General features: G+C 48.2%; 108 protein-coding genes, 1 tRNA gene and 2 other annotated features (1 of these 111 cut by a window edge). Of the genes, 98 read left to right on the forward strand and 11 right to left on the reverse strand.

Annotated features, from left to right (window positions below; translation table 11 throughout):
- Window positions 1-59 precede the first annotated feature (59 nt).
- Window positions 60-338 (forward strand): winged helix-turn-helix domain-containing protein, encoded by a 279-nt coding sequence (locus E0496_RS22975; RefSeq protein ID WP_141504115.1) that lies wholly within the window; start codon window positions 60-62, stop codon window positions 336-338.
- A 562-nt stretch (window positions 339-900) separates the two neighbouring features.
- Here the strand turns inward: E0496_RS22975 and E0496_RS22980 are convergent.
- Both E0496_RS22980 and E0496_RS22985 read right to left on the reverse strand, forming a co-directional pair.
- Window positions 901-1,581 carry a TIGR00266 family protein gene (locus tag E0496_RS22980; RefSeq protein ID WP_139991019.1) on the reverse strand — a complete coding sequence of 227 codons (681 nt, stop codon included), beginning with the start codon at window positions 1,579-1,581 and terminating at the stop codon, window positions 901-903.
- Window positions 1,582-1,716: 135 nt separating this feature from the next.
- Window positions 1,717-2,256, reverse strand: a complete 540-nt coding sequence (locus E0496_RS22985; protein WP_141504116.1) for a phosphatidylglycerophosphatase A family protein — start codon at window positions 2,254-2,256, stop codon at window positions 1,717-1,719.
- A 131-nt stretch (window positions 2,257-2,387) separates the two neighbouring features.
- Between E0496_RS22985 and E0496_RS22990 the strand changes: the two genes are divergently transcribed.
- The 3 genes from E0496_RS22990 to rdgB all read left to right on the forward strand — a co-directional run bounded on the left by E0496_RS22990 (window position 2,388) and on the right by rdgB (window position 5,025).
- Entirely contained in the window at window positions 2,388-3,440 is a 1,053-nt protein-coding gene (locus E0496_RS22990; RefSeq protein WP_141504117.1) for a GerMN domain-containing protein, read from the forward strand.
- Between the two features lie 179 nt (window positions 3,441-3,619).
- Entirely contained in the window at window positions 3,620-4,357 is a 738-nt protein-coding gene (gene rph / locus E0496_RS22995; RefSeq protein ID WP_141504118.1) for a ribonuclease PH, read from the forward strand.
- A 5-nt stretch (window positions 4,358-4,362) separates the two neighbouring features.
- Window positions 4,363-5,025, forward strand: a complete 663-nt coding sequence (gene rdgB, locus E0496_RS23000; protein WP_141504119.1) for an RdgB/HAM1 family non-canonical purine NTP pyrophosphatase — start codon at window positions 4,363-4,365, stop codon at window positions 5,023-5,025.
- 99 nt (window positions 5,026-5,124) lie between these two features.
- Here rdgB and asnB read toward each other — a convergent pair whose 3' ends face one another.
- The gene (gene asnB, locus E0496_RS23005) at window positions 5,125-6,969 is read right to left on the reverse strand and encodes an asparagine synthase (glutamine-hydrolyzing) (protein WP_141504120.1); all 1,845 of its coding nucleotides are present in this window, start codon (window positions 6,967-6,969) and stop codon (window positions 5,125-5,127) included.
- Window positions 6,970-7,109: 140 nt separating this feature from the next.
- On the opposite strand from asnB, the gene E0496_RS23010 reads away from it, so the two are divergent.
- Together E0496_RS23010 and E0496_RS23015 are read left to right on the forward strand one after the other, a co-directional pair.
- Entirely contained in the window at window positions 7,110-7,439 is a 330-nt protein-coding gene (locus E0496_RS23010) for a hypothetical protein (RefSeq protein ID WP_141504121.1), read from the forward strand.
- Window positions 7,440-7,604: 165 nt separating this feature from the next.
- Window positions 7,605-8,213, forward strand: coding sequence for a P-loop nucleotide/nucleoside kinase family protein (locus tag E0496_RS23015; protein WP_141504122.1), 609 nt, complete (start codon window positions 7,605-7,607; stop codon window positions 8,211-8,213).
- 43 nt (window positions 8,214-8,256) lie between these two features.
- Here E0496_RS23015 and E0496_RS23020 read toward each other — a convergent pair whose 3' ends face one another.
- Together E0496_RS23020 and E0496_RS23025 are read right to left on the reverse strand one after the other, a co-directional pair.
- The gene (locus tag E0496_RS23020) at window positions 8,257-9,030 is read right to left on the reverse strand and encodes a LysR family transcriptional regulator (RefSeq protein ID WP_141504123.1); all 774 of its coding nucleotides are present in this window, start codon (window positions 9,028-9,030) and stop codon (window positions 8,257-8,259) included.
- Between the two features lie 30 nt (window positions 9,031-9,060).
- A tRNA-Arg gene (locus E0496_RS23025) sits at window positions 9,061-9,137 on the reverse strand.
- Between the two features lie 251 nt (window positions 9,138-9,388).
- Between E0496_RS23025 and E0496_RS23030 the strand changes: the two genes are divergently transcribed.
- The 62 genes from E0496_RS23030 (at window position 9,389) to yajC (ending at window position 75,557) form a co-directional block, all read left to right on the forward strand.
- Window positions 9,389-10,282, forward strand: a complete 894-nt coding sequence (locus E0496_RS23030) for a hypothetical protein (protein WP_141504357.1) — start codon at window positions 9,389-9,391, stop codon at window positions 10,280-10,282.
- A gap of 88 nt (window positions 10,283-10,370) precedes the next feature.
- Window positions 10,371-11,660: a trigger factor gene (gene tig / locus E0496_RS23035; RefSeq protein ID WP_141504124.1), complete on the forward strand. Its 1,290-nt coding sequence runs from the start codon at window positions 10,371-10,373 to the stop codon at window positions 11,658-11,660.
- Between the two features lie 231 nt (window positions 11,661-11,891).
- Window positions 11,892-12,485, forward strand: coding sequence for an ATP-dependent Clp endopeptidase proteolytic subunit ClpP (gene clpP / locus E0496_RS23040; RefSeq protein ID WP_139991008.1), 594 nt, complete (start codon window positions 11,892-11,894; stop codon window positions 12,483-12,485).
- A gap of 16 nt (window positions 12,486-12,501) precedes the next feature.
- Entirely contained in the window at window positions 12,502-13,758 is a 1,257-nt protein-coding gene (gene clpX, locus E0496_RS23045; protein ID WP_141504125.1) for an ATP-dependent protease ATP-binding subunit ClpX, read from the forward strand.
- A gap of 194 nt (window positions 13,759-13,952) precedes the next feature.
- On the forward strand, window positions 13,953-15,062 hold the full coding sequence (ispG, locus tag E0496_RS23050) for a flavodoxin-dependent (E)-4-hydroxy-3-methylbut-2-enyl-diphosphate synthase (protein ID WP_141504126.1): 1,110 nt from the start codon (window positions 13,953-13,955) through the stop codon (window positions 15,060-15,062).
- A gap of 161 nt (window positions 15,063-15,223) precedes the next feature.
- On the forward strand, window positions 15,224-16,327 hold the full coding sequence (locus E0496_RS23055; protein ID WP_206669840.1) for a GerAB/ArcD/ProY family transporter: 1,104 nt from the start codon (window positions 15,224-15,226) through the stop codon (window positions 16,325-16,327).
- Complete coding sequence (locus E0496_RS23060; protein ID WP_141504128.1) at window positions 16,324-17,895, forward strand: spore germination protein; 1,572 nt, start codon at window positions 16,324-16,326, stop codon at window positions 17,893-17,895. Before E0496_RS23055 ends, E0496_RS23060 begins: the two co-directional genes overlap by 4 nt.
- Window positions 17,892-18,998, forward strand: a complete 1,107-nt coding sequence (locus tag E0496_RS23065; RefSeq protein WP_141504129.1) for a GerAB/ArcD/ProY family transporter — start codon at window positions 17,892-17,894, stop codon at window positions 18,996-18,998. Before E0496_RS23060 ends, E0496_RS23065 begins: the two co-directional genes overlap by 4 nt.
- Window positions 18,995-20,218, forward strand: coding sequence for a Ger(x)C family spore germination protein (locus E0496_RS23070; protein WP_161601527.1), 1,224 nt, complete (start codon window positions 18,995-18,997; stop codon window positions 20,216-20,218). Before E0496_RS23065 ends, E0496_RS23070 begins: the two co-directional genes overlap by 4 nt.
- An 18-nt stretch (window positions 20,219-20,236) precedes the next feature.
- A complete protein-coding gene (locus E0496_RS23075; RefSeq protein WP_141504131.1) occupies window positions 20,237-20,473 on the forward strand; it encodes a hypothetical protein in 237 nt (78 codons plus the stop codon).
- Window positions 20,474-20,819: 346 nt separating this feature from the next.
- Window positions 20,820-22,523, forward strand: a complete 1,704-nt coding sequence (lonB, locus tag E0496_RS23080) for an ATP-dependent protease LonB (protein ID WP_141504132.1) — start codon at window positions 20,820-20,822, stop codon at window positions 22,521-22,523.
- A 37-nt stretch (window positions 22,524-22,560) separates the two neighbouring features.
- Window positions 22,561-24,930, forward strand: coding sequence for an endopeptidase La (lon, locus tag E0496_RS23085; protein WP_141504133.1), 2,370 nt, complete (start codon window positions 22,561-22,563; stop codon window positions 24,928-24,930).
- On the forward strand, window positions 24,927-25,514 hold the full coding sequence (gene yihA, locus E0496_RS23090; RefSeq protein ID WP_141504134.1) for a ribosome biogenesis GTP-binding protein YihA/YsxC: 588 nt from the start codon (window positions 24,927-24,929) through the stop codon (window positions 25,512-25,514). Before lon ends, yihA begins: the two co-directional genes overlap by 4 nt.
- A 213-nt stretch (window positions 25,515-25,727) precedes the next feature.
- The gene (locus E0496_RS23095; RefSeq protein WP_141504135.1) at window positions 25,728-26,318 is read left to right on the forward strand and encodes a non-ribosomal peptide synthetase module; all 591 of its coding nucleotides are present in this window, start codon (window positions 25,728-25,730) and stop codon (window positions 26,316-26,318) included.
- A gap of 169 nt (window positions 26,319-26,487) precedes the next feature.
- The gene (locus E0496_RS23100) at window positions 26,488-27,162 is read left to right on the forward strand and encodes a DUF4309 domain-containing protein (RefSeq protein WP_206669841.1); all 675 of its coding nucleotides are present in this window, start codon (window positions 26,488-26,490) and stop codon (window positions 27,160-27,162) included.
- A 280-nt stretch (window positions 27,163-27,442) separates the two neighbouring features.
- Complete coding sequence (speD, locus tag E0496_RS23105; RefSeq protein WP_054027216.1) at window positions 27,443-27,841, forward strand: adenosylmethionine decarboxylase; 399 nt, start codon at window positions 27,443-27,445, stop codon at window positions 27,839-27,841.
- 199 nt (window positions 27,842-28,040) lie between these two features.
- On the forward strand, window positions 28,041-29,423 hold the full coding sequence (gene hemA, locus E0496_RS23110) for a glutamyl-tRNA reductase (protein WP_141504137.1): 1,383 nt from the start codon (window positions 28,041-28,043) through the stop codon (window positions 29,421-29,423).
- Between the two features lie 22 nt (window positions 29,424-29,445).
- The gene (gene ccsA, locus E0496_RS23115) at window positions 29,446-30,258 is read left to right on the forward strand and encodes a cytochrome c biogenesis protein CcsA (RefSeq protein WP_141504138.1); all 813 of its coding nucleotides are present in this window, start codon (window positions 29,446-29,448) and stop codon (window positions 30,256-30,258) included.
- Between the two features lie 34 nt (window positions 30,259-30,292).
- Window positions 30,293-30,937, forward strand: a complete 645-nt coding sequence (locus E0496_RS23120; protein ID WP_141504139.1) for a precorrin-2 dehydrogenase/sirohydrochlorin ferrochelatase family protein — start codon at window positions 30,293-30,295, stop codon at window positions 30,935-30,937.
- Window positions 30,937-31,908: a hydroxymethylbilane synthase gene (gene hemC / locus E0496_RS23125; RefSeq protein WP_141504140.1), complete on the forward strand. Its 972-nt coding sequence runs from the start codon at window positions 30,937-30,939 to the stop codon at window positions 31,906-31,908. The genes E0496_RS23120 and hemC overlap by 1 nt, the downstream gene beginning before the upstream one ends.
- Before the next feature lie 5 nt (window positions 31,909-31,913).
- Entirely contained in the window at window positions 31,914-33,467 is a 1,554-nt protein-coding gene (gene cobA, locus E0496_RS23130; protein ID WP_241674941.1) for a uroporphyrinogen-III C-methyltransferase, read from the forward strand.
- Window positions 33,468-33,483: 16 nt separating this feature from the next.
- On the forward strand, window positions 33,484-34,482 hold the full coding sequence (hemB, locus tag E0496_RS23135) for a porphobilinogen synthase (RefSeq protein ID WP_141504142.1): 999 nt from the start codon (window positions 33,484-33,486) through the stop codon (window positions 34,480-34,482).
- A gap of 4 nt (window positions 34,483-34,486) precedes the next feature.
- Window positions 34,487-35,785, forward strand: coding sequence for a glutamate-1-semialdehyde 2,1-aminomutase (gene hemL / locus E0496_RS23140; protein ID WP_141504143.1), 1,299 nt, complete (start codon window positions 34,487-34,489; stop codon window positions 35,783-35,785).
- A 44-nt stretch (window positions 35,786-35,829) separates the two neighbouring features.
- The gene (locus E0496_RS23145; RefSeq protein WP_141504144.1) at window positions 35,830-36,831 is read left to right on the forward strand and encodes an RluA family pseudouridine synthase; all 1,002 of its coding nucleotides are present in this window, start codon (window positions 35,830-35,832) and stop codon (window positions 36,829-36,831) included.
- Window positions 36,832-36,920: 89 nt separating this feature from the next.
- Window positions 36,921-38,219: a LysM peptidoglycan-binding domain-containing protein gene (locus E0496_RS23150; RefSeq protein ID WP_161601529.1), complete on the forward strand. Its 1,299-nt coding sequence runs from the start codon at window positions 36,921-36,923 to the stop codon at window positions 38,217-38,219.
- 117 nt (window positions 38,220-38,336) lie between these two features.
- Window positions 38,337-38,577: a binding site (T-box leader), on the forward strand.
- A 56-nt stretch (window positions 38,578-38,633) separates the two neighbouring features.
- Complete coding sequence (locus E0496_RS23155) at window positions 38,634-41,276, forward strand: valine--tRNA ligase (protein ID WP_141504146.1); 2,643 nt, start codon at window positions 38,634-38,636, stop codon at window positions 41,274-41,276.
- A gap of 31 nt (window positions 41,277-41,307) precedes the next feature.
- On the forward strand, window positions 41,308-42,693 hold the full coding sequence (locus tag E0496_RS23160) for a bifunctional folylpolyglutamate synthase/dihydrofolate synthase (protein ID WP_141504147.1): 1,386 nt from the start codon (window positions 41,308-41,310) through the stop codon (window positions 42,691-42,693).
- 7 nt (window positions 42,694-42,700) lie between these two features.
- Complete coding sequence (murC, locus tag E0496_RS23165; protein WP_141504148.1) at window positions 42,701-44,095, forward strand: UDP-N-acetylmuramate--L-alanine ligase; 1,395 nt, start codon at window positions 42,701-42,703, stop codon at window positions 44,093-44,095.
- A 401-nt stretch (window positions 44,096-44,496) separates the two neighbouring features.
- Window positions 44,497-45,126, forward strand: coding sequence for a hypothetical protein (locus tag E0496_RS23170; RefSeq protein WP_141504149.1), 630 nt, complete (start codon window positions 44,497-44,499; stop codon window positions 45,124-45,126).
- Window positions 45,127-45,703: 577 nt separating this feature from the next.
- Entirely contained in the window at window positions 45,704-47,209 is a 1,506-nt protein-coding gene (locus E0496_RS23175; protein WP_141504150.1) for an SPOR domain-containing protein, read from the forward strand.
- A gap of 61 nt (window positions 47,210-47,270) precedes the next feature.
- Complete coding sequence (locus tag E0496_RS23180; protein ID WP_141504151.1) at window positions 47,271-47,513, forward strand: DUF4321 domain-containing protein; 243 nt, start codon at window positions 47,271-47,273, stop codon at window positions 47,511-47,513.
- A gap of 54 nt (window positions 47,514-47,567) precedes the next feature.
- Window positions 47,568-48,197, forward strand: a complete 630-nt coding sequence (locus E0496_RS23185) for a Maf family protein (protein WP_141504358.1) — start codon at window positions 47,568-47,570, stop codon at window positions 48,195-48,197.
- Between the two features lie 91 nt (window positions 48,198-48,288).
- Window positions 48,289-48,978, forward strand: coding sequence for a RadC family protein (gene radC / locus E0496_RS23190; RefSeq protein ID WP_141504152.1), 690 nt, complete (start codon window positions 48,289-48,291; stop codon window positions 48,976-48,978).
- Window positions 48,979-49,017: 39 nt separating this feature from the next.
- On the forward strand, window positions 49,018-50,049 hold the full coding sequence (locus E0496_RS23195) for a rod shape-determining protein (RefSeq protein ID WP_141504153.1): 1,032 nt from the start codon (window positions 49,018-49,020) through the stop codon (window positions 50,047-50,049).
- Between the two features lie 72 nt (window positions 50,050-50,121).
- Complete coding sequence (mreC, locus tag E0496_RS23200) at window positions 50,122-50,970, forward strand: rod shape-determining protein MreC (protein WP_241674942.1); 849 nt, start codon at window positions 50,122-50,124, stop codon at window positions 50,968-50,970.
- Window positions 50,967-51,491, forward strand: coding sequence for a rod shape-determining protein MreD (gene mreD / locus E0496_RS23205; RefSeq protein WP_141504155.1), 525 nt, complete (start codon window positions 50,967-50,969; stop codon window positions 51,489-51,491). Before mreC ends, mreD begins: the two co-directional genes overlap by 4 nt.
- Before the next feature lie 66 nt (window positions 51,492-51,557).
- The gene (locus tag E0496_RS23210; RefSeq protein ID WP_241674961.1) at window positions 51,558-52,223 is read left to right on the forward strand and encodes a septum site-determining protein MinC; all 666 of its coding nucleotides are present in this window, start codon (window positions 51,558-51,560) and stop codon (window positions 52,221-52,223) included.
- A gap of 3 nt (window positions 52,224-52,226) precedes the next feature.
- Complete coding sequence (gene minD / locus E0496_RS23215; RefSeq protein ID WP_139990976.1) at window positions 52,227-53,018, forward strand: septum site-determining protein MinD; 792 nt, start codon at window positions 52,227-52,229, stop codon at window positions 53,016-53,018.
- Between the two features lie 7 nt (window positions 53,019-53,025).
- Complete coding sequence (locus E0496_RS23220; protein ID WP_139990975.1) at window positions 53,026-54,171, forward strand: FtsW/RodA/SpoVE family cell cycle protein; 1,146 nt, start codon at window positions 53,026-53,028, stop codon at window positions 54,169-54,171.
- Between the two features lie 176 nt (window positions 54,172-54,347).
- On the forward strand, window positions 54,348-55,259 hold the full coding sequence (locus E0496_RS23225) for a M23 family metallopeptidase (protein ID WP_141504157.1): 912 nt from the start codon (window positions 54,348-54,350) through the stop codon (window positions 55,257-55,259).
- Window positions 55,252-56,133, forward strand: a complete 882-nt coding sequence (locus E0496_RS23230; protein WP_141504158.1) for a M50 family metallopeptidase — start codon at window positions 55,252-55,254, stop codon at window positions 56,131-56,133. Before E0496_RS23225 ends, E0496_RS23230 begins: the two co-directional genes overlap by 8 nt.
- 37 nt (window positions 56,134-56,170) lie before the next feature.
- Complete coding sequence (locus E0496_RS23235) at window positions 56,171-57,412, forward strand: Rne/Rng family ribonuclease (RefSeq protein ID WP_241674943.1); 1,242 nt, start codon at window positions 56,171-56,173, stop codon at window positions 57,410-57,412.
- A gap of 134 nt (window positions 57,413-57,546) precedes the next feature.
- Window positions 57,547-57,855: a hypothetical protein gene (locus tag E0496_RS23240; protein WP_141504159.1), complete on the forward strand. Its 309-nt coding sequence runs from the start codon at window positions 57,547-57,549 to the stop codon at window positions 57,853-57,855.
- A 99-nt stretch (window positions 57,856-57,954) separates the two neighbouring features.
- Window positions 57,955-58,044: a sequence feature (ribosomal protein L21 leader region), on the forward strand.
- Window positions 58,045-58,059: 15 nt separating this feature from the next.
- Window positions 58,060-58,371, forward strand: a complete 312-nt coding sequence (rplU, locus tag E0496_RS23245; RefSeq protein ID WP_138752392.1) for a 50S ribosomal protein L21 — start codon at window positions 58,060-58,062, stop codon at window positions 58,369-58,371.
- 11 nt (window positions 58,372-58,382) lie between these two features.
- Window positions 58,383-58,727, forward strand: coding sequence for a ribosomal-processing cysteine protease Prp (locus E0496_RS23250; protein WP_139990971.1), 345 nt, complete (start codon window positions 58,383-58,385; stop codon window positions 58,725-58,727).
- Between the two features lie 14 nt (window positions 58,728-58,741).
- A complete protein-coding gene (rpmA, locus tag E0496_RS23255) occupies window positions 58,742-59,053 on the forward strand; it encodes a 50S ribosomal protein L27 (protein WP_053374800.1) in 312 nt (103 codons plus the stop codon).
- Between the two features lie 325 nt (window positions 59,054-59,378).
- Window positions 59,379-59,924, forward strand: coding sequence for a Spo0B domain-containing protein (locus E0496_RS23260; protein WP_241674944.1), 546 nt, complete (start codon window positions 59,379-59,381; stop codon window positions 59,922-59,924).
- A 13-nt stretch (window positions 59,925-59,937) separates the two neighbouring features.
- The gene (gene obgE, locus E0496_RS23265) at window positions 59,938-61,263 is read left to right on the forward strand and encodes a GTPase ObgE (protein ID WP_139990969.1); all 1,326 of its coding nucleotides are present in this window, start codon (window positions 59,938-59,940) and stop codon (window positions 61,261-61,263) included.
- Window positions 61,264-61,396: 133 nt separating this feature from the next.
- Window positions 61,397-61,834: an ACT domain-containing protein gene (locus tag E0496_RS23270; protein WP_139990968.1), complete on the forward strand. Its 438-nt coding sequence runs from the start codon at window positions 61,397-61,399 to the stop codon at window positions 61,832-61,834.
- A 24-nt stretch (window positions 61,835-61,858) separates the two neighbouring features.
- Window positions 61,859-63,145, forward strand: a complete 1,287-nt coding sequence (locus E0496_RS23275; RefSeq protein ID WP_139990967.1) for a homoserine dehydrogenase — start codon at window positions 61,859-61,861, stop codon at window positions 63,143-63,145.
- 4 nt (window positions 63,146-63,149) lie between these two features.
- Window positions 63,150-64,142 carry a homoserine kinase gene (gene thrB / locus E0496_RS23280; RefSeq protein ID WP_141504161.1) on the forward strand — a complete coding sequence of 331 codons (993 nt, stop codon included), beginning with the start codon at window positions 63,150-63,152 and terminating at the stop codon, window positions 64,140-64,142.
- A complete protein-coding gene (gene pheA, locus E0496_RS23285; protein ID WP_141504162.1) occupies window positions 64,139-65,008 on the forward strand; it encodes a prephenate dehydratase in 870 nt (289 codons plus the stop codon). The genes thrB and pheA overlap by 4 nt, the downstream gene beginning before the upstream one ends.
- A gap of 179 nt (window positions 65,009-65,187) precedes the next feature.
- Window positions 65,188-67,161: a LysM peptidoglycan-binding domain-containing protein gene (locus tag E0496_RS36630; RefSeq protein ID WP_241674945.1), complete on the forward strand. Its 1,974-nt coding sequence runs from the start codon at window positions 65,188-65,190 to the stop codon at window positions 67,159-67,161.
- Between the two features lie 260 nt (window positions 67,162-67,421).
- Complete coding sequence (locus E0496_RS23295; protein WP_141504163.1) at window positions 67,422-68,060, forward strand: BofC C-terminal domain-containing protein; 639 nt, start codon at window positions 67,422-67,424, stop codon at window positions 68,058-68,060.
- A 213-nt stretch (window positions 68,061-68,273) separates the two neighbouring features.
- Complete coding sequence (gene ruvC, locus E0496_RS23300) at window positions 68,274-68,777, forward strand: crossover junction endodeoxyribonuclease RuvC (protein ID WP_141504164.1); 504 nt, start codon at window positions 68,274-68,276, stop codon at window positions 68,775-68,777.
- Complete coding sequence (gene ruvA / locus E0496_RS23305; protein WP_141504165.1) at window positions 68,774-69,409, forward strand: Holliday junction branch migration protein RuvA; 636 nt, start codon at window positions 68,774-68,776, stop codon at window positions 69,407-69,409. Before ruvC ends, ruvA begins: the two co-directional genes overlap by 4 nt.
- 19 nt (window positions 69,410-69,428) lie before the next feature.
- Window positions 69,429-70,430: a Holliday junction branch migration DNA helicase RuvB gene (gene ruvB / locus E0496_RS23310; RefSeq protein ID WP_141504166.1), complete on the forward strand. Its 1,002-nt coding sequence runs from the start codon at window positions 69,429-69,431 to the stop codon at window positions 70,428-70,430.
- 5 nt (window positions 70,431-70,435) lie between these two features.
- A complete protein-coding gene (locus E0496_RS23315; RefSeq protein WP_141504167.1) occupies window positions 70,436-70,903 on the forward strand; it encodes a thiol-disulfide oxidoreductase DCC family protein in 468 nt (155 codons plus the stop codon).
- Window positions 70,893-73,013, forward strand: coding sequence for a SpoIID/LytB domain-containing protein (locus E0496_RS23320; protein WP_241674946.1), 2,121 nt, complete (start codon window positions 70,893-70,895; stop codon window positions 73,011-73,013). The genes E0496_RS23315 and E0496_RS23320 overlap by 11 nt, the downstream gene beginning before the upstream one ends.
- 9 nt (window positions 73,014-73,022) lie before the next feature.
- Window positions 73,023-74,069 carry a tRNA preQ1(34) S-adenosylmethionine ribosyltransferase-isomerase QueA gene (queA, locus tag E0496_RS23325; protein ID WP_141504168.1) on the forward strand — a complete coding sequence of 349 codons (1,047 nt, stop codon included), beginning with the start codon at window positions 73,023-73,025 and terminating at the stop codon, window positions 74,067-74,069.
- Between the two features lie 22 nt (window positions 74,070-74,091).
- Window positions 74,092-75,225: a tRNA guanosine(34) transglycosylase Tgt gene (gene tgt / locus E0496_RS23330; protein ID WP_175598109.1), complete on the forward strand. Its 1,134-nt coding sequence runs from the start codon at window positions 74,092-74,094 to the stop codon at window positions 75,223-75,225.
- A 14-nt stretch (window positions 75,226-75,239) separates the two neighbouring features.
- Window positions 75,240-75,557: a preprotein translocase subunit YajC gene (yajC, locus tag E0496_RS23335; RefSeq protein ID WP_141504170.1), complete on the forward strand. Its 318-nt coding sequence runs from the start codon at window positions 75,240-75,242 to the stop codon at window positions 75,555-75,557.
- Between the two features lie 168 nt (window positions 75,558-75,725).
- Here the strand turns inward: yajC and E0496_RS23340 are convergent, their stop codons facing one another.
- Entirely contained in the window at window positions 75,726-76,118 is a 393-nt protein-coding gene (locus E0496_RS23340) for a TIGR04086 family membrane protein (protein WP_141504171.1), read from the reverse strand.
- A 226-nt stretch (window positions 76,119-76,344) separates the two neighbouring features.
- On the opposite strand from E0496_RS23340, the gene E0496_RS23345 reads away from it, so the two are divergent.
- On the forward strand, window positions 76,345-77,100 hold the full coding sequence (locus tag E0496_RS23345; RefSeq protein ID WP_141504172.1) for a YetF domain-containing protein: 756 nt from the start codon (window positions 76,345-76,347) through the stop codon (window positions 77,098-77,100).
- A gap of 51 nt (window positions 77,101-77,151) precedes the next feature.
- On the opposite strand, the gene spoVB is transcribed toward E0496_RS23345, so the two are convergent.
- A complete protein-coding gene (gene spoVB, locus E0496_RS23350) occupies window positions 77,152-78,720 on the reverse strand; it encodes a stage V sporulation protein B (protein WP_141504173.1) in 1,569 nt (522 codons plus the stop codon).
- A 254-nt stretch (window positions 78,721-78,974) separates the two neighbouring features.
- Here spoVB and E0496_RS23355 point away from each other — a divergent pair, with 254 nt between their 5' ends.
- From E0496_RS23355 to E0496_RS23415, 14 genes are all read left to right on the forward strand, one after another.
- Window positions 78,975-79,214, forward strand: a complete 240-nt coding sequence (locus tag E0496_RS23355; protein WP_141504174.1) for a post-transcriptional regulator — start codon at window positions 78,975-78,977, stop codon at window positions 79,212-79,214.
- 91 nt (window positions 79,215-79,305) lie between these two features.
- Window positions 79,306-80,538, forward strand: a complete 1,233-nt coding sequence (gene secD / locus E0496_RS23360; protein ID WP_141504175.1) for a protein translocase subunit SecD — start codon at window positions 79,306-79,308, stop codon at window positions 80,536-80,538.
- Window positions 80,528-81,442, forward strand: a complete 915-nt coding sequence (secF, locus tag E0496_RS23365) for a protein translocase subunit SecF (protein WP_141504176.1) — start codon at window positions 80,528-80,530, stop codon at window positions 81,440-81,442. Before secD ends, secF begins: the two co-directional genes overlap by 11 nt.
- 70 nt (window positions 81,443-81,512) lie before the next feature.
- Window positions 81,513-82,430 carry a cation diffusion facilitator family transporter gene (locus tag E0496_RS23370; RefSeq protein WP_141504177.1) on the forward strand — a complete coding sequence of 306 codons (918 nt, stop codon included), beginning with the start codon at window positions 81,513-81,515 and terminating at the stop codon, window positions 82,428-82,430.
- Window positions 82,431-82,463: 33 nt separating this feature from the next.
- Window positions 82,464-84,491 carry a single-stranded-DNA-specific exonuclease RecJ gene (recJ, locus tag E0496_RS23375; RefSeq protein WP_141504178.1) on the forward strand — a complete coding sequence of 676 codons (2,028 nt, stop codon included), beginning with the start codon at window positions 82,464-82,466 and terminating at the stop codon, window positions 84,489-84,491.
- A gap of 33 nt (window positions 84,492-84,524) precedes the next feature.
- The gene (locus E0496_RS23380) at window positions 84,525-85,055 is read left to right on the forward strand and encodes an adenine phosphoribosyltransferase (RefSeq protein ID WP_139990948.1); all 531 of its coding nucleotides are present in this window, start codon (window positions 84,525-84,527) and stop codon (window positions 85,053-85,055) included.
- A gap of 198 nt (window positions 85,056-85,253) precedes the next feature.
- Window positions 85,254-87,434 (forward strand): RelA/SpoT family protein, encoded by a 2,181-nt coding sequence (locus E0496_RS23385; protein WP_141504179.1) that lies wholly within the window; start codon window positions 85,254-85,256, stop codon window positions 87,432-87,434.
- Window positions 87,435-87,487: 53 nt separating this feature from the next.
- Window positions 87,488-87,931, forward strand: a complete 444-nt coding sequence (gene dtd, locus E0496_RS23390; protein ID WP_141504180.1) for a D-aminoacyl-tRNA deacylase — start codon at window positions 87,488-87,490, stop codon at window positions 87,929-87,931.
- Window positions 87,932-88,022: 91 nt separating this feature from the next.
- Window positions 88,023-88,190, forward strand: coding sequence for a hypothetical protein (locus E0496_RS35915; RefSeq protein ID WP_175598110.1), 168 nt, complete (start codon window positions 88,023-88,025; stop codon window positions 88,188-88,190).
- A 675-nt stretch (window positions 88,191-88,865) separates the two neighbouring features.
- Complete coding sequence (hisS, locus tag E0496_RS23395; protein WP_141504181.1) at window positions 88,866-90,113, forward strand: histidine--tRNA ligase; 1,248 nt, start codon at window positions 88,866-88,868, stop codon at window positions 90,111-90,113.
- Between the two features lie 46 nt (window positions 90,114-90,159).
- Entirely contained in the window at window positions 90,160-91,974 is a 1,815-nt protein-coding gene (aspS, locus tag E0496_RS23400; RefSeq protein WP_141504182.1) for an aspartate--tRNA ligase, read from the forward strand.
- A 29-nt stretch (window positions 91,975-92,003) separates the two neighbouring features.
- Window positions 92,004-92,759, forward strand: a complete 756-nt coding sequence (locus E0496_RS23405) for a tRNA threonylcarbamoyladenosine dehydratase (RefSeq protein WP_141504183.1) — start codon at window positions 92,004-92,006, stop codon at window positions 92,757-92,759.
- A complete protein-coding gene (locus E0496_RS23410; protein ID WP_141504184.1) occupies window positions 92,756-93,433 on the forward strand; it encodes a YdeI/OmpD-associated family protein in 678 nt (225 codons plus the stop codon). Before E0496_RS23405 ends, E0496_RS23410 begins: the two co-directional genes overlap by 4 nt.
- Window positions 93,434-93,635: 202 nt before the next feature.
- Complete coding sequence (locus E0496_RS23415) at window positions 93,636-94,943, forward strand: replication-associated recombination protein A (protein ID WP_141504361.1); 1,308 nt, start codon at window positions 93,636-93,638, stop codon at window positions 94,941-94,943.
- 205 nt (window positions 94,944-95,148) lie between these two features.
- Here E0496_RS23415 and E0496_RS23420 read toward each other — a convergent pair whose 3' ends face one another.
- The 3 genes from E0496_RS23420 to E0496_RS23430 all read right to left on the reverse strand — a co-directional run bounded on the left by E0496_RS23420 (window position 95,149) and on the right by E0496_RS23430 (window position 98,174).
- Window positions 95,149-95,370 (reverse strand): hypothetical protein, encoded by a 222-nt coding sequence (locus E0496_RS23420; RefSeq protein WP_141504185.1) that lies wholly within the window; start codon window positions 95,368-95,370, stop codon window positions 95,149-95,151.
- A 1,152-nt stretch (window positions 95,371-96,522) separates the two neighbouring features.
- A complete protein-coding gene (locus E0496_RS23425) occupies window positions 96,523-97,608 on the reverse strand; it encodes a copper resistance D family protein (RefSeq protein WP_141504186.1) in 1,086 nt (361 codons plus the stop codon).
- The gene (locus E0496_RS23430; RefSeq protein ID WP_161601530.1) at window positions 97,608-98,174 is read right to left on the reverse strand and encodes a copper resistance CopC family protein; all 567 of its coding nucleotides are present in this window, start codon (window positions 98,172-98,174) and stop codon (window positions 97,608-97,610) included. The genes E0496_RS23425 and E0496_RS23430 overlap by 1 nt, the downstream gene beginning before the upstream one ends.
- Before the next feature lie 377 nt (window positions 98,175-98,551).
- On the opposite strand from E0496_RS23430, the gene E0496_RS23435 reads away from it, so the two are divergent.
- Complete coding sequence (locus E0496_RS23435) at window positions 98,552-99,886, forward strand: hemolysin family protein (RefSeq protein WP_141504188.1); 1,335 nt, start codon at window positions 98,552-98,554, stop codon at window positions 99,884-99,886.
- Between the two features lie 81 nt (window positions 99,887-99,967).
- On the opposite strand, the gene mnmA is transcribed toward E0496_RS23435, so the two are convergent.
- Entirely contained in the window at window positions 99,968-101,095 is a 1,128-nt protein-coding gene (mnmA, locus tag E0496_RS23440) for a tRNA 2-thiouridine(34) synthase MnmA (RefSeq protein ID WP_141504189.1), read from the reverse strand.
- 193 nt (window positions 101,096-101,288) lie between these two features.
- Between mnmA and cymR the strand changes: the two genes are divergently transcribed.
- The 14 genes from cymR to E0496_RS23510 form a co-directional block, all read left to right on the forward strand.
- A complete protein-coding gene (gene cymR / locus E0496_RS23445; RefSeq protein WP_141504190.1) occupies window positions 101,289-101,708 on the forward strand; it encodes a cysteine metabolism transcriptional regulator CymR in 420 nt (139 codons plus the stop codon).
- A 242-nt stretch (window positions 101,709-101,950) separates the two neighbouring features.
- Entirely contained in the window at window positions 101,951-103,105 is a 1,155-nt protein-coding gene (locus E0496_RS23450) for a cysteine desulfurase family protein (RefSeq protein ID WP_141504191.1), read from the forward strand.
- 17 nt (window positions 103,106-103,122) lie between these two features.
- Complete coding sequence (locus tag E0496_RS23455) at window positions 103,123-103,659, forward strand: PRC-barrel domain-containing protein (RefSeq protein WP_141504192.1); 537 nt, start codon at window positions 103,123-103,125, stop codon at window positions 103,657-103,659.
- A gap of 13 nt (window positions 103,660-103,672) precedes the next feature.
- On the forward strand, window positions 103,673-103,870 hold the full coding sequence (locus E0496_RS23460; protein WP_139990934.1) for a hypothetical protein: 198 nt from the start codon (window positions 103,673-103,675) through the stop codon (window positions 103,868-103,870).
- Between the two features lie 159 nt (window positions 103,871-104,029).
- Entirely contained in the window at window positions 104,030-105,100 is a 1,071-nt protein-coding gene (locus E0496_RS23465) for an AI-2E family transporter (RefSeq protein ID WP_141504193.1), read from the forward strand.
- A gap of 356 nt (window positions 105,101-105,456) precedes the next feature.
- The gene (gene alaS, locus E0496_RS23470; RefSeq protein WP_141504194.1) at window positions 105,457-108,090 is read left to right on the forward strand and encodes an alanine--tRNA ligase; all 2,634 of its coding nucleotides are present in this window, start codon (window positions 105,457-105,459) and stop codon (window positions 108,088-108,090) included.
- 50 nt (window positions 108,091-108,140) lie between these two features.
- Window positions 108,141-108,401 carry an IreB family regulatory phosphoprotein gene (locus tag E0496_RS23475; protein WP_053377682.1) on the forward strand — a complete coding sequence of 87 codons (261 nt, stop codon included), beginning with the start codon at window positions 108,141-108,143 and terminating at the stop codon, window positions 108,399-108,401.
- Window positions 108,402-108,427: 26 nt separating this feature from the next.
- Entirely contained in the window at window positions 108,428-108,844 is a 417-nt protein-coding gene (gene ruvX / locus E0496_RS23480) for a Holliday junction resolvase RuvX (protein ID WP_141504195.1), read from the forward strand.
- 8 nt (window positions 108,845-108,852) lie between these two features.
- On the forward strand, window positions 108,853-109,149 hold the full coding sequence (locus E0496_RS23485; RefSeq protein ID WP_139990930.1) for a DUF1292 domain-containing protein: 297 nt from the start codon (window positions 108,853-108,855) through the stop codon (window positions 109,147-109,149).
- Window positions 109,149-109,460: a DUF1292 domain-containing protein gene (locus E0496_RS23490; protein ID WP_139990929.1), complete on the forward strand. Its 312-nt coding sequence runs from the start codon at window positions 109,149-109,151 to the stop codon at window positions 109,458-109,460. Before E0496_RS23485 ends, E0496_RS23490 begins: the two co-directional genes overlap by 1 nt.
- 299 nt (window positions 109,461-109,759) lie before the next feature.
- Complete coding sequence (gene mltG / locus E0496_RS23495) at window positions 109,760-110,875, forward strand: endolytic transglycosylase MltG (protein ID WP_241674947.1); 1,116 nt, start codon at window positions 109,760-109,762, stop codon at window positions 110,873-110,875.
- A 50-nt stretch (window positions 110,876-110,925) separates the two neighbouring features.
- Entirely contained in the window at window positions 110,926-111,858 is a 933-nt protein-coding gene (locus tag E0496_RS23500; protein WP_141504196.1) for a peptidase U32 family protein, read from the forward strand.
- Between the two features lie 74 nt (window positions 111,859-111,932).
- A complete protein-coding gene (locus E0496_RS23505; protein WP_141504197.1) occupies window positions 111,933-113,195 on the forward strand; it encodes a peptidase U32 family protein in 1,263 nt (420 codons plus the stop codon).
- 201 nt (window positions 113,196-113,396) lie between these two features.
- A protein-coding gene (locus tag E0496_RS23510; RefSeq protein ID WP_175598111.1) for a methyl-accepting chemotaxis protein crosses the window boundary here: on the forward strand, window positions 113,397-115,343 show its 5' portion. It continues 261 nt past the right edge of the window; only the first 1,947 of its 2,208 coding nucleotides appear in the window; the start codon lies at window positions 113,397-113,399; the stop codon falls past the right edge of the window.

Raw genomic sequence — 115,343 nt, forward strand, 5'->3', positions numbered from 1 at the left:
ATTGCGGAGATGATTCGTAAAAGACCTGTAACGGTGAGCACTTCCATCCAATCTTACCGATGAAAGGGTTGGATGGCGTCGTGATGAGTATCTCTACAGGCGCTCCTGAACAGTTGACTCCCGAGCAGAAGATGATATCGAAACTTCCACATGAAGTTGGGGTTCCCGACAAGCGCAATTGGACGCTGGCTCTGGCTACGGCTTATGTCAAGCGTGATTTTGAACGAAGCTGCACCATCACGAGTATGGCCAAATGGCTTCACCGATTGGTTGACCGACTGTGCGGGAGTATGGAATCTTCCTTCCAAAAGCTCATTGAGTCTAAAATCATTAATTGAACTTATATAGATGGAGTTTGTACCGCTATTTTTGAGTTTTTTAAGGTTTTGGGTTGCTTAGATGAAATTTCTCCCGCTAATTCCGGGCAAGTTGCCGGAAATGGCTTGAAATGTTGAATTTAACGGGACAAATTCCCGTTATTTCTTTTGCCCAGCAATTAACGCTAATTTAGCCGGAGAAATTCCAGAAAAAATCTAACCGTAGTCATGGTTGGCTTTCTGAAAAGGATGAACCGCAGCTCATTTTGATATCATCGTAAGCTCTTTTGACATAAAAGAATATAAGAATTGGATGTGTAGAAACGGATCTGCAAAGTAGAGCTATTCGAGCAAAGACGATGTTGAGCAAGGTTTAAAGAGTGGCTATAGGAAGGGAGAGGCATTGAAGCGATAAATAATATATGGTGACCGCAAGTAGAACACGATTTCAGAAAAATTGTCCTGCTTGCGAGTCACTTTACGAATTTTTTTGGTAATGGTTGATAGCATTCAAAGTTACTGTCGGTAAGCTATTATTGCTAAAGATGCAAATGCTTGTAGGGACAATTGCTAACGTATCCTGTTAGTTGCCGCCCGGAATAAACTTTTTCAGCCATGAGCCGAAGCTTGCCGGATTGCGGGTTTGGATTAGAACGACGCCTTCCCCGCGGAAGCGGCAGACGAGTCCCTCACCGCTCGTAATACTGGAGAGCCAGCCCTTGGCTGCTTTCTCTATCGTATAATTCATATAGCCAGGCCAAGCGACCAAATGGCCGTTGTCGATGATAACTTCTTCCCCTGGACCCAGGTTCACGGCATGAATAGCGCCATAGGAAGACAGGAAGACGGTACCTTTGCCGCTAATTTCTACGATAAAAAAGCCTTCGCCGGAGAGAAGTCCTCTACTGAGATTTTGCATTTTCGTATTAACCTCAATACCGCTCGTGCCTGCAAGGAATCCATCTTTTTGTACATACAGCTTATAAGAACCATCCAGCTCAATTGCTTCAATATCGCCTAATGAAGGAGGAGCAAGCTGAACCTCGCCCCCGCCTCTTACCGCCGTCATTTCTTGAAAAAAGAACGTTTCCCCGCTCAGCATTCTGCCGAGTCCCCGCATGAAGCCGCCGTCGGTCGTTCCTTTAAGGTCGATGCTTGGCGACATGGATACCATGGCTCCCATTTCAGCCTTGACGCTCTCGCCAGGATTCAGCCTGACCTTAAGCATAGCGAAGGCGCCTTTATAGAATATGTCATAATTCATGAAATGAACCTCCTAAAGGGTTTGCGAAGCAAAGCCAGCTTCGAAAGCATAAGCTTAGGGTTTGCGAAGCAAAGCCTGCTTCGAAAGCTTAGACTTAAGAATTTGCGAAGCAAGCTACTTCGAAAGACGTCCTAGCTAATCCAGCGGAGGCTGTGTAACACCTTCGCGCTCTGCTTGTCTGCGATGAGCCATCCGACTTGCAGCCGATGCAGCGATAGCCCCCACGATATCGTCTAAGAATGTATGGATTTCGCCGTCGGATTTGTCGTTGAGTTTAACGAGAATGCCGGGCTTCAGCTTATCTACATAACCGAAATTCGTAAACCCGATGCTGCCATACACATTGACAATGGACAATGCCAAAATTTCATCGCATCCATAAAGACTCTCATCGTGCTTGATCATGTCCTGCAGCGGGGCCATTAGCTTGCCTTCCTCGGCGAGGATATCAAGCTGGATGCCGGTCAATACGGCGTTTTGTACCTCGCGCTTCGATAGGACGGCATCAATATGGACGATACAATCCTCAGGAGTTAAGCCAGGGAAATAGTCTTTTTGCAAAAAATGCACAAGCTCGGCGATAGCCAGCTTGGTTACTCCGCGTTTGAGGAGCCATTCGTCTGTCGCCTCAGCCACTTTGCGGCTGTTTAGGCTGTAAATTTCGGGATTGGACATGTTTTTGTTCCCCCTTAGGATTTTATGGACAAAACTGGTCTAAAAAAGGGAAGGGCTCGTATACATAGTACTACAAATAAGGAGTTGTACAAAGCCGCCAGGCAAAACTTGATTAGGGAGGAAAGGTCAATATGGTTCAAAAAAGATGGATTAGGGGTGCTGTTCTTTCTGGAGTGTTGGTTCTGCCCATTCTTACCGCTGGCTGCGGGTTGTTCTCGCAAGAGACAAGCAAGTCAATCGATCCGCCGCAGGTTGAGGTAAAGGAAGGCGTGGATGGCGCAGAAACCGGACAGGTTGTGCTTCCCGGCGGAGATACGCAAATGACGGTGTATTTGGAGGATCGCAATGGCTATTTGGCTCCAATTTCCCTGCAAACAACACTGGGCACAAATGAAGTAGCTGCGCAAAAGGCGCTTGAAATGATGGTAGAGAACGGAGCGTACGCGAGCCAGCTGCCTGAGGATTTCCGCGCGGTCATTCCGCAGGGGACTCAGATTAAATCGTATAAATATGATAAGGAACAAAAGCTCGCCACCGTTGAATTTTCCGAGCCCTTTGCCAGCTATAATCCACAGGATGAGAGAACAATTGTAGAGGCAATCACATGGACACTAACCGCTATGACCGGAATTGAAGGGGTTGAAATCTGGTATGAAGGGGCCAAGCTTCCTGAAATGCCTCAAGATGGCTTCCCGCTTGACGATAAATTGACTCGCGCAGTTGGAATTAACATCGAAGCTGCCGAAGGTGTGAATTACGCACAGTCGACACCGGTTACGCTCTACTTCTCAGCACAGACGCTCAGCGATGAGCAGTATTATGTTCCGGTGACTCGCCTTGTTGCCCGTTCGTCTTCTCCTACACAAGCGGCTCTTGAACAGCTTATCTCGGGTCCGCTTAACAAAAAAGAACTAACCAGCGTTATTCTCCCTGACGTGCAAGTGAAAAACATTGTGCAGGACGGAGATGTCGTCACGGTTGATTTGGAGGATGAGGGCTATCAAGGTGGCCAGAAGCTTCCGGCAGAAATGCTGCAGGCGCTTGTGCTGTCGGTGACGGAAAATTCGAATGCGACAACGGTACAAATTAAAGTGAACGGTGAGTCCGATGTCGTCGATACGGCGAACAATTCCTACAGCGAGCCGGTAGGCAGACCACATCATGTAAATGCCATCAAATCTTGATGTTAACACTTCAATAGTAAAGAATAAGCCGCCCCAAAGGAGATTCCTTTGGGCGGTTTTTTTCTTTTTATAGGCCTACAGATGCAATTCGACTTTTACTTTGTTAAAATAGGAAGGATTGTTGGATGGGATGGAGCATTTTTCTAATAATACAATGTTTGACTCGGGAGGAAATGAGCATGAGAAACGACGGTCGGCAACCGAACCAGCTTCGGCCGGTAACCATAACGACAGGTGTGAATAAATACGCAGAGGGATCAGTACTCATTGAAGTTGGAGAGACAAAGGTCATCTGTACAGCAAGTATTGAAGAGCGGGTTCCCCCTTTCATGAAGGGGCAAGGAAAAGGGTGGATTAATGCGGAGTACGCGATGCTGCCACGCGCAACACACACACGGAACATCCGTGAAGCAGCCAAGGGCAAGCTCACAGGTCGGACGATGGAGATTCAGCGTCTAATTGGGCGGGCCCTGCGCTCCATCGTCGATTTGCAGGCGCTAGGAGAGCGGACGATTACGCTCGATTGCGACGTTATTCAAGCCGATGGCGGGACTCGTACGACGTCGATTACAGGCGCGTTTATTGCACTGGCTATCGCCGTGAACAAACTGACAGAAAAAGTACAATTTGCAAGATACCCCATTACTGATTTTTTGGCGTCCGTAAGCGTAGGCGTTATTCAGGAGAAAGCTTTGCTTGACCTGAATTACGAGGAAGATTCCAAAGCCAAGGTCGATATGAACGTCGTTATGACGGGCGGAGGCAAATTTGTTGAGGTACAGGGAACGGGTGAGGACGCTCCTTTCTCGCGGGATGAGCTCAATCAGCTACTGGCGCTCGGAGAAGCGGGTATCTTGGAGCTTATTGGCAAGCAGAAGGAAGTGCTTGGACCGCTCGGCGCCCGTATTGGAGGTTAACACATATGGCCAAGCATTCGGTGCTATCACATGATGTGATCGTCGTAGCTACGAAAAATACCGGTAAAATAAAGGAATTCGCTTTCGCGCTTGAGAAGCTGGGTAAAAATACGGCTAGCTTGCTCGATTATCCGCAAATCCCGGACATTGTCGAGGACGGCAATACGTTTATGGCTAACGCACGCATTAAGGCAAAGACGACGGGTGATGTGCTGGGCGTCCCCGTGCTTGCGGATGATTCAGGACTGCGCGTCGTTGCATTAAACGGAGAGCCTGGCGTTTATTCTGCCCGCTATGCAGGCGAGAAGGCTTCGGACAGCGATAATAACACAAAGCTGATCCGTGAGCTTAAGCACTTGCAAGGGAACCAGAAGCTTGCTGATTTAGGTCAATTGCCCGATGGCTCGCAGAAGCTGAGCGATGCTCAGTTCGTATGTGCGTTAGCTCTGTATGACCCGGCAACTGGCTTGTTTGTTGAAGCGGAGGGTACGGTCGATGGCGTCATTACTGATTTGCCGCATGGCTCAGGCGGCTTCGGCTATGATCCATTGTTCTGGCTACCTGAGCTAAGCCGTGGTATGGCCGAGCTGTCCAAGGAAGAGAAGCAGCAGATCAGCCATCGCGGTGCAGCATTGAAGCTTCTGCTGTCACAGCTGGAACAAGCATAATTAAAATAAAAAAAACAGCCCCTCTCTGATAGCCGATTAACGGACTCAAGAAGAGGGGTTGCTTTTTTTGTATCCTATTTTAATGCCGGCCATGTAGAGCTAGCCAATAACCACTCTGTATTGCTTCAGCCAAAGGTTGACTTGATACAAGTAGGCAAACAACTGAGGGCCAGACATCAATTGTCCAAACCAAGGAATATTCGATTTGGCGGAATCCGACTCCGCAAGCTCTCTGACCTTTTTGACATTAATCAATGGAAGGAGAGGGGAACTTGGATCATTCAGCACGTCTAGCAGCAGTCCTTTGACGGCAGCCAAATAATTTGGATTATGCGTTTTGGGATACGGACTCTTTTTGCGTGTCAGGACGTCCTCAGGAAGCACGCCGCGCAGCGCCTTGCGCAAGATGCCTTTTTCCCGGTCGCCGGAGGTTTTAATTTCCCAAGGGATATTCCATACGTACTCTACAAGGCGATGATCGCAGAAGGGAACACGCACTTCAAGCCCTGCAGCCATGCTCATGCGGTCTTTGCGGTCCAGCAGCGTAGGCATGAAGCGTGTAATGTTTAAATACGACATTTGCCGCATCTTGCGCAGCTGCTCGCTTTCGCCATCCAAATGAGGGACCTCGGCTATCGCTTGCGCGTATCGGTCTCCGATGTAGTCCAGCGGCTTGATCCAAGAAGCGACGTCGGGAGCAAGCAGGTCTGCGCGCATCGCTGATGCCAGCGACCATGGGAAAGTATTCGCGTTCAGTGCCTCTTCCCGGTGAAACCAGGGATAACCGCCGAAGATTTCATCGGCCGCCTCGCCGGAAATGGCTACGGTGGCATCCTTCTTGATCTCATGGCAGAAGAGCAGCAAGGAAGCATCGACATCGGCCATGCCAGGCAAATCACGGGCCAGCGTAGCGGCCTTTAGCGCTCCCACTAGTTCTGGCGTATCGAATTGGATTGGATGATGTATCGTGTCTAGATGCGTGGTCATTCTTTCGATCCAGGGCGCATCGCTGTTCGGCTGAAAGGCGTGGGCTTTGAAATGCTTGTCATTATCAATATAGTCCACGGAATACGTGTGGACATTTCCTTGACCGTTATCATTGTAATATTGCACGGCAAGAGTCGTCAGAGCACTGGAATCCAAGCCGCCCGAGAGCAGCGTGCATACCGGAACATCTGAAACGAGCTGTCGCTCCACGGTATCCTTTAGCAGCTCGCGCACACGTTCTGCCGTTTCATCAATATTCTGCACATGGGGACTGCTTTGAAGCTGCCAGTACGTAACCGTCTTGACGCCTGAGCGATTGACCGTGATACAGCGTCCTGGCCTCAGCTCACATATCTGCTTATATACCCCATGCCCGGGCGTGCGGGCGGGACCCAAAATGAAAATTTCAGCAAGTCCCTCAGCTCCGACCTCAGGCCGTACCGCCGGATGAGCGAGAACGGCTTTCTGCTCCGATCCGAATATAAACAAACCGTCCTGCGTGCTATAAAATAACGGCTTTACGCCAAGCCGGTCGCGTGCGAGGAACAGCTCTTGCTCGGCAACATCCCATATGGCAAATGCGAAAATACCATTAAAACGCTCCACGCAGCCTTTGCCCCATTCCATATAGGCGACCAGAAGAACCTCGGTGTCACAGTTTGTCGTAAAAGTTCTGCCCCTGCTTTCCAATTCCTTGCGCAGCTCGAGCGCGTTATACAATTCACCGTTATAAACAATGACAAATTTGTCGTCACCGGTATGGCGGATCATCGGCTGAGCTCCGTTCTCCGGGTCAATGACGGATAAACGCCGATGTCCCAAGGCGCAATGCGCTGATATCCACGTGCCGGAAGCGTCGGGACCGCGCGGTGCAAGGGTGTCAGTCATCGTTTCTAAGCTCTCACTATGCTTAGTCAGATCACGGTTCCAATCGATCCAGCCGGTAATTCCACACATCGATCTCATTCCTCTCTTTTGCTGTCTCAAAGTAGCGATAATATCAGTTATATGCGAAAAAAGGGATAAAATGTCTGTCCAACAGGGGATGCTATAGGAAGCTGCAAAAGTGAAGCAGGTAGGGAAGGAGCATGAGGGTAATGGCAGATTTGGAAGCAGGCGGTGAACGCAAGCCCTATTATGTATCGGTTCAGGCCGGGCAAATATTAGAGGACCCTCAAGCAGCAGCTTATGAGCTTGTTGTAAACCTGAATGAGGAGGAGCATATCAAGCTGCGCGAGCTGTTTGACGAGCTTTCCAGTATGGATGAGGCAGAGATGTTTCATTTCTCGCATAGTCCTTTTGGCGCGGCAAGCGACAGCCAGATTAATGCAGGGTATGATGGACTCATCCAGCAAGTATACAAAAAGCTGTATGAGCATGGCACAGATGAAACCAAGCGTCATATTGAATCGATGCAGCTTCTCTGACCCGGTTCAGAACGAAGGAGGATGTCTCGTCAGTGAAAAGGCTGAGAGGCATCTTTTTTTACGAATCCAATAGTGCTGCGCTTTCATTTTCTTGCTGCATTCTAATCTATTAAATCAACTTTAAAAGTGATATACTTCTACAAAAAATGGTGGAGGGTTTTACTTTTGCAAAAGTTAGTTTTTTTCGTTGGAGTCGCAGGCACAGGCAAGACAACAGTAGCAAGGAAGCTGGCGGAGCGCATTTCTGCAGCATTTTTGGACCGGGATACGATTGGCGGCAGATTTGTTGAAGCTATTCTTGAACTTAACGGACTGGATAAAAGAGACCGTGATTCAGCCTATTACAAAACACATTTGCGTGATCTAGAATACGATACGGCCAAAGATGTATGCATTGAAAATTTGGCTGCTGGGCAGAACGTGTTTATGATTTCGCCCTTTACGGCAGAACTGAAAAATAAGCAATGGATTGAAGAGGTAGTCGAAGCGGCAGGCTTGACGCTGCAAACGGTGGATGTGAAGGTCGTCGTTGTGACCCTACAGGATATGGAGCTGCAGAAGAACCGCATTGTTGGGAGAAAGACCGAGCGTGATCAGTGGAAGCTGAACAACTGGGGCGATTTTGAGAAGCGAATCGAGTTTGTCCCGCAAATCAACTGGGAAATACCTAGCTCCTCTGTACTTATATTTGATAACAGCGGCGAGCTTACCGATGAGAAATCAGAGCAATTATTCCAATTTATTTCTGAAAAGCAGGCAACCTTGTCGGTTTAAACGAATGGGCATCGTTAAATAAACAAGGGGCGGTTTCTTGCGGTTATTTACTGCAAGAAACCGCCCCTTTTTCTTTCTGGAAAAAGACGTAATGCTCTGAGAAATGTGCTCTCAAGTGCGAAATGAAGGCTTGCGAAGCATCGTTATGTTCAATGGATTTAGGAGTAATGATCCCATGTGTCAAGGTGATGTCATAGCTGTAGGGCAAAGAGACAAGCGTCCCGGCAGCTAGCTCCTGAACGATATTCGAAGCGGGTACGAAAGCAATTCCCATACCACATGCAACCGTCTGCTTAATTAGTTCGACACTAGAGAAAGTTAGGTGATCCGTAAGGGATACATCGGCTTCCTCAAGTACGGAACGCCCATAAGTATGGTAAATGCACTGATCTCCGAAGCTGATCAAGGAGCAGTCATATAAGGAACTCCACCCGAGCCGTTCGAAGTGCTCCCATATGGATGGTGAGCAAATGAGCGTGAGCTTCTCTTCCAAAAGAGGCATAAACAGAAGATCCTCGCGATTCGGCGGTTTGGGCACAATGCCTAGGTCGATGCTTCGGTTTACTACCTGAGCAGTAATATCATTTTGCAGGCCGGGAGTTAAATGAAGCTTAATCTTGGTAAATTGGCCGAGCTGAAGGAATTGATAAGCAAAGGGAGCAAGCTGCAAGCCAGCTTCCGTGAGCTCCACTCCGCGAGGCAGCCGGTGAAACAGTTTTTTGCCACTGGCATTCTCCAAATGGCGGATATGAGACGTTATCGTTGATTGGACATACCCAAGCCGATCCGCAGCACGGCTAAACAACAAAAAAGCCACCGACTAAGGTGGCTTAAATGGAAGTATTAATGGCGTCCCGGAAGAGATTCGAACTCCCGACCGACGCCTTAGAAGGGCGTTGCTCTATCCAGCTGAGCTACCGGGACACAAGAAATAATATAACACATGGTAATATTTTATTGCAAGCTATTTTTTATATTTATATGCTTTTTATTGAATTATATGAATTATAGACGGTTCATATGCGACATTTGTTTTTTCTTTTGCTTGTACATGGTATAATCGATCGCAAGATTGAACGAATCAACAAACGGCGTGACCATAAGGCGGTGTTATCATTACGACTCCCAATGACACACAAGGCGACAACAAGGATAACGTTTACTTGTTCCCTAGCATGCTGGACCATTATCAGGTACAGTTAACCCGTATGCTAGAAGCGGAGCAATACGGGGAGGCCAAGGGATTGCTGCGCTTTTTGCTGCAATGCCAGGGCGAGGATGCGCGCCATTATGAAGAATGGGACAGCCTTCTGACATGGCTCGACATGGCTTTCCCTGAGGACGGACATAGTGGGGACGGCACCGGTTTTCTCGTGGCGGCGCCTGATAAGGAAGAGGACGAAGCTGCGATACGCGAGCAACTGCTGAACCCTCCCGATCAGGACGAAGCCTACGTAAATCAGGTGATCTACATTATGCAAAATCATCCGATGATCGATCAGCAAATACTTGCCCTTGAACGCGCTGCTTATATTCAATCTTCGGATCTGAATGAATCCATCAGGAACTGGCTGGCTACCCAGCAGGTTCACCCGGTCGTTCAGTTTAAGGCGCTTCAATGCCTCCGCAAGCGGGGCGCGGAAGGCTCGCTGGTGCTTGAGAGGCTGGGAGAGACCGTAGAGCTTGAGTTAGACGCCACGCCCCTTTCTATGGACGATTTTCCATCGCCGGTCAATCGGATATTGGAGCGGACGGAGCAGGTTGCTGAGGTTGATGATCCGACCTTGCCGCATTTTGCCAGAGAGCTTTGGAAGGAAAGTTTGCAATTTTTGTATGGTACGGCGGCTTATCATTGGATGCTGAGGGAAGACGAGGATACGGTTGATTATTTTGCGGCTGCGCTGCATTTGACGCTGCTTCTTACCGTTTACGGCTCGGCGAACGATGACGATATTCGTGATACATACGGCATTACCGAAGGTTTAAGATTCCGTTATGAACAAGCATGCAAGGCGCTCAGGCAGGTGGCTGTCCTACAGCAATCGGGCGATGATGAACCAGAGTCTTGATAATCTGGCCCAGCTTGTTTATAATAGAATGGTTTATGAAACGTGATAACTACTGATGCATGAGCATTTTCGGAGGGGAAGGCATAAAATGAAAGCAACTTGGGAAAAAATAGACAAGAACATCGTGTCGATCGACGTGGAGGTTGAAGCGGAGAAAGTCACTGTCGCTCTTGATCAAGCATTTAAGAAAGTCGTTCAAAAAGTAAACGTACCTGGATTCCGTAAAGGTAAAGTGCCGCGCGGCATTTTCGAATCCCGTTTTGGAATTGAAAGCCTGTATCAAGATGCAATTGACATCTTGCTTCCAGATGCTTATTCCGATGCAGTCAAAGAGCATGATCTTGAGCCGGTTGACCGTCCAGAGATCGATGTTGAGCAATTCGCAAAAGGCGAAACGTTCAAGTTCAAAGCAAAAGTTATCGTTAAGCCAGAAGTTACTCTTGGCGAATACAAAGGCTTGGAAGTTGAAGCGGTTGTATCCGAAGTTACAGAAGAAGAAATCGCAGCTGAGCTGGAGCGTTTGCAGCAGCGTCATGCTGAGCTTTCCGTTGTTGAGGAAGGCGCTGCAGAAAACGGCGACATCACAGTAATCGACTTCGACGGTTATGTAGACGGCGAAGCATTCGAAGGCGGAGCAGGGGAGCGTTATTCACTGGAGCTTGGTTCCAACTCGTTCATCCCAGGCTTCGAAGAGCAAGTAGTCGGCATGCAAATCGGCGACTTCAAAGATGTTGAAGTAACATTCCCAGAGGCTTACCATGCAGAACACCTTGCTGGCAAACCAGCTGTGTTCAAAGTGAAGCTGCACGAAATCAAACGTAAAAGCCTTCCAGCTTTGGACGATGAGTTCGCCAAAGATGTTAGCGAATTCGATACGCTTGAAGAGTACAAGCAAGATCTTGTTGGGAAATTGAAAGAGCGCAAGGACCAAGAAGGCGAGCAAACTCGTGAGACAGCAGTAGTTGACAAAGCTACAGCAGCTGCTGAAGTTGAAATTCCTGAGCCGATGATCGCTACTGAAATTGATTACATGCTCAAAGATTTCGAAAACCGTTTGAAAATGCAAGGAATGAACATGGAGCTTTACTTCCAGTTCTCCGGACAAAGCGAATCGGTTCTTCGCGATCAAATGCGCATAGATGCAGAGAAACGTGTTCGTAACAACCTTGTGCTTGATGCAATTGCTAAAGCAGAAGGCATCGTTGCTGGCGACGAAGATTTGAACGAAGAGCTTGAGAAGCTGTCCAAATCTTACAACCGTCCTACGGAAGAGCTGCGCGACATTTTCGAGAAAAACGGCAACTTGAACAGCCTGAAAGAAGATATTTCGCTTCGCAAAACAATCAAGTTCTTGCTTGAAAACAGCAAGACTGTATAATCGTTCACATAAGTATAATTAAATAAATGGTTTGACTCAGGATAAGGCACGTCATTGGTACGTGCCTTATTTTGACCCTACATATGAAATGTGTTTGCCTTGGAGGTTAAACTCCGTACATATCGAACGGCCGTCGTCGTATACTGTTAGTACTTGGAAAAATGACATCATAACAACGACGTGTTACAATAAGTAAGTAACCAAAGTCATAAACGAAAAGAGGTTGGTCGCATGAATCTAGTACCGATCGTAGTCGAACAAACGAATCGCGGGGAACGTTCTTACGATATTTACTCCCGTTTGCTGAAGGACCGCATTATTTTCCTTGGGAGCGCAATCGATGATGATGTAGCAAACTCCATCATTGCACAGCTGCTGTTTCTGGCGGCCGACGACCCAGAGAAAGACATACATCTGTACATTAACTCTCCTGGCGGCTCCGTGACCGCGGGAATGGGTATTTTTGATACGATGCAATATATTAAGCCTGAAGTGTCCACGATTTGCATGGGCATGGCAGCAAGCATGGGCTCGCTACTTCTTACCGCTGGCGCCAAAGGCAAGCGTTTTGCGCTCCCTAATGCGGAAGTTATGATCCATCAGCCGCTTGGCGGCGTTCGAGGTCAAGCCTCCGATATCAAGATCCATGCGGACTGGATTTTGAAAACCAAACAAAAGCTGAACCAAATTTACGTAGATCGCACCGGCCAGCCTTATGACAAAATCGACCGCGATACCGACCGTGACAATTTCATGAGCGCGGAAGAGGCTCTTGCCTACGGTTTGATTGACAAGGTGATTACAGCACCGGTATCGACGATTTAATCGAAGGGGTGATTACATGTTTAAATTCAACGACGAAAAAGGCCAGTTGAAATGTTCGTTCTGTGGCAAATCGCAGGATCAAGTACGTAAATTGGTTGCCGGTCCCGGCGTCTATATATGCGATGAATGTATCGAGTTGTGCACTGAAATTGTTGAGGAAGAACTCGGCAATGAGGAAGAGCTTGATCTGAAGGATATTCCGAAACCGAAAGATATCCGCGCTATTTTGGATTCTTATGTTATCGGTCAGGAATTTGCGAAAAAATCGTTGTCTGTAGCGGTATATAACCATTACAAACGGATTAACTCTGGAAGTAAAATTGAAGACGTCGAATTGCAAAAGAGCAATATTTTGCTGTTAGGTCCTACTGGATCAGGCAAAACCTTGCTTGCGCAAACGATGGCTAAAATTTTGAACGTTCCTTTTGCCATTGCAGATGCAACTTCGCTAACGGAAGCGGGTTATGTCGGCGAGGATGTTGAAAACATTTTGCTAAAGCTGATTCAAGCTGCAGATTACGACGTAGAAAAGGCTGAACGTGGAATCATCTATATCGATGAGATCGATAAAGTTGCCCGCAAATCAGAAAATCCCTCAATTACGCGTGATGTTTCTGGCGAAGGTGTTCAGCAAGCACTATTGAAAATCCTTGAAGGTACAGTAGCTTCTGTTCCACCGCAAGGCGGACGTAAGCATCCACATCAAGAATTCATTCAAATCGATACAACAAACATCTTGTTCATTTGCGGTGGTGCGTTCGATGGCCTTGAGTCATTGATTAAACGCCGGATCGGCAAGAAAGTCATTGGCTTTAGCTCTTCAGGCGAATTGCAGAAGGATTTGAAAGCAGGCGAATACCTCACGATGGTATTGCCGGAGGATCTGCTCAAATTCGGCTTGATTCCAGAGTTTGTAGGACGTTTGCCAATCATTTCTACACTGGAGCCGCTTGATGAGCCAGCACTTGTTCGGATCTTGTCCGAGCCGAAGAATGCACTTGTTAAGCAGTATCAGAAGCTCCTTGAGATGGACAACGTCAAGCTTGATTTCGAACCAGCTGCTCTCGATGCGATCGCGAAAGAAGCAATTAAGCGTAATACAGGAGCTCGGGGACTGCGTGCCATCATCGAAAGCATTATGCTTGAGGTCATGTACGAAGTGCCATCGCGCGATGATCTTAGCACCTGCTTGATTACTGAGCAGACGGTTCAGGAAAAAATCATGCCGGAACTTACAGCTAAGAAAAGCAAGAAAAAGGAAGAGAGTGCGTAAACCCGCGCTCAAATATAAGAGGCTATAGGATTGCTCTTATAGCACGGCTTATATTTCACCGCGAAACGGCAGCCGCCCCTTCATCATGGCGGCAGTCGTTTGCGCTTGACTACCGTCATTGTTTCCACCCAGCCGTGCGGTTTTTTGCCGCCAGTCAAAGGGTGGACTTTGACGTTAATGGGAGAGATAAGCATATGTACTTACGTCAAGATACGGTACCGGTCAAAGTCGGCAATCTTACGATTGGCGGCAGCAATGAAGTGCTTATTCAAAGCATGTGCACAACCAAGACTGCGGATGTCGAAGCGACCGTTGCCGAGATATTGGGTCTTGAGGAAGCCGGCTGCCAGCTTGTGCGGGTTACGGTCAACAACAAGGAAGCTGCAGAAGCGATTAAAGAGATTAAGAAACGCATTCATATTCCGCTCGTTGCGGATATCCATTTTGACTATCGACTTGCTCTGCTAGCCATTGAGAACGGTATTGACAAAGTTAGGATTAATCCGGGCAACATTGGTCGCCGGGAGCGGGTAGAAGCCGTAGTAAAGGCTTGTAAGGAAAAAGGCATTCCCATCCGGATTGGTGTAAACGCTGGTTCACTGGAAAACCATCTTCTAGAGAAATACGGTTATCCAACGCCGGAAGCGATGGTCGAAAGTGCGTTGTTCCATATTGGAATTCTCGAAGAGCTTGATTTCCACGATATTATCGTATCTCTTAAAGCATCGGATGTGCCTATGGCGATTGCAGCATACTCCATGGCGGCGAAGGTCATTAAGTACCCCCTCCATTTGGGTATCACGGAAGCGGGTACGCTGCACACGGGCACGATCAAGAGCTCAGCTGGTATCGGTGCATTGCTTGCCCTTGGCATCGGCAATACGCTTAGAATTAGTTTGAGTGCTGATACGGTTGAAGAGGTTAAAGTTGCCCGCGAATTGCTGAAGACGTTTGGTTTGATTACAAATGCAGCTACGCTGGTGTCTTGTCCGACTTGCGGCCGATTGGATATTGATCTATTCTCTATTGCTAACGAGGTAGAAGATTACATTGCCAAGATTAAAGTGCCTATTAAGGTGTCTGTGCTTGGCTGTGCGGTTAACGGCCCTGGTGAAGCTCGGGAAGCGGATATCGGTATTGCAGGCGCGAGAGGCGAAGGCATGCTGTTCCGTTATGGAGAGCTCATTCGCAAAGTGCCTGAGGCTGAGCTGCTGAACGAGCTGAAGAAGGAAATTGATGAAATTGTGCGTGTGTTTGAAGCGACTGGTGAAATTCCTGGGCGCAAGCATCATGCGCCGGCATAATGAGGGAAAGAGGCTGATTTGCGTCTAAGTAGACGCAAATCAGCCTCTTTTTTGTTTCTAAATGAAAGACATTCAGCGCCTCTTAATCTAATTGCATAGTTTTCGTAAAATAAGGGAAAATAATGTTTACAGCGCATGAAGTGGCTACGAGCAAAGGCGGGGTGAAGTTGGAGCGCATAAGTCTGAATCAGCTTGGATCTATGATCGTGTTGTTTTTGATTGGAAGCTCCTCTTTGTTTTTGCTTGCGAGCGATGCCGCCAAGGATGCATGGATTGCTGTTTTTGCAGGTATGCTGTGCGGTTTGGTTTTGCTGTGCGGAGTAAACCTTGCTTTGTTTAGACTAATGCCTGGCAAGGATTTAATTGAGATCATATTCGAGCTATTGGGAAAGCCAATAGGATACGTCATTTGTTTATCTTACGTCTTATTCTTTTGCTATGAATCGATTCGCAATGTACGAGAGTTTGGAGATTTAATGATCATGTATTTGCTGCCACAGACGCCGTTGGCAGCGTTAATGCTGATCATATGCCTGCTTGCAGTCTATACGGTCTTTCATGGCTTGGACGTTTTTTTTCGCATGGCAGAGGCTATTTTACCTATAGTGATTGGAATTTATATCATCCTCTTTACACTTATTGCAGGCTCTGGTCTGCTTCATCTTGAATATTTGACGCCGATTTTTGATGATGGCTTTCAAACCGTTTGGCGTGCGACTTTCCCGGAGCTCATCTCCTTTCCATTTGGCGAGTTGATTCTTTTTTTGATGTTTTGGAAGTACGCTGCAAAGCATGGCAAGATGACGAGCCTGGCGGTCAAATGTTATTTGTTCTCCGGATGCTTTATCACCATTACCAATATATTTATTTATGCAGGCTTGGGGAATCTGGCTGGGACGGTAGCCATTCCCCTCATGCAGTTAACCAACCTAATTGAATTTTCACAGTTTTTGGAGCGTATTGATCCATTTGTAGCGCTGCTCTTGTTTACAGGCGTTTTTTTTAAATTGACTGCCTATTATTTTGGTGCGGTGCTTGCCTTGTCAAAGTTCATTAAGCTTCCAAGCAAGTACATCATTATGATTGTTGGCGCCGTCATTTACTTCGGGTCCTTTATGTTCAGAAATTATTTGGAGCAGGTATGGTTTGGCTTCCAATATAATGTGAAATATCATTTTCCACTCTTTCAAATCGTAGTGCCGGTGCTTTTGCTCATGCTGGCAATTATCAGAAGAAGACGGAATGAAAAGGTGTTTGCAGAATGAAAAAAGAGCTTAAATTAAGCATTGACGCCAACTCCAAGGAGCCCACGCCGCTATCTAGGGAGCTGGAACAAAATATTAAGTTGGTCACTGATGAGCTGGGAACAGAGCCAGATATCATCATCAGACAGCTGCATTTGTACAAAAATAGCAAGGCGGCACTGCTCTATATTGCCGGCATGACAGACGCTAATGTTGTCAATATGCTTGTCATGAGCATCGTTTCAGAACCGCCGCTTGGGAGTGAGGGACAAGAGGAAGAATCCGCTTTTCAAACCTTAATGTACCGGTCGTTAGCCATTGGCGGCGTTCAGAAGCTAGAGAGTATTGATGAAGTGCTGCTCGCCATGCTCGAAGGAAACACAGTTATCATGATAGATGGGTCGGTTGAAGCGATTGCCGCGTATACTTGCGGCGTGGACAGGCGAGGGGTGGAGGAGCCGAGCACGCAGACCGTTGTCCGCGGCCCCAAAGAAGGCTTTACGGAGAGCCTCCATACCAACACATCGCTTATTCGAAATAAGATTAAATCGGCTAATCTACGGATGGAGTACCGCATCATTGGGCATCAGACACGTACGACGATCGCTGTCGTCTTTATGAAAAATATAGCCGAAGAAAAAGTTGTACAGGAAGTGCGGAGAAGGTTAGATGCGATTGATACGGACAGTATTTTGGAGAGCGGATATATTGAAGAGTTTATTCAGGATAAAACCTTTACTCCGTTTCCGCTTCTTCAGAATTCCGAGCGGCCAGATGCGGTTGCGGCAGGACTGCTGGAGGGACAAGTGGCAATCATTGTCGACGGGACCCCGTTTGTGCTGCTCGCACCAGTCACGTTTGTTAAGTTTTTTCAGTCCAGCGAGGATTATTATCAACGATATGATATCGCAACCTTTCTGCGGATAATTCGTTTTGGATCTTTTTTTGCATCGATGCTGCTTCCGTCTCTTTACATTGCGATAACGACCTTTCACCAGGAAATGCTTCCAACCCAACTGTTAATCAGCATTGCTGCTCAGCGGGAAGGGGTGCCGTTCCCTGCGCTTATCGAAGCGATGATTATGGAGATTACTTTTGAAATTTTAAGGGAGGCAGGCGTGAGGATGCCTCGGATCATCGGTCCCGCGATTTCGATCGTCGGGGCTCTCGTGCTCGGGCAATCAGCGGTGCAAGCAGGGTTAGTTTCGGCTGCGATGGTTATCGTGGTATCGTTTACGGCCATTGCCAGCTTCGTTATACCGTCTGTCAATATGGGGACGGCGGCACGTTTGATCCGGTTTGCCTTGATGATATTGGCAGGTACCTTTGGCGTGTTCGGCATCTTAGCGGGATTGATGCTTCTTTTGACTCATTTGTCGGCGCTCCGCTCATTCGGCCTACCCTATTTGACTCCGATATCGCCGCTCGTACCGGGCAATTTAAAGGATGTTTTCATTAGGGTTCCTTGGTGGGCGATGAATAAGCGTCCGGCTGGTCCCAACCAGAAGCCAAGTGTGCGTCAAGGGGAGCCTAGCAGCCTCACGGACAAGGATGCTGATTCCGACAAGAAAGGCAGTGATGTCGAGTGAAGCAGCGCATTTCGAGCCTGCAGGCGATAGCGATTGTAGTCAATGCAATCGTTCCAAGCTCTATTTTGTTTATCCCGAGTTATGTGATCCAAATATCCAAACAGGATGGCTGGATAACAGTTCTACTCGCTCTCGCTGCTGGTCTTTTGTTTGCCTATGCCATCGGTAGCGTTGCGCGTCACAATGACCGATCTTCGCTGATGGCCTGGTTGGAGAGCAGCTTCGGGAGATTGGTTTCGTCCGTCATCGGACTTTTGCTGTGCGCTTATTATTTCATAACCGCAGCAACGATGATTAGGCAGTTCGCGAATTATATGTCTGAGCAAATTATGATGAACACGCCTCTATTTATGCTGGTAGGCATTATCGTACTCGTATCAGTATACATGGTATCGCAAGGAATTGAAGCTATGGGCCGTGTCCATTTTATCGTATTGGTGTTCGTTTTGGTGTTTGTCGCAATTAACATTGTGCTGTTATGGGGGCAGTATGACTTCAAGCAGTTTCTCCCCATCCTTGACATTGCACCTGTACGCCATATTCCGGCTGGCATCATGCCGCTCGGCTGGCTCTCGGAAATTGCAACGCTGCTGCTGCTGCTTGTCCCTTTTTTGGAAAATAAAGCATCAGCGATTCGCATAGCCGTATGGGGAACACTTCTCGCTGGCATCATGATCACGCTTATCACAGCAGTGACGATAGCGGTGTTCGGTACCAAAATCATCGGTGCGTTGGCCTATCCTGCCTTTGCAGCCATTGGTACGGTTGAAATAGGCCAGTTTGTGGAACGTGTCGACGTATTGCTCCTTTCGGCGTGGACGGCATCGATGTTCGCGAAGGTATCGGTCTTCCTCTTCGGTTTTTTCCATGTCCTCTCACACACTTTTAGAATGAAGTCGCATCTAAGTTTGTACGTCGCAGGAAGTGCGCTAGTCATTGCTACGGCTATGTACTCATGGCCAAGCAATATTGTCGTTGCCGAGTTCAGTTACACGACGTTGAGCTTGTTTTTTTTAATCAGCAATTACGGTATATGCTGCATTCTTTGGTGCGCTCTTCTCTTCAGACGGCGTAAATCGGGCACAGGGGAGGCAGGCTTGTGAGAAATCCTCGATTATTAGCTTTGGGGTTTCTTTTTTTACTTTGCACTGTGCTGCTCTCGGGCTGCTGGAACAGGATTGAACTTAATGAGCTGGCCATTACCTCTGCGACTTCGATTGACCGTAAGGGGGAGGATTGGGTCGTCTCCTTCCAGGTCGTTATTCCTTCTTCCATTTCCTCGGGGATCGGTATCACAGGCGGAGGAGCAGGCGCGCCAGTCAACGTCTATTCAACGGTTGGCAAAACGATAAGGGAAGCTAATTCTAAAAGTTTTTTCGAGAGTCCGCGAAAGCTTTATTTTGCACATAACCGCGTCATTATCGTTAGTGAAGAGACGGCAAGACGCGGACTAAATCCGATGCTGGATGTTTATTTGCGCAATACAGATGCCCGTGAAACGGTAGATGTGCTCGTTACGCCAGGCAGCTCTCGAAAGATATTGGAGCAGATGATGCAAATCCAGAAAATTTCCGGCGACGGCATAAGGGAAATCAATATTTTGGAAGCGAAGCACACCTCCGTTCTTCCTGAGGTTAAGATGTATCAGCTGGCTATGAATTTGGCTAGCGATTCCGCAAGCGCGCTGCTGCCGGAGGTTTATGTTTCCGGAAATTCGGATGCTTCCTCTTTGAAAGTATTCGATAGCACAACCTTGCCAGCGAAAATAAAGCTGGGCAGGGTTGCCGTGCTCAAGAAGGACAGAATGGTAGGCTGGCTGTCCCGAACGGAAGCGTTAGGCGTCGCTTTTATCCGGAATGACGTAAAGAACACCGTACTAACGTTTGGTTGTCCCAGTAATCAAGCGAATAATTTAACCGTCGTAGTAGGACCTTCTAGAACTGAACTAAGGCCATCGCTGAACGATGGGCAAATGAATGTAAAAGTACATATTAAAGGGAGCGCCGTGCTAACGCAGTCAGATTGCGCTACCGTTGATTTTTATAACCCGAAGGTTGTTTCGGAAATGGAGAATGCTGTTGAGCAGGAGATTTTGCGTTATACGGATTCAGGCTGGAAGGCGATTCAAAAGCTTCATACGGATGCCGTGGGCTTTGCGGATATGGCTCATCGCAAATACCGCAAAGGGTGGCGTACATGGAAGAAGGATTGGGATGCCGTATTCTCCGAAATAAAATTGGAAGTTTCTGCGGATATTACGATGACCAATGTGGGCCTCAGCAATCAACCGCTCAATGTGAATCAACTAAGGGAAGGTAAGTAGCGGAAGGAGGCTATGGATTTGACAACAATCGCTATCGCATGTACTCTCATCGCAGCCATGTGGCTTGGAATGAAGCCGCTGATCAAAAAAAAGCAATATCAGAGCTGCGTAATCTATGCCGTCATGTCCGTATGGGCGGTGTATTTATTTGCTTCCGGAAGCTATGGCTTGCCACCAGTCACGCCGGTATCCATAATGTCCGGCCTACTTATGCCGTTAAAACAATTTATAAACCTCATGAGTTGGTTGACTTGACGGGAGGGCTTCCTGAAAAATAACATTCCCAGCGGTTATTACCAGTTTATAGAGGCAATACTATTACGTAGGCATGCATATAACGGATCGTTTGAATATACGAGCTTTACTAATTTACGGCTTCGGCCGTTTACGCTTGAAATAAAGGAATGGACGAAAATAACTGTCCATGCCGCCTTTATTTCTACGCGAAACGAGCCTTGCCAACTTTATGGCTTCGGCCGTTTACGCTTGAAATAAAGGAATGGGTGATTATAACTGTCCATACCGCCTTTATTTCTACGCGAAACGAGCCTTGCCAATTTTATGGCTTCGGCCGTTTACGCTTGAAAGGAGCGGGTTGCTAATGAGTTTAAGTGTTGTGTTAATGTTGATTCAAGTGTTTTTTGCTGTTGTTATTGGCTTGTATTTCTGGAATTTGCTGCGCAATCAGAAGACGAACCGCTCTGCCGTGGACCGCGAATCGCGTAAGGAAATGGACAAGCTGCGGAAGCTAAGAAGCATATCGCTGACCAAACCCCTGGCGGAGAAAACAAGGCCGCAAGCGATGCAGGACATCGTAGGGCAGCGTGACGGCCTGCGTGCCCTTAAGGCAGCGCTTTGCAGCGCGAACCCTCAGCATGTTATTATCTATGGTCCGCCGGGCGTAGGGAAGACGGCAGCGGCTCGTGTGGTGCTCGAGGAAGCCAAAAAAAATCCATCTTCGCCATTTTTGCCGGAGGCCAAGTTTACGGAGATCGATGCCACTACGGCGCGCTTTGACGAGAGAGGCATCGCTGATCCGCTCATCGGCTCTGTGCATGATCCGATTTATCAGGGCGCTGGCGCAATGGGGGTAGCTGGCATTCCTCAGCCTAAGCCAGGCGCGGTAACCAAAGCGCATGGCGGAATTTTATTTATCGATGAAATCGGTGAATTGCATCCGGTGCAAATGAATAAATTGTTAAAGGTGCTGGAAGACCGCAAGGTATTTCTGGAGAGCGCCTATTACAATTCGGAGGATTCCAACATTCCGGTGTATATTCATGATATTTTCCAAAATGGCTTGCCTGCCGATTTCCGTTTGGTTGGAGCAACGACGCGCTCGCCGCAGGAAATACCGCCAGCCATTCGTTCACGCTGTATGGAAGTATTCTTCCGACCGCTGCTCGCAGAGGAGATTGGGTTGGTAGCGGAAAATGCGGTTAAAAAAATCGGATTTGCTCCTTGCCCTGAAGCGATTGATGTGGTTAAGCGCTATGCAACAAACGGGCGCGAAGCGGTAAATGTCATTCAACTCGCTGCAGGCGTTGCATTATCGGAGAAGCGAGACAGCATAAGCGCAGGTGATATCGAGTGGGTCGTCAACAGCAGCCAAATTCCGCCCCGTCCAGACCGCAAGGTGCCGGAGGCGCCGCAGGTGGGCTTCGTGAACGGCTTAGCCGTGTATGGCCCGAATATGGGCACGCTGCTTGAAATTGAAGTTAGCGCGATTCCAGCAGCGACAGGCAAGGGGCAATTCACGATTACCGGCGTGGTTGACGAGGAGGAATTAGGCGGAGGCTCGCGCACGCTTAGAAGAAAAAGTATGGCAAAGGGATCTGTGGAGAATGTGCTGACTGTTCTTAGACGAGTTGGCCTGAATACACAGGATTATGATTTGCATATCAACTTTCCCGGCGGCACTCCGATTGACGGACCGTCTGCCGGCATTGCAATGGCAACGGCGATTACGTCGGCAATTAAAGGCATTCCGATTGACAACAAGCTGGCGATGACCGGCGAGGTTGGCATACATGGGAACGTAAAGCCGGTCGGCGGCGTATTAGCTAAGGTAGAGGCTGCTTTCCAGGCTGGTGCAAACACGGTAATCATACCGAGAGAGAACTGGCAGGCAATCTTTGCTGATTTGGAAGGCCTCAAAGTCATTCCTGTCGAGAAGGTGGAAGAAGTGTTCAAATATGTGTTTCCTGGTGAGGAACAGTCTCCATCACGCATGGAAGCCCCGTTTGGGACCGATCTTTTTATCGCTTCAGGGGTTCCCTATTTGCAGGCTGAATCCGTAGAATGATAAACTAGGGTAGACGTTAACATTTGGAGGTGCTGGTGTGGGACCTAATAAATCGAAAGGTCGTCGGCTGCCCTTGCTTCCGCTAAGAGGGCTACTCGTTTATCCCAGCATGGTGCTCCACCTTGATGTGGGTAGGGACAAATCGGTTCGGGCGCTAGAGCGCTCGATGGTCGAAGATCATATGATATTGCTTTGTTCACAGTCTGAAGTGAACATTGAGGAGCCGACGGAGGAAGATATTTATAAAGTCGGTACAATCGCAAAGGTAAGGCAAATGCTGAAGCTGCCAAACGGCACGATCCGCGTATTGGTGGAAGGCGTAAGCCGCGCGGAAATTTTAGATTATTTGCCGAATGACGAGTTTTACGAAGTATCGGTCAAAGAATTGCCGGAGCAGGAAACCGATGATCCGGAAGTGGATGCGCTGATGCGCTCTGTGCTAAGTCAATTCGAGCATTACATTTCGTTATCGAAGAAGGTCACGCCTGAAACCTATGCGGCAGTATCCGATATCGACGATCCGGGCCGCCTGGCGGATGTGATCACAAGCCATCTCTCGCTTAAAATCAAGGATAAGCAAGATATACTTGAAACGGTGGATGTCGGTGAGCGGCTGGAGAGATTGCTTGATATTCTGAACAACGAGCGTGAAGTGCTTGAGCTTGAACGCAAAATAAACCAGCGCGTCAAGAAGCAAATGGAAAAGACGCAAAAGGAATATTATTTGCGCGAGCAAATGAAAGCGATCCAGAAGGAGCTTGGCGAGAAGGAAGGCCGCGCCGGCGAAGTCGAGGAGCTGCGCTCGCAGTTGGCTGAGGCAGGCGTACCTGATCAGGTGAAGGAAAAGATAGAGAAGGAAATTGACCGTCTCGAGAAGATGCCTTCAACCTCGGCAGAGGGCGGCGTCATCCGCAATTATATCGATTGGCTGCTGTCCTTGCCGTGGAACAAGACGACGGATGACGACTTAACCTTAAGCAAGGCTGAAGCTATTTTAAATGATGATCATTATGGCTTGGAGAAGCCGAAGGAACGGGTGCTCGAATATCTGGCTGTTCAGCAACTTGTCAAGCAATTGAAAGGCCCTATTCTTTGCCTTGTTGGGCCGCCGGGCGTCGGGAAGACATCGCTCGCGCGTTCGATTGCGAAGTCGCTCGGTCGCAAGTTCGTACGCATCTCGCTTGGGGGCGTGCGCGACGAAGCGGAAATTCGAGGCCACCGCCGAACTTATGTAGGCGCTATGCCGGGAAGAATCATTCAAGGCATGAAAACAGCAGGCTCATTAAATCCCGTATTCCTGCTTGATGAAATTGATAAGATGGCTCAGGACTTCCGAGGAGATCCAGCTTCAGCGCTCCTTGAGGTGCTGGACCCGGAACAAAACAATACGTTCAGCGATCACTTTGTTGAAGTTCCGTTCGATTTGTCCAACGTAATGTTCGTAACAACGGCGAATGCGATGCACAATATTCCTCGTCCGCTCCTTGATCGGATGGAAGTGCTGTATATCCCAGGATATACGGAGCTTGAGAAGCTGCAGATCGGCACGCGATACTTATTGCCGAAGCAGAAGAAGGAGCATGGCTTGACAGAGGAGCATCTCACTGTAACAGATGAAGTGCTGCTTCAACTGATCAGAGAGTACACACGGGAGTCCGGCGTTCGGAATTTGGAGCAGCAAATTGCGGCGGTTTGCCGGAAGGCAGCGAAGTATTTTGTCTCCAAAGAAGAAGATGGGGCAGTTGAACCTTTGGATCTCACAAGTGAACTGTTGAAGGAATGGCTGGGGCCTGCAAAGTTCCGTTACGGCCTAGCTGAGAGCGAAAATCAGATCGGCGCTGTGACAGGTCTTGCATGGACAGAAGTAGGTGGCGATACGCTCGTCATCGAAGTTACGATAATGCCGGGTAGCGGAAAGCTCACGTTAACTGGTAAACTAGGAGATGTCATGAAGGAGTCGGCTCAGGCCGCATTCAGCTATACCCGCTCCAAAGCAGTTGAGCTTGGCATAGATCCTGGCTTCCATGAGAAAAATGATATTCATATTCATATTCCCGAAGGTGCCATCCCGAAAGATGGGCCATCAGCTGGTATTACGATTGCAACAGCACTTATTTCAGCTCTCACGAACCGCTACGTAAATAAGGAAGTGGCGATGACGGGCGAAATAACACTCCGAGGACGTGTCCTGCCTATTGGCGGCTTAAAGGAAAAATCGCTAGCCGCGCATCGTGCAGGCATCCGGACGATATTGTTGCCGAAAGAAAATGAACGGGATTTAAGGGATATTCCCGATAGCGTACGACATGATATGCAATTTTTTCCTGTCAGTCATATGGATGAAGTGCTGCAGCATGCGTTGCTTCCGGTTCAAACGGAGGAGAAGGCAGGTACAACGATTTTATGAAAATTACACAAGCAGAATTCATCATCAGCGCAGTAAAACCACATCAATACCCGGAGGACGCCTTGCCAGAGATTGCTCTGGCAGGGCGTTCGAATGTCGGAAAATCTTCATTGATTAACAAATTGATTTTACGCAAAAACTTAGCAAGAACAAGCTCCCAGCCAGGTAAGACGCAGCAGCTAAACTATTACCGTGTCAATGAACTAATTTATTTGGTTGATTTTCCCGGCTATGGCTATGCCAAAGTATCGAAGACGCAGCGGGCGCAATTCGGCGAGATGATCGAGCGGTATATTCGTGATCGAGAGCCTTTAAAACTTCAGCTTCTAGTTATCGACATTCGTCATGAGCCGTCTCAGTTGGACCAGCAAATGTATAAATGGCTGAAGCATTACGAGGTGCCAACCTGCATCGTCGCGACGAAGGCGGACAAAATTCCAAAATCGAAATGGGACAAGCATATCAAAATGATTAAACAAACGCTTGAAACAGATCCAAGCGATTCCGTTGTTTTATTTTCATCGGAATTGGGTATTGGAAGAGAGCAGCTTTGGGAAGTCATTACAGAAGCGATTGCTACATGAGGTAGCAAGTGCAGCAAGTTATTATATAAAGCAGAGGATACAGTGAAAAAGTCGGCATTCCTCGTGAATTCTTCCGTTATTTTGTGGAATATGCGAGAATATCGGGGCTGGACGACAGGAATAAAATGTTGAGATCACGTATAATATACTTAAGCAACAAGACCAGAATGACTAGACCAAAGCGTGTAAGTTCAAAGAATTGAGGAGATTTTTATGGCTAAGCGGCTAGCCACAGAGTATGTAAATGCCAAACTGCAATTGACGAATGAAGAGATGGCTGAGTTTATCCGTTTATTTGAAGAGCAACAAATCCGCTTACAGGTGCTTGTGCTCGACAATGGAAATCAGGAGCTCGTTCTCGAAGATGTGGCAGGGAGGGAAGAAGTCCGACTGACCTTTGAACGTCAACAAAACAATTATGTCTGCGTACTAACTTGCCGTCTTGTGCAACCGAGGCTGACCAATGCCATGCGAAAAGCGATATCTGCTTTCCGCGGCAACGCGATCGTCAACCGAATCTACAGTCATTATACGATGATCTATCATTATAAGAATGGTTCCGTCCACCAAATTGTTGAAAGCTCTAAGACGGGCGACCGTGTCGTGTTCGAATTCAAGGATACGCTTGGTCAATTGGAGCGGGTGTTCCGCAGTCGTCTGATCGAGCGTGAGATCGGCTTACTGGGCAGTGCAGTCAATGAATTGCTGGATCTTCGCAACCAGACCATGGATGCTGAAGAGATTAACAAAATTGACGAGCGTTTGTCGGATTTGACTCGCAAGCTCTTCATACTGGAAGCATAACCAGTATTGGGGAAACGGAAAAAGAGAAGCTGCTTTTGCAGCTTCTCTTTTTTTTGCTAAAATTTATTATGCGCTGCCCTGCAACTTTTTTTGTTTAAACTTAGTTTATAAAAAGGTAATAAAATAGAAAGCAGCACAGATGCGAGACACAAGAAGGAGATTGATCATGATGGGCCAGACTAAACGCTTTAAACAATTTGCTATAGGTATATCGTTTGCGATTGCCTTATCCTTGACCGCATGCAGCAACAATGATGCCAATGCGGATACAACAGCCCCTCCATCCTCAGAGGCGCCTACTACGCAGCCAAGCGCGTCACCGAGTGCAGAGCCGACTAAAGCGCCTGAGACGACGGACAAGCCAAGCAGCGCGCCAGAGAATGCTAACGGAGGCAATGAAGGCAGTGCTGAGGCAGGTCAGTTGATTGGCTCTATTTATAATCTAGCGAAGGAAGGGAAGGTTTCGGGAAGCGAATACCCCGCCCATGACTCCCTATATGATGATATTGAAAAAAGCTGGGGCAAGGCAGATACGAACGAATCTGCAGGTAATGGCATTTATGCTACCTATGATAAAAAAGGAATTACTTTCGGATATAACAAAGGAATGCGTGTTTTTGACGTAAGATCTTATTCCGACAAACTGAATGCAATCACGCTTAAGGATTTGGAGGTTGCTCTTGGATCTGCGGATGAGAAAACCGTCAATGGCACCGATAGTATTTACACTTACAAAGTGAATAAGCAATATGAGCTGAAATTTGTCATTTCGGAGTCAACCCAGAAGGTTGATCATATTTCTGTATACAGCCCGGACGATGCTAAAAATAATATGGCAGGGTAAACAAGTCCACTGTTACGGGATAAGCTTGCACGTCATACATTGAAAACGGGGCTGAGATGGGGCAGCAGATTTATCTTTTTTGAAAAAACTATTGCAATTATCTCGGATAGATGTTATTTTTATTCTCGTTGAAAACATTGTTGATGATAATAATAGGAACCAGGATTCACTCAGGACATAGTTATGTTGCGAGAGATTAATCCCTCGAGAAGTGAATGACGTAGGTCCTAGCGGATGAAATTTTTCAAACATTTTATTCCTAGGAAGGGGGAACCGGAAGATGGAATACTCAACTTTCGGAAGACACGTTGCTGTTGATACTTGGGGTGTAGATTTTGACTTATTGAACAGCGCTGAATTTTTGCAATCACATATGGTAGAGGCTGCTGAAGCATGTGGTGCTACTGTATTGTCCGTTCAAGCGAAACAATTTGATCCTCAAGGCGCAACTGTGCTCGTGCTGCTGTCGGAGAGTCACCTCTCGATTCATACGTATCCTGAGAGAGGCTTTGCCGCGCTGGACTGTTATACCTGCGGTGAAACTGTAGATCCTCAGCTTGCGATTGATTACATGCTTGCTGTACTGAAGCCAAAAGCGACTTATGCGAAGAAGCTTGTACGCGGTATGGGCGAACTGCAAGTGGAAGAGCCGAAAATGAAACAAACTGAGCTCGTCTAAGAGCTTTAAAACTTATCGATCATAGCGAAATAACCATGGATTTCATCCATGGTTATTTCTTTGCATGAAAAGGGAATAATGAGTCTGTACTTTTCAAATATTATTCATAAATGAACATTATCTGAATGTCGAACTATGCTATAATAATCGTTGACATCAATGGCTAATACGCACTAGAGAAGGAGGCAGGTGACCGCGCATGCACATTATCGCAGTAGGACTGAACTACCGAACAGCTCCCGTAGAAGTAAGAGAACAGTTTGCGTTCGCGGAAAGGGATTTGCCGGAGGCATTAACACAGCTCATTCAGACACAAAGCATAATGGAATGTGTCATAGTAGCGACCTGCAATCGTACCGAGCTTTACGCAGTAGTAGACAGGCACCATCTATGCGGGCATTACATTCGGAGCTTTATGGAAAAATGGTTTAAGCTGCCTAGACAGCATTTTACCAACCATTTATATATGTATGAGGACGAGAAAGCGATCGATCATTTGTTCCGCGTCACTAGCGGTCTTGATTCGATGGTTATCGGTGAAACGCAAATTTTGGGACAAGTCAAAAATGCGTTCATGCTTGCACAACAGCAAAAGACCACAGGTACCGTATTCAACATGCTGTTCAAGCAGGCCGTTACAATGGCCAAGCGTGCACACTCGGAGACGACGATTGGTGAATCAGCTGTTTCGGTCAGCTATGCGGCGGTTGAACTTGGCAAACGGATTTTTGGTCAATTCAACAAAAAAACAGTGATGGTCATCGGCGCTGGCGAAACAAGCGAGCTTACGGCCAAGCACTTGTACGCCAATGGCGCTGACCGTGTCGTGGTCGTCAACCGGACCTATGAGCGTGCAGCGAAGCTGGCAGATAAATTCAACGGCCTAGCCTGGTCGATGGAAGAGGCTGCCGAGAAGCTGCATGAAGCGGATATTATTATTAGCTCTACAGGCTCGGACGGCTATGTGCTTACGCGTCAGCAGGTGGCTTCTGCCATGCAGCGACGCAAAGCGAAACCGCTGTTCATGATCGACATTGCTGTTCCGCGCGATCTGGACCCATCTATTGCAGCGGTGGACAATGTGTTCCTGTATGATATCGATGATTTGGAGGGAATTGTGGAGAGCAATCTGGAGCACCGTCGCCAAGAGGCAGCTAAGATCGAAGCGATGATTACCGAAGAGATCGATCTCTTCGAGCAGTGGTACAAGACGCTTGGCGTCGTGCCGTTGATCAGATCTCTACAGACCAAAGCTGCAGGCATCCATGAGGAAACGATGAACAGCCTGACGAATAAGCTGCCTGACCTTGGCGAGCACGAGCTTAAGGTCATTCGCAAGCTTACGAAGAGCATCGTTAACCAAATGATGCAGGACCCAATTTTGCGCATTAAAGAAATGGCGGGAGAGAAACGAGCGGACGAGGCAATGGATTTGTTCGTAAAGCTGTTTGCGCTGGAGGATGAGCTTGCCAAGACGCGTCAAGCCGAGCTTGAAGCGGCAACAGATACTGTCGCTGCAGCCAAAAAGAAAAACGTTCAAACCCATGCAGCCGCGGCGGTATTAGCATCTATTACAAGCTAGAGGGCCGCAATGTGGAGGAACTATGGTGACGCAAAACTTTTTATACGATGCGATACTTTACGTCTACGCCCTGAGCCTACTGTTTTATTTCTCTGACTTCATGAATGCAAGTCAGAGAGCAAAACGGATGGGTACAGGGCTGCTTATTTTTGTTTGGGTACTGCAGACTGGTTATCTGGTTTCCCGGGTCATTTTGCATCTGCAAATGACTACAGTTACCCCCTTTGAATACTGGCTTGGGTTCTCCTGGCTGCTCGTCACCATATCTTTAGTAATCAGTCGATTTATAAAAATTGATTTTATTGTTTTTTTCGTCAATGTGATCGGCTTTGCGGTGTTGGCTTTGAATCTGTACAGCAATCCTGGCAAGGGCGAATCGCTTGAGCTTTGGAAAGCAACAAGAGAGCTATTATACATTCATATTAGTTTAATTTTATGTGCGTATGCGGCACTGACGCTAGGAGCGTTGTTTGCCGGAATGTACTTATTTTTGCATAACCAGCTCAAAAGAAAACGGTGGACAAGCGTTGTGCGCAGATTGCCAAGCCTGGATACGATCGAGCGATATGGAGACCGGGCAGTCATTGTCGGCGTCCCGCTGCTTGCTATGTCTCTGGCGATCGCAGTGACCTCTTTGCTCGTTGAAGGAAGAGCAACTCTACTCTTAGATTGGAAAGTGTTATCTTCCTTTGCTACCTTGGTCATGTACGTGATTTACGTTTATCAGAGAGCGATGCTGAGGCGGCCGGGATTACAGCTGGCCCGACTGTATATTTTTTCATTCGGACTGCTACTTTTGAATTTATTGTCTAATTATTTCTCCTCATTCCATTAAGGAATGCGACGAATAAGCAGGGGGATCTGACAAAATGAATGGATTTTATCCGATCGTCCTGCAGCTAAAAGGAAAAAAATGCGTCGTCTTCGGTGGCGGCGGAATCGCGCAGCGCAAGCTGCTAGGGCTCCTGGAGGCTGGAGCCGATGAGATATGGGTGATTAGTCCGGCCTATACACCGGTTATTGAAAACCTGCTTGCTGAAGGAAAAGTTCGCAGTCGTCGCGGTGAGTATACGATTGATGATCTCCGAAGTGCCTGGCTTGTTTTTGCAGCTACGAACAATAAGCAGGTAAACGAGGAAATAGCGGCGGATGCCCAAAAGCTTGGGCTCTGGGTAAATGTTGCTGACGAGGCCAGCAGCAGCTCTTTCATATCCCCTTCCGTCGTCCGGCGAGGGGATTTGCTGCTTGCCGTTACGGCCTCGGGAGCAAGCCCTGCGTTATCGATGCGAATTAAACAACAGCTTGCCGCGCAATACGGAGCGGAGTATGAAGTGATGCTGACGCGGCTGAGGCGGTTGCGTGAGCTTGTGCGCATCAGCATCACGGATGAGCGGAAAAGAACGACGATTTTAAAGCTTGCGGCTGATGAAGCCGGCCAGCTCGGACATAACGACTTTGACCTTGATGAATGGCTGCAAAGCCTTCTTCATCGAATCGACAGGGGGCATACATAATGGCAGGATCAGATCAAGGAAAACGTGTGATTGTGGTAGGCACAAGGCAAAGCGCGCTTGCGTTGACGCAAAGCGGGCAAGTGATTGACGAGCTTAAGCGAATTAGCGAGAAGCATGGTTTTGATTATACGTTTGAGGTGAAAAAAATTGTAACCAAAGGCGACCGCATTCTCGACGTAACCTTGTCCAAGGTGGGTGGAAAGGGTTTGTTCGTTAAGGAGATCGAGCAAGCGCTTGTAGATGGAGATATCGATTTGGCTATTCACAGCATGAAGGATATGCCCTATGAGCTTCCTGAAGGATTGATCAACGGAGCGATACCGAAGCGCATTGACCCACGGGATTGTTTGATCATGAAGCAGGGCGCGTCACTCGATGATTTGCCGCTTGGGGCTAGGGTTGGGACAAGCAGTTTGCGTCGCTCTAGCCAGTTAAAAAATGCGCGTCCAGACCTGCAGCTGGAATCGATTCGCGGCAATATTGATTCCCGCATACGCAAATTGGAAACGGAAGGCTTTGACGCCATCGTACTGGCGACCGCAGGACTTACCCGCATGGGCTGGCAAGACCGCATCTCCACGAATATTCCGGTCGATATTTGCTTGCCTGCTGTCGGACAAGGCGCGCTTGGCATTGAGTGCAGAGAGAATGATGAGCAAATTCGTGAGCTTCTGAATTTAATTAATCATCATGAAACAGAGTTGACGGTTCGAGCAGAGCGAAGTTTTCTTGGGTCTTTAAATGGCGGCTGCCAGGTTCCGATTGGCGCATACTGCGTCCTTGGGGATGAAATCGAAGACAAGAAGGGGACTAGACAGCTCGTCATGACGGGCATGGTCGGAACACCTGACGGCGTAACTCTTCTGAAAGAAATTAAGCAGGGGACAGACCCCGAGCAGCTTGGACGGGATGTCGCTGCAGCGCTTGTCGCCCGCGGTGCAGATCGGATATTAGCTGAAATTGGGGGATGACAGGTTTGGATAAGGGGAAGGTTTATTTGGTTGGTGCCGGACCGGGAGATCCGAAGCTGATTACTGTACGAGGATTGGAATGTCTGGAAGCTTGTGATGTCGTTGTCTATGACCGTTTAGCCAGTCCAAGGCTGCTGCGCCATGTGAAGCCGGGAACGGAGAGAATTTACGTCGGCAAACTGCCTGACCGTCATACGATGAAGCAGGAGGAGATCAATCAGCTCCTCGTCGATCTGGCGTTGGAAGGAAAGACGGTTACCCGCCTTAAGGGCGGGGATCCAACGATTTTTGGTCGTGTAGGCGAAGAGGCGGAGCTGCTCTATGATCACGGAATTGAGTTCGAGATTGTGCCCGGCATAACCTCAGCGATCGCTGTGCCTGCGTATGCTGGCATTCCGGTAACCCACCGCGATCTAGCCTCCTCATTATCGATTATTACAGGGCACGAGAGTCCGGACAAGCTGGACCGCTCCATTCATTGGGATAAAGTAACAAATGCAACAGGAACACTTATTTTCCTTATGGGTGTTGCCAAAATAGGCTATATTGCCGGTCAGCTTATCAAGCATGGCAAGCCGCCTGAAACGCCGGTTGCCTTAATTCGCTGGGGTACGAGAGTGGAACAGCGGACGGTAGTCGGCACGCTGGAGACGATTGAAGCGATCGTCAGAGAGGCGAACTTCAAGCCTCCGGCCGTTATCGTCGTTGGGGAAGTTGTGCTGCAGCGTGAGAAGCTTCAGTGGTACGAACGCAAGCCATTGTTCGGTTTGCGGGTGCTCGTTACTCGCGCTAGGGCGCAAGCGAGCGAGCTGGCAGATCAAATTGAGCTGCTCGGCGGCGAGCCTTGTGAATTTCCTGTCATCGAAACGATTGAACCATCAGACCCTGCCGTTATCGAGGCCATGAGAGAGCAATTAGAGCAAGCAGAAAAGTATAACTGGCTCATGTTTACCAGCGTAAACGGAGTGGAATATTTTTTTGGTTGGCTTCGCAAATTTCAAATCGATGTTAGGCGTTTTCACGGAGCCCGGCTCGCTGCCGTTGGTCCGAAGACAGCTGCTGCGCTAGCACAGCGAGGCTTAGTGGCCGAAGTGCTGCCGGTGAAGTTCCATGCGGAGGGTTTGCTGGAACAGCTCAGCTCACAGCTGCGTGCGGGTGAGCGCGTTCTGCTGCCTCGCGGTGATCTTGCGCGTGAGGTGCTGCCGCGTGAGCTTAGGGCGCTTGGACTGATTCCAACGGAAATCGATGTTTATGAAACGGTTCTGGCTGATGTTCAGGATGAGCTTGCGCTGGAATGGATTCGCGAGAAAGAGATTCATATGATTACGTTCACGAGCTCATCAACCGTAACGAATTTGCTGGAGCTGTTAAAGCGCAAAGGGATATCGGATCCCGTTGCTATGCTTTCAGATATCCCGATTGCAAGCATCGGGCCGATAACGACGCAAACCGCTGTCGATGCAGGGCTAAAGGTTGAAATTGAACCAGAGGATTCTACGCTAGATGGGTTGCTTCAGGCTATTGTAGAATACCGCCAAAACCATCGGCCACTACAGTAAGGAGGATGAATAAACGATGATTTTTCCAACAGTGAGACATCGCAGATTGCGCAGAACGTCTGCGCTAAGAAGTCTGGTAAGAGAAACGGTGCTTGGCGTAAATGATTTTATTTATCCGATCTTTGTAACGCATGGTCACAATATAAAAGAGGAAATCCCATCCATGCCGGGCGTGTACCACTTGTCGCTTGATCTTCTCGAAGAAGAGATTCGCGAAGTTGTTGCTGCGGGCATTCAATCGGTGCTGCTCTTTGGCCTTCCAGAGCATAAGGATGCGCTTGGCACATCCGCGTATGCTGCAGATGGAATCGTTCAACAATCTATTCGAGCAGTAAAGGAATGGGCACCAGAGCTTGTTGTCATTGCTGATACCTGTTTATGCCAATTCACGGACCATGGCCATTGCGGCATCGTTCATGTCCATGAGGAATCGGGCATTGCCGAAGTAGATAATGACTCGTCGCTTGATCTGCTTGTACAAACCGCTGTATCGCAAGCGGAAGCGGGAGCGGACATTATAGCTCCTTCGAACATGATGGATGGGTTTGTAATGGCGATTCGACAAGGACTGGACGATGCCGGCTTTAGCGATATTGCCATCTTATCGTATTCCGTCAAATTCTCTTCCGCTTATTACGGACCATTCCGTGATGCTGCCCATTCTGCACCACAGTTCGGGGATCGCAAGACTTATCAAATGGACCCCGCTAACGTAAGAGAAGCGCTTCGGGAAGCCGAATCAGATATTGCAGAGGGTGCAGATATGCTGATGGTTAAGCCTGCAATGGCGTACCTCGATATTTTGCGTTTGCTTAAAGATAAGTATAATTTGCCCGTTGCCGCTTATAACGTAAGCGCCGAGTATTCGATGGTGAAAGCCGCTGCAGCGAATGGCTGGATTAATGAGCGTGAAATCGTTCTGGAAACGTTGACGGGAATGAAGCGTGCCGGTGCGGATTTGATCATAACGTACCATGCGAAGGACGCGGCGCGCTGGTTAAAAGGGGAGGAATAAGCAGATGAGTGAATCGAACCTTAGAAATGATGCCCGTTCAGTAGAAGCTTTTGCGAGAGCCAAGAAGGTTATACCCGGTGGAGTGAATAGCCCGGTTAGAGCGTTCAAATCGGTCGGCTTAAACCCTGTATATATGGAACGCGGGGAAGGCAGCCGCATTTATGATATCGATGGTAACAGCTATCTTGACTATGTGGCGTCTTGGGGGCCGCTCATTATGGGACACGCTCATCCCGAGGTCGTCGAGGCGATTAAGCGTACGGCTGAGAAAGGCACCAGCTTTGGCGCCCCTACGGAGCTAGAGACGTTGATGGCTGAGCTTGTATGCGAGCGCGTGCCATCTGTTGACATCGTTCGGATGGTGAATTCCGGCACGGAGGCGACGATGAGCGCCTTGAGACTGGCTCGCGGCTATACGAAGCGCAGTAAAATTTTGAAATTCGAAGGCTCCTATCATGGACACGCTGACAGCTTGTTAATCAAAGCTGGTTCCGGCGTGGCGACGCTTGGCCTGCCTGACAGCCCAGGCGTGCCTGAGCACGTAGCATCGCATACGATAACTGTTCCTTATAATGATATTGAATCGGTTAAGGTTGCATTCGAAAAGTTCGGCGAAGAAATCGCTTGCGTGATCGTTGAGCCGGTAGCCGGCAATATGGGCGTTGTGCCGCCTTTGCCTGGATTTCTGCAAGGCTTACGCGATATTACGACGCAATATGGTACGGTTCTTATATTTGATGAGGTTATGACAGGCTTTAGGGTTGGCTACAGCTGCGCGCAAGGGCTTTATGATATTAAACCTGATTTGACTTGCTTTGGCAAAATCATCGGCGGAGGCTTGCCTGTCGGCGCTTACGGCGGCAAGCGCGAGTTAATGGAAATGATCGCTCCAAGCGGTCCAATCTATCAAGCGGGTACGCTCTCGGGCAATCCGCTTGCTATGGCTGCGGGCTACACCACGCTTAAACTGCTGACGCCTGAAGTGTATGAGCAGCTAGAGCGCCAAGCGGTCAAGCTGCAGCTCGGCTTTGAAGCGAATGCGCTGAAGCATGGCATTCCGAACACGATTAACCGTGTAGGCTCCATGGTATGCCCTTTCTTTACGGATACGTTCGTCATTAACTTCGAAACGGCAAAAACGTCGGATCTGGAACGGTTCAAAGCGTATTTTGCCTCCATGCTCGATTTGGGCGTAAGCATTGCTCCTTCGCAATTTGAAGGCATGTTTGTATCGGCAGCTCATAGCGATGAGGATATTCAAGCGACGATTGAAGCGCATGATATCGCTTTTGGCCGGTTGTAATAGGGATAGGTATTGCAGCGTTTAGAATGGGGGAAGAACATCATATGGACAAGAGGCTAGCACAGAGGAACGGACAGTGGCTGGAGCTGGATTGGCCGGCTCTTGGCACCGCAGCCTCGGAAGCCATTGGTCCCCAATCGGAGAAGGATTCGGCAGAAATGCCCGAGCATGCGCAGCCGCGGGCTGGCAGTCATCCGCACCAAGTGCGGCAGTGGCTGCTGGCCCGTTCCTTGTTTCCGGCCAAGTGGATCAATCGGTTATTTTCAATTGGAGGCATCCGTTGGAATGGTGAGCGGCTGCAATTGTTGGCGTATCCGAGCGTCGACCAGCGAAATGATGCCACGTACCGGCTGGCATTAATTCCGGCGAAAGCAGCAGCGCCTCAGGTGCTGTATGAGGATGATTTTTGTATCGTCTTCGATAAACCAGCAGGTATGGCTGTGCACGGCTCATCACCTTCACAGAGCGGAACCTTGGACGAAGCGGTGGCAAGACATATGCTCGGACAGGGAGACCCGCTGAACGTACGGCATATTCATAGACTTGATGACGACACTTCGGGTCCTGTTTTGTATGCCAAAAATGATCTGGCCCAGTGGAAGCTTGATGAAGCGATGAGAGCGAAAGTGATTGACAGACATTACATTGCAGTTGTTCATGGCAGACCAGCTAGTCCAAGGGGGACGATTTCGGCTTCAATTGGGAAGGATCGTCATCATTCAGCAAGGCGCCGGGTTTCGGAAAACGGTGAGCACGCAGTTAGCCATTATGAGGTTATTGCCGCCAGCCGCCAGTTGTCAATGCTTAGAGTCAAGCTGGAGACTGGACGAACGCATCAAATAAGGGTGCATCTTAGCCATATTGGACATCCGTTAGTTGGTGACAGCCTGTATGGGGGGGACGCCCGGATGCTGGCACATCAAGCGCTGCATGGTGAAAAGCTGCTGTTTCCCCATCCATGGACAATGGAACAGACCGAAGCTTGCTCGCCTTGGCCTGTGTGGCTGGTTCAGCTTTCAGAAAACATGCAATCTCAGTCAAAATGATAGTCATGCTCTAGCCAAACCTACCATATAGATAAGTAGTGAATGTAATGTTAGACCAAGCATTCAGTATGAGAGGGGAGGATTTAGGCGTGTCGGATCAAACGAATGGTTTACGCTTTGACGTGTATGAACGCGTCCATTTGCCTGATGATGTTGCGGCAATTGATGAGCTGGAGGAAATTGAGCTTGTTCCCCGTATCCAGGTCATAGACCAGGGGGACCATGCCGTACTAAGAGGACAGTTGCTGCTCAGCGGAATATACAGGAGTCAGAACGACCCCGAAAATTCACAGACGCTTGAGCACTGGATTCCCGTTGAAATTACGCTGCCGATGAACCGCATTTCACGTCTGGATGATATTTCGATTGACATCGATAATTTTGACGTGGATTTATTGTCTGCCCGCACGTTAAACATCACAGGTGTCCTATCCTTAAGAGGGATTTCCGCACAGCCCGTTCAAGAACCGGAAGAAAGCTGGAGAGAAGAGCCCTTTACCGTCGTGCATCAAAGAGAAACTTATGAGGAGCAGCCTTCAGAGCAGCAGTATGGCCAATACGCCAGCTTTGAACAGCCCTACATACCGGCGGTAAATGATTTTGCTGTACAACAGCATTTTTCTGATGAGCAGCTGTCGGAACTGTCAGATGAAGCGGAAGCTACGGTAACGATATCTGCTGCTGGTTCCGATTCGGGTTGGTCATCCTCTCAGATGTTCTCATCTCCTATTCAGCGAGCCGAGGAAGAGGAGGAAGTAGATCGGCAGCATGAGGAGCGCGAAATTACGTTGGCCTCCCAACAAGTCAGTGATGAGGGCTGGTTAGCCACGTCGTCTGTCATTGCAAATGCTTCTCCGGTTTTTATTGCCGAAGAAGCGGCAATCGAGGATTCCGAGTCGTCTCAGCAATCCATTGAACAAGAACGGACAGAGCCGGATACAAATGATAGTACGTTTACAGCGCCTTTCGAACCGGTGATTGCGCTTAAGCCGGAGCCGGAGCAGCAGGAAATTCGGATAGCGGTTGCTGGCAAGCAGCCTCAAGAGGGCACAGTGGCTCCGCCTGATGTCGGTATCCTTACGCTGCTTCAGACGAGCAGGCGGGAGCAGGCTGCCCGTGAGGCGGCCGAGCAGGTTGTTGCCCAGCAGCGTGCGGATGAGGAAGCGAAGGTGCAAGCATCTGGGGATGAGATTGAATGGAAGAACCTTTTCCTTGGCAAACGCTCTGAGGATGAAGAATTCCGCAAGATTCGGATGTGCATTGTGCAGCGGGACGAGACGCTTGATCTCATCGCCACACGTTACAGTTTGAATCCAAGAGAAATTCTGGTTTATAACCGCTTGGATGATTCCGGCGTATCGGAAGGACAGCTTTTGTACATTCCATAGGCCGATTAAGGATCATAATGCCCTTATTGCTCAAAAAAATGAGCGATAGGGGCATTTGTTCGTGCTGCTTGGTTGACTAGGAAGTGGAACAAAGGTATGATTAAACATATATGCGTTATAACGACATTGAAGGGGAATAGTACGCAGCGAAGCCTTCAGAGAGTGGAACCGTTACGCTGAGAGGTTCTGCAGGAAGTGACTGCTACGAGTCGCCCCGGAGTTGCCTGAACCAAGTAGGAGCAGCTTATGCTCTACCTAATTCGGGCCGGCCGCAACCGTTATCTGTTTGAGTGTCATGCGAATAGCATTTGCATGGAACAAAGGTGGTACCACGGAAGCTAAACCTTTCGTCCTTTATGATAAGGGCGGTAGGTTTTTTTTGTTTTGTAGATCGATTTATGGAGGATGGAACGAATGTCAGAAAATCAAACAACAACTGCAATGCCGACAACCTATGATCCGAAGGCAGCTGAGCAGAAATGGTACGATTACTGGATGCAGGGAAAATTTTTTGAGGCAGGCAAACGTCCGGATGCACAGACCTATACGATTGTCATCCCGCCTCCTAACGTTACCGGAATGCTGCATATCGGGCATGCGTTAGATTTTACCTTGCAGGATATATTGATCAGAACAAAGCGGATGCAGGGCTATGATGCGCTTTGGCTGCCAGGTACAGACCATGCAGGCATTGCGACTCAGACCAGAGTAGAGCAGAAACTGCGCGAGCAAGGAATCTCTCGATATGATCTTGGCCGGGAAGCTTTTCTGGAGAAGGTATGGGAGTGGAAGGACGAGTATGCGAACACGATTCGCGACCAATGGGCGAAGATGGGCCTATCTCTCGATTATTCGAGAGAACGGTTTACGCTCGATGATGGACTGTCCAAAGCGGTACGTGAGGTGTTTGTTCGTCTCTATGACAAAGGGCTTATTTATCGTGGCAAAAAAATTATTAACTGGGACCCGGCAGCACGGACGGCGCTCTCGGATATTGAGGTTGAGCATAAGGAAATCAATGGCCATTTGTACCATTTGAAATATCCTCTCAAAGATGGCTCTGGATTTATTACGGTAGCGACTACGCGACCAGAGACGATGCTTGGCGATACGGCAGTTGCGGTTCATCCCGAAGATGATCGTTATAAGCACCTGATTGGGCAATTGATCGTGCTTCCGGTTGTGGGACGCGAGATTCCGATTATAGCCGACGAATACGTAGACAAGGATTTTGGTTCAGGCGCTGTGAAAATAACGCCGGCGCATGATCCGAATGACTTTGAAGTGGGTGAACGCCACAGCCTGCCTCAAATCATCGTAATGGATGAGACTGGTACCATGAATGCTGAAGCCGGTCCTTATCAAGGCATGGATCGCTTCGACTGCCGCAAGCAGCTGGTACAGGATCTGCAGGAGCAGGGCGTATGCGTGGAAATTGAGGATCATGTACATCAGGTCGGACACAGTGAGCGCAGCGGCGCCGTTGTTGAGCCATATCTTTCAACGCAATGGTTCGTTGCCATGAAGCCTCTTGCAGAAGCGGCGATTGCTGCTCAGAAGGCGGGCAAAGGCGTAAACTTTGTACCAGAGAGATTCGAGAAAATTTATTTGCACTGGATTGAGAATGTTCGCGATTGGTGTATTTCACGTCAGCTATGGTGGGGGCACCGTATCCCGGCTTGGTATGATGAAGCAACGGGTGAGATGCATGTCTCACGCGAGGATTTGGCTGGTGACCACCTAAGTCAGGACAATGACGTGCTGGATACTTGGTTCAGCTCTGCGCTGTGGCCGTTCTCTACGCTAGGCTGGCCGGATCAAACCGAGGATCTGAAACGTTTCTATCCAACAGATGTCCTCGTGACCGGTTATGATATTATTTATTTCTGGGTTGCTCGGATGATCTTTACAGCGCTAGAGTTTACGGAGCAATCTCCGTTCAAGGACGTGCTCATTCATGGCCTTGTTCGCGATTCCGATGGCCAAAAGATGTCCAAGTCGAAGGGCAATGGCGTTGATCCGCTTGAAGTGATCGAGAAATACGGCGCGGATGCCATGCGTTATATGATTTCGACAAGCAGCACGCCAGGTCAAGACTTGCGTTTCCGTTGGGAGAAGGTCGAGCAGGCCCGCAACTTCGCGAACAAGATCTGGAACGCGTCGCGCTTTGCGCTGATGAATCTGGAAGGCGTGAAGGCAGAGGATATCGATATTACGGTTAGTCTTGGCACAGCGGATCGCTGGATTCTGCACCGTTTGAACGAAACGGTTCGTGACGTGACCCGTTTGATTGAAAGCTATGAGTTCGGCGAGACCGGACGTATTTTATATAACTTTATTTGGGATGATCTATGCGATTGGTACATTGAATTCGCAAAGCTTAGCCTATATGGTACAGAAGAAGCAGCCAAAAAGGCAACACAATCTGTGCTTGCTTATGTACTCGACCGCACACAGCGCCTGATTCACCCGTTCATGCCGTATATCAGTGAAGAGATTTGGCAGCATTTGCCGCATACGGGCGACACGATTACTCTAGCGGAATGGCCGGTGTATGACAAGGCGCTTGAGGCACCGGAAGCAGTGAAAGAGATGGAACTGCTGATGGAAATGATCCGTGCGGTGCGCAATATCCGTGCAGAAGTGAACGTTCCGATGAGCAAGAAAATCGAAATGATGATCAAACCTTCGAGTGAAGCGGAGGCTGCGATTCTCTCTCGCAATGAAGAGTTTATTAAGCGTTTTTGCGGTACGTCTAAGCTGGAGACAGGCTTGCATGTCGGTGCGCCTGACAAAGCGATGACCGCCATTCTGACAGGAGCAGAGCTTTATCTGCCGCTTGCTGGCTTGATCGACATCGCGCAGGAAATTGCACGTCTGGAGAAAGAGCATCAGCACTTGAACACCGAGGTGGAGCGGGTAGAGAAGAAGCTTGGCAATGAAGGCTTCGTTGCGAAGGCACCGGCTAAGGTTATTGATGAGGAACGTGCCAAAATGAATGATTATGCAGATAAACGCGAGAAGGTATTGGCTAGAATCGCCGAATTGCGTGGCTAACGCTGCAAACACGGAAGAAGGATCGATAAGAATGACGGATCATACGATAGAGCAGCGGCCATCCGTGCCGCTGCAATCCTACCGCGAAGCGGTAGACTGGATAACAGGGCTTATTCCGTTTGGCATTCGCCCGGGTCTGGAGAGAATCGAGAAGCTGATGGAGCTTCTTGACAATCCGCATCGGAGACTAAAATTTATTCATATCGCGGGAACGAACGGCAAAGGGTCAACCTGTGCTTATTTGACTAGCGTTCTCTTGAAAAGCGGATATGATGTCGGTACATTTACGTCGCCGTATATCACCAAGTTTACTAACCGTTTCCAATATAACGGCATGGATATTGACGAAGAAACGCTGCTCCGGCTTGCAAATGAGCTGAAGCCTCAGGTCGAAGCGATTGCAGAGACAGAGCTTGGCTCTCCGACTATGTTTGAGGTGTCCACGGCGCTTGCAGTACTGTTCTATGCCAAGGTTACCTATCCTGACTATGTCGTTTGGGAAACAGGGCTTGGCGGCCGTTTGGACGTGACCAATATTGTGCAGCCGGTCGTTACGGTGATTACGAATATCGGTCACGATCATATGGATCGGCTAGGCGATACGATTGCAGCTGTGGCGAGCGAGAAAGCCGGCATTATCAAAGCGGGCATTCCTGTGATAAGCGCGGTTGAGCAGCCGGATGCGATCGAGGTCATCAAGCGCACGGCAGCCGAGAAGAAGAGCACGCTCTATTTGCTGGGCGAACAGTTTCATATTGAAGCACTGTCGGTTAAGGAAAATGAGCAGACATTCCGCTTCCATAACTTATTCCGCAGCATTGAGCCGTTGACGATCACGCTTAACGGCGCGCATCAGCGTACGAATGCAGCGGTTGCTGTTATGACGTTGGAGGTACTTCGTCAATATAATGCGCTGGTCGTCGAGGATGATGCTTTGGCGGAGGGCTTACATGCTGCGGCTTGGCCGGGACGTCTGGAGATGGTATCGCAGCAGCCTCGCATTCTGATTGATGGGGCACATAATCCTGAGGGCGCTGAAACGCTCGCGGAAGCATTAAAAAATACGTATAAGTATGATCGTTTACATCTTATGATGGGTATGCTGGAGAATAAGAATCATCAGGATGTTCTTAAGCATATACTACCAATAGTGGATACGCTTATTGTGACCGAGCCTGATTTTCGCATGAAGAAAGAAGCGCGTGCTTTAGCCGATTTAGTGCTGGAAATGAAGCAGCAGCATCCCGACCAGCATGCTTTCGAACTGATAGTCGAACAGAATTGGCAAACCGCATTACAAAAATTACAACAGTTAACCGGGGAAACAGACCTTGGGGTCGTAACAGGCACGCTTTATTTAATCGCTGATGTTCGCTCCCGCATTTTGTATAACTCGGATTCTGAAAAAGGTTGGTGAACCGTCTTTGAATACGGCAGAACACGTTCATTTCATCGGAATCGGCGGTTACGGAATGAGTGCCATCGCCCGCGTTATGCTGGAGATGGGCTATAAGGTGACTGGGTCCGATGTCGCGCGTCAAGAATTAACAGAGAAACTTGCTGCAAATGGTGCCAGCATCTATATCGGGCATCAGCCTGAGCATGTGAACGGTGCGGATTTGGTCGTTTATTCTACAGCACTCTCTAAGGATAACGTTGAACGGAAGGCAGCTGAGGAGCTTAACATTCCTGTCCTGCACCGCTCACAAATGCTGGCGAGATTGATGAACGCAGGCAAGGGAGTTGCAGTTGCAGGCGCACATGGCAAGACGACAACCTCATCCATGATTGCTCTTGTTATGGAAGCATGCGATGCTGATCCGACCTATATTATCGGTGGCGAAATCGTTAATGTAGGTACAAATGCAAAAGCGGGCAAGGGAGAGTACGTTGTGGCTGAAGCGGATGAAAGTGATGGCTCGTTCCTCCACTATCACCCTACGCTTGCGATTGTGACTAATATCGAACCGGATCATCTTGAAAATTATGACGGCGATTTCGGCAAGCTCAAGGCTGCTTATGTGCAGTTTTTGCAGCAGGTGAAATCGGACGGAAAAGCTATTGTATGCGCGGATGACGAGACGGTTAACGAATTGATACCGCTAGTGTATAAAGGCAATATCGACAAATCGCAATTAGTCACCTACGGAATTGACGGCGAGGCTGATTATAAAGCTCAGGATATCGTGCTGGGGGATCGCAAAATATCCTTTACCATGTCGCATCACGGTACGGAACTCGGTCATGTGGAACTTTCGGTTCCCGGACTTCACAACGTGTATAATGCGATGGCGACGATCATTACCTGCCTTGAAGCAGGCTTGTCCTTTGATAAAATCGCAGTTGCAATCCAATCCTTCAGAGGAGCGAAGCGCCGGTTCCAGGTGCTTGGCGAAGTAAACGATATTTTGGTTATCGATGATTATGCTCACCATCCGACCGAAATTCGAGCAACGATCAGCGCAGCCAAAGCAACGGGCAAACGCATTATAGCGGTATTTCAGCCACAGCGCTATACGCGGACCTTTTTCTTGTTCGAGCAATTCAGCCGGGCGTTTCCTGAGGCGGATCAGGTTATCATTACGGATATTTACTCGCCAGCAGGAGAGCTTCAGATCGAAGGCGTGAATTCACACAAGCTGGTGGAGCTCATTAAGAGCAACAGTAATATAAATACCGAGTACTTGCCGACGAAAGAAGAGGTACTCGCCTACTTGACTGAACGGGTCGCGCCAGGCGATCTTGTCATCACGATGGGAGCAGGAGACATTTGGAAGGTAGCAGATTCGCTGGCCAAATCGTTGAAAGCAAACCAATAAACAGCTAGTGCCCGATTGTTTCTTCATTGAAACATCGGGCACTTTTTTGTTTTTGCAGCAAAGATTGGGGTTGAAAATGTAGTACATAAAATCATATAGCAGGAGGTTGATAAGTGTTAAACTGTTGATGGATGATAATAGAATGTCTGTGGGCTAGTCTTCGCATGTGCCGTCTGGGGCAAAAAGATTGCAGGGAGGATAAAACACAAATAAATGCTACTTTTTTTCAACGAATCAAAGCTTTTATGCTCGATTACCTTTTGATATTTGCCTATTTAATTGCTCTCTTTATTTTAAGTGTATTTTTGTTTCCATCATACGATATGGCAGCCAAAACACAGGTGGTTAAAGTCAATTCTAAACCTTTTGCAGGATAAAGCTGGGATAGGGTGGTGGAGTGCATGTCTAAAGGATTAGAACTGAATGGTTTGTTGGAAACAAGTAACCAGGAGCATATGGAAGCTGAGTTGCTGAAAATGAATTCCTTGATTTCGAAGATGGACACAGGTGAGCAGTTAGGATTAGCTGGAGAGTTATCCAATATTGGATTGAGAAGGTTATACGCTCTAATGAACCACACGGTGATGGTTCAGGGTGCAAAGGAGCATCTTGCCTACGCTTATTTCGTAGATAGGATCAAACAGCAGGGACTGGATGATGATCTCTTAGCGGAATTGCTTCAGGCTTATTCCGAGACGGAATTTATAGCGATAGCAAGTATACTAATTGATGCTTTAAAACGTGATGTGATGACGGTGTTTCAGCTAGTGGCTGCGGAGAAAACAGTTTTTGATCAGACCTTTTTGAAAGAAGCAACCGCATTTAAATATAGGGAGGCTGCTAAAGCAGGCTTGCACTTAAATAGAGAAGATATAAAGATACTGCTGAATCTGAGAGCCTATTCAACCTTAGCTTTTGTGTTAGACGAGAAAGCGGTTGCCCAAGCCGCATTAGACTTATTGCATGAACCCATTGACGGCGAGAAGGACAAAAAAATGAAACGAGCCTTATTCCAGAAAGCAAACCGTTGAACTGGCACCCCGCACCCCGCACCCGCACCCCTTAACTTTACGGCAAGTAACTGAAGAATGTTATGTCGAGAATTGCTGGATGCTTCGCTCAGCTGTGGCGTTGCAAGGAATCAACAGAAAAAAATCCTGTTAATAGCCTTCAGTTGTTGGAATGTATACGCTTAACGGGAACATATCCACTAGCGGTGCATTAAACCTGTAATAGTCTTGTAGGCATCTAAGTTTGTTCATTAATTCACAAACTTTTAAGTTTCAAATGTTTATACTACGCCAACTTAAAGCGTGTCCCGTAGGGACGAAAGCGATCCATAAGCAAAAGTAGAAATGATGCTACCTTGTCACTAAAATGTTATTCCAGTTGCGGGTGTCCAGAGGGTGCAACCCTTGGGGCCCTCCCTTGGAAGGGAGGGTTTGGGTGGGTTCGAACGCCTTAGAAGGTTGGTTTGAATTGAACGCCTTTAAAGGTTGGTTAGATTTGAAGGTTCAGCAGAAAAAGTGACACTTCTCCACTCCCGGTCTAAATCTCTTAAATGTCTCATAGAATAATGCTAGATGAAAGGGACAAGGAGTGGATGATATGACGCAAAAAAATCGTATAACCTACCGTTTTGACAGGCATGGGCAGACCGTGAATAAAGAAATCGACAGCTTCAATGACCTACAGGAGGCTTCCGAGCAAAAAATAAATCCACCGAGCAGCACGGCACATCCTAACAGTAAACCAGCGAAAATAAATGTCATACCCTTATATCCGTCCACCGATCAGCACGCAATTAGCGAAGTAAGTCCTTGGAACAGCCCGTTTCAAGAGGACATCGTCGCTCTGGAGCAGCTAATCCGCAATACGGACAGTACCCCATCGAATTCACCACTATCTGCACCTAAGCCTGTCGCTGCGCCTTCTTTGCCTAAGAAGGCGATAAAGCAGGACAAACCTCGGCAGCCGGTAATGCAAGAGTCATTTTCTCAGGAGGTTGTGCCACCAAAAGAAAAGATCATAATCGCTTCCCAAAAATTAAAATCAGTTCGTTCCGAGGCAAAGGAGGGGGCTGCGTCAGCCGGTGGGAATGACATTCCCGTTCATGAAGATTATCCCCCGGTGCAATCCTATGAAGAGGAGTTTTTATACGACGAGCCGAAAAGAAGCAAAGCCCAGTATTCGAGAATAAAGAGAATCGGAGGAACGCCTTCTTGGTTTAATGTGTTCTTGTCGGTTACTGCCGCGCTTGCTACAGGAGCGTTATTCGGCTATTTACTTTTATCTTTGTTTACAGGAGCCAGCATTTGGCCTGGAGGCTCGGGTGAAAATCCGGATTCGCTGCCAGTGAACGGCGGTATAGTTACGGGCAATAAGGACGATGGCAGCAATACGGAAGCTGGGAAAGGCACGGAACAAACCGGAACGGAAGCGGATAACCCGCCTGCAGCTAAGCCGAATTCAAATGCAGCGATGGTCAGTCTCAAAGGACTGGATCAAACGTATTTCATGCTTCAGTTTGGCGTTTTCAGCAACACGGAAGGGAGAGACGCTGCGCTTGCACAGCTGGCCGAGAAGGGACTAGCGGGTGCTGCTCTGACCAGCGCTGCTGATTACCGCGTATATGCAGGGCTTGCGGGCAATCAGAGCAAAGCAAAAGCGATCCGCGCGCTGCTTCCTGATCTGGATCTTTATATCAAAGAAATTAAGATAGCAACGCCTACGCATTTTCCTTTTAATGGAGAGCAATCGGTGGCACAGTCTTTCTTTGATCAAACGGCTTTGCTCGTCCAAATGTTGGATGAATTAACATTGGCTCAGCTGGAACAGCCTTCGTTAACAGCCCTAAGCGAATCGGCTGCAGCCTCTTGGAAGACTGAACATCAAAAATGGACCGAAAATGCAGCAACCGTGCGAATAGGTATAGTTGACGCGGCGGGCAAGGCTTATCTGGATAAAATAAATCAAGCGGTTAATAAGGCTGCCAAGGCGATGACAGAGTACAATTTTAAACCCTCGCATACCCATTTATGGTCTGCACAGATGGGAGTAATGGAAGCGATTCTGACACAAAAAGAATGGTTTGAGACCATCAGCGCATTGTAAACGAATAGCATCATGCGTATAATGGACGTAGGTGTCATTTCATGGCGAGAGGCGTTGAAAAATGAAGAAAAACGGCTGGATTCTTCTCATTTTTATCATATTTGGCTTATTAGCTGGCGCACTGGTTGCGCGATGGCTGGCTCCAGTTCAAGGCATTTCATTTTTGACGAAACCGATCGAAGCCTCGTGGTCTCCTGCCATAGATTTATATGTTCTAAGCTTCAACCTGTCATTACATCTTCAATTCAGTTTATTTAGTTTGATTGGAGCAATTATTGCCATTTGGTTATACCGCAAAATGTAACGCAGCGGTTATGGATCAATGGAGGAAAGCACGAAGGAGCGCAGCATTTATTTTATGAGAGATAAACCATTACGCAACGAAGCGATAAGCGAGCTTGTGCTGGCCTCTTCGTCACCGCGCCGGAAAGAACTGGTCGCAATGCTGGACCTTTCTTTGCCGGTTTATATTTTGTCTACGGATACGGATGAAACTGTTGAAGCGGACTGGACACCTTCGGAGGTTGTGGAGAAGCTCAGTCTGCGCAAAGCCAATGCGGCATTAAAATTGCTGCAACAAAAACAGGAACATGAGTCGTCTCTAATTATTGGGGCAGACACGATCGTCGTACTTGACGGCGAGGTGCTTGGGAAGCCTGTTGATGACATGGAAGCGATGACGATGCTTGGACGCCTGCAAGGGCGCTCGCATCAGGTTTATACAGGAATTGCCTGTGTACTTTCTTCGAGCGGGGAAGCCATAATTTCGCATCGGATGACCAAAGTGAAAATGAAAGCACTCAGCAGTGACCAAATCGCTAGATATGTTGCTACAGGTGAGCCCCGCGACAAAGCAGGCGCATACGGCATTCAAGGACTAGGTTCCATATTAGTGGATGAAATTGATGGCTGTTATTTCAATGTGGTCGGACTGCCGCTATCGCTGCTGTCGGACATGCTGGGTACTTACGATATTTCGGTTTTCTAATTGGGAGTTAGTTTGCATTAAATCGGATGAATTCTCAAAAATTAGGCAGGATAGGTATGACCAAATTTTTTTGAAAAAGGCGGGATTGGACATGGAACCGCAATCGTTGACTTTGCGTGATGTCCCCCATGAAGAACGTCCAAGAGAGCGCATGATGAAATATGGGGCGGAAGCACTGAGCCATGCCGAATTGCTTGCTATCCTGCTGCGGACAGGCACGCAAAAGCAATCCGCTGTGCATTTGGCTGGTACCATTCTGAAGCAATGCGGAAGCTTGCGCAATTTGCTGGATATGAGCATGGAAGAGCTGACCGCTATTCGAGGGATCGGCCCGGCCAAAGCGATTCAGCTTCGCGCGGGCATTGAATTAGGAAGAAGGATTACGCGCAGTCGAGTGGGAGATGCGGTAACCGTTCGTAAACCTCAGGACGCAGCGGATTTTGTAATGGAGGAGCTCCGGTATTTGAAGAAGGAGCACTTTGTCTGTTTATTTCTAAATACCAAGAACCATATCATTGCCCGTGAAACCTTATCAGTAGGTACGCTTAACGCATCGTTGGTTCATCCCCGTGAAGTATTCCGTGCAGCCATTCAGCGCAATAGCGCATCGATTATTTGCGTCCACAATCATCCTAGTGGTGATCCAACGCCAAGTCCAGAGGATATTGCATTAACGAAACGCTTGGCGGAAGCCGGTCAATTAGTTGGAATCGAAGTGCTTGATCATCTGGTGATTGGTGACAGCCGCTTCGTTAGTTTGAAGGAACAAGGTTATATGTAATATAATAAAGTGATGTGGCAATTAGAAGGGAGCAACAACATGTTTGGTGGTTTTTCGAAGGATTTGGGTATTGACTTAGGCACTGCAAATACGCTGGTATTTGTCAAAGGAAAAGGGATTGTAGTAAGGGAGCCTTCTGTGGTAGCCCTGCGTACGGATACAAAAACAATTGAAGCTGTCGGTGAGCAAGCCAAAAAAATGATCGGTAGAACGCCTGGCAACATTCGTGCGGTTCGCCCGATGAAAGACGGGGTTATTGCTGATTTCGAAACGACGGCAACGATGATTAAATATTTTATACGCCAGGCCCAGAAGCAGCGCTCTTTGTTTCCGCGCCATCCTAACGTCATGGTATGCGTTCCGTCAGGAATTACAGCGGTAGAGAAACGCGCGGTAGAGGATGCAACAAAGCAGGCTGGAGCTCGCGAGGCCTATACAATTGAGGAGCCGTTTGCGGCCGCTATCGGGGCGGATTTGCCCGTTTGGGAGCCGACAGGCAGCATGGTCGTTGATATCGGCGGGGGAACCACTGAGGTTGCTGTTATTTCTCTAGGCGGAATCGTTACTGCACGTTCGATTCGCGTGGCTGGCGATGAGATGGATGAGGCTGTCATTCAGTATATTAAACGGCAGTATAATCTCATGATCGGTGAGAGAACATCGGAGCAATTGAAGATGGAAATCGGTTCTGCGCTTCCACTGGAGCGTTCGGAAACCATTGAAATCCGTGGACGTGACCTGGTTTCTGGCTTGCCGAAGACGCTTCCGATTACCTCTGACGAAATTACAGAAGCGTTGATGGATACGGTAAATGCGATCGTTGATGCGGTTAAAGTGACGTTGGAGAAATGTCCGCCGGAGCTTTCCGCAGATATTATGGACCGTGGAATTGTGCTAACAGGCGGCGGAGCGCTGCTTCGCAATCTGGACAAGCTGCTTCAACGTGAGACGGGCATGCCTGTCATTGTGGCTGATAATCCGCTTGATTGTGTTGCAATCGGTACAGGACGCTCGCTAGACAACATTCATTTATTCAAGACAAGAGGCTCATCGTCTCGTGCTAGACGCTAAAAATCGATTAATGGGAATCGGATATGGAACGGGCAGGTGATCGAGCTGTTAAAGCTAATGCGAAATAAGCGTATGTTTATGCTTATGATCGGGTTTATTTTGTTTATAGCGGTCATCGGCTACTCGCTTAGCGATCGCAAGGAATTGTCTTGGCCTGAGAAATTTCTCAAGGACTCAACCGCATACGTGCAGCAATGGTTTTACAAGCCCGCTGGTTATATAGCGGGCTTCTTTGAGGATATTCGAAATATGAAAACGATCTATGAGGAGAACGAACAGCTTCGTATTACGGCTGCTGCATACTCCCGCGATAAAATTAAATATAATTTTATCGAAAAAGAAAATGAGCGGTATAAAGAAGAGCTCAGGTTCACCAAGCAGCAGGAAGAAATGTTCAATTACAAATATTTGATTGCACAGGTCATAGCAGTCAGCAATGACGCAAACAACCGGACACTGAGCATTAATTTGGGCTCGAAAAACGGCATCAAGCCTAACATGGCCGTAACCACAGTCAAAGGCTTGATAGGCATCGTACGTTCCGTAACTCCGTTTACCGCGTCGGTAACGCCGATCACGGAGCTAAACGAGACATCGCAATCGTTTAATCCAGTAGCTGTAACGATTCTGGGACGCGTAGATGAATCATTCGGGATTTTAAGCAATTATAATAAAGAGACGTCCAGACTCGTGATGACGAAGATTGCGGAAGACGATAAAATGGAGTTTCAGGATACGGTCATTACTTCCGGACTTGGGGGTGTGTATCCGAGAGGCCTCGTCGTAGGTACGGTAGAAAACAAGCAGCTTGGCGACTTTGGTCTAACCTATACGGCTACGGTAAAGCTCGCGGCGAGTTTTGACCATCTAACTGAGGTGTTCGTCGTTTCGGTTCCTGAATTGGAGGAGGCCGAGCAATGAGTATGAACCGAATTGTCCTGCTCATGTTTCTTGTTTTTATTCTTGAAGGAACCGTGATGCCATGGATCATTCCTGCTGGTTTTGGCCACCGGATCATGCCGCACTTTGTATTTGTTATCGTTATTTTCTCGGGGCTGTACAGCAGAAGGCATTTGGCACTGCTCTTAGGCGTAAGCTTCGGCATGCTTCAGGATATTGTTTATTTTGGCCATTTGCTAGGCATCAATGCTTTTTTTATGGGCTTGATGGGCTATTTTACAGGAGTGCTGTTTGAGCGTCGGCGTTCGACGATTATGATGGCAATTTCGGTGGTCGGCTTTGCGTGTATCTTGTACGATAGCGTTATTTATTTTATTTACAGCGTGTTTCGTATTACGAGCGAGAGCTATGCGTGGGCACTTATCGATCATATTCTTCCGAGTTTGTTTCTTCAGCTTGCCTTTGCGCTGGCTTGTTATGTGCCCGTTAGAAAGCTGTTTGAAGGACAGAGCAAAGCGACAGCAGAGAATGATGAGGAATAAAAAATGGTCGGCTTGCAGGAATTTGCCCGGCAGAGCAAGAATCCATTAGGTTGGGGAGGGACGAACGTGACCGAGAGACAGCATATTATAATAAAGGGTGTAAAAGAAGGTCTCGTGTTCCTTCTCGACGATAAATGTGAATTCGCGGCGCTGCTTGATGAGCTTCAGTACAAGCTGGAGAAAACGCATCAGCAGTTGCTCACTGGGCCGCTCGTTCATGTACATGTGAAGCTGGGCGCAAGACAAGTGACTGATGACGATAAGGATCGGATTAAAAATGTAATCCGGGCACAAGGGAATTTAATGGTCCAGTCCGTGGAGTCTGATCCGCCAAAGATAGATTCCCAGCAGGACCAGCAGCCTAATTTGCAAGTGCTTACGTCTATCATACGCTCTGGTCAAACCTATGAGCATGACGGAGATTTGCTTTTGATCGGCGATTTGAATCCAGGCGGCACATTATTGTGTACTGGTGATATTTACGTCCTAGGAGCTTTGCGAGGTACTGCTCATGCAGGCATAGGAGGGCGTACGGACGTTATTATTGCGACCTCACTTATGAAGCCTACTCAGCTTCGCATCGCAGACGTGATCAGCAGACCGCCTGAGGAATGGATGACCGGTGATGCTGCTATGGAGTTCGCTTTCTTAAGTGAAGGCCGAATGCAAATCGATAAGCTAGCGCAATTATTCCGCATACGGCATAATCCTATAATGTTTAAAGGAGTGTAGAGCATGGGAGAAGCGATTGTTGTAACATCAGGTAAAGGCGGCGTTGGCAAAACGACCACCTCGGCAAACCTGGGTACCGCGCTAGCTTTGCTGGGCAAGAAGGTATGCATGGTCGATACCGATATCGGCCTTCGCAATCTGGATGTGGTCATGGGCCTTGAAAATCGGATCATATATGATCTGGTCGATGTAGCCGAAGGACGCTGCCGTTTAAATCAAGCGCTTGTGAAAGACAAACGCTTCGATGAGCTTTATATGCTTCCTGCCGCACAGACGAAGGATAAAGATTCGGTTACGCCTGAGCAGGTTCGAAATATGATTTTGGAATTAAAAAAAGACCATGATTATGTCATTATTGACTGCCCAGCTGGAATCGAGCATGGTTTTCGCAACGCGATAGCTGGTGCTGACCGTGCTATCGTCATTACAACGCCAGAAAATGCTGCTGTTCGTGATGCCGATCGAGTGATTGGCTTACTCGAGCAAGAGAAAATTCCAAGCAAGCTGATCATTAACCGCATTCGTCAAAATATGATGAAAACCGGGGAGATGCTTGATATTGATGAAATTTGTCAAGTGCTTGCTGTTGATCTTGTTGGCATCGTACCTGATGATGAGAAGGTCATTTCTGCAGCAAACAATGGAGAACCGACGGTGATGAATCCGGCTTCTCGAGCCGCTATCGCCTACCGGAACATTGCGCGCAGAATCTTGGGCGATATGGTGCCACTTATGCTGCTTGATGAGAAGGCGGGAGCGTTCAAACGTTTCCGTAAGTTTCTGGGAATAGGATGATCGCGATTTGCTTAATAAACTAAAGAAACTGGACTGGGGAATTCTAATTATATTAGTGTTCCTCATGGTTATCAGTACGATTGTCATCCATAGCGCAACGGCTAATTTTCCTTTATATGCCGGAAATGAAATCAAACAGCTCAAATTTTACATTGCAGGCTTTTTTCTTGCGATCGCTGCGACTTTGTTCGATTACCGGATCGTGTTGAAAAGCTGGCATGTCCTATATGGCATTGGCATTACCTTGCTGCTGCTTGTCTACTTTTTTGGAGCTACGATCAACGGAGCTAGAGGCTGGTTTGTTATTTTCGGAGTTTCCTTCCAGCCTGCAGAGATGGTCAAGCTGGTGCTGATTATCGGAATTGCGTATCTAATGGGTCGGCGGCAAGGGGATCGCTTAACGCTTACTCAGGATATTATTCCGATCGGGGCTTTTTCTTTTATACCGTTTATGCTCGTTATGATCCAGCCGGACTTAGGGAATGCGATTATTTACCTTGTTATCGTGCTCGGCATGCTATGGATCGGGAATGTGAAATATTCTCATGTTATCGCAGGCCTAACGGTTGTTGTAGCTGGATTAGTGTTGTTTGTCACTTTGTTTAATATGTTTAATTCTGAAATTTATGATTATTTGAATGATAAAGGCATGAAGCATTGGCATGAGCGGATCAATACCTTTATTAATCCAGCCGATGCTTCGGCAGATGCGAGACATCAGTCCGAAAATGCTCAAATCGCAATTGGCTCCGGCGGACTGAGCGGCGATGGATATTTGCAAGGAGATATGAAGAACGGCGGCTTCGTTCCTTATCCGTATTCTGACTCCATCTTTGTTGTCATTGGAGAAGAATTTGGATTTCAAGGGGCGGCCATATTGCTTCTCCTATACTTTTTGCTCATCTATCGCATGATCATCATAGCATTCAAATGTTATGATTTGCGTGCCTCGTTTATCATAATTGGAATAGTATCAATGTATGTGTTTCAGGTGTTCCAAAATATCGGGATGATGATCGGCATTATGCCGATTACGGGAATCACGCTACCTTTTATCAGTTATGGAGGTACTTCACTACTGATTAACTTGCTCTGTATCGGTCTGGTATTCAGCATTAAGGCACATCAGGAAGTCTATGAGCTTGCCGATTAAGGCAAATTGAAAAGCTGTATTTGAAACGGTAGCCATCCGTTTCAAATACAGCTTTTTTTCAATATGTAGATGTTTATAGGTTGTGCATGATTCCGCATACTTGTCTTATTCTCTACATATTCATGTAGTAGGATACAAGCTGTCGCGATGGCGACGGGAGCGGGAGGAGCGTCCAGATGAGTACAAAGGATAATAGCAATCATCGCAAAGAGAACAATATAAAAAAAATGCAGGCCCCTCAATCATCAGAATTAAAAGCAGATGATTTTTATTCAGAGCCGCTTGCTCCGCAGCAGCATGAGTATTTTCATGAAGAGGAATGGGAAGAGCCCGACCCGGAGACGGTTTGGAAAAGCAATCCGAATCCGTGGGCAAGCTGGGGGGAGGATGAAGGATTAGGAGGGAAAAGGAGCTACGTGAAGGCTGTTGATCTCACGAATCGAAAAGATCCGTCACATGAGCGAAGCCGACATACACTCCGCAAAGAGTTTACATGGAAGCTTCTGATTGCAGTGCTCTTGTTTGGTGCTATATATACGTTGTTTCAATATGAAAATGAGTATACTCGAGCAGGACAAGCACTGGTGAAGCAGGCACTTGTGGAAGAGATTGATTTTGCTGCTGCCGCCGCATGGTACAAAGACACCTTTGCTGGCGCGCCTTCCTTTATTCCAATATTTGAGGACAAAAGCGAAACTGCTGTAGGTGCGGAGGGAACGGTTAAGCTTCCGATCTTTGCGCCATTGCAAGAGGGATCGCTTGTACGTACCTTTGCAGAACTGCTTAACGGGATTGAGCTGGCAGGTCAATCGGAGGAGCAAGTTGTGGCTGCTGAGACAGGGCGTGTGCTCGACTTGTCTGATCAAAGCGATAAGGGCTCAACAATCGTGATTCAACACGCCAATCAAAGGATAACGGTTTACGGTATGCTCGGCAAGACCGAGGTGAGCGTAAATGATTGGGTCGAAGCAGGTGATCCGATCGGGAGCCTACTGAAGTCTGAGGGCACACAGCCTAGCCTGCTTTATTTTGCAGTGAAGCAAAATGGTCTGTATATCGATCCAGTGGGCGTGATACCGCTTGATTAAATGGAAAGGAATGATTTGGTCCGTCCATCCGCTCTTTGTCATCATTATGTTGGGATCGGTCATGACTGGCTATTTTGCTGAGTTGATCACGCTGTTCTTGCTGGTGCTGGTTCACGAGATCGGCCATGTCATCATGGCACGAAGCTTTGGTTGGACGATACGCGAGGTAAAGCTGCTGCCCTTTGGCGGAGTTGTTGAGGTTGAGGAGGCGGGCGGCCTTCCAGCGAAAGAGGAAGCGCTCGTCGCCATAGCTGGCCCGCTGCAAAATGTATGGATGGGACTAGCGGCTTGGGCTTGCGGGCAGCTTGGGCTATGGGACCCGGTATGGGCGGAATATGTATGGAAAGCGAACTTGATGCTAGGCTTGTTCAATTTGCTGCCCATACATCCGCTCGATGGAGGGAAGCTGCTTCAGGCAGCCTTAAGCTATGCTGTCAACTATTATAAAATGCTCATTTGGTCTGCCCGCATCAGCATGCTGTTCAGCGTGATCATGATCCTATTCTCGCTTCTTCCTTGGTTATTGGATAAGGAGGGCGTTCAGCTTAACCTCTTAATCGTTGGTATATTTCTTGTCATGACAAATTGGACGTATTATCGGAACGTTCCTTTTATCTTTTATCGTTTTCTAATGTATCGGGATCGGGTAACGGTTCAGGCATTAACGCTTGGGCATGTGGCAAGCCCCATTATCGTAAGCGGCAAGCAAACGATCATCTCGGTAGCAAGGCTGTTCCGGAGAGAGCAGTACCATCTGATTTATATGGTGGAAGATCGCGGCAAGGAGGTAAAAGTACTGCCCGAACAGAAAATTGTCGAGGGCTGCCTGTCGGATAGCAATCCTAATCGTGCAGTATCCGAACTTTTCAGTTAAAATAGATGAAAAGCGTACTGGCAGGTGATACTCGGGTATGAAGCAAATGTTGATGCATGTACAGGGTGAGATGCTGCAAACCGCAGTGCTTGCGAATGGCCGCCTGATTGATTTTTTTATGGAAAAGACGAAAGCAAGCAGTTTGGTCGGCAATGTGTACAAAGGCCGTGTCGTTAACGTACTGCCTGGTATGCAGGCAGCATTCGTAGATGTTGGATTAGCCAAAAATGCTTTTTTGTATATTGACGAGCTGCTCCACCCGCATTTAGAGAAGCAACCCACGCAAAAACCGCTCATTCAAGAGCTTGTTAAACCCGGACAAGAGCTGATCGTACAAGTGATGAAGGAGCCGCTGGGCGGCAAGGGTGCTCGCGTGACTACCCATTTCTCGCTGCCTGGCCGCTGGCTGGTTTATATGCCAAGCGCAGATTATGTAGGTGTATCCAAAAAAATAAGCACCGAGGGCGACCGTTCAAGGCTGCGCGCCATTGGTGAAAAACTGAGGCTGGATGAGGAAGGCATCATCCTTCGTACGGCCGCTGGCAGCGAAAGCGAGCTATCCCTACATAGCGATGTTGAACAGCTCAGAGAGCTGTGGCAGGGGATTGTGGAACGGAGTGCAGATGCGGCAGTGCCCTCGGAGCTGCACCGTGAAGCAGGTTTGTTAAGAAGAGCGGTTCGCGATACGTTAACGATGGATATGGATGAACTATGGATAGATGACGACGAACGATTCGAAGAAGTGTCTGCGCTGCTCGAGGAGATGACCCCTCAGCTTCGCAAGCGGCTGAAACGCTATGAACATAAGAAAGGCCAGCCTTTATTCGATGCTTACCGGGTAACCGATCAGGTCAGAAAAGCTTTTGATCGCAAAATATCGTTGGAATGCGGTGGGCATCTCATTTGGGAGGAGACGGAAGCGCTGACGGTTATCGATGTGAACACCGGAAAGTTTACCGGCTCATCGGGTCTGGAGGACACTGTTTTTCGCACGAATATGGAAGCAGCGGATGAGATCGCGAGATTGCTTAGGGTGAGGGACGTAGGCGGCATTATTATCGTTGATTTTATTGATATGGGATTAGACAAGCATCGGGAGCAAGTGATGCACAGGCTGACGGAAAAGACACGCAGCGATCAGACCAAATGTACGATTTTAGGCTGGACTAAGCTGGGTTTAATAGAAATGACACGCAAAAAGGCGCGCGAAACGGCTGTTCACCAGCTGGCGGAACGCTGCTCTGTCTGTGGTGTGACTACTAATAAAAATGAAGCATAGCTCTAGCTAATATAGGACGGAATGAACCCGCGATGTCGCGGGTTTTTTATATTTTTGTAGCAAAATGCACTGAAAAATATGTTAAAATAAAGAAATTTGAATTCGTAATTAAGACTAGGGAAACAGGTGAAGGTATGAATCGTAAAAAAACGTTAACCGTACTCATCGCATCGCAGATTGTCTATCTTATGTTTATCGCGGTATGGCTTTTTGTCTCAGCCATGTCCGTTATGATGTTTGACAGCGCGGACGCGACGGGAGATGCATTAACCTGGCTGATTTTTATTTATATTCTTTTGTATCCGGTAGGTGTGCTTGCGGCATTAATCGGAGGATGGGTTCTATTTTATCGCCGGAGATATAAGGGGGCTTTGATCTGGAGCGGCGTTCCACTGCTCTGGGTACTGCCTTTGCTTGGCTTCTTGGTCTATGCTCAATTTTAATGGCTGCAAAATAAATTATCGTTTTTAGGGCTGGAAGAATTGATATAGCTTGCATAGTGTGGTACACTCTTTGGGTGTCTGTCTCGTACCCGGTTGGGATGAGATGTACAAGTACCGCTCCGATTGGGTAAATAAGCGTATGCGGCGCAGGCTGCAGACCACCTGAATTAGGCGAGTCTTCGAAAATAAGGAGGTGCACCAACTATGTTCGCAATCATCGTAACAGGCGGAAAGCAATACAAAGTTCAGGAAGGCGATGTTATCTACATCGAAAAACTGGATTCTGAAGCAGGCGAGAGCGTAACGTTTGATCGTGTTTTGGCGGTTTCTAAAGGTGACGGTCTTGTAACTGGAACTCCGGTAGTATCCGGCGCTACAGTAACAGGTAAAGTCGAGAAACAAGGCAAATCCAAAAAAATCATCGTTTACAAATACAAAGCCAAAAAGAACTACCGTCGTAAGCAAGGTCATCGTCAACCGTTCACAAAAGTTACAATCGAGAAAATCCAAGCGTAAGAGGAATTTCGATGATAAACGTTACCTTTGTACGGAGAGCCGCTGACAGACGCATCGTATCTTTTGCAGTCGAAGGACATGCTAAATATGCGAAGCCCGGCAAAGATATCGTTTGCGCGGGCGTATCGGCCATTTCGGTTGGTACCGTTAACGCGATCGAGGCTTTGGCAGGAGAAGAGCTCCCCGTCAAGATGAAGAACGGCTGGCTTTCGTCGGATATTCCGGCGCTGGCGGACGAGGCTTCTGACGCGCGGATGCAGCTGCTGCTGGAATCGATGGCGGTTATGCTTGACACTATCGCAAAATCATACGGCAAACATGTCGTCATTCAAGAATTGCTTCACAATCCTTTATAAGGGAGGGAATAACTATGTTGAAACTGAATCTTCAGCTTTTCGCTTCGAAGAAAGGTGTTGGTTCCACGAAGAACGGACGTGACTCGCAGTCGAAGCGCCTTGGCGCTAAACGTGCTGACGGTCAAACCGTATCCGCTGGAAGCATTTTGTTTCGCCAACGCGGAACAAAAATTCACCCAGGTACTAACGTAGGCATCGGGAAAGACGATACGCTTTATGCAAAAGTAGAAGGCGTAGTGAAGTTCGAACGTTGGGGACGCGACCGCAAAAAAGTGAGCGTATATCCAGCTGTTCTTGCTCCGGTAGCTGCAGCAGTAGAAGCGTAAAACAAACGTTATATGCACCAAGCCCCGGCCTGCATCGCTAGGCCGGTTTTTTTTATTTCGAGGTTAATGACCGTGGGACAGCAGCATGATATACTGGATAAGCTAGGAAATACAGAGAAAGTAGGTTTAATCGATGGGGCGCTTAACAACAGCTAAATATTACGCGGCGGCATCCATAATCTTGCCCTGCGCTGCTGTACTAATTTGGCCTACTAAAGTGTGGTTAACTGCTGTCTTTCTCGTTTGGCTTATAGCTGCTGCGACATACTGGGTGAGAACGGAACGGAAAGAGCATGCGGAGCGAACGGCTAGGACAATTCACTCGTTGCAAAATTCGGGAATACGTACGCTCAATCATCATCGTCATGACTGGATGAATGATCTGCAGGTTGTGTTTGGTTATATCAGGCTCAAGAAGCTGGATAAAGCAGCGGAGTATGTGGAGAAAATAAGCGAACGGATGGCAGTGGAGAGCAGCATCTCCAAGCTTGGCGTTTCATCCCTTATTAGCTACATTCAATCGTTTCGTACGCTATCGAACACGCTGGAGCTGCAGGTCGTCATTAAAGGCGATATCCATTTAAATGAAATAACGGCAGATGCCGATCAAATAGCCGAAACGCTCATTCATACGATTAACGCCTATCGGTTTGCGGCGAAGCCTGGCTATGGCAATGCTGCTGTTCTTACGCTGGAGCTGTCGCTTGACGAGGAAGCGCTGTACGCAGCCTTCTATTATGACGGTGAACTGATGAATGAGCAGCAATGGAAGCAAAAAATACAACAGCAGTTGGAAGGCGCGCTAATGCAGCCGATCAACTTCGAGCAGCCATATGCAAAGGTGCTGCTGAGGGCGGAAATGCGCGCATGAACGGGGGCACAACATGTTTGTCGATAAAGCGAAGATATTTGTAAAAGGCGGCGACGGTGGCGATGGTATCGTCTCTTTCCGCCGTGAGAAGTATGTCGAGCAGGGCGGTCCTGCCGGCGGCGACGGCGGACGAGGCGGAGACTTGATTTTCCGAGTGGATGAAGGGCTTCGTACGCTTATGGATTTCCGCTATCAGAAGCATTTCAAGGCAAACCGCGGCGAACGCGGTAAAGTAAAAAGCATGCACGGTGCAGGAGCTGAGGATACGATCGTTCGCATCCCGCCAGGTACGGTCATTGTTGATGACGATACGCAGGAAATTATTGCGGATCTAACGCGTCACGGGCAGGAAATCGTTATAGCGAAGGGCGGACGCGGCGGACGTGGCAATATTCGCTTCGCTACCCAAAACAATCCGGCTCCTTACATTTCGGAGAACGGCGAAGAAGGCCAAGAGCGCTGGGTCGTGCTGGAGCTTAAGGTAATGGCAGACGTTGGTTTGGTCGGCTTTCCAAGTGTAGGTAAATCTACGCTTCTCTCGGTTGTTTCGGGCGCTAAGCCGAAGATCGGCGCTTACCACTTTACAACGATTACACCTAACCTGGGTGTTGTTGATGTGGGCGATAGCCGAAGCTTCGTTATGGCCGATCTACCCGGCTTGATTGAAGGGGCGCATGAAGGTGTCGGACTAGGCCATGAATTCCTGCGCCATGTCGAGCGGACACGGGTTATCATCCATGTTATCGACATGTCTGCTTCGGAAGGACGCGATCCTTTTGAAGATTGGGTGAAAATTAACGAAGAGCTGGTTCTCTATAACGAGAAGCTTGCTGATCGTCCGCAAATTATTGCAGCGAACAAAATGGACATGCCGGACTCCGCAGAACAGCTGGAGCTGTTCAAGCAGCAGCTTGCCGAAGTAAGCGGCGACCGCCAGTATGAAATTTTGCCGATCTCTTCGCTCACGAAGCAGGGGGTGCAGGAGCTGCTTTACAAAGCTGCTGATGTTCTGGACACCGTGTCGGAGCAAGTGGAAATTGAGGACGTGAAGGACGTTGCCGAACGTAAGGTGTACACCTACGAGAAGCGCGACGAAACGACCTTTGCCATTCATAAAGAAGACGAAGTGTATGTCATTGTCAGCGAAGGCATTGATAAGTACATGAAGCGGATGAATCTGACGTCTTACGATGCGGTTATGCGCTTTGCGCGCACGATGCGCAAAATGGGCGTGGATGCGGAGCTTCGCAAAATGGGCGCCAAAGACGGCGACATGGTTCAAATCGGCGACTTTGCGTTCGAATTTTTCGAAGGCAGCGATTACAATCCAAATGGCTAGGAAGCACAAGCCTATATGTACGATTGAAGACGGCGAAAGCCGTCTTTTCTTTTTTTGCCTATTGCCCCAAGCTGTAATATTCGATATAATGTCCACTATAGGTGAACAATTGTCTTTTTGAGGAGGACGAATAGTGACTAAACGTTATTATGTCGTTCGGGAGGACATTTTACCGGAAGCGATCATGAAGACGATACAAGTGAAAGAAATGCTTAGCAGAGGCGAGGCGGCTACCGTACATGAAGCGGTGGAACGCGCGGGCCTTAGCCGAAGCGCTTTTTATAAGTATAAAGATGGCGTATATGCGCTGAATGAGCTGGAGCGCGAACGTATTGCGACGATTTCCATGGATTTGGAGCATCGTTCAGGCGTACTCTCCAATGTCATCAGCATGGTTGCCAGTGTTGAGGGGAATGTGCTGACGATGAATCAAAGCATCCCGCTGCAGGGCTTCGCCAACGTCGTCATCTCCGTCGATATTTCGCAGCTTTCCGGAGAACTGTCATCGCTGGTCGAATTGCTCCGCAGCCAACCTGGCGTACGCAAGGCCTCGGTCATCGGGCAAGGATAATAAAGCAAATAATGGAGGGTATATATGAAGCCAGTTAAAGTAGGTTTGTTGGGTCTTGGTACAGTTGGAACAGGTGTCGTCCGCATTGTCGAAGGGCATCAGGAGGATTTGGCAAGCCAAGTCGGCTCGCCGATCGTTATTGAAAAGGTACTCGTTCAAAATAAGGCGAAAGCACGGAATATCGCTATCGATCCGGATAAGCTGACAGAGGACCCTTGGGATATTATCCGTCATCCCGATATCGATGTTATCGTTGAGGTGATGGGCGGCATTGGCCTGACGAAGGAATACATTTTGGAAGCTTTGTCTCTTGGTAAGCACGTCGTGACAGCCAATAAGGATTTGATGGCGCTGCACGGACCGGAAATTTTGGCCAAAGCGCAAGAGAATCGCTGTGACGTTCTTTATGAAGCTAGCGTCGCGGGCGGAATTCCGATTATCCGTACGCTGGTAGAGGGGTTCTCTTCCGATCGGATCAACAAAATCATGGGTATCGTGAACGGGACAACAAACTTTATTTTGACAAAAATGAGCCAAGAAGGCGCTTCTTACCTAGATGTGCTGAAAGAAGCACAGGAGCTTGGTTATGCGGAGTCTGATCCGACATCGGATGTCGAGGGACTTGACGCGGCACGTAAAATGACGATTCTTGCCACCATCGGCTTCCGCGCCAACGTTGCGCTTGAGGATGTATCCGTGCAAGGCATCTCTTCCGTAACGAAAGAAGATATCTTGTATGCGAAGCGACTCGGCTACGAAGTGAAGCTGCTCGGCATCGCAGAGCGCCAGGATGACTTGATCAGCATCAGCGTACAGCCAACAATGGTCAAGCAATCCCACCCGATCGCATCGGTCAACGGCGTATTCAATGCGGTTTATGTATACGGCGAGGCGGTAGGCGAGACGATGTTCTATGGCGCAGGCGCAGGCGAGCTGCCAACGGCAACGTCGATCGTATCCGATCTGGTAGCCGTTGTGAAGAACCTGAAGCTTGGCGTAAACGGCATGCAAGGCAGCTTGGCTTACAAAGAGAAGAAGCTGAAAACCGATGAGCAAATCTCTTCTAAATATTTCTTGCTGCTGAAAGTAGCTGACCGCGCCGGCGTTCTCGCTCGCATCACGCAAGTTTTCGCGGACTTCGAAGTAAGCTTGGAATCCGTGCTGCAGCAGCCGACGCCTTCGAATCCTGAAGCAGAGATTATCGTCATCACGCATGATGCAAACAAAGCGGCTATTCAGAAGGTGCTTGCAACGTTTGAATCGCTGGAAGTCGTTCACAAAGTGAAAAGCGTCTACCGCGTAGAAGGGTAAGCCCATGAATAATCGCAGAGTAGTTGTAAAGATTCCCGCAAGCACGGCAAACTTAGGTCCAGGCTTCGATACGCTGGGCATGGCACTCTCCTTATACGCCTGGATTGAGCTCAGCGTGGCTGAGCAGACACAGTTTCAATTTTATGGCGATCAAATGAAAGGCTTGCCGAAAGACAAGTCGAATCTGATTTATAAAGTGGCTCAGCTCGTCTTCAAAGAGGCGGGCGTGGAAATTCCTGAGTTGTCGATTTCCATGCATAGCGATATTCCGCTGACGCGTGGACTCGGCAGCAGCGCATCAGCGATTGTAGGCGCTCTGGTAGCTGCCAACGCGCTGATCGGCAGCCCGTTATCCGATGATAAGCTGTTTCAAATGGCAACGGCGCTGGAGGGGCATCCTGATAATGTAGGCGCATCGCTGTTCGGCGGCATTGTTGTTTCTGCCTGGGACGGGGAGCGTGCGGATTACGTGCGAATTGAGCCTCATGAGAGGCTGAAGACGCTGGTTGCGATCCCGGCATTTCAGCTGTCGACGGAGAAGGCGCGCCACGCGCTGCCGTCGCAAATTAGCATGGCAGACGCCGTATTCAACGTCGGCCGCAGCTCTTTGCTCGTGGCTGCGCTAGCTAGCGGCGAGCTTGGCATCATCCGTCATGCGATGAAGGACAGGCTGCACCAGCCTTACCGTGCAGCGCTCATTCCGGGCATGACTGCGATTTTGGAGCAAGCGGTTGATCATGGCGCGCTCGGCGTAGCGCTAAGCGGTGCAGGGCCGACGCTGATCGCGTTTGTTGAAGAGTCTGCTGCAGCCGATACTAAACGAGCAGGAAGCGGTTTGGAGCAGTTTCTGCTTGATACGTTGAAACAAGAGGGAATTGAGGCGAAGACGTTATGGCTTGCGCCATGCAGCAGCGGTCCGCAAATTATAGTTGAGGACATTTCCAGCCAGCCAGCAATTTCGCTTCCGGATCGAATTAGAGGAGAGGTTAAGGTATGAAGACGATAGCAGTACTGCCAGCCGGCTCTGTTTCGGACGAGGCGGCAAGGCATTTTTTTCGCAAAGAAGAAATCAATTATAAACATCATCGGCTGATTTCGGATGTGTTCTTGTCAACCGTGAATGGAATCAGCGATTATAGCATCATTCCGATTGAAAACACGATTGAAGGCTCGGTTAGTTTGCATATGGATTGGCTCGTGCATGAAGTCGACATCCCTATACAAGCAGAATGGGTGTACCCTTCAATTCAAAATTTGATTGGACGCCAATCGGAGCTGACGGATGATACGGGAGCAATTGATTATTCACGAATCACTAAAGTCATCAGCCATCCGGTGGCGATTGCGCAGTGCTTGCAGTTTTTGCGCACGCATTTGCCGCACGCCGTTACGGAGCATGTAAGCAGTACGGCCGAGGGCGTTCGGATTGTTCAAAACAACCCAAACGCCGGCTGGGCAGCAATCGGGACGATGACTGCCGCCGCCAACGAAAAGCTGGACGTTATTGCAAGTGAAATTACCGACCACGATAACAATTACACCCGATTTCTGCTAGTTGGCTCAGAGCCGTATAAGGCACGCCAATCCGACAAGATAAAGACGAGCATATTAATAACGCTGCCTGAGGATTATCCAGGAGCCCTTCATCAGGTGCTTGCGGCATTTGCTTGGAGGAAGATTAACCTATCCCGCATTGAGTCGCGACCGACGAAGAAGAAGCTCGGCAACTACTATTTTTTCATCGACATCGATATGGCGCTGGATACGGTGCTGCTGCCGTCAGCCCTTCAGGAAATCGAGGCGATTGGCTGTCAGGTTCGCATACTAGGAAGCTATCCTAGCTTTACCGAATTCAAAAAATAACGTGAAATATACAATTGCTTGAAGAGAAGTCGGGTTCACCTTTAGGGTGAGTCCGGCTTTTTTACTATTTTTTTTGTGAAAGTGGAGACACCTGCCCATATTCTGCATAGGATGTAAGGATTGATAATAGGCATTAGCAGTGCCATGTTATTTAGAACGTGACAGGAGGTTAACGGCGAGTGAAAATCCATATTGTAAAAAATGGCGAATCCTTATACTCCATCGGACAAAAGTATAACGTTTCGCTGGAAGAGATTTTAAAGCTGAATCCGGGCATCACGAATCCGGACGTCATTGAAGTAGGCCAGAAACTGAAAATTCCTTCAAGCCATGCAGGAGGCGCGGGTGGAGGAATGGACATCATGCATCAGCATGTCGTAAAGCAAGGGGATACGCTGTGGAAGCTGTCGAAAGCGTGGGGCGTTCCGCTTGCGGATATGATCAAAGCAAACCCGCAGCTCAAAAATCCGAATGTGCTGCTGACGGGCGAAGTAGTAAACATACCTAAAGCGGGTCAAACGATGCAAGAGGTGCCAGGCATGCAAGGCACGGCGCTTGGAACAGGTCAAGGCGGCAACCACGCCCTGCATCCTTCTTCGATCATGCAGGGAGTTCAGGGTTGGGTCGGCAAGCTTTCTACCGCTCCGAATTCAGGCAAAACGTCTACTGCGCCAATTGCAGGCAAAACGCCGACGGCACCTATCGAGGGCAAGACGCCAACAGCCCCTATAGCACCTGTCGCGCCTGTACAAGAGAAGAAACCGACTGCTCCGATTGTAAAACCGGTCACGCCTGCGCCGCTTCCGGCTCCCAAAGCAGCAGCTGTTGAGCCTGCGAAAAAAGCATTGCCGATCGAGAAGCCTGTAGAGAAGAAGCTTAAACCCATTCATTCCGAATATAAGCCTAATGTCGATTTATTCAAACAATATGGCGTGCCAGCAACAGAAGCGCTATCCTTGTATGATTTGCCAAAGGCTCCTGAGTCGGTATCGCCGTTCACACAACAGCCTATACACAGCGGCTACGGCTACAGCCAGCCACAGGTGAGCCCGGCACAAATGGGCTATGGCTATGGGCACAACCAAGTAAGTCCCGCGCAAATGGGTTATGGGTATGGTCAGCCACAGGTAAGCCCGGCACAAACGGGGCACGGCTATGGCCACCAGCAAGTTAGCCCAGCGCAAACCGGACATGGCTATGGCTACGGAAACTGGCAGCAGCCTGTACCTTTTGGCAATACCGTAAGCCCGCTAGGTGACAGCCATGATGCACCATTTGAATGTCCACCGGGCACGGTTTTTGTGGGCAGCTATCCTTCCCCTAATATGACGCTTGGCGCTGGCTCCGGCTGGGGCTATGGTCATCCAATGGTAGAAGGAGCGCAAGAAAACAGCCAAATGGTGGCAGGCGCTTCTACACTGCCAAATCAAGGCTGGGTATCGCCGCTTGCGACGCAGCCAAACCAAGGAATGGTATCGCCGCTTGCGACGCAGCCAAACCAAGGAATGGTATCGCCGCTTGCGACGGCGCCAAACCAAGGAATGGTATCGCCGCTTGCGACGGCGCCAAACCAAGGAATGGTATCGCCGCTTGCGACGCAGCCGAACCAAGGCTGGGTATCGCCGCTTGCGACGCAGCCAAACCAAGGAATGGTATCGCCGCTTGCGACGCAGCCAAACCAAGGAATGGTATCGCCGCTTACAACGCAGCCAAATCAAGGCTGGGTATCGCCGCTTGCAACGCAGCCGAATCAGGGATGGGTGTCGCCTTTAGCAGAACAACCGAATCAAGGATGGGTTTCCCCGGAAAGTATGCAGCCAAGTTTTGGGTACGGTTATGGTCATGGAGCGGTCTCACCGGCTGGCATGCAGCCTCATAGCGGATATGGTTACGGATATGGAGCGCAAATGCCATATTCACCATATCCAAGCTGGCCGCAAACCGCAGGCGTTTCTAATCAAGATCAATCGGATTGCGGATGTAAAGGCAACCGTTCAGATCCTGCCTCAGCAAAGCTTTCCGAAATAGAGGCGGAAACGCCAATTGCGACGAAAACAGCCGTAAAGCGCAAAACTACCAAAAAAGCTGTTATCCGCACTATAACTAATCGCCCTAACAAAAATCGTGGCAATCAGCCGTGGTTAAATCGTTAGAATAAGCAATAAAGCAGTCCCAAAAGTCGCTTGCGGCACTTGGGGCTGCTTTTTTTCAAAGATAAGATTTACTATGTTTTTCACAATAGAGCAATCTTATATCTCTGCCTTACAATCACGGTTCAGTCAGAATTGCAGCATCAATACGCCGATACTTATTACAGAAGTCAGCAAACAAACTATTATAAAAAGCAATCAATTTGAATATTTATGTAACACTGGCGCATACTATCAAAAAATATAATGAAGGGGTCATCCCCATGATGGTATTCAGCCTTTGGAAAAATTTAAAGAAACGGCTTCGAAGAAATCGACGCCCTACGTGGTCGCTTGGCACCATATGGTTTAGCCTGCTGCTTGGCGGGCTTGCTGCTATAAATGCCGGGCATGTACTGGCGGCGCCGGCGCTTGATGAGCAGCAAAGCAGCGTTATTAAAGCTTTGGAGCAGCAACAGCAGCCTCTCACCGTCCAGCTCAGGCGCGTCTATCTTTGCGGAGAAGAATCCAAGCCGCTTGGCCGAATGATGAATAAGCAGGTGCTGCAGCTATTGCATGGCTATTCGAATTGGAAAGCCGAACTGAATGAACAACAGGGTACCGTAAATGTTGAGCTGCACATTGAAGATTTGTCTGAGCATTGCAAAGCAAATGCTTACATGAGCGTGGACAAGAAAGGCAATCTTGCTCTGTTTGACGGGGTTCCCAAAAAAGAGAAGGTGGTACGCACCTTTTTTCAGCTAGATATCCACTACATGGAGAGCAGTTTGCCGCAGAACAAGCTGGATGAGCTTTCCAAGGGAATACGCATTAGCGATATCGATGAGTATAACAGCGTGCTGTCAACCTTTAGCGACTATGCCGCCCAGCCAAATCAAAGGGTAATGAAGCCGACGTACTAGGGCGCTTCTGGTTAGCATCAAGTAATGAAAAATTAGATGATTAAGTAAAGAGGCCGTATTGCTACTTGCGGTCTCTTTATTTGTGTCCAATGACTGAAATATCAAACGCGCGTTCTCATTCACGCCAAGTTTTGCTATAATGGATAAAGCAACTTTACGTTCATGCGGTATAAACCTTTTTTTCTATGAAACTTCTTTTGAGGAGATGTCCGTTTGCGCGTTCTTGGAATTGACCCTGGTTATGCAATCGTTGGATTTGGATTTATAGATAAGATTGGCCACAAGCTTACCCCCGTGCAGTATGGAGCAATTCAGACGGAAGCGCACACAGCGCCTGAGCAGCGGCTGCTGCAGGTGTATGAGTCTGCGGGTGCTTTAATGGATAAATACAAACCGGATACGGTCGGTATAGAGAAGCTGTTTTTTAACCGGAATGTAACGACAGCGTTTGATGTGGCACAGGCTAGAGGCGCTATTATATTAGCTGCGACGCAGCGCGGACTGCCCATCGGAGAATATACGCCGCTGCAAGTGAAACAGGCGGTTGTCGGCTATGGCAAAGCGGAGAAGAAGCAAGTACAGGAAATGGTGAAAATGTTTCTGAAACTGTCGGCTGTGCCTAAGCCGGATGATGTCGCCGATGCGCTCGCAGTCGCGATTTGTCATGCACATTCCGTCGTACTGAACCAGAAAATCAATGAGGTGAAGCGTTCGTGATCGATTTTTTAAGAGGCACAGTTGTCCATTTGGAATCCGAATATATTGTTTTGGATGTAAGAGATACAGGCTATCGCATATTTACGGCAAACCCCTACGCTTTTGCTAAGAAAGAAGAGCCTGTCACCGTATATATTCACCATAACGTCCGTGAGGACGCTATTTTATTGTTCGGTTTCGAGTCGAGAGAGGAACAAACGTTGTTCCGCAAGCTGCTGGAGGTATCTGGCATCGGACCAAGAGTTGCCTTAGGCATCTTATCTGGAGGTCGCCCGGACGCAGTCATTGCAGCGATCCAACAGGAGAATATCGCCTTTCTCACAAAGCTACCAGGGATTGGGAAGAAGACGGCACAGCGTATGATCTTGGATTTGAAGGACAAGCTGATTGGCGCTGGACTCGACGGCGGACTGCTTACGGCAGCAGGCGTGGCTTTGGATCTTACGTCGAGCCGAAACTCGGGGCAAGGGGCAGGAACGGCGTGGCAGGAAGCAAGGGAAGGCCTTGCTGCTCTTGGCTACACCGCTCCGGAACTGGACAAAGCGTGGAATGGATTACAGCATAGTGTAACGGCTGAGGAAACGGTAGATTCTTTGATGAAGAGGGCGCTGCAGCAGCTGTTTAAAGGCTAACGGAGGGAGATGAACGCTAATGGACGATAGAATCATTTCCGCCAACCTGATGATGGATGACCAGACGGTGGAGCTAAGCTTGCGTCCCCGCTATCTGGCCGAATACATTGGGCAAACGCAGGCCAAGGAAAACTTGAAAATTTATATTGAAGCGGCAAAGCTAAGGAAAGAAGCGCTTGATCATGTTTTGCTGTATGGGCCTCCTGGACTTGGAAAAACAACGTTGTCGAACATTATTGCCAATGAGCTCGGAGTCCATCTTCGTACGACATCCGGGCCAGCGATTGAACGGCCCGGCGATTTGGCAGCGCTGCTTACGAATTTGCAGGAGGGCGATGTGCTCTTTATCGATGAAATTCATCGCCTGCATCGTACGGTTGAAGAAGTTCTATATCCGGCAATGGAAGATTTCGCGCTCGACATTATGATCGGCAAAGGTCCAAGTGCTCGTTCGGTGCGGCTGGATTTGCCGCCATTCACCTTGATTGGAGCGACAACGCGGGCTGGACTTTTATCGGCACCGCTTAGAGACCGCTTCGGCGTTGTCAGCCGTTTGGAATTTTATACGGTGGATGAGCTGGCGTTTATCGTGGCGCGTACAGCGGAAATATTAGACGTTGGCATCGTAGGAGAAGCGGCTTCGGAGATTGCGATGCGCTCGCGCGGGACCCCGAGGATCGCCAATCGATTGCTAAAGCGAGTACGTGATTTCGCTCAGGTTCGCGGCGATGGCGTCATTACGCATGATATCGCTCGTTCCGCACTCGAACTGCTTCAAGTTGATCCTATGGGCCTTGATCATATCGATTTCAAAATGCTGCAAGCGATGATGACGACCTTTGCAGGCCGACCGGTCGGTCTTGATACGATTGCAGCAACGATAGGGGAAGAAAGTCAGACTATCGAAGATGTGTATGAGCCATATTTAATGCAAATAGGATTTTTGCAAAGGACGCCTCGCGGTCGTATGGCAACGGATAATGCCTATCGGCATTTAGGGTTTCCGATTCCGGGGAGGTAGCCTCTATGAACGACACAAAGCAAAGCGGAGCCGAGCGGCTCTATGTGATTTATGACGGATATTGCAATCTTTGTCTGGCTTCCGTAGCTAGGCTGAAAGAGCTGAGATCCAATGCAGATTTGCAATTTGTGCCGATTCAGCAGTTGGAGGCTGAAGGCGAAGGGCAGCAGCTTATTCCAAATATCGGCCAACTGAAGTATGCGGAGCTGTACGAGAAAATGCATGTCGCTGACGAAAGCGGACAGCTCTTTGCTGGCGCGGATGGCGTAGTTCGCGTTTTGAGAACCGTGAAGGGTTTGCGCCGGCTAGCTTTCTTTTACCGGATACCAGGCATGAGAAAGATCGCCGACCGGATGTACCGTTATGTTGCAAACCGGAGATATGAGTGGTTTAGCAAGACGGAGCAAAGCTGCTCGGTGAATGGCTGCGAGCTGCCACAACGCAGAGGGGAGAACAACAAACATGGGAATTAAGGGATCGATTAAGCGATACATAGTTACGGCAGTAGCCATTGTGGTGCTGGCTTCCGCTTGGACAGGCTCTCCGTCACAAGCAGCAGTACCACAGTTGGACAATATTCGCGTCGCCTTATTTATGCAATTGCCTGGGAAATATACGGAGACGACTGCAGCAGCTACATTCTCTTCTACGGATGGTTTGAGCATTGGCGAGAGACAGCCGGGAGGCGTGAGTGCTTGGTTTAATATAGAAGGCGCTGCCTCGGTCCGGTTTGCGCTAGACAGCTACAAGGTTAAGGTGTTTGAGTCAACCAATTTCGGTTCAGCGTTGGCTGTTTTCAAGAGGCTTCAAACGCTGAAAGGAACACCATATTTGACCTCATTGTCCAAAAATGGAGCCATCTCCTATCAGGTCATAGAAGGCACGTATAGTACAGCAGCTACAGCTGCAACTGCCCAAACCAAATGGAATGGCGACAGCGAGCTGATCAAGCTAAGCGGCAGTTATAAAGGGGTACTTCAAGGGCCGTTGCATTTGGAAACGGGAGCGTTAGCCAGCAAAGAGGCTGCACAAACGGCTGCCAATGACTTTGGGGCTGTTGGCCTAGACGCATATGTAGCTGTTCGTTCATCAGCCAGCGGGTCGGCTAGCTATTCGGTTATGGTAGGTGCTGCTATAACAGATGCTGAACTGCAAATTGTTAAAACAGCAGCTGCCAAAGCAGCAGGCGGCAGCGCATTAAGTGGCGCTGATTCGAAATCATCATATTTATTATTGCGAAATGACCACTCGGTCAGCGCCAAAACGGAAAGCAGCATGGAGCTTTATATGTTTGCAGGGAGCGACACGAAAGTAGCGATCTCTCCCGCAGGCGCAGCACCTATAAAGCTGACGGAAAGAAGCAGCCGCACCTATCGCGGATTGTTTGAGCTAAGCCTATTGAATGGGCAGATGGCGGTAATCAACGAGCTGCCATTCGAACAATATTTGTATTCTGTTGTAGGAATAGAGATGTATCCCACATGGCCGGCTGAGGCATTAAAAGCCCAAGCTGTCGCGGCACGTTCCTATGCCTTAAATAAAGGCTTTGGCTTTCAAATCGCGCATGTTGTAGATACGACTTTAAGTCAAGCTTATTACGGAGTCACCTCTGAACGTCCATCAACGATTGCCGCAGTAAATGATACGGCTGGTGAAGTAGCGATGTATGGCGGCAAAGTGATCGAGGCGCTATTCGCGGCAAATGGTGGAGGAGTAACGGCAGACGCGAAAGAGATCTGGGGGAATTCAATTCCATATCTGCAACCTGTAAAAAGCCCGGATACTTCTTCAGAAGCCGGTTTATTAAGCTGGTATCGCGTCGTGCTGCCAAGCGGGGCCATCGGTTATATCCGTGAGGATTTATTAGATGAGACTGCACAAAAAACGGCAGCAGGAAGCTCGATTATGCAAGTAAACACGAATGCTTCAAAGGTACGCAAGCACCCGCTTATTCAAGATGCTGTACCGGTCATCGCTCAGGTGGATAGCGGAACGCAGGTCGTTGTACTGGAGAAAACGATTGAGTCTAATGCGATGAATTGGGTGAGAGGCCCTTATACAGCACAAGAAATGCAGACTACAATTAATTCGAAAGCCAAGACAGCGATTGCAGGTCCTCTGAAGACATTGGAAGTCAGCCAGCGCGGAGCATCGGGACGCGCGACTGAAATATTGGCCAACGGGCAGAAAGTTTCAGTTAGCTACCCGGATTCATTCCGTGCTACACTCGGCGTACAAACCTCACTTCCAAGTACCTTGTTCCAAATTGAGGAGACAGCTAAGGTTGTGATTCTTGGAGCAGGTGCGGCATCGCGGACGAAACCGCAGGATGCTGCCGCCATTTACACGATCAGCGCTGGAGGAAAAGTATCCGAGGCAACGAATGCAAATTTGTTTATCCAAGACGGCAGTCAGCATTTGCGAGCAGCCACAAAAGAGCCATCTTTCCGTTTCGTCGGTTCAGGCAACGGCCATGGCGTTGGTTTATCGCAGTACGGAGCTTTAAGCCTTGCCCAGCAGGGGTATGACTATCAATATATTTTGAAATACTACTACAAAGATGTAACCATCGCTAAGGAATGATTATACGAGATGAATGTAGAATGGTTTGATTTTGAATTGCCGGAACGGTTGATTGCACAAACGCCGCTGTTGGACAGAACGGCTTCCCGGCTGTTGACTTTAAATAAGCAATCCGGAGAAATCGCACACGAGAAATTCACGGATCTGGAGCAATATTTGCAATCTGGAGACGTGCTTGTTTTAAATGATACGAGAGTGATTCCAGCCCGTTTAACAGGAATGAAGAGCGATACTGGCGCCAAAATCGAGCTGCTGCTTCTAAAGCAGCTTGAGGGCGATCGCTGGGAAGCGCTTGGTAAGCCGGCTAAACGATTGAAGGTAGGTACGGAGCTTTCTTTCGGTGACGATGGCGAGGGCAATCCGCTGCTGCGCGCCGTCATTGAGCAGGAAGGCGAAATGGGCGGACGTACGATTCGTTTTGCTTATGATGGAATCTTTCAAGAGCTGTTGGATCGATTAGGGGAAATGCCTCTGCCTCCTTATATTAAGGAAAGGCTGGAAGAGCGTGAAAGATATCAAACGGTTTATTCGAAGCATGCCGGTTCTGCGGCTGCACCGACTGCGGGTCTTCACTTTACGGACGCATTTCTGGAGAAGCTTCAGGCAAAGGGAGTCAAGCTGGCCTATGTTACCTTGCATGTGGGGCTAGGAACTTTCCGTCCGATGTCTGTTGAGCTGGTTGAGGATCATGAGATGCATGCGGAGTATTATGAACTGAATGAGCAAAATGCAGCAATAATAAATGAAGCCAAAAACATCGGCGCACGTATTATTGCAGTAGGCACGACTTCTTCCAGAACGCTAGAGACGGTAGCAAACCGATTTGACGGTGGTCCTATTGAAGCTTGCAGCGGCTGGACATCGATTTTTATTTTTCCAGGATACGAATTTAAGCTGGTAAATGCACTTCTCACGAATTTTCATTTGCCCAAATCAACGCTCGTTATGCTGGTAAGCGCACTTGCTGGACGTGATGCCGTTATGCGGGCTTATGAGGAAGCGGTTGCCGAGGAGTATCGTTTTTTCAGTTTTGGCGACGCGATGTTTATTTACTAATTAGGAATAGGAAGCGTGAATTGTGGCTGTAAAATATGAATTAATCAAACAATGCAAGCAATCAGGAGCACGTCTAGGGAGAGTCCATACTCCCCATGGCATTATTGAAACGCCAACGTTTATGCCGGTAGGCACGCAGGCTACGGTCAAAACAATGAGCCCAGAAGAGCTGAAAACGATGGATGCTCACATTATTTTGAGCAATACGTACCATTTATTTCTTCGTCCCGGGCATGAAATCGTAAGAAATGCCGGCGGGCTTCATAAGTTTATGAACTGGGATCGTCCGATCTTGACAGACAGCGGAGGCTTTCAGGTTTTTAGCTTGAGCGAAATGCGTAAAATTACGGAAGAAGGCGTACATTTCCGTTCTCATCTAAACGGCGACAAGAAATTTCTATCTCCCGAAGTAGCAATGGAAATTCAAAATGCTCTCGGATCCGATATTATGATGGCTTTTGATGAATGTCCCCCGTTCCCGGCGGAGCATGAATACGTCAAAAAGTCGCTGGAGAGAACTACTCGTTGGGCAGAACGCTGCCTAAAGGCGCATGCAAGACCGCATGACCAAGGACTATTCGCGATTGTTCAAGGCGGGATGTACAAAGATTTGCGTATTCAAAGTGCAAATGATTTGACTTCCATGGATTTCCCGGGGTATGCTATTGGTGGACTGAGTGTAGGCGAGCCTAAACATCTGATGTATGATGTGCTTGATTATACCGTACCCATTTTGCCAGCCAATAAACCAAGATATTTGATGGGAGTTGGTTCCCCGGATGCCTTGATTGAAGGCGCTATCCGCGGCATCGATATGTTCGATTGCGTTCTCCCAACTCGTATTGCCAGAAATGGGACAACGATGACAAGCCAGGGCCGATTAGTTATCCGTAACGCAAAATACGCCGAAGATTTTGGTCCTTTGGATCCAGAGTGCTCCTGCTATACATGCACGAACTACTCAAGAGCGTATATTCGGCATTTAATTAAAGCGGATGAAATCTTTGGCATGCGATTAACGACGTATCATAATTTGCATTTCTTGCTACAACTCATGCGGGACGTTCGGCAAGCGATCATGGAGGACCGGCTATTGGATTTCCGGGATTCCTTCTTCACGAGCTACGGCCTGTTCGATAATGAGAAAGGGTTTTGAAAGGAGGGATTTCGATGTTGCAAGCAGCAGGTGAAGCAGGATCAACAAATATCCTACAGATGATTTGGCCTTTTGTGCTTATGTTCGCGGTGTTTTATTTCTTGCTTATTCGTCCGCAGCAAAAGAAACAAAAGCAGCGTACTTCCATGCTTGGTCAGTTGAAAAAAGGCGACAAAATTTCAACCATTGGTGGATTGCATGGTACGGTCGTTGAGCTGAGTGACGATACGGTTGTTCTTCGTGTCAACGACACAACTAAAATGACATTCGAGCGCAGCGCAATCAATACAATTATCAACTCCGCACCAGCGGCGGTTGATTTAGAGAAATAATTTCAAAGAAAGCGGCTGACATGTTAACATGTCAGCCGCTTTCTTTGTGTTTTTTTGTTAAAATATAAGAATTTATAAGTTTGTTAGCTTATAAAGGGCTTATATTTCACCGTCAAAGCTACTTCAGCGTTTAAAGGACGCCGAAGGCGTTTTTGCTTGTCCCTGCTGTTATTTTTTCATATTGACGCCAATCATGCCACCGAAGGCGCCTGTGAGAAGAGCGGCGCCAAGAACGACAGCGCTGTGAAGCGAGATCGGGGCATTCGATGCCAGAAAACTGATCAAAATGACGGCTGCCCCATACAATAGTCCAAGGATAGCGCCATTGTACCAGCCTTTGCTCTCCGAACGGCGGCCAGTTGTAAAGCCACCCGCCAGCGACGCAAAACCATGAATTAAAAGGGCATTGGTAGCTAAGCTGCTTTCCTTCATGTTAGTAAAGTGCAAAAGCAGGGAGAGAAGCAAGGCGCCAATTGCTAACCAAATGATTGAGAAAAGAACGCCTGCAAGTAAAGGTGAAGCGATTAAAGGCGGTTTAGGAGCTTGTTTCACGGAACTCATCAAATTCCCCCCAACAAAAGGTACGTATTACTTATCCATATGGTCAAGCTTGCCGGAATAGTACAATTATTGATACACATTTCTTTAATCGTGTACAGTCTTGCGGGATTGCCATATATTCGTGTAATGCGGTTAAGTATGATGTGATTGCACGTAGGTCAGAATAGCTGTACGGACAAACGAGACTGACTTCAGCTCGTATGAAAAGTCGAGGAGGCGGTTTCCTTTGGAATTTTGGAGCCTGTTAATCCGGACAGTGATCATTTATTTCGTTGTGTTTCTGATCATGCGCTTTATGGGAAAACGCGAGATCGGGAAGTTATCCGTATTCGATTTAGTGATTTCGGTCATGATTGCGGAAATTGCGGTTATTGTCATTGAAGATATGGAGCGATCCATGTGGAGCGGCATTATGCCAATGGTCATCCTATTGCTTATCCAGGTGGGCAGTGCCTATATGACAATGAAGAGCAGAAGGCTGAGATTACTGTTTGATGGCAAGCCCAGCGTTATCATCGACAAAGGAAAGTTAAACAGTGATGTAATGCGCAAGCAGCGCTACAATTTGGATGATTTAATGCTGCAGCTAAGAGAAAATAAAATTAGTGCTGTATCGGATGTGGAATTTGCTATTTTGGAGACAAGTGGAAAGCTTTCTGTCATTCCGAAAGAAAATTCTGCTGCGGATGATCAAGAGGGTGAAGAGCAGGGCAAAAATAGTGCAAGTGAAAATGGCCACTTGAAAGCATACAATCAAACGAAAATAATTCCTTCTAAATACCGTTTTGAAATCTTGCCTATTCCGTTAATCATGGATGGCAAGGTGCAGGATGGAAATCTGGAGAAGCTGGAGAAAACGAGATTTTGGCTTAAAAATGTGCTACAGGAAAAAGGAGTTACGGATTTTAAAGACGTGTTCTTCTGTACTATTGATCATAAAGGCAAATTGTTTGTAGATATGATTGAAAAAAAACCACGATAAAGAAAGGGCGTTGCCTTTCTTTTCGTGGTTTTGTATTGTTTGCTTCTGTGACTATTTAAACCAGCCTCCGAATAAGGGAATGCGTTCCAAGTCATGGCGATCAATAATTTTCATAACAACCATGAGCATTAAATAAACGAGAGTGCTGGCGGCAGAAGCCACGATAAGATTGATCCACTCGGCTGGCAGCGGATTCTGATTCATTGTAAATTGGGCAGCAGCTCCCATGATGACCATGGCCGTGCCTACTTTAATGAAATCAGCAAACTTCATGTGAAAGCCGATGAAACGAAGAACGCTAATGCCATGCAGTACAGTAACAAGCACAATATTCACATTGATGGCAATCAAAGCGCCATAAATGCCAAAATCAGGATCGGAAGCGAGCTTTACGATCAGAAAAAGCTTCACGATTGCACCAATAAGCGTATTAATAAGTGCGGTGCCTGGTTTATTCAGAGCTTGCAGGGCAGCTTGAAGCGGTGCTTGCAAATATATAAAGATGCCTACTGGAGCAATGAGTTGCAGCATAGGTGCGATCTCAGCATGGGCATACAGGAGTCGACAGATGGGCTCAGCGAATAAGGACATGACTACAACAAAAGGTGCCCCTGAGACTAAGGCAAGTCTCATGGATTGATGCAGCCGCTTATGAATTAAGGAATGATCGCCTCGTGCTGCGGCTTCCGATAGGGATGGAACAAGCGATACGGCAAGCGAATAGGTGAGAGCGGTTGGAAGCAGCAGCAGCGGTACAATCATCCCCTGTAATGCGCCATATTGTGCTGTTGCAATTCCAGTGGCGATACCAGCAGCTGCGAGGCTTCTAGCGGTAAGAATCGATTCGAGCAAATAAGAGAAGGAACCAATCATTCGGCTGCCAGTGACTGGTATAGATAAGGTAAGCAGCTTTCGCAGCACTGGAAAATTCTTGGATGAATCCTGGTCTGGTGTAATTGAAGAATCTTTTTTGTTCAAATATTTATCACGGTAATACTTCCAAATCAACACGGCAAAACCGCCAATTTCCCCAACGACGGCACCCAGCATCGCACCAGCAGCTGCCCATTCCAATCCGTATGGAAGGAATAGATAAGCAAAAGAAAGAGAAGCAATGATACGCAATACGGTCTCTACAATTTGGGACACTGCAGTAGGAATCATATTCTGTTTCCCTTGAAAGTAACCCCGGTAGACGGAGGATATTCCTATGATCATCAGCATCGGCGTCATGACCAAAAAAGTCTGGTATACGCGCGCATCTGGCAGAATGTGGGAAGTGATCCATTTTGCGCCGAGCAGCATAACGGCTGTCATTAGGACACCGAGTACGGCGACAAGTCCCATGGCTGTTCGGAAAATGTACTTGACGCGTGCGGAATCACCTTCGGAATCGGCCTCCGCAATCCATTTTGCGACCGCAAGGGGGATGCCTCCTGTAATGATCGTCAGCATAACCGTAAGAAATGGATAACTAAGTTGGTAGATGCCAACGCCTTCGGCGCCAATAATGCGCGGAAGAGCGATCCGCGGCACGAAGCCGAGCAGCCTGTTGATTATACCAGCGGCAAGCAGAATCATAGCGCCCTTTATAAAGGTTTGCTTCGTTTCCTTCGTCATAATAAAATACCCTCTTCTCTTTCATATAATTACGAATATGCTCCTGTCCCGATAGAAGGACGAAGCTAGTAGACAGGCTTGTATTAACATGTTTATGCGCAGCATGTCCGGTTCCATGTCAGTCATTTTAGGAATAAGGGATAAGCCGGCAGGAATATGCGGATAACGTAGCGAATACTTACAAAATACAAATGGGCGAAAGATTACCTTAACGTCAAAAACGTATGAGGGCATATGCTTGTAGGAGGCGCCGTATGGCAGACGAAGAGTTAGTCCGGGTGATTGAAGAGCTTTGCAACAGCAAGGCAGAGGAATTTCATCTCATTGGCTATGAGCATGTAACGGGGCAAGAGGTGTGGGAATGCGTAAGCGAGAAATACAACAAAACAGGCCAGCCCGAGCTCCACGCATTAGTGAATGACATTTTATCGCTTAAGGTTATGAAATTTATGAATTTCATGACCATTAGTGCATATAAAGGAACCCAGTTCTAACCAGTGGGTTCTTTTTTATTGTTTTTTTTTGACTCGATTTTGCCGCATCTGTATAATAGGAATATTGAGATCATAAGGGGGATTTAGACGTATGTTCGGGAAGAGAATTTTTGCCTTCCTTGCGATCGTAGTCATTATGTTTGGCGTTATCGCTTGGACAAGCCCATCGCTAGTAAAAGATGTTAGGCTAGGCCTGGATTTAAAAGGCGGATTTGAGGTATTGTACGAAGCGTCGCCGCTAGAAGGCGGAGAAGCCGTTACACCGGAATCATTGAAGGAAACTGCAAGAAGCTTGGAATCACGGATCGATGAACTCGGCATTGTAGAGCCGGAAATTACGACTGAAGGCACTAACCGGATTCGATTGCGCCTTGCTGGCGTTGCTAATGAGGATGAAGTAAGAAACATTCTCGCAAAACCAATCAATTTGACGTTCCGCGGGCCGGACGGGAAAATCGAGCTTGACGGCAGTGACTTCAAGCAAAACGGAGCAGGTATCGGCTACGATAACCTAAGCAAACCGTTTGTTACCATTGAGCTGAAGGATGCCAAAAAATTCGAAGAAATTACGACTCGTCTAACTGGTCAATACCTTGCGATTTATCTGGATGATAAAGAGCTGTCCAAGCCATCCGTCAACTTCCCAATTACGGGCGGATCAGCACAAATCTCTGGTAATTACACAGCAGATGAAGCTAAAGATCTAGCCAATATGATCAATCTCGGCGCTCTTCCACTGAAGCTTACTGAAAAATATACGCAAAGCGTAGGCGCGAAGCTTGGTCTTGCGTCCTTGAAAGACACCGTTGAAGCAGGTATTATCGGAACAGTTATCATTTTGGTATTCCTTGTTATTTTGTTCCGTATTCCCGGAATTGTTGCGGGTATTACGGTCATTACTTATACGTGGCTTTTGATCGTAGTTTTCAATTTAATGAATGCGACTCTCACCCTTCCTGGTATAGCGGCCTTTGTGCTCGGGATCGGGATGGCTGTCGATGCCAATATCATTATGTATGAGCGGATCAAAGAGGAAATTCGCAGTGGCAAGAGCTTGCTGTCCTCCTTGAAGGCAGGCTCGAAAAACTCGTTCCGCACAATTATGGATGCGAATATTACGAACATCATTGCAAGTGCCGTATTGTATTACATTGGTAATGGTGCGATTCGCGGCTTTGCACTAACGATGATTTTCAGTATCCTCGTTAGTATGCTGACGAACATCTTCTTGTCACGATTCTTAATTATGCTGCTGATCAAAAGTAATCTATTCACAAAACCTAGCTACTACGGCGTAAAGGAGGCAGAAATCCGTGAACTTTAAAACAAAAATTCGTTATGATTTTATAGGCAACCGCAATAAGTTCTTTCTGTTCTCGATTGTGTTGACTGTAGTGGGTATCTTGTCCTTGCTTTTTTTCAGCTTGAACTTCGGGGTTGACTTCAAAGCGGGTACAAATATGGATCTATTGGTAGGCAAGGAAGCAACACAGCAGGAGGCCAAGCAGATCCTGGTGGATACGGGGATTGATGGCATCACGCCAACCGTAGGCGGAACAGGCAATGAACGGGTATCCATTCGTTTTGACGAAGTACTCACGCAAGCGAAGATCGTTGAAATTCAAGACGGCTTCAAGGCTAAATACGGTGACCAGGTTTCGGCCGAGGTCAATGTGGTTTCACCAGATATGGCACAGGAGCTTGGCATTAAGACGATTTGGGCGATATTGATTGCTAGCGTCGCGATTATGATCTATGTAATGATTCGTTTTGAGTGGCGTTTTGCAGTTGCGGCGAACATTGCGATTTTATATGATGCCTTCGTTGTTATCGCGTTATTCTCGATTTTCCGTTTGGAAGTGGATCTGCCCTTCATCGCGGCTGTGTTAACAACAATCGGCTATTCGATTAATGATAAGATCGTTATTTTTGACCGGATTCGTGAAAATCTTCGGTTCGGCCAATTTAAAAACCGCGATCAGCTCGCTGAGATGGTAAACGCAAGTATTTGGCAGACGATGGCACGTAATATTTATACGGTACTCGCAGTACTCGTTGTTGCTGTATGTTTGTTCATTTTCGGAAGCGAGTCGATCAAGCTTTTCGCCCTTGCAAAAATCATCGGTCTGACAAGCGGAGCTTACTCATCCATTTGTATTGCGAGCCCGCTCTGGCTGCTTCTTAAAGGAAAACAAAAGCCAAAAGCTGTCGTTAAAACAACGGCATAATCAGTTGAGAAGTAGAAGCACATGCTTACGAAGTAGGTTTTGCATTCGCAAAACCTTGTAGGAGGTAAAAATGTCAACCACACAGCGATATGCAAAGGCTGAGTCCGCAAGTTTGACTGGCTTATGGGGGAACATGCTGCTGGCACTATTCAAAGGCGCGGTAGGTTGGTTGTCAGGAAGCAAGGCGCTGCTGGCAGATGCATTTCGAACAGCTGCGGAGGCGGCGGCGGGTGTTGCTACAATATCTGGCTTAAGAGCAAGCTATCAGCGTAAAGCAGTAAGGCCAAACGCTCAGGCGGATGCTGAAAATACGAAAGGGGAAGCGGCGACGACAATTTTATTGTCTGTCGTCCTTCTCATCATTGGGCTTGAAATTGGCATTTCCGCTGTAAGGGATATTGCAAATGGTGTCAATAGCGCCCCGCATTGGAGTGCTGTTGCAGCGATTGCCCTTTCTCTACTATTGCAGCAGCTTTTTTTTCCATCAAAGGAGAGAATGATGGGGCTTTGTTGCTCAGCGGCAGCTTTAATTGGCGCGAGCGGCGCTATTTTCGGAAAAATGCTGTCTGTTCCTGCGCTCTATTATTTTGATCCGGCAGCAGCAATCGTGATTGCCATTATCGTTGTTATTAGCGGGTACCGCATGGTTAGCATTTTGGTAAAGAAAGAAAGCAAGAATGAAGCAATCGAAGATAATCCTGATGAGCTGATGCAGCTTGCTCAGCGTGTAGAAGGTGTAGTTACCGTCCAGTCTCTACGTGCCAAAGAGCATGGTCATTACGTGATTGCAGAAATCGTCATTAGCGTTAATCCGCGAATTTCGGTACTTGAAGGGCAAGAGATTGCAAAGCGGGTAAAACAGCTCGTAATGAAACGTTTTATACACGTCACGGATGTATCCATTTATGTTGAGCCTTACGATCCCGGTTATCCGTATAAGTCCAATCATGATCCTAATCAGGAGCATATGCCGACACTGCTGCAATAGAGCTCTGCAAACAGCAGGAAAGGAGAAAGCATTATGATTCAAAGGAAGACAAGATGGGCTGTTGCGCCATGGTCTAAGGACGATGAAGACAAGTCAAAACAACTAGCGTTGCATTTAAAGGTGTCCCCGCTTGTTGCCAGACTGCTTGTGCAGCGTGGCTTCGGTGACGCGGAATCGGCGGAACGCTTCCTGCGAGGGGGGCAAGAGCATTTCCATGACCCTTATCTCCTTCTGGGAATGAAGGAAGCCGTTGAGCGAATACAACGGGCAGCTGTAAACAAGGAGAAAATTAGAATCTATGGCGATTATGATGCCGATGGCGTTTCGAGTACATCGCTTTTAGTGCATTTATTCCGCACCCTAGATTATCATTTTGACTATTATATTCCTCATCGGGCTTTGGAAGGCTATGGGCTAAATAAGAAAGCGATCGAGCTCGCAGCAGAAGAAGGTATCCGCTTAATTGTTACGGTAGATACCGGAATCAGTGCGGTTCAGGAAATTGAGTATGCGAAGGAATTAGGCATCGATGTTGTCGTGACCGATCACCATGAACCGCCAGAACAAATTCCTAGCGCATGTGCGATAGTGAATCCAAAGCAGGCAGGATGTACTTATCCGTTTAAAGGATTGGCGGGCGTGGGGGTTGCTTTTAAGCTAGCGCAGGCGCTTCTTGAGCGTCCGCCGCTCGAATGGGCGGATATTGTCAGCTTAGGAACAATAGCGGATTTAATGCCACTTAAGGATGAGAACCGCATTTTTGTGAGATATGGACTTGAACGAATGCGTAATCACGCGAGCACAGGTTTTCGCGCTTTGGCGGAGGCAGGAGGCATTGAGCTGGAGAACCTCACGGCATCTAATATAGCCTTTGGCATGGCACCTCGTGTAAATGCAGCTGGAAGACTTGATCATGCCAAACGAGCAGTAGAGCTGCTTACAACAGAGGACTACGACAATGCGATATTGGCAGCTATTGGACTCGATAGCTTGAACAAGGAAAGACAGCGCGTTGTGGAGAGCATTGTGAAAGAAGCCGAGCAGCAGTGGAAGAACAAATGTGAATCGGCAGAGCAGGCAGGCCAGCCTTCGCCAGCTGTAATTGTACTGGCAGCAGAGGGCTGGAATGTCGGTGTCATAGGCATTGTGGCCTCGAAGCTGCTCGAGCGTAATTATAAACCTGTCATCATACTCGGCATTGATGCACAATCGGGAATGTGCAAGGGATCTGCCCGCTCTATTGAAGGTTTTGATCTTCACGCTGCGCTTACCGCCTGTGACGAGCTTCTAGATCATTATGGCGGGCATCAGGCGGCAGCAGGCATGAGCCTACATCGCGATCGCTTGCCGGCATTCGAGGAGCGTCTTAGCGCGCTTGCTTTGGAGTGGCTTTCCGCAGATGACTGGGTTCCTAAAACAGCTGTCGATCTTGTCTGTTCCGTGGACGAAGCGACTCTCGAAACGATTAATGAGCTTTCGCAACTGGAGCCTTTCGGTATGGGAAATCCTTCTCCGAGATTAATGTTTCAGCAAGCGGTACTAGCAGACCGCCGGAGCATAGGCAAAGAATCAAAGCATCTGAAGCTGTCCTTAGGCAGCGGACGAAAATTGCTCGATGGCATTGCTTTCAACATGGGAATGCTAACGGATCAGCTGAAGCCGGGCAGCAAAATTGACATTATCGGCGAATTGTCGGTTAATGAATGGAATGGCCAGCGCAAGCCGCAGCTCCAACTGCATGATATCCATTTCGACCCTTTGGCATCGGAGTTTCCTGGTCGAGAGCACTTTGGAAAAGTGTATCAGCAGCTTAAACTGCTTGGCGAAGCGCCATTGGAAGGAATCTGTACTCGATTATCCAAGCAAACTGGGTTATCCTTAGAGACGGTTGAGCTCATGCTTGATGTATTTGAAGAGCTTCAGTTTATTGAACGAAGTAACGGAATGATGATTGCTGCCGCTTCGCCTCAGAAACGGGATTTGGCCGCATCGGCACGTTACATAGAAGCAAAGCAGCAATTCGAAGCATCACAACTGTCTGTGGCAAGTGCAAAATCATAATGATAATGTTGAAATGGAAAGGGTTGACAGTACGTGTCTAACACACAATACAACTTCAAAGATTACATCCGGGTTATTCCAGATTTCCCGCAGCCAGGTATCCGTTTCAAGGATATTACGACACTCCTGAAGGATGGGGGAGCTTACCGCGCGGTAATCGAAGAAATGCGCGCAGCTGTACAGCACATGGAAATTGATGTTATTGCTGGACCGGAAGCCCGTGGCTTCGTTGTCGGCGCTCCGCTTGCTCTAGCGCTTGGCGTAGGTTTCGCTCCTATTCGCAAAAGCGGCAAGCTGCCGGGTGAGACGATCACAGCTAATTACGACCTTGAATACGGAAACGATCAGCTGGCTATGCACAAAGATGCAATCTCACCAGGACAACGAGTTCTGATTGCAGATGATTTGCTCGCAACAGGAGGGACCATCGCCACTTCAATTAATCTGATTCGCCAGCTTGGCGGAGAAGTTGTCGGCGCAGCATTCCTAATTGAGCTGAACTACTTGCAAGGGCGCGAGAAGCTTGATGGAATTGACGTTTTCTCCATTATGACTTACGAATAAAGAAACAGCATAAAAACCTGTCAAAACGGACCGCTAGTCCCCTTAATCGCGCAATGCGAGAAAGGGGAGGCGGTTTTATTTTATAATAGAAGGTGTTCAGTAGTTGACGAGGTACTGCTATTACAGGCATAATATTATAAAAACTCGGAAAACGCATGAATGGGATCTGCCAGGAGTGTAAACAGAAAGGGACGTTTCATGGGCATTGAGCATTTACTCGAGAAGGCATCCGCCTATATGAAAGAGCAGGACCTTATACGCATCCAGGAAGCCTATGACTTTGCGGAGCAAGCCCATCACGGACAAGTACGGAAATCGGGAGAGCCTTATATCCTTCATCCCGTAGCCGTTGCTGATATACTTGTGGATATGCAAATGGACGTGCTGTCGATTATTGCAGCATTGCTTCATGATGTCGTTGAGGATACAACTGTTGATTTGCAGACGGTTCGCGCAAAATTTGGCGAAACCTGCGCGATGCTTGTAGATGGACTTACGAAACTCGAAAAAATTCAATTTCGTTCCAAGGAAGAGCAGCAGAACGAAAATTACCGTAAAATGTTTGTCGCGATGGCCCAGGACATTCGCGTTATTTTAATTAAATTAGCTGATCGTCTGCATAATATGCGCACACTCAAGTTTCAATCTGAGGAAGCACAGCGGCGAATTGCTTACGAAACGCTAGAAATTTTTTGCCCGATCGCGCATCGTCTCGGTATTTCCGCGATCAAGTGGGAAATGGAAGATATTGCGCTTCGGTATTTGAATCCGCAGCAGTATTACCGGATCGCCAATCTGATGAAGAAGAAGCGTGCGGAGCGGGAACAGTTTATTCACGATGTCATTTCCCGCATTACGGAGAAGCTTGAGGAAATGGGAATTGAGGGCGATATTTCTGGTCGTCCCAAGCATTTATACAGCATTTACAAGAAAATGACCGATCGCAACAAGCAGTTTACAGAAATCTATGATTTGCTGGCGATTCGCATCATTGTTGATAATATTAAGGATTGTTATGCCACGCTAGGCATTATTCATACGTTATGGAAGCCGATGCCGGGCCGCTTCAAAGACTATATCGCGATGCCGAAAGCGAACATGTACCAGTCGCTGCATACGACGGTTATCGGACCTAATGGAGAGCCGACGGAGGTTCAGATCCGTACGTGGGAAATGCACCGTACTTCGGAGTACGGTATTGCGGCCCACTGGGCCTACAAAGAGGGTTCACTCGTCCCAGGAGGCAACTTCGAGGATAAGATGTCTTGGTTCCGTGAAATTTTGGAGCTTCAGCACGAGGCGCGGGATGCATCTGAGTTCATGGAATCGCTCAAAATGGACTTTTTTGCCGATCTTGTATTCGTCTTTACACCAAGCGGAGAGGTCATCGAGCTGCCCGCTGGCTCCGTACCGCTAGATTTTGCATACCGCATCCATACGGAGGTAGGCAACCGGACGATCGGCGCCAAGCTGAACGGACGAATCGTTCCGCTTGACCATAAGCTGAAAACGGGCGACATTGTCGAAATTTTAACATCTAAGCATTCCTATGGACCTAGTCAGGACTGGGTGAAAATTGCTCAATCCTCTCACGCGCGCAGCAAAATACGCCAATGGTTCAAGAAGGAACGCCGCGAGGAGAACGTGGCCAAAGGGAAGGATATGCTTGAGCGTGAGCTGAAGCGGCTTGGCCTAGAGCCTTCGGCATGGTTGCAGGACGACAAATTGCTGGAAGCCGCTGCGAAGTTCGCTTTTAATGATATCGAAGATATGATGTCTGCGATTGGCTTTGGAGGCATTACGGCGGCGCAGATTTGCACTAAGCTTACAGAGAAGATGCGCAAGGAAGCAGAACTCGCTAACCAGCTGGAGCTGACTAGTGAAGTGAAGGAAATCAAATCGCATGGCAACCGGAAGACGAGGCCGAATCAGGGCGTAACCGTAAAAGGGATCGACAACCTGCTTGTCAGGTTCGCACGCTGCTGCAATCCTGTGCCAGGTGACTCGATTGTCGGCTATATTACTCGTGGCCGCGGCGTTTCCGTTCATCGGATGGACTGCCAAAACATTCCGTTCGGCGAGCAAGGGGAAGAAGGCGAACGCGTTATCGAGGTGGAGTGGGAAGGCTCCATCGAGGCGAATTACAGCGTGGACATCGAAATAACGGGCGGGGACCGCAGAGGACTTCTGAACGAGGTGCTTCAGGCGGTATCCGAGAGCAAAACGAACATTTCGGCTGTAACCGGCCGTACGGTGAAAAATAAAATGGCTTTAATTCATATTACCGTGCTGATTCGCAATATTGAACATTTGAACGCAGTGGTAGAGAAAATAAAGCGCGTGCAGGAAATTTATTCCGTTCAGCGGATTATGCAATAGCCGCTTCGTTTTGTTGTCGCAGCGGGTGAAATAAATATCGGAGGTACGAGGCAGTGAAGGTAGTTGTACAGCGCAGTAAACAGGCAAAGGTTGTCGTTGCCGGCGATCCTGTAGGCGTTATCGATTTCGGACTTGTGCTGCTGGTCGGGATTACCCATGACGATACCGAAGCAGACGTTAAGTGGATGGCGGACAAAGTAGCTAATCTTAGAATTTTTGAAGACGAGTCAGGCAAAATGAATCATTCTGTAATCGATATTGGCGGTCAGCTTCTATCGGTATCACAGTTTACGTTATATGGCGATTGCCGCAAAGGCAGGCGCCCCAACTTTATGAGCGCAGCCAGGCCGGAACAGGCAGAGCTGCTTTACGATCAATTCAATTCTGCTCTTCGCGCGTTGGGCCTCGTAGTGGAAACGGGACGTTTCGGGGCCATGATGGAAGTTGAGCTTGTAAATGACGGACCGGTAACGTTAATTTTGGAGAGCGGTGCTTAAGCCATCGCATGTGGGGAAACAATATACAGGAAGCCACTAAAGAGCAAGGAATATTGCGCTGGCAAAATGCTATATTGGGGGAATGCCGCACATGCACCAATCTCGCAAGGAGCAAGGCATCGAACGTGCTTCCAGAAGGCTGCTGCATCCGGATCGCAGAGAGGCCAAGGTATTTGCCGAGCTGGAGGAGGATATGGAGGCAGCGGAGGAGTGGATCGGTTTTCCACAGCCGCCCCGCCGAGACCATGCCGGCCATTGACTGAAGCAAGAAAGCACCGTCCGCGCAAACAGCCCGGGCGGTTTTTAGCTTCTTAAAGGCTCAATTTTTGTTGTTTCCAAACCATACGTAAAAACGCTTTCGAAATTGTAACATTACTGTAATCAATCTCTAACTTTCTTTTAACATCATTAACCTATAATAAACCTCGACCCCCTTTTTAAAAATATATTTTACTTTTGGACCTACAAACTGGTTTTGTAGGTTTTTTTCTGTCCATTTGTTTGGACTTACTGTGGGGTTTAGTTTGGCCTTGACTTTAACCATTCGGACAGGTAAAATTAATTCTCAGTATGTTAGTTTTTAAATAACGATTCAATGATGGGATAAAGTAATTCTACGCGCTATACCCAGAGAGGGACGCCACTTGGCTGCAAGCGTCCTTATATCGGCAGAATGAACAGACCTCCCGGAGAACAAACGGTGAACCACTGTAGGAAGCAGGCAATAGGCCTGCGGATGACGAGTAGTAGCCGGATTGCGGATGACGGACGTTAACCGTCTTGGAGCGGGCTCATGCATCGGATGCAGGCTCGAAATGTGGGTGGTACCACGGGAGATACACTCTCGTCCCTTTTGGCGCAAGCTATTAGGAACGGGAGTTTTTTGCGTTTACCGAAGTTTAAATGAATGATGACGGGGCAGGAGGGGTATTCAATGGCATTTCAGAAAATGCCGGGCACGCAGGATATTTTGCCCGGCGCGGTGGAGAGATGGCAGTTTGTCGAGCAGAAGGCTCGGGATATTTGCCAGCGCTACAACTTCCGCGAGATCCGCACGCCGATCTTCGAGTCCACTGAGCTGTTCCAGCGCGGTGTAGGCGAGACGACCGACATTGTCGAGAAAGAAATGTACACCTTCACGGATCGTGGCAACCGCAGCCTCACGCTGCGTCCCGAAGGAACGGCAGGTGTGGTAAGGTCTTACGTGGAGAACAAGCTGTACGGAGAGCCTGACGTATCCAAGCTGTATTACATCGGACCGATGTTCCGGTATGAGCGTCCGCAAGCAGGACGTTACCGCCAGCTGCATCAGTTCGGTGTCGAGGCGATTGGCTCGGTTGACCCTGCAATCGACGCCGAGGTTATCGCGCTTGGATACACGTTTTATACGGAGGTTGGCCTAAAGGGCGTACGCGTAGAGATTAACTCCGTAGGAACTCCGGCAGTACGTGCGGTATTCCGCGAGCGCTTGTTGGCTTTTCTTGAGCCGAAGCGCGAGCTGCTCTGTAAGGACTGCCAATCGCGGATGGACCGTAATCCGCTCCGCGTGCTCGACTGCAAGGTCGACCAGGAGCATTTTACAGATGCGCCTTCGATTCTCGACAGCTTGGACGAGGAATGCCAGATCCATTTTGACAAGGTGAAAATGTATTTGACCGATATGGGCATCCCGTATGAAATCAACCACCGGCTCGTCCGCGGACTTGATTATTATACCCATACCGCATTTGAGTACAAGGCTGAAGGAATCGGCACCATTGATACCGTAGGCGGGGGCGGCCGCTATAACGGGCTTGTCTCGGAAATTGGCGGTCCGGATCAGCCTGGTGTAGGCCTAGGACTTGGACTTGAAAGAACGATTCTACTGCTTCAGCATCAAGAAACAGAACTGCCTGTTTTTAATCGAATCGACGTGTACGTGGTTGCACTGGGCGAAGCCGCTGAGCGTGAGGTGACGAAGCTCGTTTACCAGCTCAGACAGCGCGGCATTCGCGCGGAACGCGACTATCTAGGCCGTAAGATGAAAGCCCAGATGAAGTCCGCAGACCGTCTTCAGGCGCGTTATACGGCGATCCTTGGTGACGATGAGCTGGAACGCGGAGAAATCGCACTCAAAGACATGACGAAAGGCGAGCAGCGCGTAGTTGCGCTTGATAAGCTTGCCGATGAAATCAGCGGTTAATATTTATCCCATAATTAAATCTAACTAATAGAGGAGCATGAAAACAATGTTGTTAAAAACACATCACTGCGGCCGCTTAACGAAAGCGGACGTTGGTCAATCTGTTATTCTAAACGGCTGGGTACAGCGCCGCCGCGATCTTGGGGGCGTACTCTTTATTGATTTGCGTGACCGTTCAGGAATCGTACAAACGGTATTCAACCCGGATTTCTCCGGCGATGCGCTAGCTATTGCTGACCGTGCGCGCAATGAATTCGTTCTGGCTATTCAAGGTACAGTTGTAGAACGCGATGCTGAAACGTACAATGCAAACCTCGCAACAGGCGAGATTGAAGTTCGCGTAACGAAAATCGAAGTAATGAACGCAGCAAAAACGCCTCCGTTCCCGATTGAAGACGGTGTTGAAGTGGATGAGTCGCTTCGCTTGAAATACCGTTACCTGGACCTTCGTCGTCCGGAAATGCAAAAAACGTTGTTCCTTCGCTCGAAAGCAGCTAAAGTGTTCCGTGATTTCCTTGACGGAGAAGGCTTTATTGACGTTGAAACACCGATTCTGACGAAAAGCACACCAGAAGGCGCGCGTGATTATTTGGTACCGAGCCGCGTGCATGAAGGCGAGTTCTTCGCATTGCCGCAATCACCACAAATCTTCAAACAGCTGTTGATGGTTGCGGGTATTGAGCGCTACTACCAGATTGCCCGCTGTTTCCGCGATGAGGATCTTCGTTCAGACCGTCAGCCGGAATTTACGCAAGTCGACATCGAGACTTCCTTCTTATCGCAAGATCAATTGCTTGCTTTGATGGAAGAGCTTACGGCTAAACTGCTTAAAGATACAGTAGGCGTAGAACTGGAGCTTCCGTTCCAACGCATCACTTACGCAGACGCAATGAACAAATACGGCTCAGACAAACCGGACCTTCGCTTTGGCCTTGAGATCAAGGACATTACCGATATCGTATCCACAAGCGATGTGAAAGTATTCGCAAGCGTAGCTGCTGGAGGCGGCGTAGTTAAAGCGCTCAACGCTAAGGGCTGCGCAAGCTGGAGCCGCAAGGAGCTCGACGACCTGCAGCCGTTCGCGGCACGCTACGGCGGTAAAGGCCTTGCTTGGATTACGGTGAAGGACGGGGAATGGCGCGGTCCAATTGTGAAGTTCCTGAAGCCGGAAGAGATTGCTTTGCTGACCGAGCGTCTTGAAGTTGAAGACGGGGATTTGCTTACTTTCTCTGCAGACAAGAAAAAAGTCGTTGCAGACGTTCTTGGCAACCTTCGCTCGAAGCTCGGTAAGGATCTTGGCCTGATCGATGAGTCCAAGTTCAAATTTGCTTGGGTTGTAGACTTCCCACTGCTTGGATGGGATGAGGATGCGAAGCGTTATGTAGCCGAGCACCATCCGTTCACGCGTCCGAACGAAGAAGACCTTCATTTTTTCGATACAGATCCAGGTCAAATTCGCGCTCAAGCGTACGATCTTGTTCTGAATGGTTATGAGGTTGGCGGCGGTTCGATGCGGATTTACAAGCGTGAAGTGCAAGAGCAAATGTTCAAGGCGCTTGGCTTCAACAAGGAAGAGGCGCAAGAGAAATTTGGCTTCTTGCTTGATGCATTCGAATACGGAACGCCTCCGCATGGCGGCATTGCGTTTGGTTTCGACCGTCTTGTTATGCTATTGACAGGCCGTACGAACCTGCGCGAGACGATTGCGTTCCCGAAAACAGCAAACGCGACGGATCTGCTCAGCGATGCACCTTCCGAGGTTGAGCTTTCGCAGCTGGAGCAATTGCATATCCGCACGGTCATTAAGCCTAAGCCTGCACCTGCAGCGGCAGTTTCAGCGGCAGAAGCAACAGATAAATAAGGAAACAACGCTAAGGAGGCGGCAGCCAGATGCTTCACCAATTTTCTCGTACGGAGCTGGCTATTGGGCCAGAGGGGTTAGCGCAAATGAAGGGGAGCACGGTTGCCGTGCTCGGCATTGGCGGCGTCGGCGGAATTGCCGCGGAGGCGCTTGCGCGCACCGGCATTGGCCGTATCATCCTGGTTGACAAGGACGTAGTCGATATTACGAACGTCAACCGCCAGATCCATGCGCTGACGACAACGGTCGGCCAGCCGAAAGCAGAGCTGATGCGCGAGCGAATCAAGCTGATCAACCCGGAGTGCGATGTCATAGCCTTGCGTATGTTTTATACGGAGGAGACGTTTGAGCAATTTTTTGAATATCCGCTTGATTACGTCGTTGATGCATCCGATACGATTTCCTATAAGATTCATTTAATCAAACAATGCTTGGAGCGTAAAATCCCGATTATTTCGAGTATGGGTGCAGCGAACAAGATGGACCCAACGAAATTCCAGGTTGTAGACATTTCCAAGACACATACCGATCCTTTGGCGCGTGTCATTCGGACAAAGCTGCGCAAGGAAGGCATCAAGCGCGGCGTTAAGGTCGTGTTCTCGACGGAGCTTCCAATGAAACCTCGCGAGGATGTAACCAAGAAGATTGTGCCGGCCAATGCGCCGGAAATTCGTAAGGCCAAGCAGCCTCCAGCGAGCAATGCGTTTGTTCCGCCTGTCGCTGGTCTGATTATGGTCAGCGTCGTTGTCAATGACCTTCTTGTCTCTGGCGGCATCGAGCTGTGAACGAGGGGCTTGTCAAAAAGCTGAGATTGGCGCCGGATATGAAGGCGCTCGTACTCAATCCGCCTTCTGAGCATTATTTGACGGAGCTTGGATTAACGTCGGATGCATCGGTTATCGAGGCTGACAGCCTTTATGATTTCGCGCTGCTGTTCGTTATGAATTTATCTGAGCTTGCAGAGCTTGCACCCGCAGTTATACAGGCTTTGAAGCCTGATGGCTTGTTATGGATTACGTATCCGAAGGGGTCGTCCAAAATAAAGACGGATCTGAACCGGGATACGGGCTGGAGGCTCATGCTGACGTTTGGCGTGGAAGGCGTTGCGATGGTAGCGTTGGATGACACTTGGTCATCCATGCGTTATCGTCCAGCCGGAACGGCTAAAAGCGGAGCTAGTCGCCGTTCCTCTTCAGAGGCGGCAGCCGGAAGGACCGACTCTAAGCCGCGGACAGCTTCAACCGCAGCCGTGGAGCTAGAGTTGCCGGAAGACTTTGCAGCCGCTTTGCAGGCATCTGCTGGGGCAGAGCTTTTTTTTCGCGGCAGCTTGACTGCGGCTAAGCGCCGGGACTTTATGAAATGGATTACCGATGCGAAGCGTACGGAAACACGTGCCAATCGGGTGGCTGCAGCGATTGACAAGCTGGAGAGAGGCTTCAAATCTCCATTTGACAAGTAAGATTTAAACCAATAACCGTACCGGCGATAAAGCGGAATGCGCTTTTTTCGTTGGTACGGTTATTTTGTGCTTCCCTGTCGCAAAGGGCCTCCACGTCAACAGTTCTTTCAGAGTAGCGGTAGACGTGGAGGCTAGTTCTGGCGAACAAATGTGCGGATATGCTATGATTAAAGGAACAGAAGGCAGAAGGTTGGGCAGAACAATGGACTTATTTTCCTATCAAGAATCGGAGTTGCCTCGCGCAAGGCTGCTTGCGGACCGCATGCGTCCGCAAACGCTGGATGAATATATTGGGCAGGAGCATATCGTCGGAGCTGGCAAGCTGTTAAGAAGGGCCATTGAAGGCGATCAGGTATCCTCTATTTTGTTATATGGCCCCCCGGGCTGCGGTAAAACGACGCTCGCACATATTATTTCTTTGCGTACAGCAGGCGAGTTTGTAAAGCTGAACGCGGTGGATGCGTCCGTAAAGGATGTTCGCGAGGTCATCGATCAGGCACGTACTAATAAAGCAATGTACGGTAAGAAGACGATCCTTTTTTTGGATGAGGTACACCGTTTCAATACGGCAAGGCAGGATGCGCTGCTGCCTGCCGTTGAACAGGGCATCATTATTTTTATTGGGGCGACAACGGAAAATCCATTCCACCATGTCAATGGGGCTCTTCTGTCGAGATCGACGTTGTTCCAGCTCGAGTCGCTTGGAGAAGGGCATGCGTATGAGGCAATGAAGCGGGCGCTGGTCGATCGTGAACGCGGGCTGGGTTTTATGGATTTGCAAGCGGATGAAGATGCGCTGCGTCATATCGCTGCTATGGCTGGCGGGGATATCCGAAGGGCGTTGAATGCCTTGGAGCTGGCCGCTGTGACCACGCCGTCAGAAATGGATGGTTCGGTGCGCCTAACTCTTGAAGTGGCTCAGGAGTCCATACGGAAGCCGTCCATTCGTGCGGATCTGTCCACGCAATATGACGTGCTGTCGGCGTTTCACAAAAGCGTGCGGGGCTCCAGCGATGCAGCTTTGTTTTGGTTTCTGTACGCGGTAGAGAAGCTGGGGATGGACCCGATGACCTTTATCCGCCGATTGATCGTTGCGTGCAGCGAGGATATCGGACTTGCTAATCCGCAGGCGATGATTCAGGCGGTTACGGCGATGGATGCCTACCACAAAATCGGCTGGCCAGAAGCAAAATACAACATCTCACAGGCGATTTTATTCGCGGTAGAGAGCCCGAAATCGAATGCTACCGCTATGGCGATCGGCAATGCGGAAGCGGCAATTGAACGCGCAGGGGGCGCCGAGGTGCCGCTTCACTTAAGGGACACCCACTATAAAGGGGCTCAACAGCTAGGACATGAGGGTTACCAGTATCCGCATAACTTCCCCAATCATTATGTAAAGCAGCAGTATCTGCCGAATACGCTTGGCAGCATGACGTTCTACAAAGCGACCGAGCAAGGCATGGAAGACAAGATCAAGCAAAACCAGCAAAAGCGCCGTAACCAGTAAATTCAGTGTTATTGCGCAAAATTATGCCTACAGGAAAGCTGTATAATTTCAACTAATGATTCTAGATATCATTAGTTTCTGAAAGCAGAATTCCATACAGATGCATTGTCAGTCAAGGATAGCCCATTTATAATTGGGGATTCCCTCCAGAGTTAATCGTCATTTGTACTGGCGTGTTCAAACAGAAGTTGGTGGATTTCGTCGTTCATTCTTCTTTTTTTTTTGAGTGAGGAAACCGTTCGCGTACGAACTTTGTTTGCTTGCCCTCATCGGCAGCTTCCAGCGTATACATCGGTCTGGTAAACCAGGAGATCCAATCGGTGAAGCCATTTGGCCATACTCGTGATAGTGCAGCTTCGTTCAAAATCACGCTTGAAATAAGCCAGAGCCAGCGTCCAATTGTGCTTGTCGGGAAGCCAAACTTCATGTGGAAGTTTCGATATCATCGTCTGCTCGGGAGTCAACTGTTCAGGAGTGCCTGTAGAGACATCTTCATGAAGCCATCCAACCCTTTCATTAGTAAGATTGGATGGTAGTGCTCATCGTTACAGGGTTTTACGAATCATCTCCGCAATATCGATCACTGTATCAGCTTCACAGTATGTAAGTAAATCGTTTGATCGCTTTCATACATCCGGCAACTTTTCTGTTAGCTCAGCCGTTTTTCCAGTTACTGTTAATCTGCTGTTCGATTCCCATGGTCATCACTTGTCTGGAAAATTCAGCAGAAATAGCAGAAACGGATGAAATAGATGAAATAGATGTGATAGATGAGATAGGTCTAAAAAATAGATCTAATCTAGCTCAGCGGACCCAAATGAACTGGATATGGCTGGGTTTTGGAAAAATAGATCTAATTTTTAGATCTAATCTGGTGAAAATAGCCGAAATCGATGAAATAGGTCTAAAAAATAGATCTAATCCAGCCCCGAGGCCCCAAATCAACTGGATATGCTGGTTTTTGGAGAAATAGATCTAATTTTTAGATCTAATCTGGCTAAAATAGCCAAAATCGATGAAGTAGGTCTAAAAAATAGATCTAATCCAGCCCCGAGGCCCCAAATCAACTGGATATGGCTGGGTTTTGGAGAAATAGATCTAATTTTTAGATCTAATCTGGCGAAGAAAGCCGAAATCGACGAAATAGGTCTAAAAAATAGATCTAATCTAGCCCCACGGCCCCAAATGAACTGAAAATGCTGGTTTTTGGAGACATAGATAAGTTGAACGAAAGAAATGAAGGATATGCGAAACGAGAAGATCGATTTGGAGAAATGAAGTGTTCGCCTTAGCAGCCGGATTATTACCTTTACAGGTTTTAGTCAATCTAAGAATCTGACTGCAACCCTGAATTCATAGAATGATCTACTCGCGCAGCGACCAAAACGAGAAACTTTAGTTCATCTTATATAGATCTAGATTAATTCGAATGATTGCTGCAAATGCGTAAAGTAGCAGGAAGCGACGACTACCAAAAACAGCTGAGCAGGATTAGCTGAACGGTGCCTACAAGAGGTTCATCGTTCAAGCGCTTCTGCCCAGCTGTTTTTTGTAATAAATATGGAACTGCTTGAATCATTTACGCAATAGCGAACATGAGTCCGAAATAACCGAATATGGCCGTCAGAAGGCCCATAGCAAATGCAGGGATCACTTTGTTGACCCGGTACATCCATACTAATCCGCCTGCCATCACCGCGGCTGCAGCAAGCATCAGGATGCTCTCGAGCGGCAGTGTGAATTTTAATGCAATATCAGGACTGAAGCTGCCTTTGTAGATGGCGGTAAATAAAGGTGATGGTGATGCGGTTTGAAGCGTTTCCTTTACGTTATGCGGCGGGGCTTGTTGGCCAAGCACGCCAGTTGCGGCCAGTACGAGCAGTGCAATAATGCTTTCCGCTTTCAGCCACGGTTTTGGATTAAAAGAAGAGCTGCTGTCTGCCCATTTTTTGTAGCCAAATCCGTTGGTGTACGCGAACAGCAGCAGCGGTAAAATGAATAAATGCTTAATCAGGAGCATTTGCCCGTAAGGGAGCATCCAGGCATTGACGTACTCAGGCGTAGTGAACGTCATGAGCACAAAGCCTGCAAGCAGCGTGACAAGTACGCAAACGATGGCAACCGGAGAGAACCAGCGCAGAAACGCATGCCAATGGGCGTTGTCCTTCGAGAACCAGCTGGCAACGAGCAATATCCCAATCCATACGCTCACAGCCAGAAAGTGGGCTGCGTGCGTAACGAGTCCTTTGAACCCGTAAAGCGCGGAAGCATGACCGGCATAACCAAGCCACACAATTAGCAGAAAGGTGACGAACAAAGCCACCTTGGGCATATGCTTGTCATCGCGGAATGCTTTGAGACCGAGAAGGAAGGCTAACCCGGCTGAACCAATCGTTGACCATATCCATGCCTTACCGGTATTAATATCAAGCAAAATGCTCTTCAGTATAGAGCCATAAGTCATATCAAAATCTTTGGCAAAGACGAGCGCGAGCTTATGAATCGGAACGTAGGACAGGATAGGAATGGCAATTGCGCATGCGAGCAGCAAGCCGTTCGGTACCTGCACGGTCGGTCTCCGATCCTCCGGCACGAGCCGAAGGATGAAGGAGCCGGTTAAAATCGCGAAGCAAACATAAAGCAGCCCTTCGCTGATATAAATCATTATTTGCGCCTCCGAAGCATTAATACAACAGCAGCAATGACAATAATGGTTCCGATTATAACCGCAGGAGTGTAATTCGTATCATCACTGCTTGCAGCGGATTCGTTGCCGCTGTCTGGGGCTGCGCTAGCTTCAGGGGAAGGCGATGGCAATTCGGTAACTGCAGGTGATTCCGTTATAGTATCCGGCTCGGCTGTCGGCTCATCAGTTACGAGAGGCGCTTCCACCGTAAACGAATAATCACCTTCCACGGAATGGCCGTCAGCGCCGATAATTGTCCATTTTACGCTGTAAATGCCGTTAGGCAGAACAGACGGCACAGAAGCGCTCATCGTCATGCCATCGACCTCCGTTTTACCTTTTTCCATTTCTTCTCCTGCCGCATTCAGCAGTTTGAAATTGCTGAGACTTTCTATTTTGGTATTAAAAGTCATCTCTATGCGCTCTGGCGTGACGGCAGCAGTGCTATCTTGTGCGGGAACCGCGCTCTCCAGTTTGGAATGGGCTAATGCAACGCTAGGTACAAGCCATAGCATAGCGAGACAAATCAAAAGAATTCGTTTCATTGTTGTAATCCTCCTACAAAGTTTATGGACAGCCATGCTTCTTAGCTGATTGCATTATAACAGATTCCATCCGGTGTTAGCTTGCCATTAAATGATCAAATCGTTGCGGCTTTATGAACATTTCTAGAAGATCTCTGCTCCGCTGCCACAAAAAAACGCAAGCAGTAGCTCGGTTTCTGCGTATAATGGCTAACCTATGAAGAATACACATAATTACAGACTTGCGAACGTCTTACTTTTCTTCCTATTAATCGACGCGGCGGCTTGGCATCTAGGGGAGCACTTACATCACACAAAGATCGCCGTATCTTTGTTCCAAAAGGAGGTGCACCTGCCATTGCACCAGGCACGCTTGGTTAGTCAGTGGCAGGGAATCGTTGAGCGACCCATTACCGAACGGTTTAGCTTTGGCGCTTATTTTATTGTTTGTTCTGATGAACGGTTTTTTTGTCGCTGCGGAGTTTGCGATGGTCAAAGTCAGAGGCAGCCGAGTCGATTCCCTAGCCTCAGAGGGGACTAAGTGGGTTAAATTAGCATCTCCTATGAAGGGGAATTTGGATGCCTATCTATCTGCTTGCCAGCTTGGGATTACCTTTGCCTCGCTTGGTCTTGGATGGATCGGGGGGCCTGCGATTGCCGTGTTGCTTGACCCTTTATTTGGTTTTGTCGGTGTTCATCATGAGGCTTTCATCCATACGATTTCTTTCTTGATTGCCTTTGCGATCATTACCGTGCTTCATTTTGTGCTAGGTGAATTGGTGCCCAAAACAATGGCTATCCGCAAAGCAGAAACGGTTGCGCAGTTTACAGCAATGCCGCTGCTCTATTTTTACAAGCTGATGTATCCTTTTATCTGGCTCTTGAATGCGGCAGCTAACCAGCTTCTCCAGAGGATTGGCATCGAGCCTGCAACCGAAAAGGATTCGGCCCATACAGAAGATGAAATCCGGATCCTCATGAAGGAGAGCCACAAAAACGGACTAATCGACAATACGGAGCTCACGCTCGTTGACAATATTTTTGATTTTACAGAAACGAACGCCCGCGAGATTATGATTCCCCGAACAGAGATGATATGCCTGAACACGAGCCATACGCTGCAAGACAACAAAAGACTCGCCTTGGAGCAGATGCTCACGCGGTATCCGGTATGTGAAAATGACAAGGACAACATTATAGGTTTTGTGCACATCAAGGACTTGCTTAAGGATACGGGTCAGAGCCTGCATGATATTAGGCAAATTACGAGACCGATCACGACGGTTCCCGAATCAATGCAAATTAGTACGCTGCTCAAGCTGATGCAGAAGCGCAAATCGCAAATCGCCATTTTGATTGATGAGTATGGCGGAACTTCCGGTTTGGTCACGCTTGAAGATATTATGGAAGAAATCGTAGGAGAAATCCAAGATGAGTTTGATGAGGAGAGGGAGCAGCTTGAGAAACGGGAGGATGATACGTATTCAATCAGCGGCTTGATGCTGATCGAAGAAGTAAACAGCTTCTTTGGCCTCGCTATTGAGACGGATGATTATGATACGATCGGCGGATGGATTTATTCGAAAATCGATATTCCGCCGCTTCATAACCAATCTGTCCATTATGCTGAAATATGCGAATTTATCATTGAGGAGACCGATCATCTGCGTATCTCTAGGCTGATTGTTCGTATGCTGGTCCGAAGGCCGGAGGGAGAGCAAAGATGGGGCTGAACCAGTCATGCGGCAAATAAACAAGGCTGTCACTTGCATCAGTTGGATGCGTGACAGCCTTGTTGTGTTTGGCTTCCTATATTAAGCTTGCTTTACTGCTCCGGCCGCTGCATTAATCTTCTGGACGGTTTCAATCGTACCGCCTCCGAGGCAAACCTCGCCGTCATAAAGGACGACTGCTTGTCCAGGCGTAATGGCCTTCTGCGGCTTATCGAATACGATATGAGCGCTGCCGTCCTCGCCTACCGATACGGTAACGCCTTGATCTGGCTGGCGATAACGGAACTTTGCAGTGCAGCGTAGCGTCTCGCCTACGGAAACCATCCAGTTCATGCCGCTTGCCGTTAAGCTCTCCGAGTAAAGGCTAGGATGCTGTTCTCCTTGCACGACATAGAGAATATTGCGTTCTAAATCCTTATCGGCGACGAACCAAGGCAGGCCAGAGCCCGATCCGCCAATGCCAAGCCCCTGGCGCTGTCCAAGGGTGTAATACATCAAACCATCGTGCCGACCTTTCTTCTCGCCAGTCTCAACGTCGATCATATCGCCAGCTTGAGCTGGCAAATAGCCGCTTAAGAAGGTTTTGAAGTTGCGTTCCCCGATAAAGCAGACGCCCGTGCTGTCCTTCTTCTTCGCGGTATACAAGCCGGCTTCTTCGGCGATTCGCCGCACTTCGGGCTTCGGAAGATGCCCAATCGGGAACATCGCTTTCGCAAGCTGCTTTTGGTTTAGGGCACTAAGGAAATAAGTTTGATCCTTATTGGAATCCACGCCGCGCAGCAGCTTCGTCACGCCATCTTCGCTGCGGTCGACACGAGCGTAATGCCCTGTTGCCAAATAGTCCGCGCCAAGTTCTAAGGCGCGCTGTAGAAAGTCGCCGAACTTGATCTCACGGTTGCACATGACATCCGGGTTCGGCGTCCGACCGCGCTTATATTCATCCAGGAAATAAGTGAATACCTTGTCAAAATATTGCCGTTCAAAATTAACGGTATAGTAGGGAATGCCGATTTGCTCACATACGCGGCGGACATCTTCCGAGTCCTCCTCCGCTGTACAATGACCGAATTCATCGGTATCGTCCCAGTTTTTCATGAAAATACCGACAACGTCATAACCTTGCTGCTTCAGCAGCAGGGCAGTGACAGAAGAATCCACGCCGCCTGACATGCCGACGACAACTCTTGTCGAAGATTTTGGTTTTTCCATCCTAAACACCACCTTGCTCGAATCAAACAATTATTATTGTAACATAGGCTGAAAAGTTTTTCATGAAGATGTCAACCTTTTTGCACACGAGTCCTGCAGGATATGTTAACATATAAGTGAAATGGGAATACAGAGGTTTATAGAGCTAACGGACAAGTCATAAAGAGATAAAAACAATAAAAGAGGTGTCACTTTGAAAATATCGACGAAAGGCCGTTACGGCTTAACAATCATGATGGAGCTCGCGGCTAAATTTGGGGAAGGCCCCACTTCGCTTAAGAGCATTGCTGAACGAAATCAGCTTTCCGAACACTATTTGGAGCAATTGGTTGCACCACTGCGAAATGCAGGACTGGTAAAAAGTATTCGAGGCGCATATGGCGGCTATATCTTGTCTAAAGACCCTGAATCCATAACTTCAGGCGATGTTATTCGTATTCTGGAAGGTCCGATTTCACCAGTAGACTTTACGGAAGAGGATGACCCGGCGAAGCGTCAATTATGGCTGCGCATTCGCGACAGCATTGCCGAGGTGCTTGATTCGACAACGCTGGCTGATCTTATCAATTTTGAAGATGAAGGCAAGCCCGATAGCTACATGTTCTACATTTAGATGGCTTTCTACGATTAGGCGAAAATTATTTTCTGTCATCCATTTCGAGCGGTCAGCCATTGCTGACCGCTCGATTATGTTTAGGAAGCACGCGAGATTTTTTACATGTTTTCTGAACCATTTTGCTCCGCAACCGCCAGCGAAGCTCTCGTTTATCATGCGGCTGTATATGAAAGATGTTTGTGCTATACTCTTGTCAATGAAAACACGTAGATGTTCTACAAATAAAGGAAGCTGAGCCTATGAGAAACCATTATTTTGATCATGCCGCCACTACGCCCATGCATCCCGAAGTCGCTAAAGCGATGCTCGCGGTTATGCAAGGACCTGGCGGCAATTCGTCTAGTATGCATGCGTTCGGAAGGGCGGCCAAGCACCAGCTTAACCGGGCGCGTGATTCGATATCTGCAGCCTTGGGCTGCAAGCCTGCTGAACTGTTATTTACCTCTGGAGGTACGGAGAGTGACAATGCCGCATTGATTGGAGCAGCACGCGCGCAGCGCAAACGAGGCAAAACTCATATCATTACGTCGGCAGGCGAGCATCACGCCGTGCTTCATACCTGTGAATGGTTGGCGAAGGAAGAAGGATTCACGGTAACGGTACTGCCTGTTGACTATACCGGACAAACTTTCCCAGCGCTTATACAAGCGGCGATGACGCCCGAAACCGGCCTTATCAGTATTATGCATGGCAACAACGAGGTAGGCACGCTGCAACCGATCGAAGAAATCGGGCAAATCGCCAAAGCAAGCGGTGCGATTTTTCATGTGGATGCGGTCCAATCTTTGAGCTGGATGGACTACCGCCTGAATGAACTCCCCGTCGATTTGATGAGCTTCTCAGCTCATAAAATTAACGGACCGCAGGGTGTTGGCGCTCTTTATGTCGCCGCAGGGACGCCGGTAGACGCTATCCAGCATGGTGGTTCCCAGGAGCGCAAACGCCGTGCCGGTACGGAGAATATCGCGGGTATCGTTGGTTTTGCGGCTGCTGTTGACATTTGTGTGAACGAGCGGGAAAATAAGCAACCTTTTATGGACAAGCTTCGTAAGAGATGGATAGAGCTGCTCAGAGAGCATGTTGAAGTGCCTATGATCATCAATGGCAGCGACCAGCATTATTTGCCTCATATCGTAAATATCAGCTTTATCGGTGTGGATACAGAAACCATGCTTATGAATTTGGATATGGAAGGCATTGCCGCTGCAAGCGGTTCTGCTTGTACATCCGGCGCATTGGAGCGTTCGCATGTGCTTCGGGCAATGGCATTGCCACAAGAGCAAATTGATTCTGCTGTAAGATTTAGCTTCGGTTTGGGGAATACTCTGGAGGAATTAGAAGATGCCGCACAAAAAGTTGGAACAATCGTGAGGCGTATTCGTAATAACTACTAGGAGGAATCCGGCTAAGCGTGATTAAACTTCAACGGCTTATTGGACTTCCCGTCATCGTCATCCATTCCGGCAAGCTTGTTGGAAACGTTAAGGATGCTTGGTTCGACGAGCATTGGCAGCTGAAAGGCCTAATACTCGATTGTCCCAGGTGGTTTGTTTCATCTGTCAGAATAGTGGAGTGGCCCCACGTGTTATCCTGCGGTGAGGACGCCGTTATTATCGCAAGTGAAGCAGAGATCGTTCGGATGAAGTCGAAGCAAATGCTGCGCTCTTTTTACACAGGTATAGTGAAATTAAAGGATTTACCCGTTATAACGGTACAGGGCGAGCAACTTGGCCGAGTGTCCGATGTTTATTTTTACCCAAAAGAGGGTACACAAATAGTAGGCTACGAGCTTACGGACGGTTTTGTTTCGGATCTGATGGAAGGGCGCAGATGGCTGAGAGCGCCGAGTGATCCGGAAAACGTATTACTCGGGGAAGACGCGATTATTGTTCCTGCTGTCAGTGAAGCGGAATTGGAGCCTGTCGCAGCTTCCAATTTCAGAGAATAGGGAGAAATGAAAGATGATGAGATGTCCGAACTGCAATTCGAAAGATATCGGAAAAATCGGTTCCCACCAGTTCTATTGCTGGGGCTGCTTCATTGAGCTGACGGTTAACGGCGAGAAAATGTCGGTATACCAAGTGGAAGAGGACGGCACGTTAAGCTCGCTTGACGACCTGTTCTTCGAAGAGGAAATTACTCAGGTACATGTCAACTGATATAATGGAAGAATATTTACGAATATGGAAAGACGGTCACTGGCCGTCTTTTTTTTGCTGTTCGAGGATGAATTATACCGCTTTTACATATACTGAACTAGTTCCGCTTGTCCGGCTTTCTTAGCCTAGCGGGATAAAGAATGTTCGGGGGTGAGGGCGGTGGAGCGATTTACGAAGAGCCGTCTGTTTGTATGGCTGATCTACCTCATATTAGGGTTGCTCGCGATTTATTTGATGCTGCAAATTAAGCCGCTCATTGTGAATGTTTATATTTTTCTGAAGGCCGTGCTGGCTCCATTCATTATTGCCATGATTATTTCTTATGTCCTTAATCCAATTGTAACGATGCTGCATGATCGGAAAGTGCCAAGAACGATAGCGGTGCTGCTCATTTATGCTGTTTTTTGCGCAATGATTACCGTGCTGCTCGTTAATTTAATTCCGATGTTCATAGAGCAGGTGCAAGAGCTGAACAGGCATGTTCCGGAGCTGTCCATGCGCGCCCAAAATATCGTGACCGACATTAACAATACCTCCTTTTTACCGGAGAGCATCCGTGGCGGGCTTAACAAGTCTCTTGTTCATATTGAAAAAAAGCTGTCGGAGAGCCTGTTCAACTTTGTCAACAATATCGGATCAATGGTCAATGCGGTGTTTATCACATTCATTATTCCGTTTCTCGCCTTCTATATTCTAAAGGATTTTGATGTGTTTGAACGGACGGTCATCACTTATGTGCCGAAATCGCACCGCAAAAACACAGTAAGGCTGCTTAAGGACATTGATACAGCCCTTGGCAGCTATATCCGAGGCCAGTTCCTGGTTTGCATCATCGTAGGCGTTCTTGCTTATTGCGGATATTTGGTTATCGGCATGCCTTACGCCCTGCTGCTTGCCGGTATCGTGGCGATCACGAATGTCATTCCGTATCTGGGCCCCTTCTTCGGGGCTGCTCCCGCTTTGCTGATGGCGTCCACGGTTTCCATAAAGATGGTCATATTTGTAGGCATCATTAACGTACTTTGCCAAATACTCGAAGGCAACGTCATTTCTCCGCAGGTGGTCGGCAGGACACTACATATGCATCCCTTATCGATCATCTTCGCCCTGCTTGTCGGCGGGGAAATCGCGGGGATCGTAGGGATGATTTTGGCCGTTCCGATTTTTGCGGCGTGCAAGGTCATTATTCAGCATATGTTCGCGTATTACGTGCGGAGAAAGATTATTTGACAGGCCGTTGGGGTCTGGCTATAATTTTAAAATAATCAGCTGTAATTACATAGTTGTAAAAACGTTGACGAAATGAAGTAAGCCATTGCCCGTTAGCCAGAGAGAAAGCTTCTTCGCAGCTGATCCGCAGGGATCGCGATGCGTCGGTTGAGAAAGCTTTTATGACGAAGAGTGGCCGAAAGCTATTTTCGGAGTGTGAATAAACTTCATCGGTTGGACCCGTTATCGTCTAATGAAGGCGATTGTGCTTGCTGCTTGCAGCTGCGCAATAACCAGGGTGGTACCGCGAATCTATTCGTCCCTGTCTATGACAGGGGCGTTTTTTGTGTTTTATCATTTAAAGGGGGCAATTAATAATGAAAGCTAGTGAAATTCGGGCAAAATGGCTTGCTTTTTTTGAAAGCAAAGGCCATAAAATTGAACCAAGCGCATCGCTCGTTCCGCATAATGACCCATCCTTGCTATGGATAAATGCAGGCATGGCGCCACTGAAGTCGTATTTTGATGGACGTGTCGTACCGGAAAACCCGCGGATCACCAATTCGCAAAAATGTATTCGTACGAACGATATTGAGAATGTTGGCAAAACTCGCCGACACCATACGTTCTTCGAGATGTTGGGCAACTTCTCCATTGGCGATTACTTTAAAGAAGAAGCGATTACATGGGCGTGGGAATTTCTTACCGAGCCGAAATGGATCGGCTTCGATCCGAACCGCTTGTCGGTAACGGTATACCCTGAGGATAAGGAAGCTTTCGCTTTCTGGAATACAAAAATCGGTCTGCCTGCTGAGCGCATCTACAAGCTGGAAGAAAACTTCTGGGATATCGGCGAGGGCCCATGCGGACCTTGTACGGAAATTTTTTATGACCGCGGCGACAAATACGGCGACCTTTCGGATCCGGAATGCTGGCCAGGCGGAGAGAATGAGCGTTTCCTTGAAGTATGGAACGTCGTGTTTTCGCAGTTCAACCACAACAAGGATGGAAGTTATACGCCGCTGCCGATTAAAAACATCGATACAGGTGCAGGTCTGGAACGGTTTGCTTCGATTTTGCAGGACGTAGATTCCAACTTTGATACCGATTTGTTCCGTCCAATTATCGACCGTACTTGCGAGATTGCAAAGGTAACCTACAAAGCGAACGAAGAGCATGATGTGGCGCTTAAAGTCATTGCTGATCACATTCGAACGGTAGCGTTCGCAGTTGGTGACGGCGTTATGCCTTCTAATGAAGGACGAGGCTATATCATTCGCCGTTTGCTTCGCCGTGCCGTGCGTTATGGGAAAACCATTGGCATTGACCGTCCATTCCTGCATCAGCTGACAGCGATTGTCGGTGAGGTAATGGGCGTTTACTACCCAGAGGTTGTCGCCAAGCGCGAATTTATTGAGCGTGTCATCCGCACGGAAGAGGAACGCTTCCATGAAACGCTCTCCGATGGTCTGGCTATGCTGTCCGATCTTGTTGCAGCAGCTACCAAAGCAGGCAATAAGGAGATCAGCGGGGAAGATGCATTCAAGCTTTATGATACGTATGGCTTCCCGTTTGATTTGACGGAAGATTTTGCATCGGAGAACGGGATGACGGTTGATCGCGAAGGTTTTGATGCAGCAATGGAAGCGCAGCGCGACCGTGCGCGCTCGGCTCGCCAAGACACGGGCAGCATGAAGGTGCAGGGCGGACCGCTGGGTGATTTTACGATTAAAAGCGAGTTTGTTGGCTATAATGAACTGGTAACTGAAGTGAAAATTATAGCTATCGTGCATGGAGACAGCCTGGTGGAAGCAGCTGCTAACGGCAGCAAGGTTGCTGTTATTCTGGACCGAACGCCTTTCTATGCAGAGAGCGGCGGCCAGATCGGTGACAAAGGCTTGATCAGCGGCGAGGGCTTTGCACTTCAGGTGGAAGATGTAACTAAAGCACCGCACGGCCAAAGCGTCCACCATGCGGTCGTGATTTCCGGTTCTGTGCGCTTAGGCGAGACAGCAAAAGCTGTTGTAACCAAAACGGTTCGCGATGATGTTATCAAGAACCATACAGCCACACACTTACTCCACAAAGCGCTCAAAGAAGTGCTTGGAGACCATGTCAACCAAGCAGGATCGCTTGTTGAAGCAGAGAGATTGCGGTTCGACTTCTCTCACTTCGGCAGTATTACAGCTGAGGAGCTTGTGGAAATCGAACGCCGCGTGAATGAACAAATTTGGCTCGGTACAGCCGTGAATATAGAAACAAAGTCACTCGATGAAGCGAAGGCTATGGGCGCGATGGCTTTGTTCGGCGAGAAGTATGGCGATGAGGTGCGGGTTGTTCAGGTTGGAAGCTATAGCCTTGAGCTGTGCGGAGGCTGTCACGTGGGCAATACGTCGCAAATTGGACTGTTCAAGCTGCTTAGCGAGAGCGGAATCGGCTCAGGCGTACGAAGAATTGAAGCCGTAACAGGCAAGCATGCGTATAACTATTTGGAGGGTCAACTGGAATTGCTTAAGCAATCTGCAGTATTGCTGAAATCAAACACCAATGACGTGCCAAAACGAATTGAGTCATTGTTTGGCCAAGTGAAGGAACTCTCGCGTGACAATGAATCGCTGCAAGCGAAGCTGAGCCGGATCGAGGCAGGTTCCCTTGAGCAAAATGCAAAGACGGTTAACGGAGTTACCATATTGTGCGCTAAAGTCAATGCGCCGAACATGGACGCGCTTCGCGGCATCGTCGATGAATTGAAGCTTAAGCTTGAGTCCAGCGTAATCGTGCTTGGAGCGGTCTCTGAGGACAAGGTCAACCTTGCAGCGGCTGTTTCTGCGGATCTTGTCAAAAAAGGTTTCCATGCTGGAAAAATCGTAAAAGAAGCTGCCGTTCACGTTGGTGGCAGCGGCGGAGGCCGTCCAGATATGGCCCAGGCAGGCGGAAAAGATATCTCAAAGCTAGATGAAGCTTTGAAACTTGCGGAAGAACTGGTTCTTAGTCAAACAAATGTGATATGATATAAATGTATATCCCACTGAAAAGCGGTTTGGAAAGCGAGGTGCTGGCGATGAGTTCCATGGACAATACAATGAAATTTAACGTGAAGGCGGAGGGGGTTGAATCTTCTCAAGACATTCTGCTATCGGTGCATGAAGCGCTTCTAGAGAAAGAATATAATCCAATTAACCAGATCGTTGGGTATTTGCTGTCCGGAGATCCCGCGTATATTCCGCGGCATAACAACGCCAGGAGTTTAATTCGCAAGAAGGAACGAGACGAATTAATTGAAGAGCTTGTCCGGTTTTATCTAAACCACAAGAAACAATAACAAAGCAGGCAGGAGCCGGACAAGACATGAGATTGATGGGGTTGGACTATGGTGACCGCAATATTGGCGTAGCGGTCAGCGACGCCTTTCGCTGGACCGCGCAAGGTACTGGAGTCATTGAACGCAGACGCGATGGAAGTGAATTTGACCGCATTGCAGATTTGGTTAAAGAGCATGAGGTTAGTGAAATCGTTGTGGGTCTGCCTAAGAACATGAACGGTACCATCGGTCCGCGTGGCGAAATTAGTATGGAATTCGCGGAACAGATTAAGCAGAAACTAAACATACCTGTTCACCTTTGGGATGAAAGGCTGACAACGGTAGCTGCCGAACGAACGCTTATTGAAGCGGACGTCAGCCGGAAGAAGCGAAAGCTCGTAATCGACAAAATGGCGGCAACGCTTATTTTGCAAAATTATCTCGATTCTATAGCGAAAAGGTGAGGGTAAACATGACAAAAGAAGATCTGGAATTCGAAGAGCCGGAAATTATTTATATCCCGGATGAAGAAGGCAACGAAGAGGAATTCGAAGTCATCATGAAATTTGAAGTTGATGGTTCCGATCAGAAATATATGATGGTTGTTCCGGTCGCTGGCGAGAATGACGAGGAAGATGAAGTATACGCTTTCCGTTATGAAGAAGAAGGCGATGATCTGAAGCTCTACACGATTGAAGATGAAGAGGAATGGAACATGGTCGAGGAAACGTTTAACACGCTCCTTGGCGAGATGGAGGAAGAAAATTAATGTCTGGTACTGAGCATGAAGCGCCAAAAAAGCTGAATAGCTTAAGAGACGCTTTCGGAAACGAAATTGAACTGCAAGCCGATGACGGCAGCGTGGAAGTATACGATATCAAGGCTGAATTTCAACTTGGAGATCGTGTGTATGCCGCCCTTCAATCCGATCCGATGCGTGGCGAAGAAGATGTCGAGCTTTTCCGCGTCATTCAGGTTGGCGGAGAGCCGCAGCTGGAGAACATTGAAGATGATGAAGAGTGGGAAGCGGCGTCGGAGGCTTATGATGATTTGCTGTTCGCAACCGATGAGCGCCCTTAATAGAACCACTATAGTTTAGCAACGAAAGAGCGGTGTACAACCGCTCTTTCGTTCAAATAGAAGGCTTTAGTGGAGTTACACGATGAAGATATTTTCTATTTCTACGATAAACGGATACTGTCCTTTTGCAGAGGGCGGCCAAGCCGTTTATTCTTGCATGTAAGCATCTAATCTTACAAAGATTGTGAAATGATTATCCTAATATAAGTAAGCTGAACCATCTGAGACTGGTTTCGGCTGTCTTTGTCTGTGAAAATGGATAAAGTACAAATGAAGGAATATAAAAAGGGGGTCTAAGGTTGGACAAGTCATCGCAGCAGCCAGAGCAGCGCGACCAGTATTCATCGTCTGGTCCGAAGCGAAGCCGCATTACATTATGGGTCATTTTAAGCTTGCTAGGCATTATGATCATTGGAGCAGGGAGCGTAGCCTTTTACGTATGGAACAGCTTGCAGCCAACAGCTGCTGGGGAAATACAAAAGTTTGATATTCCAAAAGGTACGTCGGCAAATGAGGTTGCAGAATTACTTGAACAGCAAGGACTCATCAAAAACTCATTTATATTTAAGTATTATTTGAAGCTGAATGACCAAGGTTCGCGATTTCAAGCGGGACAATATGAGCTTAGCCCTGGAATGGACAAAGATGCGATTATCGCAAAGCTGAATGCCGGTGACACGGTAGCTGCGGAGACGATTCGCTTCACAATACCGGAAGGTTTCACTGTATTGCAAATTTCGGATAAGCTTGCAGCAGAGAAGCTTATTAATAAAGAAAAGTTTTTGAGTTTGGTTGCTTCGACGCAGGCATGGGGCGATGCCGAAGCTGTACGCTCTATACCGGAGAGCGATAAGCTGCACCAGCGCCTCGAAGGGTATCTCTTCCCTGAAACGTATGAAATGAAAAAGGAAAGCACGGAAGAGGATATTATCAAACGGATGATATCTGAGTTTGATCGGAAGCTGGCTATGCTGCCTGAAGGCTGGATGGATGTGCTGGAAGAGAAAAAAATGTCTTTGCATGAGCTGCTGACGATTGCCTCGTTGGTGGAGCGTGAGGTGGTCGTAGACGAAGAGAGAGCTCTTGTGGCAGGTGTAATCTATAATCGCCTTGCTGATGGAATGAAGCTTCAAATTGACGCAACCGTGCAATATTCCCTTGATAAGCCCAAAGAGCGGCTTTACGAGAAGGACCTGTTGGTGGATAGCCCTTATAACACGTATAAAGTAGAAGGCTTACCGCCAGGACCGATTGCCAGCCCAAGCTTCCATTCGATAGAAGCTGCTTTGTATCCTGAGGATACGGATTATTTCTTCTATGTGACGAAAAAAGACGGAAGCCAGTCGCATTTGTTCGCAAAAACGTATAAAGAGCATTTGAGAAACATCGAGAAGAGCAACCAGACCGCTGGCTAATTCTTTATTCGGTCAGTGATACAGCTCTAGGCAATTGAGGAGGATTAAGCATGGCTTACAAGCCGGAATTATTGGCTACGGCCAGATCGCTGGAAGAGCTTGAGCGGCTCATAGCCGCGGGCGCCGATGCTTTTGTTATCGGCGAGGCCCGTTACGGCATGCGGCTCTCAGGCGAGTTCAGCCAGGATATGATCGTACAGGCAGTAGAAATAGCAAAGCCAAAAGGAGTGCGAATCTACGCATCCTTAAACAATTTGATGGACAACGAAACCGCAGACTGCCTGGACGATTATGTCGCTTCACTTGCTGAAGCCGGCGTAGATGCCATTGTGTTCGGTGATCCTGCTGTTCTTATGGCGGCAAGGCAACATGCACCTGGCATTGCGTTGCATTGGAATGCGGAGATGACTTCGACTAACTTCGTCACTGCGGAATATTGGGGACGCAGAGGCGCATCCCGCTTTGTGCTCGCACGCGAGCTGAATATGGAGCAGGTGATCGAGACAGCGGCAAGCACGGCCCTTGAAACTCAAGTTCAAGTGCATGGAATGACGAATATTTATCATTCAAAGCGATCGCTTGTAGACAGCTATATGGAACATCAGTCGGAAACGGACAGGCTGCCCCGCAAAGACAAGGACCGCGGCTTGTATGTGATGGAAGCGGAGCGCCAGGATGAACGATACCCGATCTATGAGGATGCAAATGGCACCCACATCATGAGCTCTGACGATATTTGCATGGTCGAAAATTTACATGAGCTAATGGAGGCTGGCGTAACCAGTCTCAAGATTGAAGGAATAATGAAGCCGATCGAATACAATGAAATCGTTGTTCGCGCCTATCGGAATGCGATTGACGCATACACAGCTGATCCGGACGATTATTCGTTTCAGGAGGAATGGCTCGAAGCTATTCAGCAGGTGCAGGACCCTAATCGCGAGCTTAGCTACGGATTCTTTTATAAAGAGCAGGTCTACTAATCTATTCAGTTGAACTAAAAGAACATGCTTACGAAGTGAGTTTTGCTTCGCAAAACTTTAGGAGGTGCACAGCTATGACAACAACAGATAAGGTTGCTCCGCGTTACCAGGGAAAGCGGCACCGCTTGGACAAGCCAGAGCTTCTTGCTCCAGCGGGTAATCTGGAGAAGTTGAAATTTGCTATTCATTATGGTGCGGATGCGGTATATATCGGTGGGCAAAAATACGGCCTGCGTTCCAATGCCGACAACTTCAGCTTTGAAGAGATGAAGGAAGGCGTAGAATTCGCCAATCGTTATGGCGCCAAAGTATTTGTGGCAACGAATATTTATGCGCATAATGAGGATGTTGAGGGCTTGGAGGACTATCTTCGCTCATTGCAGGAGGCAGGAATTTCTGCCATTATTGCAGCTGATCCTGCCATTATCGAGACAGCGCAGCGTGTAGCTCCGAAGCTGGAGGTGCATTTGAGCACCCAACAATCGACACTTAACTGGCAGGCGGTTCAGTTTTGGAAGGAAGAGGGATTACCACGGGTGGTTCTGGCTCGAGAAACGAGCTTTAAGGATATAGCTGAAATCAAAAAGCATGTAGACATCGAGATCGAAGCGTTCATTCATGGCGCAATGTGCTCGTCCTTCTCTGGTCGCTGTGTGCTATCTAATCATTTTACCGATCGGGATTCGAACCGGGGCGGCTGCTCGCAGTCTTGCCGTTGGAAGTACGATTTATTCGTAGATGATATGCCGCTGTATCCGGAGGATGAAGATAAATTTACAATGGGCTCCAAGGATCTATGCATGATTGAGTATTTGCCTGAGCTAATTGAAGTTGGGGTAGATAGTTTTAAAATCGAAGGGCGAATGAAGAGCATCCACTACGTAGCAACGGTCGTAAATGTATACCGACAAGCGATTGATGCCTATTTCGCAGACCCAGAGCATTTTGAATTAAAGCGAGAATGGGTGGAAGAGATTAACAAGGCAGCTAATCGGCCTTTGAATACAGGCTTTTTCCTGGATGTACCTGGAGCGGAGGACCATATTTACGAACCGGAGGAGAAGGCGGCACCTTATGATTTTGCGGGAGTAGTGCTGGAGTATGATGCGAAGTCTGGATTTGCCACTGTTCAGCAGCGCAATCATTTTAAGCTCGGACAGGAAATTGAATTTGTTGGACCGCAAGGCACTTTCTTCAAGCAGACGATTACCGAGATTACGGATGCAGAGGGTGCTTCGCTGGAGGCAGCACGCCATCCGCTTCAGCATATTCGCATAAGGACGTTAAAGCCTGTAAAGCCAATGGATATGATGAGGAAGAAAATAGGAAAAAAGTAGAATAGAGCAGAGGCATGACTAGAGTCTTATTTTTTCTAAAAAATAAGGCTCTTTTTTTGTTTTTATTCTTATGAAATGACTAGTGTCTGTCGATATAAAATAATATACTGTAAATACACTATTAATACATATTTCGGCAAGATTCGCTAGCTGCATATGCACTATTTCAGACTTACAATATTGAAGGCGGTGTCTTACCCAATGAAAAATCCAGAAGAACAAAAAGCGAAGAAGTCGAAGCAAAAACAGCCGATTGGGCAGGGGAGCTCAGCGGTTAGCGGGAAGTCTGATTTAAATTTGAAAGCGCAATCAGGTTTGAAGGCTTTAACAGAAGCGGCAAAGTCAGGACTGAAGGGAACGAAGATGTCCAATCCTATCAAGTCAGTAGGCTTAAAGCTATTCTTAATTATTTTTTGCAGCATTATTGCATGTGTATTGACCGTAGGTCTATTGGCATATTCGAAGTCAAAGTCCATCATTGAAAGCAAAGTTTCCGATGCTAGCTTTGAAACGGTCAAGCAGGTAGCCAATAATCTTGATGTCATCTATAAGACCTATGAGGATTTGTCGCTGCAAATCTTAATTGATAAGGATTTCCATGAAATTGTACGGACGATGCTGGAGGCAAAGGATGATTACACACAGTTTGAATCCTCACGTAAATTAAGCGACAAAATGCAAAACTACAGTATGGGCAACAATACGATTGTCTCCATGATGCTGTTGCCAGTGAATCCTAAGCTTAGCACTGTAACTGCGGGCTCAGCTACAAGCAGCAGCGCTGAGAAGCTGATGCAATCGGCGTGGTTCAAGAAAACCATCGAAAATGCAGGCAAAACCAATTGGATTCCACCGCAGCCTGAAGGTTTATCGAATCCATCAAGCGTAGTTACGATTGGACTAAGCCGTCTAATTAAAGACACGACTTCAAGTGAAGCGTCTTATGTATTGTTATTAGAAATTCCTGCGGAATCGATTTCCGAACGTTACCGTGATGTTAATCTCGGAGAAGGCAGCCAAGTAGCGCTTGTTGACGAGAAGGGCCAATACATCACCAATTCGGATATTACCCTAATCGGCAAGGCAGCAAATATTACTCTGCCGCAAGAAGGGAACAAAGCGCAGCAGGACTCCGTGAAGATGACGACAACGGACGGCGAAGATGTGCTGGCTGCGTACAAAACATTCTCGACTATGGACTGGAAGCTAGTTGGAACAGTACCTGTAAAAGAGCTTGTGAAAGACGCTAAGGCGATCCAGAATATGACTTGGTTGACGGTGCTGATGGCAGCTGTCATCGCTATCGCAATTGGGTTTTTAGTCATTATGACGATTGCTCAGCCATTAGTTAAGCTCCGCAATTTGATGACAGAGGGTGCGAGCGGAAATCTTACGGTTCGTTCCGTCATGAAAAAACGGCAGGATGAGATCGGCGAGCTTAGTGAAAGTTTTAACCTTATGATGACGCAAATCAAGAGCTTGGCCATTCAGACGACACGTTCTGCTGAAGAGGTTTTGGTAACGGCAACCGAGTTAAGCGATGCCTCTAGAAAAACGGCGATTTCCGCTAAGGAGATTGCGGTTGCTACAGAAGAAATTGCAGGCGGTGCGACGAGTCTCGCGGTTGAGGCAGAGCGAGGCACTGATTTGACGGGACATATTGATGTTCAAATGAAAAAAGTAATTGATGCCAATGAACAGATGGTCAGCTCTGCGCAAGAAGTGGAGAAAGCGAGTCAGCAAGGTACGGCCTATATGGGCGTGCTTATTCAGAAGACCGGCATGACGGAGGAAATGACGCGCTCCATGGTCGAGAAGGTAGATGCGCTGAAGGTGAGCACGGGCTCTATCGTTAAAATTTTGGATGTGCTTAATAATTTGACGAAGCAAACGAATATTCTATCGTTGAATGCTACGATTGAAGCTGCACGGGCTGGGGCAGCAGGCAAAGGGTTTATGGTTGTTGCTGATGAGATCCGTAAGCTTGCAGATCAATCCCGCCAGTCTATCGATGTAGTTGGACAAATTACAGAAAAAATCAGAGGCGAAATCGACGAGACGGTTCTTGTGCTATCGGATGCTTATCCGCTCTTCCAAGAGCAAATTGGCTCCGTTAAAGAAGCGAACCAAATATTCTTGACGGTATCG

Origin of the sequence: Paenibacillus luteus, from assembly GCF_006542765.1 — a bacterium.
GTDB classification, from domain to species: domain Bacteria; phylum Bacillota; class Bacilli; order Paenibacillales; family Paenibacillaceae; genus Pristimantibacillus; species Pristimantibacillus luteus.

Coding starts and splice junctions, on each gene's coding strand:
- E0496_RS23235 (WP_241674943.1), top strand. CDS start 56,171: ATGAAGCAAATGTTGATGCATGTACAGGGTGAGATGCTGCAAACCGCA.
- E0496_RS23460 (WP_139990934.1), top strand. CDS start 103,673: ATGATGAGATGTCCGAACTGCAATTCGAAAGATATCGGAAAAATCGGT.
- aspS (WP_141504182.1), top strand. CDS start 90,160: ATGTTGTTAAAAACACATCACTGCGGCCGCTTAACGAAAGCGGACGTT.
- E0496_RS23160 (WP_141504147.1), top strand. CDS start 41,308: ATGACGGATCATACGATAGAGCAGCGGCCATCCGTGCCGCTGCAATCC.
- E0496_RS22980 (WP_139991019.1), bottom strand. CDS start 1,581: ATGAATTATGACATATTCTATAAAGGCGCCTTCGCTATGCTTAAGGTC.
- E0496_RS23315 (WP_141504167.1), top strand. CDS start 70,436: ATGAACGACACAAAGCAAAGCGGAGCCGAGCGGCTCTATGTGATTTAT.
- speD (WP_054027216.1), top strand. CDS start 27,443: ATGGAATACTCAACTTTCGGAAGACACGTTGCTGTTGATACTTGGGGT.
- clpX (WP_141504125.1), top strand. CDS start 12,502: ATGTTTAAATTCAACGACGAAAAAGGCCAGTTGAAATGTTCGTTCTGT.
- alaS (WP_141504194.1), top strand. CDS start 105,457: ATGAAAGCTAGTGAAATTCGGGCAAAATGGCTTGCTTTTTTTGAAAGC.
- obgE (WP_139990969.1), top strand. CDS start 59,938: ATGTTTGTCGATAAAGCGAAGATATTTGTAAAAGGCGGCGACGGTGGC.
- E0496_RS35915 (WP_175598110.1), top strand. CDS start 88,023: ATGCACCAATCTCGCAAGGAGCAAGGCATCGAACGTGCTTCCAGAAGG.
- E0496_RS23450 (WP_141504191.1), top strand. CDS start 101,951: ATGAGAAACCATTATTTTGATCATGCCGCCACTACGCCCATGCATCCC.
- E0496_RS23425 (WP_141504186.1), bottom strand. CDS start 97,608: ATGATTTATATCAGCGAAGGGCTGCTTTATGTTTGCTTCGCGATTTTA.
- E0496_RS23385 (WP_141504179.1), top strand. CDS start 85,254: ATGGGCATTGAGCATTTACTCGAGAAGGCATCCGCCTATATGAAAGAG.
- E0496_RS23355 (WP_141504174.1), top strand. CDS start 78,975: ATGGCAGACGAAGAGTTAGTCCGGGTGATTGAAGAGCTTTGCAACAGC.
- recJ (WP_141504178.1), top strand. CDS start 82,464: ATGATTCAAAGGAAGACAAGATGGGCTGTTGCGCCATGGTCTAAGGAC.
- mreC (WP_241674942.1), top strand. CDS start 50,122: ATGTTTATGCTTATGATCGGGTTTATTTTGTTTATAGCGGTCATCGGC.
- E0496_RS23010 (WP_141504121.1), top strand. CDS start 7,110: ATGGCAGATTTGGAAGCAGGCGGTGAACGCAAGCCCTATTATGTATCG.
- E0496_RS23415 (WP_141504361.1), top strand. CDS start 93,636: ATGGACTTATTTTCCTATCAAGAATCGGAGTTGCCTCGCGCAAGGCTG.
- ruvX (WP_141504195.1), top strand. CDS start 108,428: ATGAGATTGATGGGGTTGGACTATGGTGACCGCAATATTGGCGTAGCG.
- E0496_RS23320 (WP_241674946.1), top strand. CDS start 70,893: ATGGGAATTAAGGGATCGATTAAGCGATACATAGTTACGGCAGTAGCC.
- E0496_RS23225 (WP_141504157.1), top strand. CDS start 54,348: ATGAGTACAAAGGATAATAGCAATCATCGCAAAGAGAACAATATAAAA.
- rph (WP_141504118.1), top strand. CDS start 3,620: ATGAGAAACGACGGTCGGCAACCGAACCAGCTTCGGCCGGTAACCATA.
- E0496_RS23420 (WP_141504185.1), bottom strand. CDS start 95,370: ATGAAGTTTGGCTTCCCGACAAGCACAATTGGACGCTGGCTCTGGCTT.
- queA (WP_141504168.1), top strand. CDS start 73,023: ATGAATGTAGAATGGTTTGATTTTGAATTGCCGGAACGGTTGATTGCA.
- mreD (WP_141504155.1), top strand. CDS start 50,967: ATGAGTATGAACCGAATTGTCCTGCTCATGTTTCTTGTTTTTATTCTT.
- minD (WP_139990976.1), top strand. CDS start 52,227: ATGGGAGAAGCGATTGTTGTAACATCAGGTAAAGGCGGCGTTGGCAAA.
- E0496_RS23240 (WP_141504159.1), top strand. CDS start 57,547: ATGAATCGTAAAAAAACGTTAACCGTACTCATCGCATCGCAGATTGTC.
- ruvB (WP_141504166.1), top strand. CDS start 69,429: ATGGACGATAGAATCATTTCCGCCAACCTGATGATGGATGACCAGACG.
- E0496_RS22975 (WP_141504115.1), top strand. CDS start 60: ATGAAAGGGTTGGATGGCGTCGTGATGAGTATCTCTACAGGCGCTCCT.
- ccsA (WP_141504138.1), top strand. CDS start 29,446: ATGGTGACGCAAAACTTTTTATACGATGCGATACTTTACGTCTACGCC.
- yajC (WP_141504170.1), top strand. CDS start 75,240: ATGTTGCAAGCAGCAGGTGAAGCAGGATCAACAAATATCCTACAGATG.
- E0496_RS22985 (WP_141504116.1), bottom strand. CDS start 2,256: ATGTCCAATCCCGAAATTTACAGCCTAAACAGCCGCAAAGTGGCTGAG.
- yihA (WP_141504134.1), top strand. CDS start 24,927: ATGAAAATTACACAAGCAGAATTCATCATCAGCGCAGTAAAACCACAT.
- E0496_RS23170 (WP_141504149.1), top strand. CDS start 44,497: ATGTCTAAAGGATTAGAACTGAATGGTTTGTTGGAAACAAGTAACCAG.
- spoVB (WP_141504173.1), bottom strand. CDS start 78,720: ATGACGAAGGAAACGAAGCAAACCTTTATAAAGGGCGCTATGATTCTG.
- secD (WP_141504175.1), top strand. CDS start 79,306: ATGTTCGGGAAGAGAATTTTTGCCTTCCTTGCGATCGTAGTCATTATG.
- tig (WP_141504124.1), top strand. CDS start 10,371: ATGAAAGCAACTTGGGAAAAAATAGACAAGAACATCGTGTCGATCGAC.
- E0496_RS23120 (WP_141504139.1), top strand. CDS start 30,293: ATGAATGGATTTTATCCGATCGTCCTGCAGCTAAAAGGAAAAAAATGC.
- hemC (WP_141504140.1), top strand. CDS start 30,937: ATGGCAGGATCAGATCAAGGAAAACGTGTGATTGTGGTAGGCACAAGG.
- E0496_RS23430 (WP_161601530.1), bottom strand. CDS start 98,174: ATGAAACGAATTCTTTTGATTTGTCTCGCTATGCTATGGCTTGTACCT.
- E0496_RS23250 (WP_139990971.1), top strand. CDS start 58,383: ATGATAAACGTTACCTTTGTACGGAGAGCCGCTGACAGACGCATCGTA.
- E0496_RS23505 (WP_141504197.1), top strand. CDS start 111,933: ATGACAACAACAGATAAGGTTGCTCCGCGTTACCAGGGAAAGCGGCAC.
- lonB (WP_141504132.1), top strand. CDS start 20,820: ATGAGTTTAAGTGTTGTGTTAATGTTGATTCAAGTGTTTTTTGCTGTT.
- E0496_RS23155 (WP_141504146.1), top strand. CDS start 38,634: ATGTCAGAAAATCAAACAACAACTGCAATGCCGACAACCTATGATCCG.
- clpP (WP_139991008.1), top strand. CDS start 11,892: ATGAATCTAGTACCGATCGTAGTCGAACAAACGAATCGCGGGGAACGT.
- rdgB (WP_141504119.1), top strand. CDS start 4,363: ATGGCCAAGCATTCGGTGCTATCACATGATGTGATCGTCGTAGCTACG.
- ispG (WP_141504126.1), top strand. CDS start 13,953: ATGTACTTACGTCAAGATACGGTACCGGTCAAAGTCGGCAATCTTACG.
- E0496_RS22990 (WP_141504117.1), top strand. CDS start 2,388: ATGGTTCAAAAAAGATGGATTAGGGGTGCTGTTCTTTCTGGAGTGTTG.
- E0496_RS23100 (WP_206669841.1), top strand. CDS start 26,488: ATGGGCCAGACTAAACGCTTTAAACAATTTGCTATAGGTATATCGTTT.
- rplU (WP_138752392.1), top strand. CDS start 58,060: ATGTTCGCAATCATCGTAACAGGCGGAAAGCAATACAAAGTTCAGGAA.
- E0496_RS23030 (WP_141504357.1), top strand. CDS start 9,389: ATGCTGGACCATTATCAGGTACAGTTAACCCGTATGCTAGAAGCGGAG.
- hisS (WP_141504181.1), top strand. CDS start 88,866: ATGGCATTTCAGAAAATGCCGGGCACGCAGGATATTTTGCCCGGCGCG.
- E0496_RS23195 (WP_141504153.1), top strand. CDS start 49,018: ATGTTTGGTGGTTTTTCGAAGGATTTGGGTATTGACTTAGGCACTGCA.
- E0496_RS23180 (WP_141504151.1), top strand. CDS start 47,271: ATGAAGAAAAACGGCTGGATTCTTCTCATTTTTATCATATTTGGCTTA.
- rpmA (WP_053374800.1), top strand. CDS start 58,742: ATGTTGAAACTGAATCTTCAGCTTTTCGCTTCGAAGAAAGGTGTTGGT.
- E0496_RS23405 (WP_141504183.1), top strand. CDS start 92,004: ATGCTTCACCAATTTTCTCGTACGGAGCTGGCTATTGGGCCAGAGGGG.
- E0496_RS23275 (WP_139990967.1), top strand. CDS start 61,859: ATGAAGCCAGTTAAAGTAGGTTTGTTGGGTCTTGGTACAGTTGGAACA.
- E0496_RS23060 (WP_141504128.1), top strand. CDS start 16,324: ATGAAAAAAGAGCTTAAATTAAGCATTGACGCCAACTCCAAGGAGCCC.
- thrB (WP_141504161.1), top strand. CDS start 63,150: ATGAATAATCGCAGAGTAGTTGTAAAGATTCCCGCAAGCACGGCAAAC.
- pheA (WP_141504162.1), top strand. CDS start 64,139: ATGAAGACGATAGCAGTACTGCCAGCCGGCTCTGTTTCGGACGAGGCG.
- E0496_RS23175 (WP_141504150.1), top strand. CDS start 45,704: ATGACGCAAAAAAATCGTATAACCTACCGTTTTGACAGGCATGGGCAG.
- radC (WP_141504152.1), top strand. CDS start 48,289: ATGGAACCGCAATCGTTGACTTTGCGTGATGTCCCCCATGAAGAACGT.
- E0496_RS23490 (WP_139990929.1), top strand. CDS start 109,149: ATGTCTGGTACTGAGCATGAAGCGCCAAAAAAGCTGAATAGCTTAAGA.
- E0496_RS23475 (WP_053377682.1), top strand. CDS start 108,141: ATGAGTTCCATGGACAATACAATGAAATTTAACGTGAAGGCGGAGGGG.
- E0496_RS23145 (WP_141504144.1), top strand. CDS start 35,830: ATGGACAAGAGGCTAGCACAGAGGAACGGACAGTGGCTGGAGCTGGAT.
- E0496_RS23370 (WP_141504177.1), top strand. CDS start 81,513: ATGTCAACCACACAGCGATATGCAAAGGCTGAGTCCGCAAGTTTGACT.
- E0496_RS23185 (WP_141504358.1), top strand. CDS start 47,568: ATGAGAGATAAACCATTACGCAACGAAGCGATAAGCGAGCTTGTGCTG.
- hemB (WP_141504142.1), top strand. CDS start 33,484: ATGATTTTTCCAACAGTGAGACATCGCAGATTGCGCAGAACGTCTGCG.
- E0496_RS23485 (WP_139990930.1), top strand. CDS start 108,853: ATGACAAAAGAAGATCTGGAATTCGAAGAGCCGGAAATTATTTATATC.
- E0496_RS23295 (WP_141504163.1), top strand. CDS start 67,422: ATGATGGTATTCAGCCTTTGGAAAAATTTAAAGAAACGGCTTCGAAGA.
- hemA (WP_141504137.1), top strand. CDS start 28,041: ATGCACATTATCGCAGTAGGACTGAACTACCGAACAGCTCCCGTAGAA.
- mnmA (WP_141504189.1), bottom strand. CDS start 101,095: ATGGAAAAACCAAAATCTTCGACAAGAGTTGTCGTCGGCATGTCAGGC.
- E0496_RS23340 (WP_141504171.1), bottom strand. CDS start 76,118: ATGAGTTCCGTGAAACAAGCTCCTAAACCGCCTTTAATCGCTTCACCT.
- hemL (WP_141504143.1), top strand. CDS start 34,487: ATGAGTGAATCGAACCTTAGAAATGATGCCCGTTCAGTAGAAGCTTTT.
- asnB (WP_141504120.1), bottom strand. CDS start 6,969: ATGTGTGGAATTACCGGCTGGATCGATTGGAACCGTGATCTGACTAAG.
- E0496_RS23095 (WP_141504135.1), top strand. CDS start 25,728: ATGGCTAAGCGGCTAGCCACAGAGTATGTAAATGCCAAACTGCAATTG.
- E0496_RS23500 (WP_141504196.1), top strand. CDS start 110,926: ATGGCTTACAAGCCGGAATTATTGGCTACGGCCAGATCGCTGGAAGAG.